The 115,343-nt window shown below is 71.8% G+C and carries 90 protein-coding genes, 2 tRNA genes and 2 pseudogenes (2 of these 94 only partly in view); 46 read left to right on the top strand and 48 right to left on the bottom strand.

The window, feature by feature from the left end; translation table 11 throughout:
* Window positions 1-1,041: the 5' portion of a sensor domain-containing protein gene (locus QQM67_RS20605; RefSeq protein ID WP_399067233.1), read on the bottom strand. 663 nt of this gene lie to the left of the window's left edge; 1,041 of the gene's 1,704 nt are visible here — the first part of the coding sequence; its start codon is at window positions 1,039-1,041; its stop codon lies beyond the left edge, outside the window.
* A gap of 602 nt (window positions 1,042-1,643) precedes the next feature.
* On the opposite strand from QQM67_RS20605, the gene QQM67_RS20600 reads away from it, so the two are divergent.
* Window positions 1,644-2,834 (top strand): M6 family metalloprotease domain-containing protein, encoded by a 1,191-nt coding sequence (locus QQM67_RS20600; protein WP_314175448.1) that lies wholly within the window; start codon window positions 1,644-1,646, stop codon window positions 2,832-2,834.
* 636 nt (window positions 2,835-3,470) lie between these two features.
* On the opposite strand, the gene QQM67_RS20595 is transcribed toward QQM67_RS20600, so the two are convergent.
* The 6 genes and pseudogenes from QQM67_RS20595 to QQM67_RS20570 all read right to left on the bottom strand — a co-directional run bounded on the left by QQM67_RS20595 (window position 3,471) and on the right by QQM67_RS20570 (window position 9,554).
* A tRNA-Lys gene (locus QQM67_RS20595) sits at window positions 3,471-3,544 on the bottom strand.
* On the bottom strand, window positions 3,535-4,323 hold the full coding sequence (locus QQM67_RS20590; RefSeq protein ID WP_314175447.1) for a hypothetical protein: 789 nt from the start codon (window positions 4,321-4,323) through the stop codon (window positions 3,535-3,537). The genes QQM67_RS20595 and QQM67_RS20590 overlap by 10 nt, the downstream gene beginning before the upstream one ends.
* Window positions 4,324-4,541: 218 nt before the next feature.
* The gene (locus QQM67_RS20585; protein WP_314175446.1) at window positions 4,542-4,904 is read right to left on the bottom strand and encodes a hypothetical protein; all 363 of its coding nucleotides are present in this window, start codon (window positions 4,902-4,904) and stop codon (window positions 4,542-4,544) included.
* Between the two features lie 184 nt (window positions 4,905-5,088).
* Window positions 5,089-6,395 (bottom strand): annotated as a pseudogene (locus QQM67_RS20580) (AAA family ATPase).
* A gap of 104 nt (window positions 6,396-6,499) precedes the next feature.
* Window positions 6,500-8,152 (bottom strand): hypothetical protein, encoded by a 1,653-nt coding sequence (locus QQM67_RS20575; protein WP_314175445.1) that lies wholly within the window; start codon window positions 8,150-8,152, stop codon window positions 6,500-6,502.
* Window positions 8,153-8,270: 118 nt separating this feature from the next.
* Complete coding sequence (locus QQM67_RS20570) at window positions 8,271-9,554, bottom strand: hypothetical protein (protein WP_314175444.1); 1,284 nt, start codon at window positions 9,552-9,554, stop codon at window positions 8,271-8,273.
* Between the two features lie 281 nt (window positions 9,555-9,835).
* Here QQM67_RS20570 and QQM67_RS20565 point away from each other — a divergent pair, with 281 nt between their 5' ends.
* Window positions 9,836-10,432 (top strand): histidine phosphatase family protein, encoded by a 597-nt coding sequence (locus tag QQM67_RS20565; RefSeq protein ID WP_314175443.1) that lies wholly within the window; start codon window positions 9,836-9,838, stop codon window positions 10,430-10,432.
* Between the two features lie 79 nt (window positions 10,433-10,511).
* Here QQM67_RS20565 and QQM67_RS20560 read toward each other — a convergent pair whose 3' ends face one another.
* Window positions 10,512-12,116: a tetratricopeptide repeat protein gene (locus tag QQM67_RS20560; protein ID WP_314175442.1), complete on the bottom strand. Its 1,605-nt coding sequence runs from the start codon at window positions 12,114-12,116 to the stop codon at window positions 10,512-10,514.
* 180 nt (window positions 12,117-12,296) lie between these two features.
* Here QQM67_RS20560 and QQM67_RS20555 point away from each other — a divergent pair, with 180 nt between their 5' ends.
* Together QQM67_RS20555 and QQM67_RS20550 are read left to right on the top strand one after the other, a co-directional pair.
* Complete coding sequence (locus QQM67_RS20555; RefSeq protein WP_314175441.1) at window positions 12,297-12,680, top strand: hypothetical protein; 384 nt, start codon at window positions 12,297-12,299, stop codon at window positions 12,678-12,680.
* 59 nt (window positions 12,681-12,739) lie between these two features.
* The gene (locus QQM67_RS20550) at window positions 12,740-13,759 is read left to right on the top strand and encodes a fused MFS/spermidine synthase (protein WP_399067229.1); all 1,020 of its coding nucleotides are present in this window, start codon (window positions 12,740-12,742) and stop codon (window positions 13,757-13,759) included.
* Between the two features lie 51 nt (window positions 13,760-13,810).
* Here the strand turns inward: QQM67_RS20550 and QQM67_RS20545 are convergent, their stop codons facing one another.
* A complete protein-coding gene (locus tag QQM67_RS20545; RefSeq protein WP_314175440.1) occupies window positions 13,811-14,362 on the bottom strand; it encodes a hypothetical protein in 552 nt (183 codons plus the stop codon).
* 59 nt (window positions 14,363-14,421) lie between these two features.
* Between QQM67_RS20545 and QQM67_RS20540 the strand changes: the two genes are divergently transcribed.
* The 4 genes from QQM67_RS20540 to QQM67_RS20525 all read left to right on the top strand — a co-directional run bounded on the left by QQM67_RS20540 (window position 14,422) and on the right by QQM67_RS20525 (window position 18,917).
* Window positions 14,422-15,141 carry a response regulator transcription factor gene (locus tag QQM67_RS20540; protein WP_314175439.1) on the top strand — a complete coding sequence of 240 codons (720 nt, stop codon included), beginning with the start codon at window positions 14,422-14,424 and terminating at the stop codon, window positions 15,139-15,141.
* A 16-nt stretch (window positions 15,142-15,157) separates the two neighbouring features.
* The gene (locus QQM67_RS20535; protein ID WP_314175438.1) at window positions 15,158-16,642 is read left to right on the top strand and encodes a sensor histidine kinase; all 1,485 of its coding nucleotides are present in this window, start codon (window positions 15,158-15,160) and stop codon (window positions 16,640-16,642) included.
* A 288-nt stretch (window positions 16,643-16,930) separates the two neighbouring features.
* Window positions 16,931-17,995, top strand: a complete 1,065-nt coding sequence (locus tag QQM67_RS20530) for a chitinase (protein ID WP_314175437.1) — start codon at window positions 16,931-16,933, stop codon at window positions 17,993-17,995.
* A gap of 418 nt (window positions 17,996-18,413) precedes the next feature.
* The gene (locus QQM67_RS20525) at window positions 18,414-18,917 is read left to right on the top strand and encodes a M23 family metallopeptidase (protein WP_314175436.1); all 504 of its coding nucleotides are present in this window, start codon (window positions 18,414-18,416) and stop codon (window positions 18,915-18,917) included.
* 86 nt (window positions 18,918-19,003) lie between these two features.
* On the opposite strand, the gene QQM67_RS20520 is transcribed toward QQM67_RS20525, so the two are convergent.
* From QQM67_RS20520 to QQM67_RS20500, 5 genes are all read right to left on the bottom strand, one after another.
* A complete protein-coding gene (locus QQM67_RS20520) occupies window positions 19,004-19,549 on the bottom strand; it encodes a DUF6069 family protein (protein ID WP_314175435.1) in 546 nt (181 codons plus the stop codon).
* Between the two features lie 494 nt (window positions 19,550-20,043).
* Window positions 20,044-20,116 (bottom strand) — tRNA-His (locus QQM67_RS20515).
* 136 nt (window positions 20,117-20,252) lie between these two features.
* On the bottom strand, window positions 20,253-20,858 hold the full coding sequence (gene orn / locus QQM67_RS20510) for an oligoribonuclease (protein WP_314175434.1): 606 nt from the start codon (window positions 20,856-20,858) through the stop codon (window positions 20,253-20,255).
* Window positions 20,859-20,882: 24 nt separating this feature from the next.
* The gene (locus tag QQM67_RS20505) at window positions 20,883-22,235 is read right to left on the bottom strand and encodes a helix-turn-helix domain-containing protein (RefSeq protein ID WP_314175433.1); all 1,353 of its coding nucleotides are present in this window, start codon (window positions 22,233-22,235) and stop codon (window positions 20,883-20,885) included.
* A gap of 405 nt (window positions 22,236-22,640) precedes the next feature.
* On the bottom strand, window positions 22,641-23,108 hold the full coding sequence (locus tag QQM67_RS20500) for a hypothetical protein (protein WP_314175431.1): 468 nt from the start codon (window positions 23,106-23,108) through the stop codon (window positions 22,641-22,643).
* 323 nt (window positions 23,109-23,431) lie between these two features.
* Here QQM67_RS20500 and QQM67_RS20495 point away from each other — a divergent pair, with 323 nt between their 5' ends.
* Window positions 23,432-23,953 (top strand): universal stress protein, encoded by a 522-nt coding sequence (locus QQM67_RS20495; RefSeq protein ID WP_314175430.1) that lies wholly within the window; start codon window positions 23,432-23,434, stop codon window positions 23,951-23,953.
* Window positions 23,954-24,308: 355 nt separating this feature from the next.
* On the opposite strand, the gene glmS is transcribed toward QQM67_RS20495, so the two are convergent.
* Both glmS and QQM67_RS20485 read right to left on the bottom strand, forming a co-directional pair.
* Window positions 24,309-26,135, bottom strand: coding sequence for a glutamine--fructose-6-phosphate transaminase (isomerizing) (gene glmS, locus QQM67_RS20490; RefSeq protein ID WP_314175429.1), 1,827 nt, complete (start codon window positions 26,133-26,135; stop codon window positions 24,309-24,311).
* Window positions 26,136-26,370: 235 nt separating this feature from the next.
* A complete protein-coding gene (locus QQM67_RS20485; protein ID WP_314175427.1) occupies window positions 26,371-26,649 on the bottom strand; it encodes a hypothetical protein in 279 nt (92 codons plus the stop codon).
* A 260-nt stretch (window positions 26,650-26,909) separates the two neighbouring features.
* Between QQM67_RS20485 and QQM67_RS20480 the strand changes: the two genes are divergently transcribed.
* Window positions 26,910-28,532: a beta-N-acetylhexosaminidase gene (locus QQM67_RS20480; protein WP_314175426.1), complete on the top strand. Its 1,623-nt coding sequence runs from the start codon at window positions 26,910-26,912 to the stop codon at window positions 28,530-28,532.
* Between the two features lie 104 nt (window positions 28,533-28,636).
* Here the strand turns inward: QQM67_RS20480 and QQM67_RS20475 are convergent, their stop codons facing one another.
* From QQM67_RS20475 to QQM67_RS20455, 5 genes are read right to left on the bottom strand one after another with little or no spacing between them, the layout of a single operon-like run.
* Window positions 28,637-29,560, bottom strand: a complete 924-nt coding sequence (locus tag QQM67_RS20475; protein WP_314175425.1) for a DUF4429 domain-containing protein — start codon at window positions 29,558-29,560, stop codon at window positions 28,637-28,639.
* A gap of 7 nt (window positions 29,561-29,567) precedes the next feature.
* Entirely contained in the window at window positions 29,568-30,731 is a 1,164-nt protein-coding gene (locus QQM67_RS20470) for an acyl-CoA dehydrogenase family protein (RefSeq protein WP_314175423.1), read from the bottom strand.
* 5 nt (window positions 30,732-30,736) lie between these two features.
* The gene (locus QQM67_RS20465; protein WP_314175422.1) at window positions 30,737-31,717 is read right to left on the bottom strand and encodes a hydroxymethylglutaryl-CoA lyase; all 981 of its coding nucleotides are present in this window, start codon (window positions 31,715-31,717) and stop codon (window positions 30,737-30,739) included.
* Window positions 31,714-33,846: an acetyl/propionyl/methylcrotonyl-CoA carboxylase subunit alpha gene (locus QQM67_RS20460; RefSeq protein WP_314175631.1), complete on the bottom strand. Its 2,133-nt coding sequence runs from the start codon at window positions 33,844-33,846 to the stop codon at window positions 31,714-31,716. The genes QQM67_RS20465 and QQM67_RS20460 overlap by 4 nt, the downstream gene beginning before the upstream one ends.
* Window positions 33,847-33,863: 17 nt before the next feature.
* The gene (locus tag QQM67_RS20455; RefSeq protein ID WP_399067223.1) at window positions 33,864-35,525 is read right to left on the bottom strand and encodes a carboxyl transferase domain-containing protein; all 1,662 of its coding nucleotides are present in this window, start codon (window positions 35,523-35,525) and stop codon (window positions 33,864-33,866) included.
* 140 nt (window positions 35,526-35,665) lie between these two features.
* On the opposite strand from QQM67_RS20455, the gene QQM67_RS20450 reads away from it, so the two are divergent.
* The 3 genes from QQM67_RS20450 to QQM67_RS20440 all read left to right on the top strand — a co-directional run bounded on the left by QQM67_RS20450 (window position 35,666) and on the right by QQM67_RS20440 (window position 38,634).
* Complete coding sequence (locus tag QQM67_RS20450; RefSeq protein WP_314175421.1) at window positions 35,666-36,340, top strand: SACE_7040 family transcriptional regulator; 675 nt, start codon at window positions 35,666-35,668, stop codon at window positions 36,338-36,340.
* Between the two features lie 93 nt (window positions 36,341-36,433).
* Window positions 36,434-37,591, top strand: coding sequence for an acyl-CoA dehydrogenase family protein (locus tag QQM67_RS20445; protein WP_314175420.1), 1,158 nt, complete (start codon window positions 36,434-36,436; stop codon window positions 37,589-37,591).
* Window positions 37,592-37,743: 152 nt separating this feature from the next.
* On the top strand, window positions 37,744-38,634 hold the full coding sequence (locus tag QQM67_RS20440) for an acyl-CoA thioesterase (protein ID WP_314175419.1): 891 nt from the start codon (window positions 37,744-37,746) through the stop codon (window positions 38,632-38,634).
* An 82-nt stretch (window positions 38,635-38,716) separates the two neighbouring features.
* Here the strand turns inward: QQM67_RS20440 and erm are convergent, their stop codons facing one another.
* From erm to QQM67_RS20425, 3 genes are all read right to left on the bottom strand, one after another.
* Window positions 38,717-39,484, bottom strand: a complete 768-nt coding sequence (erm, locus tag QQM67_RS20435) for an ErmE/ErmH/ErmO/ErmR family 23S rRNA (adenine(2058)-N(6))-methyltransferase (protein ID WP_314175418.1) — start codon at window positions 39,482-39,484, stop codon at window positions 38,717-38,719.
* Between the two features lie 413 nt (window positions 39,485-39,897).
* Window positions 39,898-40,062 carry a hypothetical protein gene (locus QQM67_RS20430; RefSeq protein ID WP_314175417.1) on the bottom strand — a complete coding sequence of 55 codons (165 nt, stop codon included), beginning with the start codon at window positions 40,060-40,062 and terminating at the stop codon, window positions 39,898-39,900.
* Between the two features lie 69 nt (window positions 40,063-40,131).
* Window positions 40,132-40,935 carry a phosphatase gene (locus QQM67_RS20425; protein ID WP_314175416.1) on the bottom strand — a complete coding sequence of 268 codons (804 nt, stop codon included), beginning with the start codon at window positions 40,933-40,935 and terminating at the stop codon, window positions 40,132-40,134.
* A gap of 164 nt (window positions 40,936-41,099) precedes the next feature.
* Between QQM67_RS20425 and speB the strand changes: the two genes are divergently transcribed.
* From speB to QQM67_RS20410, 3 genes are all read left to right on the top strand, one after another.
* Window positions 41,100-42,167, top strand: coding sequence for an agmatinase (speB, locus tag QQM67_RS20420; protein ID WP_314175415.1), 1,068 nt, complete (start codon window positions 41,100-41,102; stop codon window positions 42,165-42,167).
* 775 nt (window positions 42,168-42,942) lie between these two features.
* Entirely contained in the window at window positions 42,943-46,911 is a 3,969-nt protein-coding gene (locus tag QQM67_RS20415; protein ID WP_314175629.1) for an ABC transporter ATP-binding protein, read from the top strand.
* A 52-nt stretch (window positions 46,912-46,963) separates the two neighbouring features.
* Window positions 46,964-49,774 carry a glycosyl hydrolase family 65 protein gene (locus tag QQM67_RS20410; RefSeq protein ID WP_399067219.1) on the top strand — a complete coding sequence of 937 codons (2,811 nt, stop codon included), beginning with the start codon at window positions 46,964-46,966 and terminating at the stop codon, window positions 49,772-49,774.
* 79 nt (window positions 49,775-49,853) lie between these two features.
* On the opposite strand, the gene QQM67_RS20405 is transcribed toward QQM67_RS20410, so the two are convergent.
* Window positions 49,854-50,354, bottom strand: a complete 501-nt coding sequence (locus QQM67_RS20405) for an NUDIX hydrolase (protein ID WP_314175413.1) — start codon at window positions 50,352-50,354, stop codon at window positions 49,854-49,856.
* A 148-nt stretch (window positions 50,355-50,502) separates the two neighbouring features.
* Here QQM67_RS20405 and QQM67_RS20400 point away from each other — a divergent pair, with 148 nt between their 5' ends.
* Window positions 50,503-51,912: a S28 family serine protease gene (locus QQM67_RS20400; protein ID WP_314175412.1), complete on the top strand. Its 1,410-nt coding sequence runs from the start codon at window positions 50,503-50,505 to the stop codon at window positions 51,910-51,912.
* Window positions 51,913-52,009: 97 nt separating this feature from the next.
* Here the strand turns inward: QQM67_RS20400 and QQM67_RS20395 are convergent, their stop codons facing one another.
* Window positions 52,010-52,873, bottom strand: a complete 864-nt coding sequence (locus tag QQM67_RS20395) for a sugar phosphate isomerase/epimerase family protein (protein WP_314175411.1) — start codon at window positions 52,871-52,873, stop codon at window positions 52,010-52,012.
* Between the two features lie 150 nt (window positions 52,874-53,023).
* The gene (locus QQM67_RS20390) at window positions 53,024-54,271 is read right to left on the bottom strand and encodes a LacI family DNA-binding transcriptional regulator (protein ID WP_314175410.1); all 1,248 of its coding nucleotides are present in this window, start codon (window positions 54,269-54,271) and stop codon (window positions 53,024-53,026) included.
* 329 nt (window positions 54,272-54,600) lie between these two features.
* Between QQM67_RS20390 and QQM67_RS20385 the strand changes: the two genes are divergently transcribed.
* The 12 genes from QQM67_RS20385 to QQM67_RS20330 all read left to right on the top strand — a co-directional run bounded on the left by QQM67_RS20385 (window position 54,601) and on the right by QQM67_RS20330 (window position 66,853).
* On the top strand, window positions 54,601-55,788 hold the full coding sequence (locus QQM67_RS20385) for a Gfo/Idh/MocA family protein (RefSeq protein ID WP_314175409.1): 1,188 nt from the start codon (window positions 54,601-54,603) through the stop codon (window positions 55,786-55,788).
* 17 nt (window positions 55,789-55,805) lie between these two features.
* A complete protein-coding gene (locus QQM67_RS20380) occupies window positions 55,806-56,729 on the top strand; it encodes a DUF6807 domain-containing protein (RefSeq protein WP_314175628.1) in 924 nt (307 codons plus the stop codon).
* A gap of 108 nt (window positions 56,730-56,837) precedes the next feature.
* Window positions 56,838-57,581: a cupin gene (locus QQM67_RS20375; protein WP_314175408.1), complete on the top strand. Its 744-nt coding sequence runs from the start codon at window positions 56,838-56,840 to the stop codon at window positions 57,579-57,581.
* A 166-nt stretch (window positions 57,582-57,747) separates the two neighbouring features.
* The gene (locus QQM67_RS20370; protein ID WP_314175407.1) at window positions 57,748-59,031 is read left to right on the top strand and encodes an ABC transporter substrate-binding protein; all 1,284 of its coding nucleotides are present in this window, start codon (window positions 57,748-57,750) and stop codon (window positions 59,029-59,031) included.
* Entirely contained in the window at window positions 59,031-60,077 is a 1,047-nt protein-coding gene (locus QQM67_RS20365; protein WP_314175406.1) for a carbohydrate ABC transporter permease, read from the top strand. Before QQM67_RS20370 ends, QQM67_RS20365 begins: the two co-directional genes overlap by 1 nt.
* A complete protein-coding gene (locus tag QQM67_RS20360) occupies window positions 60,077-60,943 on the top strand; it encodes a carbohydrate ABC transporter permease (protein ID WP_314175405.1) in 867 nt (288 codons plus the stop codon). The genes QQM67_RS20365 and QQM67_RS20360 overlap by 1 nt, the downstream gene beginning before the upstream one ends.
* A gap of 6 nt (window positions 60,944-60,949) precedes the next feature.
* Window positions 60,950-61,642 carry a hypothetical protein gene (locus QQM67_RS20355; protein WP_314175404.1) on the top strand — a complete coding sequence of 231 codons (693 nt, stop codon included), beginning with the start codon at window positions 60,950-60,952 and terminating at the stop codon, window positions 61,640-61,642.
* A gap of 217 nt (window positions 61,643-61,859) precedes the next feature.
* The gene (locus QQM67_RS20350; protein ID WP_314175403.1) at window positions 61,860-63,011 is read left to right on the top strand and encodes a Gfo/Idh/MocA family protein; all 1,152 of its coding nucleotides are present in this window, start codon (window positions 61,860-61,862) and stop codon (window positions 63,009-63,011) included.
* Window positions 63,012-63,045: 34 nt separating this feature from the next.
* Window positions 63,046-64,233, top strand: a complete 1,188-nt coding sequence (locus QQM67_RS20345) for a dihydrodipicolinate synthase family protein (protein WP_314175402.1) — start codon at window positions 63,046-63,048, stop codon at window positions 64,231-64,233.
* The gene (locus tag QQM67_RS20340; RefSeq protein WP_314175401.1) at window positions 64,233-65,093 is read left to right on the top strand and encodes a sugar phosphate isomerase/epimerase family protein; all 861 of its coding nucleotides are present in this window, start codon (window positions 64,233-64,235) and stop codon (window positions 65,091-65,093) included. The genes QQM67_RS20345 and QQM67_RS20340 overlap by 1 nt, the downstream gene beginning before the upstream one ends.
* 396 nt (window positions 65,094-65,489) lie before the next feature.
* Complete coding sequence (locus QQM67_RS20335) at window positions 65,490-66,005, top strand: hypothetical protein (protein WP_314175400.1); 516 nt, start codon at window positions 65,490-65,492, stop codon at window positions 66,003-66,005.
* A gap of 302 nt (window positions 66,006-66,307) precedes the next feature.
* Complete coding sequence (locus tag QQM67_RS20330) at window positions 66,308-66,853, top strand: hypothetical protein (RefSeq protein ID WP_314175399.1); 546 nt, start codon at window positions 66,308-66,310, stop codon at window positions 66,851-66,853.
* Between the two features lie 32 nt (window positions 66,854-66,885).
* On the opposite strand, the gene QQM67_RS20325 is transcribed toward QQM67_RS20330, so the two are convergent.
* The 3 genes from QQM67_RS20325 to QQM67_RS20315 all read right to left on the bottom strand — a co-directional run bounded on the left by QQM67_RS20325 (window position 66,886) and on the right by QQM67_RS20315 (window position 72,889).
* Complete coding sequence (locus tag QQM67_RS20325; RefSeq protein ID WP_314175398.1) at window positions 66,886-67,467, bottom strand: DinB family protein; 582 nt, start codon at window positions 67,465-67,467, stop codon at window positions 66,886-66,888.
* Between the two features lie 143 nt (window positions 67,468-67,610).
* Complete coding sequence (locus QQM67_RS20320) at window positions 67,611-68,183, bottom strand: hypothetical protein (protein ID WP_314175397.1); 573 nt, start codon at window positions 68,181-68,183, stop codon at window positions 67,611-67,613.
* Window positions 68,184-68,191: 8 nt separating this feature from the next.
* Window positions 68,192-72,889 (bottom strand): DUF6531 domain-containing protein, encoded by a 4,698-nt coding sequence (locus tag QQM67_RS20315; RefSeq protein ID WP_314175396.1) that lies wholly within the window; start codon window positions 72,887-72,889, stop codon window positions 68,192-68,194.
* Between the two features lie 310 nt (window positions 72,890-73,199).
* Between QQM67_RS20315 and QQM67_RS20310 the strand changes: the two genes are divergently transcribed.
* Window positions 73,200-73,556: a putative quinol monooxygenase gene (locus QQM67_RS20310; RefSeq protein ID WP_314175394.1), complete on the top strand. Its 357-nt coding sequence runs from the start codon at window positions 73,200-73,202 to the stop codon at window positions 73,554-73,556.
* Window positions 73,557-73,592: 36 nt separating this feature from the next.
* On the opposite strand, the gene QQM67_RS20305 is transcribed toward QQM67_RS20310, so the two are convergent.
* The 6 genes and pseudogenes from QQM67_RS20305 to QQM67_RS20280 all read right to left on the bottom strand — a co-directional run bounded on the left by QQM67_RS20305 (window position 73,593) and on the right by QQM67_RS20280 (window position 80,017).
* The gene (locus QQM67_RS20305; RefSeq protein ID WP_314175393.1) at window positions 73,593-74,153 is read right to left on the bottom strand and encodes a GNAT family N-acetyltransferase; all 561 of its coding nucleotides are present in this window, start codon (window positions 74,151-74,153) and stop codon (window positions 73,593-73,595) included.
* Between the two features lie 3 nt (window positions 74,154-74,156).
* Complete coding sequence (locus QQM67_RS20300; RefSeq protein ID WP_314175392.1) at window positions 74,157-74,555, bottom strand: VOC family protein; 399 nt, start codon at window positions 74,553-74,555, stop codon at window positions 74,157-74,159.
* Window positions 74,556-74,693: 138 nt separating this feature from the next.
* Window positions 74,694-75,131 carry a D-ribose pyranase gene (gene rbsD / locus QQM67_RS20295; protein WP_314175391.1) on the bottom strand — a complete coding sequence of 146 codons (438 nt, stop codon included), beginning with the start codon at window positions 75,129-75,131 and terminating at the stop codon, window positions 74,694-74,696.
* Window positions 75,132-75,251: 120 nt separating this feature from the next.
* Window positions 75,252-77,245 (bottom strand): annotated as a pseudogene (locus QQM67_RS20290) (ABC transporter permease/substrate-binding protein).
* A 64-nt stretch (window positions 77,246-77,309) separates the two neighbouring features.
* The gene (locus tag QQM67_RS20285) at window positions 77,310-79,013 is read right to left on the bottom strand and encodes a sugar ABC transporter ATP-binding protein (RefSeq protein ID WP_314175390.1); all 1,704 of its coding nucleotides are present in this window, start codon (window positions 79,011-79,013) and stop codon (window positions 77,310-77,312) included.
* On the bottom strand, window positions 79,010-80,017 hold the full coding sequence (locus tag QQM67_RS20280; RefSeq protein WP_314175389.1) for a LacI family DNA-binding transcriptional regulator: 1,008 nt from the start codon (window positions 80,015-80,017) through the stop codon (window positions 79,010-79,012). The genes QQM67_RS20285 and QQM67_RS20280 overlap by 4 nt, the downstream gene beginning before the upstream one ends.
* A 168-nt stretch (window positions 80,018-80,185) precedes the next feature.
* Here QQM67_RS20280 and recD2 point away from each other — a divergent pair, with 168 nt between their 5' ends.
* Together recD2 and QQM67_RS20270 are read left to right on the top strand one after the other, a co-directional pair.
* Window positions 80,186-82,456, top strand: coding sequence for an SF1B family DNA helicase RecD2 (gene recD2 / locus QQM67_RS20275; protein WP_314175388.1), 2,271 nt, complete (start codon window positions 80,186-80,188; stop codon window positions 82,454-82,456).
* 132 nt (window positions 82,457-82,588) lie between these two features.
* Window positions 82,589-83,878 (top strand): citrate synthase, encoded by a 1,290-nt coding sequence (locus QQM67_RS20270; RefSeq protein WP_314175387.1) that lies wholly within the window; start codon window positions 82,589-82,591, stop codon window positions 83,876-83,878.
* Between the two features lie 591 nt (window positions 83,879-84,469).
* On the opposite strand, the gene QQM67_RS20265 is transcribed toward QQM67_RS20270, so the two are convergent.
* The 4 genes from QQM67_RS20265 to QQM67_RS20250 all read right to left on the bottom strand — a co-directional run bounded on the left by QQM67_RS20265 (window position 84,470) and on the right by QQM67_RS20250 (window position 88,716).
* Complete coding sequence (locus tag QQM67_RS20265; RefSeq protein WP_314175385.1) at window positions 84,470-86,827, bottom strand: heavy metal translocating P-type ATPase; 2,358 nt, start codon at window positions 86,825-86,827, stop codon at window positions 84,470-84,472.
* Between the two features lie 130 nt (window positions 86,828-86,957).
* Window positions 86,958-87,179 carry a heavy-metal-associated domain-containing protein gene (locus tag QQM67_RS20260; RefSeq protein WP_314175384.1) on the bottom strand — a complete coding sequence of 74 codons (222 nt, stop codon included), beginning with the start codon at window positions 87,177-87,179 and terminating at the stop codon, window positions 86,958-86,960.
* 220 nt (window positions 87,180-87,399) lie between these two features.
* The gene (locus QQM67_RS20255; RefSeq protein WP_028436282.1) at window positions 87,400-87,594 is read right to left on the bottom strand and encodes a helix-turn-helix transcriptional regulator; all 195 of its coding nucleotides are present in this window, start codon (window positions 87,592-87,594) and stop codon (window positions 87,400-87,402) included.
* A 210-nt stretch (window positions 87,595-87,804) separates the two neighbouring features.
* Window positions 87,805-88,716 carry a sugar phosphate isomerase/epimerase family protein gene (locus tag QQM67_RS20250; RefSeq protein WP_314175383.1) on the bottom strand — a complete coding sequence of 304 codons (912 nt, stop codon included), beginning with the start codon at window positions 88,714-88,716 and terminating at the stop codon, window positions 87,805-87,807.
* A 289-nt stretch (window positions 88,717-89,005) separates the two neighbouring features.
* Here QQM67_RS20250 and iolC point away from each other — a divergent pair, with 289 nt between their 5' ends.
* The 7 genes from iolC (at window position 89,006) to QQM67_RS20215 (ending at window position 97,965) form a co-directional block, all read left to right on the top strand.
* The gene (gene iolC, locus QQM67_RS20245; protein ID WP_314175382.1) at window positions 89,006-90,049 is read left to right on the top strand and encodes a 5-dehydro-2-deoxygluconokinase; all 1,044 of its coding nucleotides are present in this window, start codon (window positions 89,006-89,008) and stop codon (window positions 90,047-90,049) included.
* Window positions 90,050-90,126: 77 nt separating this feature from the next.
* On the top strand, window positions 90,127-90,999 hold the full coding sequence (locus tag QQM67_RS20240; RefSeq protein WP_399067294.1) for a Cgl0159 family (beta/alpha)8-fold protein: 873 nt from the start codon (window positions 90,127-90,129) through the stop codon (window positions 90,997-90,999).
* A 163-nt stretch (window positions 91,000-91,162) separates the two neighbouring features.
* Window positions 91,163-92,149 (top strand): 5-deoxy-glucuronate isomerase, encoded by a 987-nt coding sequence (gene iolB / locus QQM67_RS20235; RefSeq protein ID WP_314175380.1) that lies wholly within the window; start codon window positions 91,163-91,165, stop codon window positions 92,147-92,149.
* Between the two features lie 71 nt (window positions 92,150-92,220).
* Entirely contained in the window at window positions 92,221-94,122 is a 1,902-nt protein-coding gene (gene iolD, locus QQM67_RS20230; RefSeq protein ID WP_399067293.1) for a 3D-(3,5/4)-trihydroxycyclohexane-1,2-dione acylhydrolase (decyclizing), read from the top strand.
* 62 nt (window positions 94,123-94,184) lie between these two features.
* Window positions 94,185-95,690: a CoA-acylating methylmalonate-semialdehyde dehydrogenase gene (locus QQM67_RS20225; RefSeq protein WP_314175379.1), complete on the top strand. Its 1,506-nt coding sequence runs from the start codon at window positions 94,185-94,187 to the stop codon at window positions 95,688-95,690.
* 191 nt (window positions 95,691-95,881) lie between these two features.
* The gene (locus QQM67_RS20220; protein ID WP_314175378.1) at window positions 95,882-96,718 is read left to right on the top strand and encodes a class I SAM-dependent methyltransferase; all 837 of its coding nucleotides are present in this window, start codon (window positions 95,882-95,884) and stop codon (window positions 96,716-96,718) included.
* Window positions 96,719-96,777: 59 nt separating this feature from the next.
* Window positions 96,778-97,965 carry a serine hydrolase domain-containing protein gene (locus QQM67_RS20215; RefSeq protein ID WP_314175377.1) on the top strand — a complete coding sequence of 396 codons (1,188 nt, stop codon included), beginning with the start codon at window positions 96,778-96,780 and terminating at the stop codon, window positions 97,963-97,965.
* Between the two features lie 44 nt (window positions 97,966-98,009).
* On the opposite strand, the gene QQM67_RS20210 is transcribed toward QQM67_RS20215, so the two are convergent.
* The 4 genes from QQM67_RS20210 to QQM67_RS20195 all read right to left on the bottom strand — a co-directional run bounded on the left by QQM67_RS20210 (window position 98,010) and on the right by QQM67_RS20195 (window position 103,616).
* Complete coding sequence (locus QQM67_RS20210; protein WP_314175376.1) at window positions 98,010-98,540, bottom strand: GyrI-like domain-containing protein; 531 nt, start codon at window positions 98,538-98,540, stop codon at window positions 98,010-98,012.
* Window positions 98,541-98,596: 56 nt separating this feature from the next.
* Window positions 98,597-100,684 (bottom strand): FAD-dependent oxidoreductase, encoded by a 2,088-nt coding sequence (locus QQM67_RS20205; protein WP_314175375.1) that lies wholly within the window; start codon window positions 100,682-100,684, stop codon window positions 98,597-98,599.
* A gap of 228 nt (window positions 100,685-100,912) precedes the next feature.
* Entirely contained in the window at window positions 100,913-101,635 is a 723-nt protein-coding gene (locus tag QQM67_RS20200; protein ID WP_314175374.1) for a TenA family transcriptional regulator, read from the bottom strand.
* Window positions 101,636-101,900: 265 nt separating this feature from the next.
* Window positions 101,901-103,616 carry a hypothetical protein gene (locus tag QQM67_RS20195; RefSeq protein WP_314175373.1) on the bottom strand — a complete coding sequence of 572 codons (1,716 nt, stop codon included), beginning with the start codon at window positions 103,614-103,616 and terminating at the stop codon, window positions 101,901-101,903.
* A gap of 325 nt (window positions 103,617-103,941) precedes the next feature.
* Between QQM67_RS20195 and QQM67_RS20190 the strand changes: the two genes are divergently transcribed.
* Both QQM67_RS20190 and QQM67_RS20185 read left to right on the top strand, forming a co-directional pair.
* A complete protein-coding gene (locus QQM67_RS20190) occupies window positions 103,942-104,460 on the top strand; it encodes a RidA family protein (protein ID WP_314175372.1) in 519 nt (172 codons plus the stop codon).
* A complete protein-coding gene (locus QQM67_RS20185) occupies window positions 104,453-105,853 on the top strand; it encodes an MFS transporter (protein ID WP_314175371.1) in 1,401 nt (466 codons plus the stop codon). Before QQM67_RS20190 ends, QQM67_RS20185 begins: the two co-directional genes overlap by 8 nt.
* A gap of 38 nt (window positions 105,854-105,891) precedes the next feature.
* Here QQM67_RS20185 and QQM67_RS20180 read toward each other — a convergent pair whose 3' ends face one another.
* On the bottom strand, window positions 105,892-107,835 hold the full coding sequence (locus tag QQM67_RS20180) for a helix-turn-helix domain-containing protein (protein ID WP_314175370.1): 1,944 nt from the start codon (window positions 107,833-107,835) through the stop codon (window positions 105,892-105,894).
* A gap of 203 nt (window positions 107,836-108,038) precedes the next feature.
* Between QQM67_RS20180 and QQM67_RS20175 the strand changes: the two genes are divergently transcribed.
* The 3 genes from QQM67_RS20175 to QQM67_RS20165 all read left to right on the top strand — a co-directional run bounded on the left by QQM67_RS20175 (window position 108,039) and on the right by QQM67_RS20165 (window position 112,268).
* On the top strand, window positions 108,039-109,499 hold the full coding sequence (locus QQM67_RS20175; protein WP_314175369.1) for an aldehyde dehydrogenase family protein: 1,461 nt from the start codon (window positions 108,039-108,041) through the stop codon (window positions 109,497-109,499).
* Complete coding sequence (locus tag QQM67_RS20170) at window positions 109,499-109,948, top strand: GlcG/HbpS family heme-binding protein (RefSeq protein ID WP_314175368.1); 450 nt, start codon at window positions 109,499-109,501, stop codon at window positions 109,946-109,948. Before QQM67_RS20175 ends, QQM67_RS20170 begins: the two co-directional genes overlap by 1 nt.
* A gap of 100 nt (window positions 109,949-110,048) precedes the next feature.
* On the top strand, window positions 110,049-112,268 hold the full coding sequence (locus QQM67_RS20165) for an FUSC family protein (protein WP_314175367.1): 2,220 nt from the start codon (window positions 110,049-110,051) through the stop codon (window positions 112,266-112,268).
* Window positions 112,269-112,423: 155 nt separating this feature from the next.
* Here the strand turns inward: QQM67_RS20165 and QQM67_RS20160 are convergent, their stop codons facing one another.
* Entirely contained in the window at window positions 112,424-113,374 is a 951-nt protein-coding gene (locus QQM67_RS20160; RefSeq protein WP_314175366.1) for an ATP-dependent DNA ligase, read from the bottom strand.
* Window positions 113,375-113,566: 192 nt separating this feature from the next.
* Here QQM67_RS20160 and QQM67_RS20155 point away from each other — a divergent pair, with 192 nt between their 5' ends.
* Together QQM67_RS20155 and QQM67_RS20150 are read left to right on the top strand one after the other, a co-directional pair.
* Window positions 113,567-113,965, top strand: coding sequence for a YybH family protein (locus QQM67_RS20155; RefSeq protein ID WP_314175365.1), 399 nt, complete (start codon window positions 113,567-113,569; stop codon window positions 113,963-113,965).
* A gap of 22 nt (window positions 113,966-113,987) precedes the next feature.
* Entirely contained in the window at window positions 113,988-114,554 is a 567-nt protein-coding gene (locus tag QQM67_RS20150) for a dihydrofolate reductase family protein (RefSeq protein WP_314175364.1), read from the top strand.
* A gap of 60 nt (window positions 114,555-114,614) precedes the next feature.
* On the opposite strand, the gene QQM67_RS20145 is transcribed toward QQM67_RS20150, so the two are convergent.
* On the bottom strand, window positions 114,615-115,085 hold the full coding sequence (locus tag QQM67_RS20145; RefSeq protein ID WP_314175363.1) for a CBS domain-containing protein: 471 nt from the start codon (window positions 115,083-115,085) through the stop codon (window positions 114,615-114,617).
* Window positions 115,086-115,136: 51 nt separating this feature from the next.
* A protein-coding gene (locus QQM67_RS20140) for an ArsB/NhaD family transporter (protein ID WP_314175362.1) crosses the window boundary here: on the bottom strand, window positions 115,137-115,343 show its end. It continues 1,092 nt past the right edge of the window; only the last 207 of its 1,299 coding nucleotides appear in the window; the start codon falls outside the window, past its right edge; the stop codon is at window positions 115,137-115,139.

Genomic DNA, 115,343 nt, shown 5'->3' with positions numbered 1-115,343 from the left:
CGCCTCGACGCCCACGAGACGGTCGTCGCCGAAGCCGACGATCGGCTGGTAGTCCAGGACGAACTCGCCGCGCTCGACGGCTCCGCGCAGCGCGGAGGAGAGCGCCTGACGGGTGATCCGGTGAGCGTTGCGCTCGGGGTCGAAGAGGGCCCAGCGCGCCTTGCCGTCGGCCTTCGCCCAGTACAGCGTGGTGTCGGCGGCCTGCATCAGCTCCGTCGGGTCGGTGCCCTCCGCCTCCCTCTCGACGACGCCGATGCTCGCGGAGACGGTGAGTCGCTGACCACCCAGGTCGAAGGGCTGCTGAAGGGCCTTCAGAGCGGCGTCGGCCAGGGTGGTCAGCTGTTCCGTACCGGTGGAGCCGTCGACGAGCAGCGCGAACTCGTCGCCGCCGAGCCGCGCCGCGAGATGGCGCTGCCCGCCGTCCTCGGCGCACTGGATGAGGCGCCGGGCCACGGCGTCGAGGAGCTCGTCGCCGACGCGGTGGCCCAGGGTGTCGTTGACGGCCTTGAACCCGTCGAGGTCGAGATAGCAGATGCCGACCCTGCCGGTCGCCGTGTCGGAGAGAGCCGCCGCCAGACGCTCGAAGAAGAGGGCGCGGTTGGGCAGCCGCGTCACCGGGTCGTGCATCTGGAGGTGGCGGAGCCGGTCGCGCAGATCGCGCTGCTCGCTGACGTCGACCACCGACAGCAGGGTCTCGCCGTCGTGCGCCGTGGGCATGAGCGAGATCTCGGCCCAGAGGGTGCGCCCGTCGGGGTTCTTCATGCGCCGGGTGCAGCTCAGCGGGGGCGCGCCGGCCTCAACAGCCGTGCCGCCTCGGGCGCTTGTCCCGTCGCCCTGGACGCCCGCGCTGCTCGTACGGGGGCCGGCCGGGCGCCGCGTGGCGCTCCCGTCCAGCCCGTCGCGGACGGCGCTTCCGTCCAGGCCGAGCGACGGGAGGTCGGTCACGGAGGTGGAGACAAGCGATTCGGGTGGGGCGCCGAGGAGCGCGCCGAGGGCGTCGTTGGCGCTGACCACTCTGCCGTCGCGGTCGACGATGGCCATCGCGAGGCGCGCGGCGTTGAAGGCGGCCCGGAAGTCGCTGTCCCGTTTCCGGTTCCGCCACTCCGTTCTTCCGTGCCACCCGCCTCGCGCGCGGCTACGCTGAGTGGTTTTCTGCGGTGAAGTCCCGGTGCTCTCGCCGGAGTTCCTGCCCGGTCCTTCGAGGGGTCCGTTCACCAATCGCTCCCGCCGGAGAGGGGCTCGTCGCATGCGGATCGGCCGGGCGGTCGGCCCGGGGCGCTGCGAGGCGATCCGCGCTGGAAATGTGCCGATCATAGAGGTTCGTGCGTGAGCGGAGCCAGCAACCACGGCGTCCCACCGGGGCGTTGGTACGCGTGGGACGTAAGCGTGAACACGAGGGTGACCGTTCCGGCAGGAGTGCGGGAACGGCGTCGACCGCGTAAGGCAGCGCATCACACACAGTAGCCATATTGCCGCTCACGCGCATGGACTAACGGAACAGGACTTAACGGGCATTCCGGGCAACGGTTGAAGGGTCCTTGCTCCCGTCCCAGTGAGGTCCACACGTGGCGCGTTCGACGAAGCACGGCACACGGAGATCCTTCTCCGTGCGCTGCGGATGGCGCCGCGGTGGAGCGGTCCTCATGGCGCTCACGGCCTTCATCGGAATGGCGCTCTTCGCCGGGCCGATCACGGCCGTGGCGGTACCCGCCCCGTGCGCCCTGCCGCGCACCGGCGCCCACCACTCCCTCGGCGTGGACAGCTGGGATTCGGCCTATCCCCGGCCCCGGCACCGCATAGACGCCGCCATGCTCTTCCTCTCCTTCCCCGACTCCCGTCCCCAGACCACGCCGCAGGAGCTGACCGCCGACCACTTCCCGAGCACGTCCGACTTCTACCGGCGGGCCTCGTACGGCAAGTTCCGCCTCCAGGCCCACGCCGGCAAGCACTGGATCCGGATGCCCGCCGGCTCCCGCTCGTACGGGATAAGGCGTGACTGGAGCGAGGAGCAGCGCACCGCGTATCTGCGGGACGCCATCGCCGCGGCGGACCCGAGGGTCGACTTCAGCCGCTACGACCTGGTCTATCTCGTGGCCGACCCGGACGCCCGCGGCGTCGACTCGGACGCCACCAAGGTCGTGAACTTCGACACCCCCATCGAGGCCGACGGCACGCAGCTGCGCCGCCTCGTGACGGTCTTCGAGCAGAGCCCGCCGGACCGGCACGTCCTCGCGCACGAGACGGGCCACGCCTTCGACCTGCCGGACCTGTACCAGCGTCCGTCCTCGGGGATGGCCGACTGGGACACGTACGTCGGTGACTGGGACCTCATGGGCAGCCAGTTCGGGCTCGCCCCCGATCTCTTCGCGTGGGAGAAGTGGAAGCTGGGCTGGCTCACCAGGCGGAACGTCAGCTGTGTGCCTCCCGGCCGCGGGGCCTCCACGCACACGGTGCGCCCGCTCGGCGCGAATCCGCTGGGCGGCCGGGGCGACCGGAGGCTCGCGGTCGTGCGCACGAGCCAGTACGAGGCGCTGGCGATAGAGGCCCGCGACTCCGAGGGCAACGACCGGGGGCTGTGCGCGGCGGGCGTGCTCCTGTACTGGGTGCGCAGCGACCGCGCCTCGACGTACGGGCCGGTGAAGGTCGTGGACGGGCACCCCGGCACACACGGCTGTTCCGACGGTTCCGTCTATCCGTCGCTCGCGGACGCGCCGCTGGGGGAGGGCGACAGCTACACGACCGGCCACGGCGGCGGTCTGCGGATCGAGGTCACGGGGCGCACGGCCAACGACGGCTGGCGGGTGAAGGTGACGCGGAAGAGCGGCGAAACGTGAGGCCCGCGCGCTGGGGTCCGGCTCCGCCCCACCGGTGAGGGGGGTGCGGGTGGCGGAGCCCCCGCGGCCCGAGGCGTAGCCGAGCAGAATCGGCGAAGGCGGAGCGGTTCGCGCTTTCCGGGATCGCTCTTCGCGCTTGCCAGGCGTGTGGCCGCGCGGGTCGGGGTCCGGCTCTGCCGTATCGGCGAGGCGTGAGGTTCCGTGGGCTGGGGCCCGGCTCCGGCCCACCGGTGAGGGGGGTGCGGGTGGCGGAGCCCCCGCGGCCCGAGGCGTAGCCGAGCAAAATCGACGAGGGCGAAGCGGTTCGCGTTTTCCGGGATCGCTCTTCGCGCTTGCCAGGTGAGGTTCCGTGGGCTGGGGCCCGGCTCCGGCCCACCGGCGAGGGGGGTGCGGGTGGCGAAGCCCCCGCGGCCCGAGGCGTAACCGAGCAGAATCGGCGAAGGCGGAGCGGTTCGCGCTTTCCGGGATCGCTCTAGCCCTTGCCAGGTGAGGTTCCGTGGGCTGGGGCCCGGCTCCGGCCCACCGGCGAGGGGGGTGCGGGTGGCGAAGCCCCCGCTCAGCGAGGCGCAGCCGAGCAAAATCGACGAGGGCGAAGCGGTTCGCGCTTTCCGCGAACACACTTCGCCCTCGCCCTCGTGCGCCGCCAGGGACTCGAACCCCGGACCCGCTGATTAAGAGTCAGCTGCTCTAACCAACTGAGCTAGCGGCGCCTGGTCACGTCGTAGACCTTAGCATCACGCTCCGCTGTTCCGGAAATCGGTTGTTCGGTGAGCGCAGGCCTCCGACCTGCGCGTACGGGAGTCCGGAGGCGTGAGAAGGGGCCGTCGCGGCGGTCGTGGCCGGCCCGGACGCAGGCCCTCAGGAGGACCTCGGGGCCGGGTAACCAGGGTTGGCGGACGTCCGGTGCGACGAGCCAGCGGGACGGGCCGTGACCGTGGTGCGCATGGTCACGGGACGGGCCGCGTTCTTCCTGGTCGTGGTGGAGGGCGGGGATGGTCACGGAGTCCCCGGCACCGAGGCAGAGCAGCGAGGGGAACGTTTCAGCAATCGCGGTCCGGCGGGGCTCCCGCCACTCTCCCCAACTGAGCAGGGCGGGCAGACGCTGCGCCGTACCCGGGGCAGCGAAGATGAGCACGCGCCCGCGGTGTACCGCGACGGGTCCGCTGCCGGGGCCGCTGGACCACAGGCGTTCCAGGATCAGGCGGCCGGACAGCGGCGGTGCGCTCACGGCGTCGAAGACCGTGCCGCAGGGCAGGACGCTGGGGGAGGCGGGACGGTGCAGCCAGAGCGCGTGCACGCTGGCGGGCAGGGTGCAGGCCGAGGCGAGCCAGTCGGCTCCGGCCGAGGTCACGCACGAGGCGCCCGGGGTGGCGGCGCAGGTCGTGCGGCGGGGTGCCGGGTCGGCGGAGAACTCGAGGACGTCGAGGGACCCGGGATCGTGGTCGTGGGTCGGGTGCTGCGGGGTTGTGCCCCGCTGCCAGTCACTCATGAAGAACAGATGTACCGGACATGCTGTGTGCTTTTGAACCTTGCACAGAAAATCGGACAACCAAGGGCGCTGTGGGGTATCGTGCACGGCCCGCATATGCCCGGTGACTTGGCGCGAGCGCCGGATCGGGACGCAAGCCGCTTTCCGGCCTTTCTTCGGCTTCTTCGGACGCCGTACGGCGCCGGAAACCCTGTCCCGCTGCGGTCTGCGGCCCGTGGCTACTGCGGTCCGCGGTCCGCGAGGAGTTCCCGGCCGAACTCGATCATCTTCCGGGCGTAGTCCTCCGACCAGTCGCCCCGCTCGGCGACGGCCGCGTCCGAGAGGCGGTCGAAGCGCTTGGGGTCGGCGAGCTGGGCCGCCGCCATCGCCTGGAACTCCACGGCACGGTCGGCCGCCGCCCGGAACGCCAGCGCCAGCTCGGTCGAGCGCTCAAGCAGTTCGCGCGGGTCCGTGATCGTGTCCAGGTCGAAGAACTGCTCGGATTCCTCCTTGTTGTCGGAGGGCTCGAAGAGCAGGGGTGCCGGGCGGCGGAAGCGCGGAGCGCTCCCCCGGGGATCCGGAGCCGAATGCGGCTCGGGCATGTGCGTACCTCCATGTGTGGTGGCCGGGCCGTCAGCCATTCTCCCGCGTCTGGCGCTCGCTGTGCAGGTCGGCCCGTGTACGGTCCGGGCGCGCGCGTTGTTCAGGGGGCTCAGGGGGCTCAGGGGGCTCAGGGGGGGTTCGCAGGGGTTCAGGGGGATCGGCGGGGGCTCGTTGCGGCGCGGCTCACGGACGCCAGGTCACGTGTGCGCCGACAGATGCGAGAGCACCGCGTGGTTCGCCTCCCAGCCGTCCGGGAACTTCACGGTGACCCCGAGCTGGACGGGCTCGGTGGCGGGGTGCTCGTCCAGCAGCTCCGGGACCCCGGCCCGGCAGACCACGACGCACGCATGCCGGTGCCGTGAGGTCAGCACGCACAGCCGTCCCGTCTCCAGATGGAACGCCGTCGCGTCGGGCCGGCCGGAGAGGGGATGCAGCACGACCGTCACGTCGAACTCCCTGCCCTGGAGGCGGTTGGCCGTGTCGACGGTGACGTCCCCAGCGCGCAGCTCTTCGGGGAGCCGGAGCCCGGCGATCGCCGAACGCACCGCCGCGGCCTGATCGCGGTGCGCCGTGCCGACGGCGATCCGGTCGGCGGTGAGCGGGATCGGCCCTGAACGTTCGTCCGTGGTGGAGCCGCCGCGGGCGAGCAGCCGGCCCACGACCTGAGCCACGGCGGCGACGGCCTCCGGATCGGTACGAGGGGTCAGCCGCGCGGGCAGCTCCAGCAGACCCCAGCCGGAGCCGGCGGCCTCGTCGAGCACGCCGTCCGCGGGCGAACCGTCCCCCGGGACGCCGAAGACGAGCCGCCGGTCGCCGGGCCCGCTGCCGCTGCGGAAGGGCGTGTACGGATAGAAGGCGTCCGAGACCAGCGGCGCGGCCGACGCGGGAAGCCGCCATGAGACGGGGAGCCGGTGCTGCGGCAGATCCGGATTGTGGGACAGCAGCGTCGTGACGGCGCTGGCGGACGGGTCGTGCGTGAGCCCCGCCCACTGCTCCGCGCCGACCTGGCTGAACGGATCGAGCTGGCCCGGGTCGCCCACGAAGAGAGCCCGTTCGAAGAGGCCCGCGACCGCGAGAAGGGCGTCGGACCGCATCTGGTACGCCTCGTCCACGATCGCGTGCGCCCACGGCGCCTGACCCTCGTCCCGCTTCACCCAGGCCCACTTGGCGGCGGTGGACAGGACGACGGGCAGTGCGGCGAGGTCGCCGATCTTCGCCGACGTGACGACGCACGGGTGGTCGTCGAGCGCGGGATCGTACGGGCGCGTGTCGCTGCTGTGCAGCCGCCCGACCGGCAGCTCCGGGTCGGCGGCGGCGAGCCGGCCCGCGAGGTCGTCGACCTGGGCGTTGGTCTGCGCGATCACGATCAACGGCCGTCCGGCCGCAGCGAGTTCGCGTGCCGCGCGGACGACGAGCGTCGACTTCCCGGCACCGGGCGGCGAGTCCACGACGACGCCGCGGCGTGAGCCGTGCAGCGTGTCGTGGAGGATCGCCTCGGTGGCGCGGGCGGCGGCGTCTGCGGGTGCGGTACCGCTGGATGTGGGCCCGGAGACCGGCGGGCCGGTCGCGGGGTCGTATGGACGAGGCGGCGCGCTCACAGGAGGTCCTCACTGGTGACGGGGTCGGGCAGGGGCGCCTGCACGGCGGCCGTCTCCGTAGCAGCCGTGCTCGCCGTGTCCGCTGAACCCGCCGTGCTCGCTGCGGTCGCAGTGCCCGCAGTGCCCGCGGTGCCCGCCGTGACCGGCTCGGCGGGCGGCCCGCCGTGCGTCCACGGAGTGTCCTTCACCTCGGGCAACTCCGGGCCGCCGCGCGGCGCGTGCTCGAAGAGCGTCCAGCACAGCCGGTCGCCCTTCTCCGGGACGGTGCCGGGCGCCGGGTCCTTGCCGCGCCCCATGCCGCTGGTCAGGCGCAGCGTGACGATGCCGGGCTCGTGCTCGCCCTGCTGGTCCTGAGGCACGAACTCGGCGCTCTGGCGGGCCCCTTCGCCCGTCACCCGGTGCGCCTTGGCGCCCTCGCCGAGATGCGGCCGGTCCTCCGTGCGGAGCGTGACCAGGGGGCGGGGCATGGCGCGCTTCCCTTCCGAGTACGCCATCTCCACCGCGGTGACCTCGCCCGCGAACGCCTCGCCCGCGAACCGCCGTTCGGCCATGACGAGAGGGTCGTCGAGGGCCTCCTGGGCCTCCAGCCGCGCCTGTTCGCGCTCGCGCTGGGCGAGCTTGGCGGCCGCCGTCACCGCGTCGTCGAGGCGGGGCTGCGGCGGTTCTCCTCCGCGCACCCGGTCGCGGTGCGCGGTGTAGGACCAGCGGTCGCGCTTGAAGCGCTCCGCGACGCGTTCGCCCTCCGGCAGCCCGCGCAGCAGATCGATGCCGTGCCACACCGCCTCCCACGCCGGCCGGAGTTGGGAGGCGATCAGCTCGCGCACCTCGTCCTCCGCTCCCGGGACGTCCGCGTCGAAGCGGTCGATCGCGGGCGCGAGGAGCTTGTTGTCGAACGCCGGGTCCGTGGCCGGACCGGCGGGCGGGCACAGCAACTGACCGGCCGCGTCGCGCTCCACCTCCGTCCGCAGCGCTGCCTCGCCGCCGCTCGCGCCCGGCGGCGGGTCGATCCACGCGAGCAGTGCGCCCAGGTGCTGGTCCTCCAGCGAGCTCTGGCCCGTGGCCCAGTGCCGCGCCAGCAGCTCGGTCATGGACAGCAGGAGCGAGGAGCCGGGGACGCGCGCTCGCTCGCCGTACAGAGTGAGCCAGCGCCCGAGCAGCGGCACGCGCGGGGGAGCCGGGTATGCGGCCTCCGGGTCCTCCTCCGCGGTGCGACGGAAGCGCATGGAGCGGCCCAGCAGCCGTACGAAGTCGGCGCCGGGCCCGTTCGGGACGATCAACTGAGGGGCGTCCGCGCACAGTTCGACCTGGACGGTCACCTTCTTGCCGGTCTCCGGGTCCGTCTCCTTGCGCTCCTCCCACTCGATCTCGTCCTGGGCGGACTCCAGGTGCGGCAGCATTGTCCCGGCGAGCCGCGCGAGGAACGCGAAGCGCAGATCGCGGTCGCGCGGCTGCGGCACGACCAGCAGTACGGGCGCCTCGCGGTCGGTGCCCACCATGGCGCCGAGCGGGGCTCCCGCCTCACCCGCGGTGGTCAACGGCACGAAGACCAGCGGACGTTCGGCCAGATGCCGGTGGCGCACGGTGGCCCTGGGCTGCGCCCGTCCCGCCGCGACGGCCTCCATGCGGGCGAGCGCGGACATCAACGACATGACGCCTCCCGGCAGTCGGGGCCGCCCGGGACTCCGGACCGGCCGAACAGGCAGGACCCGTCGGGCCGGCAGGACCTGCCGGTTCGGCCGGAGCAGGCCGCGCGGCCGTCGGCGGCGGTCAGCACGGCGCGCCTCCCAGGGCCTCGGCGCGCAGCCGCGCCGCGCGGCGCAGCGCCGCCGCGGCCGGTTCGTCGTCAAGTGCACGGTTATGGGCGTCCGTTCGGCCTTCCGCGCCGTTGTCCGCGCCGTCGTCCGTACGGTTCTCGGTACGGACGTCCGTACGGGCATCGGGACCGGCGCCGTCGCCGCCGGACGGGCGTACTCCCGCCGCCGCGAGGACGTCGCCGATCGTCGTGAAGCCTCCCAGCTCACCCCGTACGGACCGGCCGAGCGACTCCACCGCGTCCGCGGCGCGCGCCCGGTCGCGGCAGTGGAAGGCCAGCTCGCATGTGGACAGGCACTCGGGGGCGTAGGCCGCGGGCACGGACTCGACGGCGGCGGTCAGTTCGGGCACCGGCCGGGACGGATCGAAGACCGTCTCCGCCGGGAGTGCGGCGGCGATCTCCTCCAGGCGGGTGAGACGGGCGAGTTGACGGCGCGTGGTGGCGCGCTGCTTGCGGATGTCGACGGGGTGTGCGGTGGGCAGGTTGGAGAAGTCCTTCGGGCACACGAGTAGGGCCTGTTCGCGCACCGCGCCCGGCACGCCCGACTCCTCCAGGGCGAGTGCGTACACCGCCGCCTGGCGGGCGGCGGCCCCGACCTTCGCCGCGTCCGCCGAACCGTCCAGGACCGGAAAGGACTTGATCTCGGCCACAGTCCAACTGCCGTCCGGATGGACGGCGATGGCGTCGGGCTCCAGATAGGCCGTCGAGCCCGCGACCTCCAGGGCGAGCATCGGATGGAAGAGCAGGGCCCAGCCACCGCCCGCGCTGCCCGGGGTCTTCCCGGCCTCCCCGGCCCTGCCGGCGCCCTCGCCTCCGCCCTCGCCCTCCGGCCCAAGTGCCAGGCGCGTACGGGCCGTTCGCCCCGCGGGACCGTCGGCCGAGAGATCCGGAAGGGTCACCTCGCCCGGCTCCGGCGGCGTCTCGCCCGTACTGGCGCACAGCAGCCGGATCAGCTCGGCGCCGCCGTCCGCCGCGACCTTCGCCTCGAACGAGTTGCCCCGCGCGAAGGCGAACTGGGACTGCCCGAACGGCGCCGGCGCCCCCAACGCGCGGGCCACGGCGGCCTTGTCGACACCCGCACCGTCCAGCAGGGCGCGGCGGCGGCAGCCCGGGTTGGCGGCGAGGGCCGCCAGGGCGCGCGCGTCCAGCGGGCGCGGTGGCACGCCGGGCCCGCCGCGCAGTTCGGTGAGGCGCCGGCGCAGGGCGCTCGCGCCGCCCTCGGAGCGGTTCATCGGCATCGCCTCGCGGAAGACTGCATCACCTGCGGAAGTGTGGCATCCACGGCTGACAGACACCCCACCGGCGCCCGCGCGCCTGCGACCGGGAACGGCGACCGCAAGGGCGAACATGGGGCGAGAAGGGCAGAGATGACCGTACGTGAGCACACCGGCGGAAGCGAGCGGACGGGCGCGGCCGGCAGGTGCCGGAAGCCCGGCGCCCGGCGCGACCGACTCGACGGGCGGGTGTGCGCGCCCGCGGGCCTGATCTGCGACTCTCCTCCGAGGCCGAAGGGTTTTCCATGGCAGCGCGCATCCTGCTCGTCCGGCACGGTCAGACCAAGTGGTCCACGACCGGGCAGCACACCAGCCGCACCGACGTTCCGCTTCTCGACGAGGGCCGCCGCGACGCCCGGCTCCTCGGTGCGCGGCTGGGACGCGAGCCGTGGAACGGGCTTCCCGGCGTCGAGGTGCGCACCAGCCCCCTCTCCCGTGCCCGCGAGACGTGCGACATCGCGGGCTTCGGAGACCGCGCCACCGAGTGGGGCGCCCTGAAGGAGTGGGACTACGGCGCATACGAGGGCCTCACGACGAAGCAGATCAGCGAGGACTCCGGCACGGACTGGTTCATCTGGCGCGACGGCGTCGTGGACGGCGAGAGCATGCGGGAGGTCGCCGACCGCGCCGACACCGTCGTGGAGTGGGCCCGCTCGGAGGACCGCGACGTGCTCGTCTTCGGGCACGGCCACTTCCTGCGCGTGCTGGGCGCCCGCTGGCTCGGGCACGAGACCCCTTTCGGGGGACGCCTCTCGCTCTCGCCGGCGTCCTTCTCTGTGCTCGGCTGGGCATACGGCCAGCCCGCGGTGAGCCGCTGGAACGACACCGGGCACCTGGACTGACGGGAGCTTCGGACCCGTGCGGGCCCCGACCGGCGGGGCGCCTGGCCCGCGCGCCCCGCTCAGGCCGCCCGCGCCCCGCTCAGGCCGTGCGCGGCCGCAGGACCGCCCGGCTCTGTTCCGCCAGGAACGCGTCGACGCCCCGGTTCCCCGCGTACGGGCGCAGGCGCCGTGCCGTCGTGCGGAGCATGCCGCGGATGCGCGAGGACTGGACCGGCCCCAGCAGGGCCAGCGCCTCGCCGCCCGCCTCCGCTGCCTCCTCGGGACGCCTCAACGCGGCCAGATCGCCCGCGAGTTCGGCCGTGAACAGGGCCCTGTTGCGTACGAAGTGGGGCCTCTGGAGCGCGACGGCACGCCGGGCCTGTGCGGCGGCGCGCTCCCAGTCCTCCAGCGCCGACCAGCACTGCGCCTCCAGCCCCGCGAGTTCGGCCTCGCCGAAGAAGCTCATCCACGCCGGATCCGGGTCGGCGGTGCCGCGTTCGAAGAGTGAGTGCGCTCTGCTCAGCGCCTCCTGGCAGGCCGTACGGTCGCCGAGCCCGGCCCAGCCGCCCGCCTCGCGCATGTTGAGCAGCGACAACAGCCGTGCGGAGCCGAGGTGTTTGGCCGCCTGCTGCCCGGCCTGCGCCGCCCGTACGGCCTCGCGCGGCCGGCCCGCGTCGCGGGCGAGGAAGGCGGTGTTGCAGAACGCGTGGGCCTCCAGCGACGGGTCGGCGGCGACGCGCGCGGTGGCGAGCGCCTCGGCGTAGTGCGAGCGCGCGTCGCCGAAGCGCTCGGAGTCGTGCGCCAACCAGCCCACGGAGATGGCCAGTTCGCCCGCGCCGTTGTGCAGGCGGTCCGTGACGGACTGGCGGCTGGGCAGACCGGTGTCGAGGAGTTCGTACGCGGCGCGGAGCGAGTCGCCCGCGCGCCGGTACAGCGCCTCGGCGCCGTGCCGGTCGTCGAGCAGCCGGATGCGCCGTACCGCGTGTTCCAGTGCCTCCGCCTCGGACTCCCCGACGCGTCGGCTCGGGTACGAGGACAAGGCGCGGCCGTCCGCGGCAGTGGCCACGGAGGCCATGGGCGGCATGGCGGTGAGGGCGGCAGCCGGGCCGCCGATCATGAACGCGCGACGTAGCACGTCGCTCTCCTCGTTGATCTCGGAACAGTCTGAACAGAAGGTGCAGGTAAGGGAGTTGGGGCAGAGCGGGGGATCGGCGGAGGCGTCGCGGCTGCCGGGCGCTCCGGGCCCGGCGGGAGGTTGGCCGGGAGGGGTGTGACTACTGGGGCTGATGGGCCAGATGTGATTGACGGGATCGGTGGGGCTGTCGTGCTGACCGAAGAGGGTACGGGATTCCGGCTGACGGGGCGTCGGATACGGCGGCGATTTGTCACCCCCGTAAGCCTGCCGGGGCCGGCGGGCGGCTCGGCCCCTTACGGCCTCCCTGGCGACGAAGCCCATGTCGGTGAGCGTGCGACCGGGGAACATGTGCAGAAAGACCCGTTCGTACGCGTAGTTGGGGCAGCGGATCTCGCCCGCCTCCACACGGCCGATGTACCGGGCGTCGCAGGCGACGTGCTCACCGATCTCGCGCCCGGCCCGGCGTACGGCCGCGGCGAACTCGGCGGGCGACTGTGTGCCGCGCAGCTGCCGGAACACCACGTTGGGCTCGGAATGCGGGCCCTGCGACGCGGAAGATGACGACGCCATGGCCGGACGGTACCGGCTGTTACGGGGTCGGCACGCAGCGTTCCGCTACAAAACGGATATCTCACCCGTCATCTGCCATGAAGTGCCATCCTTTGTGACGTGGTGTGCCGTACCCCGTTGACGGGGTAGGCCGTTGAACTCTGCATGACCACTGCGGAGGAGCTCGGAGGAGGAGTCCCCATGGACACCGGCCCAGGAGTCCGCACCGTTTCCGGCGGTGTGCCCTGCGATCTGGTGACGGTCCCGGCACGGCAGGGCCTGGAGGCCGTGGACATCCTGCGGCTGCGGGACGGTCTCGGCCCGGTGCTGCTGTGCGACGGGGAGGGGGACACGCTCGGATTTCTCGTGCCGCCCGGCACCGCCGACTGCTGGGATCTCCCGGGCAGCGCCTGCACGCAGACCCCGGGACGGCCCCGAACTGTCGCCCAGGAACCGCCACTTGCGGGTACGGGCTGGCTCGTGCCCCCCGAGGGGGCGTTCGGGGTGGCCACCGACGCGTCCTTGCTGCGGGCCGCGCTGGGGGAGGCCGCCCGCACGATCGAGGCCGTCGACCGCTGCCAGTGATCAGCCGGTCCTCCCGGTCACGCGCTGAGGTGCGCTGACGCTCCGGCGATACTGGACGTGTGGCGAAGGGCAGACGGCGAGGGCAGGGCGGCGCGGGCGGCGACGGCCGCGGTGCCCGCGGTGGCGGAGGCAGAGGCGCGGGCGGTGCTCGCGGCGGCGGCCGCCGCGCGGCGCGCGAGACGCTGAGCAAGCGGGTCGACGGCGGGGCCGCGGAGATCGTGCCCGACCCCGACCGCGCACACGGCTGGTCGCTGCTGCTGGAGGGCGCGCCGCAGAGCTACGTCGACCTCGACGACCCCATGTACCTCGGCTTCGGATACCAGCGCAGGCTCGGGCACGTCATCGATCTCGCCGCTCCGCCCGGCCGTCCGCTGCACGTGCTGCACCTGGGCGGCGGTGCGCTCACCCTCGCCCGTTACGTCGCGGCCACCCGGCCGCGCTCCACGCAGCAGGTGATCGAGAAGGACACCGCTCTGGCCGAATGGGTGCGCACCGCACTGCCGTTGGAGCGCGGCTGGCGCATACGGATACGCGGCGGCGACGCCCGCGAGGGGCTGGCCAGGCTTCCCGAGGGGTGGGCGGACCTCGTCATCGCGGACGTCTTCGCGGGAGCCCGCACGCCCGCGCATCTGACGAGCACCGAATTCCTGCGCGAGGTGCGGGGCGTGTTGCGTCAGGACGGGCTCTACGCCGCGAACATCGCGGACGGCCCGGGAGGCGGCGACGGCGGCAGCACCCGTGCGGGTACGGGTTCCGGTGCCGGCGCGGGTCCCGGGCACAGGCGCGCTCCGCTGGAGCATCTGCGTTCCCAAGTCGCCACCGTGCGCGCGGTGTTCGGATGTGCGGCGCTCACCGCCGACCCCGCGGTGCTGCGGGGGAGGCGCTTCGGCAACGCCGTACTCGTCGCCTCCGACCGGGAGTTGCCCGTCGCGGAGCTGACCCGGCTCTCGGCGAGCGATCCGCAGCCGGGGCGCGTGGAGTCCGGCGGTTCGCTCGGCGGCTTCGCGGGAGGCGCGGCACCGGTCACGGACGCGACGGCGAAACCGTCACCCGCCCCGCCGGACGGCGTGTTCCGCTGACCGCCGGCGAACGCCGACGCGGCGAAGACCTTCCGATGTGCCGGTCGGGCCTCAGCCGTTGTCGTACGACTCGATGCGCGGCGGTCCGCCGTCCCAGCGGCAGAAGATCGACGAGGACGCCCCGTCCTTGGAGAACGTCACCCGGATCCAGGTGGTGTCCTTCCATACCTGCGTGTCCCAGCCGTCGTTGGGCGTCGCGGACACCAGCGTCGCGTAGTCGTCCCGCATGTCGAAGACCGCACGGCCGCCGGCGACGCTGGCGCCCCTCACCTGCCCGGAGTCGGAGGGATAGCCCGAGTCCGGGGGCTGCGGCGCCGGCTTCGTCGTACGGTCGCCGCCCGGTGGGGACGGGGACCGTGTCGGCCGCTGCGTCTGCGAGGGCGGCGGCTCGCTGGTCGAGGGCGACGGCGTCGGCTCCGGCTGCTGCGGGGACGGCGATCCGGGCCCGGTCGTCGACGACGAACCCTCCGCGATGGGCAGCGAGCGCGGCGGCTCGTACTCGGTGCCCGCCAGGACCGTGTGCACTCCGAACCAGGACAGCGTCACCGCGGCACTCGTGGCCAGTGCCCAAGCCGCCGCGTGCACAAGTGCTCGTCGTCCCATCCCTGTCACCATAGCTGCAACCTGCGGACTCACGCCCCGGTATGGACTAACGTGCGCACATGGCCCGAGTGCTCGTGGTCGAGGACGACCAGTTCGTACGTTCCGCCCTCATCCGGCACCTCAAGGACGCCTCGCATGTGGTGCGCAGCGTCGGCACAGCGCTGGAGGCGCTGCGTGAGGTGGCCCAGCACGGATTCGACGTCGTGATCCTCGATTTGGGCCTTCCCGACCTGGACGGCGCCGAGGCGCTGAAGATGCTGCGCGGCATCACCGACGTACCGGTGATCGTCGCCACGGCCCGCGACAACGAGAACGAGATCGTCCGGCTGCTCAACGACGGCGCGGACGACTACCTGGTCAAGCCCTTCTCCGTGGAGCATCTTTCCGCCCGCATGTCCGCGGTGCTGCGGCGGTCGCAGGGCGGCGCGGGCGGCGGTGGCGGCGGCCACGGCACGGTCACGGAGCGGGTGTTGAGGGTCGGCGGCCTCGCCATCGACCCGCTGCGGCGGCAGGCGGAGCTGGACGGGACCGTACTGGACCTGACCCGCCGCGAGTTCGATCTGCTCGCCTTTCTCGCGGGCAGGCCGGGAGTGGTCGTGGCCCGCAAGGAACTGCTGGCCGAGGTGTGGCAGCAGTCGTACGGCGACGACCAGACCATCGACGTCCATCTCTCGTGGCTGCGCCGCAAGTTGGGGGAGACGGCGGCCCGCCCTCGCTATCTTCACACCATCCGCGGCGTCGGCGTGAAGCTCGAGGCTCCGGGGGAAGCGCGGCCGTGAGAAAGGACATACGGGCATGAGATGGGCACTGGTGAAGGTGTGCCTCGCCGTGACAGTCATGGTGGTGATCGCCTTCGCCGTGCCCTTGGGGCTGGTCGTGAAGGAGACGGCGCGGGACAGGGCGTTCTCCAACGCGGAGCGGCAGGCGGCCACCGTCGGCCCGGTGCTGGCGATCACGACGGACCGGCAGGAGCTGGAGAAGGCCGTGGTCAGCACGGAGGCGGGCGGCGACGGGCGGCTCGCCGTGCATGTTCCGCGCGCGTCCGGCTCGTCGAAGTCCCCCGGGTCCTCCGGGTCTTCGGAGTCCTCGAAGTCGAAGGCCGGTGCCGCCGGGCCGGACAGCGCCGTGGAGGTCGGGCGGCAGCGCGCCACCAAGGAGCAGCTCGAAACCGCGCGCCGCCAGGGCCGCGCCTCCACCGTCACGGTGCCCGGCGGCTACACGCTGCTCAGGCCGACGGCCGTGGCCAGCGGCGAGTTCGCCGTCGTCGAGGTCTTCATCCCGAACGACGAGGTGACCCACAACGTCACCACGTCCTGGCTGGTGCTCGCGGGCGTCGGCATCGCGCTGATCCTCGGCTCGGTGGCCGTGGCCGACCGGCTGGGCACCCTGATGGTGCGCCCGGCGGGACGGCTGGCCGCCGCCGCGCACTCCCTGGGCGAGGGCAAGCTGGGCGTGCGCGTGCCTGAGGACGGGCCGAGCGAACTGCGCTCGGCCGCCGCGGCGTTCAACGCCATGGCCGATCAGGTCGTACAACTCCTCGCCAACGAACGGGAGTTGGCCGCCGACCTGTCGCACAGGCTGCGTACGCCGCTCACGGTGCTGCGCCTGAACGCCGCGTCCCTCGGCGACGGCGACGCCGCTGAGCACACGCGTGAGGCCGTCGCCAAGCTGGAGAGCGAGGTCGACCACATCATCAGCACCGCCCGCGAGCAGCGCGAGCAGCGGGCACAGGCGACCGGCGGCATCGAGTCCGCCGCCTGCGACGCGGCAGAGGTCATACGCGAGCGCATGGCGTTCTGGTCGGCGCTCGCCGAGGACGAGGGCCGCGAGGCGCGGCTGGCCGGCGTCGACCGCCCGGTCAGGGTGCCCGTCGCCCGCACCGAACTCGCCGCGGCGCTCGACGCGATGCTCGGCAACGTCTTCCGGCACACGCCCGAGGGCACGGCCTTCTCCGTGGACGTCCACCACGGCGGTCCCGCCAGCAACTCCGTGATCGTGCTCGTCTCTGACGCGGGCCCCGGCATACCCGACCCGGACGCGGCCCTGCGCCGGGGCCACGGCGACGGCAAGCCCGGCTCGACCGGGCTCGGGCTGGACATCGTGCGCAGGGTCGCGGAGTCCACGGGCGGCGACGTGCGCATCGGCCCGTCGGTGCTCGGAGGCACCGAGATACGGGTGTGGCTCACGCTCGACGGCGGCGAGGCGCAGAGCCGCCGCCGCGGGCGCGGCCGGCGCCGCCCCGAGCGCCGCATCATCCGCTACGCGGCCCGCCGCTCCTGACCGACGCGTCCCCTGGCACATACGCGCCGACCTGGCCCTCGAAGCCCGCGTCCGTCCCGTGCGGGCGCGGTCGGTACGGCGTCCCAGGGCGCCGTACCGGGGTGGTCCGACGGCCCGAACGCACCGGACGCCCCGCACCGGACCCCGATCCATAACCGGACCATTCCCCTCCCTTAAGCGCGGCCTAAGTTCTTCAACTCCCGCCCGTAACAAGCGAATTGTCCGAGTCGGCCTCGCTAGCTTGCTGCTCGTCCGCACCACACCCCCACCGGATGAGGCAACCTCACGATGACGAACACCCCCCACAATCCCGAAGCACAGCCCCCTCGGACGAGCCGCAAGGTGAAGCTCGTGGCGGCCGTCGCCGCGGCGGCGGCAGTGGCCGGCACCGCGTTCGCGCTCGCCGGGAACGCGAGCGCCGGCGAGGAGAAGGCGGGCGCCGGGAACGGGGCGAGGCCCGCGGCGGGCGGCGGCTTCGCGCCGTACGTCGACACCTCGCTCCAGCCCTCCTTCGACCTTCTCAAGAGCTCCGAGAAGAGCGGTGTGAAGGAGTTCAACCTGGCCTTCATCACCTCCGGCGGCGACTGCGCCCCGAAGTGGGGCGGGGCCGAGGACCTCGGCGCCAACGCCGTCGCCAAGCAGATCGAGGACTTCCGCGCCAAGGGCGGAGACGTGCGGGTCTCCTTCGGCGGCGCGAACGGACAGGAACTCGCCCTTGCCTGCAACTCCGCCGACCAGCTCGCGGAGGCGTACGGAAAGGTCGTCGAGGCGTTCGCCCTCAAGAAGGTCGACTTCGACATCGAAGGGTCGACGCTTCCCAACACCGAGGCCAACACCCGCCGCGCGCAGGCCATCGCCAAGCTCCAGGAGAAGCACAAGGACCTGGACGTCTCCTTCACCCTGCCCGTGCTCCCCGAGGGCCTGACGCAGGACGGCACCGGCCTGCTGGAGAACGCCAAGAAGAACGGCGTGAAGGTCTCGGCGGTCAACATCATGGCCATGGACTACGGCCCCAAGTACGACGGCGACATGGGCAAGTACGCCATCGACGCCGCGACCGCCACGCAGAAGCAGGTCAAGTCGGCGCTGGGCATCGACGACGACGCCAAGGCGTGGAACACCGTTGCCGTCACGCCGATGATCGGCGTGAACGACGTCAACGTCGAGGTCTTCAAGACGGACGACGCCGCCGAGGTGAAGAAGTTCGCCGACGAGAAGAAGCTGGCCTGGCTGTCGATGTGGTCGGCGACCAGGGACAAGGCCTGCCCCGGTGGTCCCAAGGACCAGGCGGACCCGACCTGTTCGAGCATCGAGCAGGAGGACGACGCCTTCGCCAAGGGCTTCACCGGCTGACGTCCGCCCCCGACGTCCGGCCCCACGGCCGGGCCCCGGACCCGGAATCCCCGGGCCGGAGCCCGGCACCGGACCAGAGTGGGGCGCAGCGCCTTCCCCCCACACCCTGCTGCGCCCCACTCTTTCTTCTTCGCGCTTCTCCCTCTTCTCCGTTCAGGGTCGCCTTGTGCGGAGCGCTCCGCATTCCGGGTGCGCCCGTACGGCTCCCGGCCCGGAACGGCCACCCCACCCCTGAGGGTGACGCAGCGCCGGGATCGTCACCCCTCCGGACAACTCCCGCGTGCGGGCCCCCAGCTGGTGGCCTTTGCTGCGAGGTATGACAACTCAGACGCGGAGTGAGTCAGGAATCGTCCGGCGAATAGTGACAGGCGGGCTCGCGGCGGCCATTTCCATATGCGGCTTCGCGGGTTCCGCGTCGATGGGGAGCCGGCCCCACAACCTGGCACCGGCGTCCGACGACGTCGGGAGTCCCGGCAAGAAGCACCACCGCCACACCGTGAGCAGACCGGCACCGTCATACGTACGTCCCATCACCAGGTCCGCCCGCATATCCGAGCGCTGGGGAGTCCCCGGCAGCTGGGCGGCGGGACACCACACGGGTGTCGACTTCGCCGCCCCTCCGGGCACGACCGTACGGTCCGTCGGCACGGGCAGGGTCGAACTCGCCGGGGAGGCGGGCGCGTACGGCAACGCCGTGATCGTTCACATGAAGGACGGCAAGCACGTCCTCTTCGCGCACCTCTCGAAGATCAGCGTTCGGCTGGGGCGCGCCGTGCGCGCGAACACCGTGCTCGGCGAATCCGGCAACACCGGCCGCTCGACCGGCCCGCATCTGCACTTCGAGGTCCGCAAGCAGCGGGGTTACGGAACCGAGGTCGACCCCCTCCCCTACCTGGCTCGGCACGGTGTCCGCATCGCATAGCCCGTGAGACATCCCGCGACGCGAGCCAGCATGAGGCCCCCACCGGAGAGGCGTCCCGGTGGGGGCCTTGCCATGCGTTCCGGTGCTCAGCGGCGCCGGGTGTCGCCGTTCGCGGCTGCGGTGCGGGCGACGGTCGCGAGCAGGGTGCCGATGACGATGCCGATCACGAGATAGACGCCAGCCGTGCCCGCCTTCGCCCTCCAGCTCGCATCGGAGGTGAAGGGCAGCAGCATCACGGCAGCCGTGGCCAGCGCGATGATCCAGCCGAAGAACCGCCCCGGCTGCGGTGTCGCGAGCATCAGCAGATTCAGCACCGCCGTGGCGGCGAGCGCGGCCAGAGCCGAGCCCAGCGCGAGCTGGCCCGTCGAGGTGAGCTCCATCGTGGCCTCCTCCTGGGGCGCGAAGACCGGGATGTCCAGCACTCCGCGCACGAGCAGCAGCGCGACGGTCGCGGCGAGCGCCGCCACCAGCGCCACCATGACGCCGCCCGCCCACAGCCGCACGACGCGGACACGGCGGGGCCCGCCCGGCGGACGGTCGTGGTCGAAGCCGTTGGCCCGCTTCTCCGGCACGTACGTACCGCCCCCGTCGTACGGGTCCGGGTAACGCGCGGCGGGGCCGTAGCCCTGCACCGGCTCGAAGGGCTCGAACGGGGCGTCCTGGTCGGGGGCCCCGTACGGCCCGGGGCGGCCTGATCCCGCGTCTCCGCCGGGTCCTGTCTCCCTGCCCGACCCCGCGCCTCCGCCCGGGCCCGGTTCTCCCGGGCCCGGCCTCCGGCCGTGCCGGCCATGCCGGCCGTGCGGACTGCGAGGATCCTGAGGGCCGTTCGGGTCGTGTGGACCTGCCATGTGTATCGAGTCCTCTCCCTGGGCCTCCCTGGACCTGGGTGGCCTCACGGTCCCGGGTCCGCTCCCACCAGGCTCGGTCCGCCCCAGGTCCGCCGCATCCCCAGCGCCCCGCCGCTCACCCACGCGGCCGTACGGCGGCACCGCCCGCGGCCCGAACTGCCGCCCGGCGCACGGCTCTCGGCACGGCGCCGGGTCCACGGCCGCGGCGCCGCCCGGCCCACAGGGCACGACAAAGGCCCCGCCCGGGTTTCCCCAGGTCGGGGCCTTGATCAGTTGAGGGTGAATGACGGGACTTGAACCCGCGACATCCTGGACCACAACCAGGTGCTCTACCAGCTGAGCTACATCCACCACGACCGGCTCGCTCTTCCGTCCGGCCGAGAAAGAGTGTACAGGGTGGGCCGGGGTGCTTGCGCACGGGTTCCCGGCGGCCCACGGGCCCACAGCGGGGCCGAGGCGCCCGCGGCGCACCCCTCTCTCGGGCCCCTCAGGGACCGGGCGGCACCACGTGCTTGGCCGCGATCTTCTTCGCCGTCTCCGAGTCCGGCCCGGGGGCCGGTACGAAGACCGCCTCCCGGTAGTAGCGCAGCTCCGCGATCGACTCGCGGATGTCCGCCAGCGCGCGGTGATTGCCGTTCTTCGGCGGGCTGTTGAAGTACGCGCGCGGATACCAGCGGCGGGCCAGCTCCTTTATGGAGGAGACGTCCACGATGCGGTAGTGGAGGTGGGCCTCCAGGTCGGCCATGTCGCGCGCGAGGAAGCCGCGGTCGGTGGCGACCGAGTTGCCGCAGAGCGGAGCGCGGCCCGCCTCCGGTGCGTACTTCCGTACGTACTCCAGGACCTGCGCCTCGGCGTCGGCGAGGGTCGTGCCGTCGTCGAGCTCGTCCAGCAGGCCCGATGCGGTGTGCATCTCTCGGACGACGTCCGGCATCGAGGCCAGCGAACGCGCGGGGGGACGGATCACCACGTCCACGCCCTCCCCGAGTACGTTCAGCTCGGAGTCGGTGACCAGGGCGGCCACCTCCACGAGCGCGTCGTCGGACAGCGAGAGGCCCGTCATCTCGCAGTCGATCCACACCATGCGGTCATTCATGCGCTTCACCCTACGTCCACACGGTCAGCCGCGGCCCCGCTGTCCCGGCACTCTGGGGGCCCAGGCGTCCGATTCGGGCTTGCCCGGCTCCGCGCCGTCGTGGCGGGACTCGCGTTGTGCGCGGGCGGCGTCCCGCAGGTCGCGCTGGGCGTACGAGCCGGCCGCGTGCAGCACGCCGTGGTCGGCGGCAGCGCCCGGGACCCCCGGGTCGCCGTGAGCGCCGTGCCCGCCCTGGACCCCGTGGGCACCCGGGGCGCCCGTACGGGCACCCGGCTCGCCGCCGGCCCCGTCGCCGTCGCCGCCCTCGCCGGTCCCCGCTCCGTTGCCGCCGTCCGGCCTCCGTATGCGGTACGCCGCCCGGTAGGCCGCCGGCGACGAGCCCAGCTGGCGCCGGAAGTGCCCGCGCAGCGCCACGGGGGAGCGGAAACCGCAGCGCCCCGCGACCTCGTCGACCGAGTAGTCGGAGGTCTCCAGCAGCCGCTGGGCCTGGAGGACCCGCTGCGTGATCAGCCATTGCAGGGGTGCGCTGCCGGTGAGCGAGCGGAAGCGCCGGTCGAAGGTCCGGCGGGACATGTACGCACGCGCGGCCAGCGTCTCCACGTCGAACTGCTCGTGCAGATGCTCCAGCGCCCACGCGACGACCTCGGCCAGCGGGTCCGCGCCCATCTCCTCGGGTAAAGAGCGGTCCAGATGGCGTGGGTGGCCTCCGCTCTCCGCGCCGCTCCCGCGCCGGGGCGGGACCACCAGGCGGCGGGCGAGGGCACCCGCCGCTTCGGCCCCGTGGTCGGTGCGTACGACGTGCAGGCACAGGTCGATGCCGGCGGCGGTGCCCGCGGAGGTGAGGATGTCCCCGTCGTCCACGAAGAGTTCGCGGGGATCGACGTGGACGGACGGGTAGCGCTTGGCGAGCGTCGGTGCGTACATCCAGTGCGTCGTCGCGGGGCGTCCGTCCAGCAGCCCGGCGGCCGCGAGCACGAAGGCCCCGGTGCAGAGACCCACGAGGCGCGCCCCTTCCTCGTGCGCCCGGCGCAGCGCGTCCAGGGCGGCGGCGGGGGGCGGCTGGGTGATCGACCGCCAGGCCGGGACGACGACGGTGCCCGCGCGGGAGAGCGCGTCGAGGCCGTAGGGAGCGCTCAGTTGGAGCCCGCCGGTCGTACGCAGCGGCCCGTCCTCCCCCGCACACACCAGAAGCCGATAGCGGGGGACCCCTGCGTCCTGCCGGTCGATGCCGAAGACGGAGAGCGGTATGGAGCTCTCGAAGATGGGACCACCGCTGAAGAGCAGCACCGACACGATCTCCCGGCGCCGCCGCGCGGCCAGCTTGCGGGTCGTCGCCGGGCCGTTCGTCGAGTCCTGATGGCTCTTTGGAACGCTCACCGGAAGTCAGCCCCCCTCAATCGTCGCGTCCTCTTCGGTCCTGCACGTCTCCCCCGCGGCGATAGCCAAGATCGAATCTACTGTGTCGGACGGTGCCGTTGGGACAAGTTCGACACTCGGCGCTATGTCGACAAGGCAACTTGGCGTGAAGCATTCGATCACGAAGCGTTCCATTCGGTGACGCCACTGGGAAGTGCGCATGCCGTCCCTGCCCCGCCGCCGTAGGAGCCACACGTGCCCGTCGGTCCTTTCCTCGCAGGTGGCGAGGGGTGGCGAAGTTGCCGTCTCAACTTCCGTGACCAGTAAGAAGATTGGCCGAAAAATACGGGGACCGCACCTGGGAATCGGACACCCTCTAAACGTACGCCTCCGTGAACCGGCGTACGCCGGTGTGAATTCGGCCCCTTACTGCTCGCCCGGGAAACCCCAGTACTTTCCGCCCCTGTGCAGACCCGTGCCGGTGCGGCCGTGGCGGCCCCGGTGCGGGCCCGGTCTGCCGGTGCCGAAGCGGCCTGGGCTCCGTGGTGCGTACACGTCGGACCCGCGCAGGAGCGCACCGCACGCCGCCGTGACGGCGATGAGCCCGACGGCCGCGACGAGGACCGTGGTGAACGGAACGCCGCAGGCCAGCAGCGTAAGGGGAGCCACAGCACAGCAGAAGGCGCCCCAGCGCACGAGTCCGGCCGCGGCGGCGGAGGCGTGCGCCGCGCCCTCCGTGTCGAAGTCCGCCGGGGGGTGCGCGCCCGGGCCGGAACCGAGGCCAGTGCCGCGCTCCGGTCCGTGGTCGTACGGGTCCGCCCGGAGGTCGAAGCGGAACGCCGGGGACGGAAGACGGCGGCGGCCTCCGCGCTGACGGTGGATCGGTGTGAGCACGCAGTGATAACGCAGCGTCGAGAGGGATGTAACTCAACGTGTGCGAGGGGTCGTTGCCGGTAAGGGGGCGAACGGGGGCGTTGCGTGATGGCGCTCCCTCAGGCATGCTCCGGGGTCAGCCTGTAGCGGCCGGTGCCTCCCAGCGCCCCTGGGCAAGGGGGGAGTCTGGTCGTACCCTTACGGGTAAGAGGCTGGAGAGGGCTCTTCGCCGGGATCCGTGGCCGGATCTTTGCGCCACCCCTCAGCGTCCCGACTTCCCGTACGGAAGCTCCCAGTCAACCGCCGCTCCCTCCGCACAGAGGACTCCCTTCGCCGAGACACAGATGGCCGGACACGAGATCCCCGAACCAGCGGACCGCAAGCAGGTCGCCGATCCCGGCGCGACCGATGAAGCGGCGGAAGAAGCACGCCACTCATGCGATCCGGCCTTCCAGCACGGCGTGGTTGTGGGGTTCGACGGGTCGATGTCGAGCGAGCGTGCTCTCGCGTATGCGATCGGGATGGCCTACAGATCCGGCTCGGGCCTGATCATCGTTCATGTGGCCAACAGGCTGCCGACGACGGTCTGGGCGGGCTGCGAGCCGCCCGTCTTCGTGGACGTGCCCGACCACCGCACGGAAGTGCTCGGCCTCGAACTCGCCTGCGCGGAGCACCTCGCCGAGGTTCCCTGGATCCTCGTGGAGCGCGGCGGCGACATCTGCCACGAACTGGAAGAGGTCGGGCACGAGTACGAGGCGGACGCCATCGTCGTCGGTTCGACGCACGGTCTCGCGGGGCGGATCTTCGGCTCGGTGGCCGGGCGGCTCGCGCGGCGCGCCGAGCGTCCGGTCGTGGTGATTCCGTAAAGCCCGCCCCGGCAGCCGGTGGTCAATTGCCCCTTCTGCGGGCCGAGTTCGAAATTTGTCCGGGCGCTGAATCTCCCCAACTCGGCATGTGGATTGTGCGCTTGTGAGGGGCATATAGGTGGCACGGGGACGCCCGCACATAGGAAAAGCGTGCTGTCGCACGGGAGGTGACGGTCCCGTGGGACGGCAACCTGCCGGCGTTATGGGCGACGCCGGCAAGGGGAGGCGGAATCCCGCGTGGATGGTGGCCCGCGCGGGATTCCGCCCATCAACTTCGGCCTGCGGGGCCGCCGGACGTCTTCCTCGTACCTCGCCCTGTGCGTGATCCCCGTACGTCTGCCGGCCCGTCAGACCGCTACTCGACCGTGACGGACTTCGCCAGGTTCCGCGGCTTGTCGATGTCGCGGCCCAGCGCCAACGCCGTGTGGTACGCGAGGAGTTGGAGCGGAATCCCCATCAGCACCGGGTCCAGCTCCACCTCGTTGCGCGGCACGAGGATCGTGTGGTCCGCCTTCTCCTGCTCCTGATGCGCCACCGCGAGGATCTTGCCGCTGCGGGCCTTGATCTCCTCCAGCGTCGCCCTGTTCTTGTCGAGCAGTTCGTCGTCGGGAAGGATCGCGACCGTCGGCACCGCGGGCTCGATCAGCGCGAGCGGCCCGTGCTTGAGCTCGGAGGCCGGGTAGGCCTCGGCGTGGATGTACGAGACCTCCTTGAGCTTCAACGACGCCTCGCGCGCCACCGGGTAGCCCCGCACGCGGCCGACGAACATCATGCTCTTGGCCCGCGCGTAGTCCTCCGCGAGCTTCTTGATGTCGTCCTCGGCGCGCATGATCTCGTCGATCTGGCCGGGCAGCCGGCGCAGCCCCTCGATGATCCGCTTGCCGTCGGCCACCGACAGGTCGCGGATACGGCCGAGATGGAGCGCGAGCAGCGCGAAGGCCACGGCGGTGTTGGTGAAGCACTTCGTGGAGACGACGCAGACCTCGGGCCCGGCGTGCACGTACACACCGCCGTCCGTCTCGCGTGCGATCGCCGACCCGACGACGTTCACGACGCCCAGCACGCGTGCGCCCTTGCGCTTGAGCTCCTGGACCGCGGCGAGCGTGTCGTACGTCTCGCCGGACTGGCTGACCGCGATGTAGAGGGTGTCCGGGTCGACGACCGCGTTGCGGTAGCGGAACTCGCTGGCGGGCTCCGCGTCCGCCGGCACGCGCGCCAGCTCCTCGATCATCTGGGCGCCGATCATCCCCGCGTGGTAGGCCGAGCCGCAGCCGAGGATCTTCACGCGGCGCATGCTGCGCGCCTCGCGGGCGTCGAGATTGAGGCCGCCGAGGTGGACGGTCGCGAAGCGCTCGTCGATGCGGCCGCGCAGCACGCGGTCGACGGCGTCGGCCTGTTCGGCGATCTCCTTGTGCATGTACGTGTCGTGGCCGCCCATGTCGTACGACTCGGCCGCCCACTCCACCGTCTCGGGCGAGGTCGAGGTGCGCGACCCCTCGGTGGTGTACGTGCGGTAGTCGTCGGCCTTGATGGTGGCCATCTCGCCGTCGTCCAGGGTGACGACCTGGCGGGTGTGGGAGACGAGCGCGGCGACGTCGGAGGCGACGAACATCTCGTGCTCGCCGATGCCCAGCACCACCGGGGAACCGTTGCGGGCCACGACGATGCGGTCGGGGAAGTCCGTGTGCAGCACCGCGATCCCGTACGTGCCCTCGACCATGCGCAGCGCTTCCTGGACCTTGGCCTCCAGGCGCTCGGCCTGTGCGCGGGCGATGAGGTGGGAGAGGACCTCGGTGTCGGTCTCGGAGGCGAACGTGACGCCGTCGGCGGTGAGTTTGGCGCGCAGCTCCGCGGCGTTGTCGATGATGCCGTTGTGGACGACGGCGACCTTCTCGTCCGGATCGAGGTGCGGGTGGGCGTTGACGTCGTTCGGGGCGCCGTGGGTGGCCCAGCGGGTGTGGGCGATGCCGGTGGTGCCCGCGAACTTCGCGGGGATGCGGTCCTCCAGGTCACGGACGCGGCCCTTGGTCTTGGCCGTCTTGAGGCCGGCGCTCCTGCCCGTGCCGCTGCTGTGGATCGCGATGCCGGCGGAGTCGTATCCCCGGTACTCCAGCCGCTGCAAACCCTCCAGCAGGAGCGGAGCAACCTCGCGTCGGCCGATATATCCCACGATTCCGCACATATTGGCTGTTGCCTCTCCCTCGTCGGTTTCCACTCTGTGGTGGGCTGGTCGTCGTTCTGTTCCGTCGTATGGCGGGCGCCGGAACCGTTCGCCGGTTCGTCGGCCCTCATCGTCGGGCTTTCGCCGTCGGATGTTCGTCGTCCGTCATCTGTCAGCTGTCATCCGGCGCCTGTCATCCCGCACCTGCCGTCCGGCATCGGCCATCCGCCATCGGCCGTCGGTCGTCCGACATCCGTCATCCGTAGACGATGCGGCGCAGTTGCCGCAGTGACAGATCCGGGGGTGCCACCGCTCGGTACGGCAGCTCGGACGAGATGCGGGCGAAGATCTGCGGGTTGTTCTGCCCCCTGGATTGCAGCTCGCGGTGGCGGCGGCGTACGAACTCCTCGGTCGTCTCGTCGAAGTACGCCAGGACGTCCAGAACGATCCGGGCCGCCTCACCGCGCTGGAGCGGTGTCGTGCGGACCAGATGGTCGATGAGGTCGTCGTGGACCGGCGTACGCACTTCGAGCACACCTTGATATTGCGGGCTCGGGGCAGTGAACGCAAGAAACCTGCCCGATATCGGGCACACGTGTCGAGAGTAGCTGCGCGTGATCTTGCGGTGACGGGGTCCGGCCCGCGCGGGCCCCAGACGGCCCGCGAGTGGTCTACACCTTGACCCGGCGTGAGGGGCGCGATACACAGTGTCCGTTCGTCTGCTCCCCGCAACCCCGGCTCTCGCGGCACCGCCGCCTGGGCCCCCGTGCGCGACGTCCACCGAAGGGACCGCTCGTGAGACGAATCCCGCTGCTGCTGTGCGCCGCTCTCCTCGCCACCGTCGTGCCCGGCTCCCTCGGGGCCACGGCGACTGCCGCCTCCGCCGAAGACGCCGGGCACCGCGCCGGGGAGCCCACGCCGCTCGACCAGGTCGTGCCGGCACCCGAGTCCGTACGGAAGGGCGGCGACCCCTTCACCGTCACCGAGCGGACCGTGATCCGCGTGACGGGTTCCTCCGGCGACGCGCAGCGCGTGGGGAACCAACTCGCCGCGCTGCTGCGCCCGTCCACCGGATACCGGCTGCCGGTCACCACGACGCCCGGCAGCGACGGCATCCAACTGCGCCTCGCGGATGAGGAGTCCGGCAAGTCGGGCCTGGGCGCTGAGGGTTACCGGTTGAAGGTCTCGCCGCGTGCGGCGGTCATCAGCGCACCCACCGGCGCGGGTCTCTTCCACGGCATGCAGACGCTGCGCCAACTGCTGCCCCCGCAGGTCGAGTCGCGCACCCCGCAGCCCGGCCCGTGGCAGGTGTCCGGCGGCACGATCACGGACCGGCCGCGTTACGCGTACCGCGGCGCGATGCTCGACGTCTCGCGGCACTTCTTCAGCGTCGGAGAGGTGAAGCGCTATATCGACCAACTCGCCCTGTACAAGGTCAACAAGCTGCATCTGCATCTCTCCGACGACCAGGGATGGCGCATCGCCATCGACTCCTGGCCACGGCTCGCGACCTACGGCGGTGGAACCGAGGTCGGCGACGGCCCCGGCGGCTACTACACCAAGGCCGACTACCGGGAGATCCTGCGCTACGCCGCTGAGCACGAGTTGACCGTCGTGCCGGAGATCGACATGCCGGGGCACACCAACGCCGCGCTCGCCTCGTACGCGAAGCTCAACTGCGACGGCGTCGCGCCGCCCCGCTACACCGGCACCGAGGTCGGCTTCAGCTCGCTGTGCGTGCCGCTCGACGTCACGTACGACTTCGTGGACGACGTGGTGCGCGAACTGGCCGCCATGACGCCCGGCCGCTATCTCCACATCGGCGGCGACGAGGCGCACTCGACCAGCCACGAGGACTACGTCGCGTTCATGGAGCGGGCGCAGAAGACCGTCGCGAAGTACGGCAAGACCGTCATCGGCTGGCACCAGCTCACCGGCGCGAAGCCCGCCGAGGGCGCCGTCGCGCAGTACTGGGGGACGAGCGGAGCCGCCGACGAGCCCGAGGTGGCGGAGGCGGCGAAGAAGGGGACGAAGCTGGTTCTCTCCCCGGCCAACCGCGCCTACCTCGATATGCAGTACAACGAGGACACGCCGCTGGGGCTGCACTGGGCCGGATATGTGGAGGCGCAGCAGTCCTACGACTGGGAGCCCGGCAGCTATATCAAGGGCGCGCCCGCCGACGCGGTGCTCGGGGTCGAGGCGCCGCTGTGGTCGGAGACGCTGGAGAAGAGCGAGCACATCGAGTTCATGGCGTTCCCGCGGCTTCCCGGCATCGCGGAGCTGGGCTGGTCGCCCGCTTCGGCGCTCGGCTGGGAGGGCTACCGGGTGCGGCTGGCGCAACAGGGGCCGCGCTGGGAGCAGTTGGGCATGGAGTACTGGCGCTCGCCGCAGGTGCCGTGGCCGGACGAGGGAGAGTGACGGCGGGGAGAGTGACGGCGGGCCGCCGAGACGTCTGGTCCCGGCGACTGGCCGGATCGGGGCGCCGGGTTCGTCCGGGCCCGGGGTTCGTCCGGCGTCGGGCGTCAGAAGCGGTCGATGACGGCCTTCTTGGCCGTGGTGAACTCCTCGTCGGTGAGGACGCCTTCGCGGTGCAGCTCGCCGAGTTCGCGCAGGCGGTGCAGCAGCCGGTCGTGGTCCCCGGCGGTCCCGCCGTCCGCGGTCTCCGCCGGGCGCGCGCCGTCCTTGGCGAGGGACGGGGCAAGCTCGGCCGGGCCTGATCCGGCGGCCGCCTTCGTCCCGGCGGGATGAGGCAGCCGGGCGGTCACCGCGGCGGCCAGCAGGACCGAGCCGCCCGTCTCGCGGGCCTGCCGAATGCCCCACAGCATCAGGCAGTTGGGGTCGTGCTCGGGCTTGAGGACGGTGTGGTTGCCCTTCGGCCGGAAGCGCAGCGAGCCGTTCTCCCAGCCGATCGCGGGCGTCCACTCCACGCCGTCGAGCTCCTCGAGGGTGAAGTTGCGGGGGCCCGTGTGTGACTTGGCCTCGTTGGCCATCCAGTTCCACTCCAGCTGGACGCGCTCGCCGTCGAAGGAGGCCGTGCCGTCCGTGCCGCCCGCCGTGAGCGGAACCGCGGGCCCGGGCAGCAGATAGCGGTCGGTGGGCGTGTCCGGGACCTCGTCCAGCAGCAGCGCGCGGCGGAGTTCCTCCACGAAGTACTCGGCGACGCCGGTGCGGTCCTTCTCCACCGGCAGTTGGTACGGGTCCGACGCGTCCGGCAGTCGCCCGCTCGCCACCTGGGCGAGCGGGTCGGCTCCTTCTCGCAGGCGCAGCCGCAACCGGCCGCCCTTGCGGCCCGGCTCGTGAGCGATGCCGGAGATCGCCGTGATCGGTACCGCCACCTCGCCCAGCGCCTTGCGCAGAGGGTGCGTGTGTTTCTCCATGGCAGGGACGATCCGCACGGTCTCGCCGTCGAACGTCCATGTGCCGGTGCGCTGGATGATCTCCGCCATGCGGCGATTATCCGACGCCGAGCTCCCTGGCGACCAGCATCCGCTGGACCTCGCTCGTGCCCTCGCCGATTTCGAGGATCTTGGAGTCGCGCCACATGCGGGCCACCGGGTATTCGTTCATGAAGCCGTAGCCGCCGTGGATCTGGGTGGCCTCGCGGGCGTTGGTCACCGCGATCTCCGAGGAGTACAGCTTCGCCAGCGCCGCCTGCTTCTTGAACGGCTCGCCGAGGATCAGCCGGGACGCCGCGTCACGCCACGCGACCCGCGCCGTGTGCGCGCGCATCTCCATGTCGGCGAGCTTGAACTGGATCGCCTGGTTGGCGCCGATCGGCTTGCCGAACGCTTTCCGGGTGTTGGCATAGGAGACGGATTCGTCGACGCAGCCCTGGGCGAGCCCCGTGGCCAGCGCGGAGATCGCGATCCTGCCCTCGTCGAGAATGCGCAGGAACTGGGCGTAGCCGCGGCCCTCTTCACCGAGCAGGTTCCCGGCGGGGACCCGTACGTCGGAGAAGGACAGCTCGCGGGTGTCCGAGGCGCTCCAGCCGACCTTCGAGTACGGGGCGGCGACGGTGAAGCCGGGGGTGCCGGAGGGGACGATGATCGTCGAGATGCGCGGAGAGCCGTCGTCCTTGCGCCCCGTGACGGCGGTGACGGTGACCAGACCCGTGATGTCCGTACCGGAGTTGGTGATGAAGCACTTCGAGCCGTTGATGACCCACTCTCCGGTCTGCTCGTCGCGCTCCGCCGTCGTACGGGTGCCGCCGGCGTCCGAACCGCACTCGGGCTCCGTCAGGCCGAACGCGCCCAGCATCTCGCCCGAGCACAGGCGGGGCAGCCACTCGCGCTTCTGCTCCTCCGTGCCGAAGCGGAAGACCGGCATGGAGCCGAGGGAGACGCCGGCCTCCAGCGTGATGGCCACCGACGAGTCGACGCGGGCGAGCTCCTCCAGGGCGAGGCAGAGCGCGAGATAGTCGCCGCCCATGCCGCCGTACTCCTCGGGGAAGGGGAGCCCGAAGAGGCCCATCTCGCCCATCTGGCGCACGATCTCGTACGGGAACTCGTGGCGCTCGTACAGCTCGCCGATCTTCGGGGCGACGACCTTCTGCGCGAACTCCTCGACGGTGCGGCGGAGTTCCTCGTGCTCTGCGGAGAGACGGTGATCGAGAGACATGATGGTCACTGCTCCTTGTGGGAGTTCGGTCGGGAGCCGGCACCGGTGTCCGCGCCGGTGAGCGCTCGCACGGTGCGTGAGGGGCTGGGGCGCCCCAGCCGGTCCGCCATCCAGCTGCTTGTGGCCGTCAGACGGGCGAGATCGACGCCCGTCTCGATGCCCAGGCCTTGCAGCATCCAGACGAGGTCCTCGGTGGCGAGATTGCCGGTGGCGCTCTTGGCGTACGGGCAGCCGCCGAGGCCGCCCGCGGAGGCGTCGACGGTGGTGACGCCGTGCTGGAGCGCGGTGAGCGTGTTGGACAGGGCCTGGCCGTAGGTGTCGTGGAAGTGGACCGCGGTACGGGCGGCGGGCACGCCCGCGGCGGCCAACTCGCCGAGCAGCGCCGCGACATGGCCGGGCGTGGCGACGCCGATGGTGTCGCCGAGGCTCAGCTCGTCGCACCCCATGTCCAGCAGCGCGCGGCAGACCCGGACGACCTGGGCGGGCGGGACGGCGCCCTCCCACGGGTCGCCGAAGCACATGGACACATAGCCGCGCACCCACTGCCGCTCCGCCTTGGCGCGGGTGACCACCGGCTCGAACATCGCCAGGGACTCGTCCAGCGAGCGGTTGAGGTTGGCCCTGGCGAACGACTCCGTGGCGCTCGCGAAGACGGCGATGTGCCGGCAGCCGTGGGCGACGGCGCGCTCCAGGCCGCGCGAGTTGGGCACCAGCACGGGCAGACGCAGGTCCGGAGGAAGGTCGCCGAGCAGCGGCATCAGCTCTTCTGCGTCGGCGAGTTGGGGAACCCACTTGGGGTGCACGAAGCTCGTCGCCTCGATGGTCCCCAGCCCCGCATCGCGCAACCGGTGGATGAACTCGGACTTCACCTCGACGGGGACGGTCGCCTGTTCGTTCTGGAGGCCGTCCCGCGGGCCGACTTCGTGGATCCGCACCTCGGACGGCAGGCCGTCGCCGGTGAAGCGCATGGGCAGGCCCTCGATCATGCCGTCGCCTCCTCGGCGCCGTCGGTTCCGCCGTCCGCGGGGTGCGGCTCCACGACCGCCAGCACCTGGTCCATGGCGACGGTGCTTCCCGCCGTGACGTCCAGCTCGGTGACCGTGCCGTCGTACGGGGCGGTGATCACGTGTTCCATCTTCATCGCCTCCACGACGAGCAGGCTCTGGCCCGCCGTCACCTTCTCGCCGGTCGCGGCCTTGACCACCGTGACCGTGCCGGGCATGGGCGCGGTCAGTGCGTCCGCGCCGTGCGCTCCCGCGCCGCCGCGGAGAGCGGCCGCCACCGGGTCGTGATCCTGTATGTGCCAGCTGTCGCCGTCGCGGCCGAGCCAGTGGCCCGAACCGGAACGCGCGTGGGCCAGCCGGACGGTGGCTCCGTCCCATTCGACGAGCAGCCCGTCCGGCCCGGCTCCGGCACCGAGCCGCGCCGTGTGCGGCTCGCCGTCGCCGACTCGAATCCGCACGCCGTGGGGATCGTCGCCGCGAGCCCGCCCCCGTACTTGGACGGCGACCGGGTCGTGCCCCGGCGCGCGCAAGTGGTGCACCGTCCAGGCCGGTTCGCCGCCGAGGCGCCAGCCCGAGGGCACGGAGAACGGGTCCGTCCAGCCCGAGGCGGCGGGCCCCGGCTCCAGCTCCGCCTGGCGCAGCAAGGCCGCCGCGGCGTAGATCTCCTCGGGAATCCGCCGCGGCACCAGGGACGCCGCCGCGCGGTCCACCAGCCCCGTGTCGAGAGCGCCCGCCGCCACATCGGGATGTGCCGCGAGCCGCCGCAGGAAACCGGTGTTGGTCTCCACGCCGAGCACCGTCGTCTCCGCGAGGGCCGCCCGCAGCCTGCGCAGCGCGGTGGGCCGGTCCGGGCCGTGGGCGATGACCTTGGCGAGCATCGGGTCGTACGTCGTGCCGACCTCCGTGCCCGGCAGCAGCCCGGAGTCCGTCCGCACGCCGTGGCCCTCGGCCTCCCGGAGCAGCAGCACCGTGCCCGCCGAGGGCAGGAAGTCGACCCTGCCGCCGTCCTCTTCGCCACGGGCATCCGCCCTGGCTCCGGTGTGCGGGAGGGCCACCTCGGCGCAGATGCGCGCCTCGATCGCGTGGCCGTTCAGCGAGATGCCCGACTGGTCGAAGGGCAGCGGCTCCCCGGCGGCGACCCGCAGCTGCCACTCGACGAGATCCAGGCCCGTGATCATCTCCGTCACGGGATGCTCGACTTGGAGGCGGGTGTTCATCTCCATGAAGTAGTACGGGCGTTGGGCGCCGTCCCCGCGCGGTGACGGCTCGCCGCCCGGGACGATGAACTCGACCGTGCCCGCGCCCCGGTACCCGCAGGAGCGGGCGGCGTCGACCGCGGCCTCGCCCATCGCCGCGCGGGTCGCCTCGTCGAGCAGCGGGCTCGGCGCCTCCTCGATGATCTTCTGGTGGCGGCGCTGGAGGGAGCACTCGCGCTCGCCGAGGTGCACGACGTTGCCGTGCCCGTCCGCGAGGATCTGGATCTCGATGTGGCGGGGGGAGTCGATCCAGCGCTCCACGAGCAGCGTGTCGTCGCCGAACGAGCCGAGGGCCTCACGCCGCGCGGCCGCGATCTCCTCCGTCAGCGCTCGCTCCTCACGCACGAGCCGCATGCCCTTGCCGCCGCCGCCCGCGGAGGGCTTCAGCAGCACCGGCATGCCGATCTCCCGTGCGGCGGCGGCGAGTTCGGCGTCGCCGAGCCCCCAGCCGGACGAACCGGGGACGACGGGGACGCCCGCCTCCCACACCGTCTCCTTCGCGCGGATCTTGTCGCCCATCAGCTCTATGGCCGCGGCCGGCGGGCCGACGAAGACCAGCCCCGCGTCCGAACAGGCCTGCGCGAAGGGGGCGTTCTCCGCGAGGAAGCCATACCCCGGGTGGACGGCCTGCGCGCCGCTGCGTGCCGCCGCCTCCAGCAGCCGCTCGGCCGAGAGATAGCTGGAGGCCGCCGCCGCGGGCCCGATGCGCACGGCCTCGTCCGCCTCCCGCACATGGCGGGCGTCGGCGTCCGCGTCGCTGAAGACGGCGACCGAGGCGATGCCCAGCTGCCGCAGAGTACGGATCACGCGCACCGCGATCTCGCCGCGGTTGGCAACCAGCACGGTGTCGAACATGGTCACTGTCCAGCCCCTCACATACGGAAAACGCCGAAAGCGGGCTCCGCCGGATCCTTCGCCGGCAGCGGTGCGTTGGCGCACGCGGTGAGCGCGAGACCCAGCACCGTCCGCGTCTCCAGCGGGTCGATCACCCCGTCGTCCCAGAGCCGGGCCGTGGCGTAGTAGGCGTTGCCCTGCTCCTCGTACTGCGCGCGAACCGGGGCGCGGAACTCCGCCTCCTCCTCGGCGCTCCACTCCTCGCCGCGCGCCTCCATCTGGTCGCGCTTGACGGTCGCCAGGACGGCCGCGGCCTGCTCGCCGCCCATCACCGAGATCTTGGCGTTCGGCCACATCCACAGGAAGCGGGGGCCGTAGGCGCGGCCGCACATCGAGTAGTTCCCCGCCCCGTACGAACCGCCTATGACGACCGTCAGCTTCGGCACCCTCGTACACGCCACGGCCGTCACCATCTTCGCGCCGTGCTTGGCGATGCCGCCCGCCTCGTAGTCGCGCCCGACCATGAAGCCGGAGATGTTCTGAAGGAAGAGCAGGGGGATGCCGCGCTGGTCGCACAGCTCGATGAAGTGGGCGCCCTTCTGGGCCGATTCGGAGAAGAGGATGCCGTTGTTGGCGACGATGCCGACCGGATGGCCGTGGACGCGGGCGAAGCCGGTGACCAGCGTCGTGCCGAACTCGGCCTTGAACTCCTGGAATCGGGAGCCGTCGACCACGCGCGCGATCACCTCCCGCACGTCGTAGGGCGTGCGGGAGTCGACGGGCACCGCCCCGTAGATCCCCGAGGGGTCGACGGCGGGCGGCTGCGGCGCGCGCACCGACCACGGCAGCGGACCGCGCCCGGGCAGGGTGCTCGCGATGTGGCGGACGATGCGCAGGGCATGCGCGTCGTCCTCGGCGAGATGGTCCGTCACGCCGGAGATCCGGCTGTGCACCTCGCCACCGCCCAGCTCCTCGGCGGTCACGACCTCGCCCGTGGCGGCCTTCACCAGCGGCGGGCCGCCGAGGAAGATCGTGCCCTGCCCTCGCACGATCACCGCCTCGTCGCTCATCGCCGGCACATACGCGCCGCCCGCCGTGCACGAGCCCAGCACCGCCGCGATCTGCGGAACGCCCGCGCCCGACATGCGGGCCTGGTTGTAGAAGATCCGGCCGAAGTGCTCCCGGTCGGGGAAGACGTCGTCCTGCATGGGGAGGAACGCGCCGCCGGAGTCGACGAGATAGACGCACGGCAGCCTGTTCTCCAGGGCGATCTCCTGGGCGCGCAGATGCTTCTTCACCGTCATCGGGTAGTACGTGCCGCCCTTGACCGTGGCGTCGTTGGCGATGACGACGGCCTCGCGCCCGGAGACCCTTCCGATCCCGGCGATGACGCCCGCCGCCGGGGCCGCCCCGCCGTACATCCCCTCCGCCGCGAGCGGCGCGATCTCCAGGAAGGCGGAGCCGGGGTCGAGCAGTGCGTCCACACGGTCGCGCGGGAGGAGCTTGCCGCGCGCCGTGTGGCGCGACCGGGCCCGCTCGCCGCCGCCCAGCCGGGCGGCCGCCAGCTTCTCGCGCAGCTGGGAGGCCAGCTCGCGGTGCGCGGCCTCGTTCGCCCGGCAGGCCTCCGACGCCGGGTCGATGCCGCTGACCAGCGCCGGCGCCGCGGCCTCCCCGGACTCCTGCGGCTGCTCGTGCCTCACGTCGCGCCCCCTCGCCTCTGCTCGCCGGACCGCCCGGAACCGGCGGCCTTGTCGCCGGTGGTCGATGACCGGTGGTTAACGTCCATTAACCACCGCCCTCAAGGTTAACGCTCGCTAACCGTCCTGTCTAGAATGGACTCATGAGCACGCAGACGGGGCCCGCCCCCACCCGCCGCGAGCAGATCCTGCGGGAGGCTGCCCGTCTCTTCGCCGAGCGCGGATTCCACGGAGTCGGAGTCGACGAGATAGGAGCCGCCGTCGGCATCAGCGGCCCCGGTCTCTACCGCCACTTCGCGGGCAAGGACGCCATGCTCGCCGAGCTCCTCGTCGGCATCAGCGAGCGGCTGCACGAGGGCGGCCGGATGCGGGTGGAGGAGTCGGCGGCGGCCGGGCTCGCGCCCGAGGCCGCGCTCGACGCGCTGATCGCCGGCCACATCGACTTCGCCCTGGACGACCGCTCGCTGATCACCCTCCACGACCGCGAGCTGGACAGGCTCCGGGAGAGCGACCGCAAGCAGGTGCGCAAGCTCCAGCGGCAGTACGTCGAGCTGTGGGTGGACGCCGTGCGTGCGATCTATCCGGAGCTGACGGCGCTGGAGGCCCGCGTCGCGGTGCACACCGTCTTCGGGCTGCTCAACTCCACGCCCCACCTGAGCGGTTCGTCCGCCCTGCCCGACCGCGAGACCACGGCCGCCTTGCTGCACCGCCTGGCGCGCGGCGCGCTGGCCGCCGCCCCCGCACAGAGCGGAGGTGTTCGTTCCGCCGACGGGTCCGCGCCTGCTGCCGCGGGTAACACCTCTGGACGGCGCAGCTGACCGTTGGGTAGCTTGTTGGCTGAGCAAGCGCTTAGCCAAGGCCCGGAGCCGGGCGGCCGCGCGCGACACAGCGGGATCGAAGGAGGCGGGCCAGTGCGACGCACGGTGTTCGACGAGGACCACGAGGCATTCCGTCAGACCATCCGGGACTTCATCCAGGCCGAGGCCGTACCCCACTACCAGGAGTGGGCCGAACAGGGCTATGTCCCGAGGGACTTCTACAAGAAGCTCGGCGAGCTGGGCGTCTTCGGCATCGAGGTGCCGGAGGAGTACGGCGGCGCGGGTGAGAAGAGCTTCAAGTTCAACGCGGTGATCACCGAGGAGTGCGCGCGGGCCGGCGTCAGCTTCGGCGGCTCCAGCGTGCACACGGCGCTCTGCCTCCCGTACATCCTCAAGTACGGGAACGAGGAGCAGAAGCGGCGCTGGCTTCCCTCCTTCGTCTCCGGCGACATGATGACCGCCATCGCCATGACCGAGCCCGGCACCGGCTCCGACCTCGCGGGCATGAAGACGACGGCCAGGCTCTCCTCCGACGGCCAGCACTACGTGCTCAACGGCGCCAAGACCTTCATCACGGGCGGCGTCCAGGCCGACCGGGTGCTGGTGTGCTGCCGTACGTCGCCCCCCGACCCCGAGGACAGGCGCGGGGGGATATCCATCCTCGTCGTCGACGCCAAGAGCGAGGGGTACGCGGTCGGCAGGAAGCTCGACAAGCTGGGCCTGCGCGCCTCCGACACCGCCGAACTCTCCTTCACCGACGTCAAGGTGCCGGTCGAGGACATGCTCGGCGAGCCCGGCAAGGCGTTCACCTACCTCACGCACAACCTGCCGCAGGAGCGGCTGGGCATCGCCATCGGGGCGTACGCGATGTCCGCGGCGGCGGTGCGGTTCGCGCACGAGTACGTGAACGAGCGCACGGTCTTCGGCCGCGAGGTCGCCTCGTTCCAGAACACCAAGTTCGTGCTGGCCGACTGCAAGGCCGACGTCGACGCCATGCAGGCCGTGTGCGACCGCGCTCTGGAGGCCCTGGACGCCGACGAGTTGACGCCCGCCGACGCCGCCTCCGCGAAGCTGTTCACCACGGAGCTCGCGGCCCGCGTCATCGACAAGTGCCTTCAGCTGCACGGCGGTTACGGCTACATGCTGGAGTACCCGATCGCCGGTCTGTACGCCGACACCCGCGTCTCGCGGATCTACGGCGGCACGAGCGAGGTCATGCGCTCGATCGTGGCCAAGTCCATGGGGCTGTGACCGGTGGCCACCGGCGCAGGCGAGGCGAGCGTGAGCCGCGGCAGAGCGGGCGGGTCCGGCTCGGGCCGGGTCGCTGTGACCCGGAACGCTTCGCTCCGGATTGTGATCTGCGCCGTAAACGCACGTAGCACCCCGCGTGCACAATCGCCGGCATGAGCAACGAACTGACGTCCCTGGTCGACCTGCTCGATCTGGAGCGGGTCGAGCAGGACATCTACCGGGGCGACAGCCGGGAGGCCGTCGTCCCACGGGTGTTCGGCGGGCAGGTCGCCGCGCAGGCGCTCGTCGCCGCCTGCCGTACGGTCCCCGACGGCCGCCTGCCGCACTCCCTGCACTCGTACTTCCTGCGCTCCGGCGACCCTGGCGCACCGATCGTCTACACGGTCGACCGCATCCGCGACGGGCGCTCCTTCACCACCCGCCGCGTCGTCGCCGTCCAGCACGGGCAGCCGATCTTCCACCTGTCGAGCTCCTTCCAGACGTACGAGGAAGGGCTCGAACACCAGGTGCCGATGCCGGATGCGCCCGACCCCGAAACGCTGCCGACGGCCGAGGACATGATGCCCCGGTACGCGGAGCTCTTCGGGGGCTCCGAGGTGCCGCAGCGGCTGATGAAGGCGCGCGCCGCCGTCGACCTGCGGTACGTGCGCGAGCCTCCGTTCGCCAGCGCGGGCAAGCCGCGCGAGCCGCTCTCGCAGGTCTGGTTCCGCACGAACGGCAAGCTGGACGGGCCGCTCGACCATCCGATGCTGCACATCTGCCTGGCGACGTACGTCTCCGACATGACGCTGCTCGACTCGGTGCTGCTGGCGCACGGGCGGGGCGGCTGGGCGGTCGGCGACGTGGTCGGGGCGAGCCTCGACCACGCGATGTGGTTCCACCGGCCCTTCCGCGCCGACGAATGGCTCCTGTACGACCAGGTCAGCCCGACCTCGCAGGGCGGCCGGGGCCTGGCCAACGGGCGGATCTTCACGCGTGACGGGCGGCTCGCGGTGTCGGTGATCCAGGAGGGCGTCGTACGGGTCCCGCGCGACGAGAAGTGACGCCGCGCGGAGGCGCGTTGGCGGACGGAAGGGGAGACGGGGGAGACGGAGGCGGGACCCGCGGGCGGCGAGGCCGCCGGCTTCAGCCGCCGTCGAGCTCCGCGAAGAGCGTGAGCCAGTGGTGCGGGCTCACCAGCCCCACGGGGGCGGAGGCGTCGACTCCCGCGCGTGCGAAGGCGGCGCGCACCCGTGCCGTGCGGTGCCGCCGCGACAGCGTCGCCGCGAGCGAGCCGCCGACCCCGGTGAAGCCGTGCGCGACGAAGTCCCGGTAGACGGGCAGCCGTTGACGGGGCAGCAGCGGCCGGGCCCGCCGGTCGATGCGCAGCACCGCGGAGTCGGTCCGGGGCACCGGCGTGAACGACTCGCGCCCCACGCGGCCTGCCCGCCGCCACTCGAACTCCGGCCACGTGCTCACCGTCAGCAGCGGCCAACGCCCCCATCCGCCCGTGTACTTGCGGGCGTATTCGAGCTGTGTGAGAAGCGTCGCCGACGTCAGATGCGGTGCGGCGAGGCACCAGCGGACGATGTCGGTGGTGCGGGAGTACGGGATGTTCCCCACCACGGCGAACGGCTCGCGCGGTGCCCGGGATCGCAGGAAGTCGCCCTGGACCAGGCGCAGTCCGGGCAGGTCGCCGAGGCGGCGGCGGAGGTGTGCGGCGAGCCGGGGGTCGATCTCGTACGCGATGACGCGGCGGCCGCCGGTGGCCAGCTGCCGCGTCAACACCCCCTGTCCGGCGCCGGGTTCGACGACGAGCGAGTCGGGGCGCAGCGCGCCGGCGCGGACGATGCGCCGGACGGCGGCGGGGTCGTGGAGGAAGTTCTGGGAGAGCGTCTTGCGGCGGCGTGCCACGGCGAAGTCCTCTGGTGTGTGAGGACAGGCGCGGCAGCGCAGCGGGCGCGGGGGTCACGTATGCGTCCGCGTGCGTGCGCGACGTGACGTCGTGACGTGAAGCGGCGACGTGAACCGCGCGCCGTACAAGGGCTGTACGGGGCGGCTCCACGGCACGACTTCACGGCACGGTTCTTACGGCACGACTCCGCCGGGCCTGTCCGGTCGATGGGGACACCGGAGGCCCTGGGCACAGACCGCGGACGCGTCGCGGAGGCGGGTGGTACGGCAGCGGGCCGCGGGCAGAGGGAGCTGCCGTCGCGGAGGCCGGAGGAACCGGCGTGACCGGACAGACCGACCCGGCCGTATGAACCGGCGGGAGCCGGAACGGCCGGAATCAGACGCCGGGTTGAGGCCGGAAGCCGGGGTGCGCCTCAGGCGTCCTGGCGGATGGCCAGGGCCGGGCGCCGGGCGCGCGGGCGGATGACCAGCTGGGGGCAGCCCCAGCGGGAGTTGACCCATGACCCTTCGGACATGGAAGGCACCCCCTGCGCGTCGGCGCGCGCACCGTTGGTGATCGCCTGGACGGGTGCGGACATGGTCACGACGCTAGGCGGGCGCGGCCGAGCGGGGCAACGGGTTTTCCCGCGCGGGCCGCCCGTCCGCGCTCACTCCGTACCGGACCGCGCGGCGGCCAGCAGATAGGAGGTGAGGGGCTCGTAGAAGCGCGGGTCGGCGACGTGGTCGTCGAGCGGCACGGTGACCGCGAGGGTGTCCTCGGCCTCGCCGAGGAAGAGCGCCGGGTCGTTGCAGTCCGCGAAGCCCACCGTGTCGATGCCCTGCTGGCCCGCGTATCCCGCCCAGCCGTGGTCGGCGACGACGAGGTCCGGCAGCGGTTCCCCGGTCTGCCGCAGCCGCTCCAGCACCGCCGCCATGGGCGCGGGGGAGTGGGTGTGCCAGAGAGACGCGCCCCGCTCGTGCACCGCCACGCCGCCGAACTGCACCACGACACCGTCGTCCGTGTATGTGCCCTCCGGTACGCGGACGATGTCGCAGCCTGCCTCGTGCAGCGCCTGCGCGAACGCCCCGTGCATGTCGAGCAGTGCGCCCGGGTGCCCCGTCGCGAGGAGCACGCGGCGCCGCCCCTCCGCCGCCTTGCGCAGTTCGGCCGCCGCCCGGTCCAGGGCGCCCACGGTCATCTCCGGGTCGATGGTGTCCTGGCCGCTGCGGTGGTCCGGGTCGTCGATGACGCCGCAGCGCTCGGCCATCACCGCCAGCACGTCCTGCTCGTCCTCCCAGCGGTCGCCCAGTTCGAGGCCGAGCCAGTAGTGCCGGTCGCCGTTGGCGAGTTTGCGGTAGTGGGAGAGGTTGTTCTCGCGGGGCGTGGCCACGTCGCCGGCGATTCGGGTGCGTACGAGGTGCTCTGTCAGTTCGGATCTCGACGGTGCGGAGGCGGGAGCGAATATGGGCATGCGGCCATTGTGACCCCTGCGGCGCGGGCCCAGGCAGGCGCGCCCGGGATCGCCGCGCGCCGGTCCGGCTCACGGCACACCTGTACGCGGCGGACAACTCGGCCTCCCGCACTTCCGGTTACGTCCAACGAAGGGCGGGTTCCCCGGCGTCTACCCTCGCCGCCATGAGCCCAGCCGAGCAGCAGCCCCAGCAGCACGGACAGCCCCAGCAGCAGGGACAACAGGAGCAGCCTTTCCGGCAGACCGGCCAGGCAGCGCAGGCGGCGCGCCCGGAACCCGTCGGTCCGGTGGACAGCTCGCGGGTACCGCGCTACGCGGGACCCGCGACGTTCGCGCGGCTGCCGCGCCTGGACGAGACCGGCGGCACCGCGGACGTGGCGGTCGTCGGCGTCCCCTTCGACTCCGGCGTCTCCTACCGCCCCGGAGCGCGCTTCGGCGGGAACGCGATCCGCGAGGCCTCCCGGCTCCTGCGCCCGTACAACCCGGCGCAGGAGGCCGCGCCCTTCGCGCTCGCGCAGGTCGCGGACGCGGGCGACATCGCGGCGAACCCCTTCGACATCGGCGAGGCGGTGGAGACCGTGCAGGAGGCCGCCGACGGGCTGCTCGACAGCGGTGCGCGGCTGATGACCCTCGGCGGCGACCACACCATCGCGCTGCCGCTGCTGCGTTCGGTCGTACGGAAGCACGGCCCGGTCGCGCTCCTCCACTTCGACGCCCATCTGGACACCTGGGACACCTACTTCGGCGCCGCGTACACGCACGGCACCCCGTTCCGCCGGGCGTTCGAGGAGGGGCTGCTGGACACCTCGGCCGTCTCACACGTCGGCACGCGCGGGCCGCTCTACGGCCGGAAGGACCTGGACGAGGACGAGCGGATGGGCTTCGGCATCGTCACCTCCGCCGACGTGATGCGCCGCGGCGTCGACGAGGTGACGGACCAGCTGCGCCAGCGCGTCGGCGACAGGCCCCTCTACGTCTCGGTGGACATCGACGTCCTCGACCCGGCACACGCGCCGGGGACGGGCACGCCCGAGGCCGGCGGTCTCACGTCGCGCGAGCTGCTGGAGATCATCCGCGGTCTCGCCGGCTGCCATCTCGTCTCGGCCGACCTGGTCGAGGTCGCCCCCGCCTACGACAACGCGGAGATCACTTCGGTCGCCGCCTCGCACACGGCGTACGAACTGACGACGGTCATGGCGCGGCAGATCGCCGAGGGACGGGCGGGGCGGTAGTGGCCGCGTGTGCCTCAGGGCCGGTTCCGCGCACTATGGCTCGACAAGTGGTTCGAGAGACGTACATGGGGCTGTTTCCAGCCGTATTGCGGACGGTGAGTACGCGCTTGCTTGCACACCGTGCTCGGGCCGTCGATTTCAGGCCGGAAGAAGATGGCTGGTGGAAGCGGTGCGTGTGACGGTAGTCACAGACGGTAAGCGGTAACTGTGCGGACCTGGTTCAACGCACAACGTTACTGAATCCGGTCGGTCGATGTGCATCTCGTGAAAGTTCCCGACAGACTTCCCACTGCGGTCCCGCGGGATGGGGACGACACATGACGGCGACAGCGCTGGCCCTGTGGGGGGTGCCACCTGTCAGCATTCCATGGACGTCCCCGCCGGGGCGGTCGGGAGAGCCCCCCGCTCTCCGGGCCGCCCCGGTTCTCTTTGCGGCCCGACTCTTCTCTTCTCCAGCCGTCTCCTCCGGTCCTCTCCTCACTCCTCTCCTCCTGGTCCCCGGGCCTTAGGACGAAAGTCGTGACTTCGTTGCGGATTGTTGCGGTGGGATGAAATCCCCCGTCACGCGACGTTGGAGCCTTCGGCACCGCGGCGCGGGACACCCCTCGCGCCGAGCGCGGTGGGAAGGAAGGTGAGGTCACAGGTGACGACGGGGACGGAACCGGCCGGAGAACGGCAGGACCCGAAGGACGCCCAGGAGCCGCAGGGCCCACAGGACTTGCAGCAGTCGAAGGACGCGAAGGCTCCCGGGAGCGAGCCGGGTCCGCGCGCTCAGCTGCCGCCTCAGGGCTGGGCCAGGCGCCTCGCCGCGTACTGCTGGCGCTACAAGCGCGCCGTCGTGCTGGCCGTCGGCGCCTCGCTGGCCGGTATGGGAGTCATGGCGCTCGTCCCCCTGCTCACCAAGGTGATCATCGACGACGTGGTCGTCGGCAGCGAGGGCGGTCTCGCGCTGTGGATCGGGCTGCTGCTGCTCGCCGCGGCGGCCGTCTACGTCCTCACCTTCGCGCGGCGCTACTACGGCGGCAGGCTCGCCCTCGACGTCCAGCACGATCTGCGGACCGAGATGTACCGGGCGATCATCCGACTCGACGGGCGCAGCCAGGACGAGCTGTCGACCGGTCAGGTCGTCGGACGCGGCACGAGCGATCTCCAGCTGGTGCAGAGCCTGCTGTTCATGCTTCCGATGATGATCGGGAACGTGCTGCTGTTCGCGGTGGCGCTCGTCGTGATGATCGTCCTCTCCCCGATGCTCACGCTCGTCTCGCTCGCCGTCTTCCCCGCGCTGTGGTGGATCGCCAACCTCAGCCGCACCCGTCTCTTCCCGGCGACCTGGTACGCGCAGCAGCAGGCCGGCGCCGTCGCCTCCGTCGTCGAGGGCGCGGTCACCGGCGTGCGCGTGGTGAAGGGCTTCGGGCAGGAGGAGCAGGAGAAGCGCAAGCTGCGCGACATCAGCCGCGAGCTGTTCGCCGCGCGGCTGCGCACCGTACGTCTCAACTCCCGCTACACGCCCGCGCTCCAGAGCGTGCCCTCGCTGGGGCAGGTCGGGATGCTGGCGCTCGGCGGCTGGATGGCGACGCGGGGGGAGATCACGCTCGGCACGTTCGTCGCCTTCTCCACCTACCTCGCGCAGCTCGTCGGGCCGGTGCGGATGCTCGCGATGATGCTGACCGTCGGGCAGCAGGCGCGGGCGGGCGTCGAGCGGGTCTACGAACTCATCGACACCGAGCCGCAGATGACCGAGCGGCCCGGGGCGCGCGAGCTGCCCGCGGACGCGGAGGCGTCAGTGGAGTTCGACGACGTCAGCTTCGGATACGAGCGGACGGACGACTCCGGCGAGGACGGGTCGTCCGCCGAGTCCACCGAGTCCACCGAGTCCGCCGAGTCCGGCGAGGACGGCGGGTCCCAAACCTCCCCCACCTCCCCGCGGCCCGCCGCCCGCGGCACCGTCCTGGACGGCTTCCGCCTGCGCGTGGAGCCCGGCGAGACCGTCGCGGTCGTCGGATCCAGCGGCAGCGGCAAGTCGACCCTGGCGATGCTGCTGCCCCGCTACTACGACGTGACGGGCGGTGCCGTGCGGGTCGGCGGGCACGACGTACGCGACCTGACGATCGGGTCGCTGCGCTCGGCGATCGGGCTCGTGCCGGAGAACAGCTTTCTCTTCTCCGAGTCCATCCGCGAGAACATCGCCTACGGCGCACCCGACGCGACCGACGAGGAGATCCGCGCCGCCGCCCGCGTCGCACAGGCCGACGGCTTCATCGGCGAACTGCCCGACGGCTACGACACCACCGTAGGCGAGCAGGGCCTGACCCTCTCCGGGGGCCAGCGCCAGCGCATCGCGCTCGCCCGCGCCGTGCTCACCGATCCGCGGCTGCTCCTGCTGGACGACGCGACGTCCGCGGTCGACGCGCACGTGGAGTACGAGATCCACGAGGCGCTGCGCAGCGTGATGGCGGGCCGTACGACCCTGCTCATCGCGCACCGGCAGTCCACGCTCGCCCTCGCCGACCGGATCGCCGTACTGGACCGCGGGCGCCTCGCGGACGTCGGCACCCACGAGGAGCTGACGGAGCGCTGTGCCCTCTACCGCCGGCTGCTGACCGACCCCGACGAGCTGGGCGAGGTCACGCGGGACCCGGCGGGCCTCGCCGCCTCGCGCGACGGCGTCCCGGCGGCCGGCGGCGCGCTGCACGAACTCCCGGCGGCCGACGGCTCCGCGGCGGGCGGCGGCATCACGCCGGAGCTCTGGGTGCGCCCGAACGGCTCCTCGCCCGACGGCGCCGCCGCCACCGGACACGGACGCGGTGACCTCGGCGGCGCCCAGGCCGGACGCCCCGGCGGCTTCGCCGCGGAGATGGCCGCCATGCCCGGCAGTCCCGAACTCCTCGCCCGCGTGGCCGCGTTGCCGCCCGCCGAGGACGTGCCCGAGGTGGACGAGGAGCGCGCCGAGCGCGCCGAGGAGTCCTACGGGCTGCGGCGCCTGCTGCGCGGCTTCGGCGCGGCCCTGGCCGTGGCGCTGCTCTTCGCCGCGTTCGACGCCGCCTTCGGGCTGGCGCTGCCCGTACTGATCCGCAACGGCATCGACGACGGCGTGCAGAAGGCGGCCCTGGGGGCGGTGTGGACGGCGTCGGCACTCGCGCTCGCGGTGGTGAGCGGGCAGTGGGCGGCGCAGTACGCCGCGATGCGGCTGACGGGCCGCACCGGCGAGCGCGTCCTGTACGCGCTGCGGGTGAAGATCTTCGCCCAGCTGCAACGGCTCGGACTCGACTACTACGAGCGCCACTTGGCCGGTGCCGTCATGACCCGGATGACGACGGACGTGGACGCGCTGTCGACGTTCCTTCAGACGGGCCTCGTCACGGCCGTCGTCTCGGTCTTCACGTTCCTCGGAATCCTCGTCGCCCTCTTCGTGCTCGACGTGCAGCTGGCGCTGGTCGTCTTCGCGACGCTGCCGATACTGATCGTCGGCACGGTCTACTTCAGGCGGCACAGCGTCAAGGCGTACGAACTGGCGCGGGAGCGCGTCAGCGTCGTCAACGCCGACCTCCAGGAGTCGGTCGCGGGGCTGCGCATGGTGCAGGCGTTCCGCCGCGAGCGGCGCGGCACCGCCCGGTTCGCCGAGCGCAGCGACGGCTACCGGCAGGCGCGGGTGCGCGGGCAGTGGCTGATCTCGGTCTACTTCCCCTTCGTGCAGTTGCTCGCCTCGCTCGCCACCGCCGGTGTCCTCGTCGTCGGCGCCGGACGCATCGACGAGGGGACGCTCACGGCGGGCGGGCTGGTCGCGTATCTCCTCTACATCGAGCTGTTCTTCTCGCCCGTGCAGCAGCTCTCGCAGGTCTTCGACGGCTACCAGCAGGCGTCCGTCGCGCTCGGCCGCATCCAGCAGCTGCTGCGCGAGGAGACCACGACGCCCGCGCCCGCCGACCCGGTCGACCCGGGGGAGCTGCGCGGCGGGATCACCTTCGAGAACGTGCACTTCCGCTACGCCACGGCGGACGGAGGCACGCACGAGGAGGAGGCGCTCTCGGGCATCGAACTGACCGTTCCGCCCGGGCAGACGGTCGCGTTCGTCGGTGAGACCGGCGCCGGCAAGTCCACCCTCGTCAAGCTCGTCGCCCGGTTCTACGACCCGACGACGGGCGCGGTGCTCGTCGACGGCGCGGACCTGCGCACGCTGGATCTGCCCGCCTACCGGCACCGGCTCGGCGTCGTACCGCAGGAGCCGTACCTCTTCCCGGGCACGGTGCGCGACGCCATCGCCTACGGGCGCAGCGACGCCAGCGACGCCCAAGTCGAGGCGGCGGCAAGGGCGGTGGGCGCCCACGACATGATCGCGACCCTCACCGGCGGCTATCTGCACCCCGTCTCCGAGCGCGGTCGCAACCTCTCGGCCGGGCAGCGGCAGCTCATCGCGCTCGCACGCGCGGAGCTGGTCGACCCCGACATCCTGCTGCTCGACGAGGCGACCGCCGCGCTGGACCTCGCGACGGAGTCACTGGTGAACCAGGCGACGGACCGCCTCGCGGGGCGGCGCACCACGCTCGTCGTCGCACACCGGCTGACGACGGCCGCACGTGCCGACAGGGTCGTGGTGCTCGACCACGGGAGGATCGTCGAGGACGGCACGCACTGCGAACTGCTGGCGCGCGACGGGCAGTACGCGCGGCTGTGGCGCGTCTTCGTGGGCGGTACGGAACCGGCAGCCGGCGTAGGGACGGACAGCACATCGCGTTCAAAGGTCTGAGAAGAAGCGCGGAGTGTTGCACCGGTTGCGTTCACGAATCTAGGTTCGGCGCATGTTCGGACCCCCACGCCGTCCTTCCCCCACGCGTCGCCGGGGGGACCCCCACTCGTTCCTCCCCCGGGCTTCGACGGGAGGTGCCCCCAGAAGGAACCTGCACCGCCTGGCACTTCCGTTGCTCGCCTGCGCCCTCGTCGCAGCGGTGCCGCAGTCCTCGACGACCGCCCCTCCGGGGGCGGTCGGCCGCGCAGCCGCGCCGCCCGGCTCGGACCGGCCGGACGGCTGGGTGCTCACCTCGCACGAGAAGGATCCGGGCGGCAGCTACCGCGCGTACGTGGGCAACGGCTATCTCGGCCAGCGCATCGCACCGTCCGGGTCGGGCTACAGCGCGGGAGGCGAGAAGTCCGGCTGGCCGCTGTACACGCCGCGCTACGACGGCTCGTTCGTCGCCGGGCTCTACGCGCACAACCAGAAGACCGCCAAGGACAAGCAGGCGCTGGCGGCCCTTCCCACCTGGACCGGCCTGAACGTCGCCACGGGCGGAGAGTCAGGCGAGACCTTCTCCTCCGACACCCCCGCCAAGCGGATCTCGCACTACAGGCAGTCCCTCGACATGCGCCGCGGCGTCGTACGCACCTCGCTCACCTGGACCGCGAAGGACGGCCGCGCCACCGACCTGACGTACGAGGTCCTCGCCGACCGCGAGCACGCCCACTCCGGTGCCGTGCGCGTCCGCATGCGCCCGCACTGGAGCGGCAAGGCGGGCGTCACCGACGTCCTCGACGGCCGCGGCGCGCGCCGTGTCTCGCAGACGGGCGGCGGCGACCGCACGGACGGCAGGCGCGAGACGCGGGACCGCAGGACCCGGACCATGGACGTCGCCTTCCGCACGCACGGCACGAGGGTCGAGGGCGCCGTCGCCTCGACCCTGCGTCCCGGACGGGGAGTTCGTGCGACGGATGAACGCAAGGCGGGCCCCGCCAGGAAGCTGACCGCCAAGCAGGGCCTCTCCTTCGACGCGCGCCGGGGCAGGACGTACGAGTTCACCAAGTACGTCGGCGTGGACACCGCGCACACCTCCGGCACCCCCGAGCGCAGCGCGCTCGACACCTCCCGCCGGGCGGCGGCGCGCGGCTGGGAGCGGATCCATACCGCGCACACCGCCGCGTGGAAGCGGCTGTGGCGCAGCGACATCCAGGTGCCCGGCCGTCCCGGGATGCAGAAGTGGCTGCGCTCCGCCCAGTACGGGCTCCTGGCGAGCAGCAGGCGCGGCAGCGACGACAGCATCGCTCCCGCCGGCCTCACCAGCGACAACTACGCGGGCGTGATCTTCTGGGACGCGGAGACGTGGATGTACCCGGGTCTGCTCTCCGGCCACCCGGACCTGGCCAAGTCCGTACTGGACTACCGCTACCGCACGCGCGCGGGCGCCCGCGCCAACGCCCGCAAGCTCGGCTACGACGGCCTGTTCTACGGCTGGAACACGGGCAGGGACGGCGACCTGTGGAAGGAGTGCCACAGCTGGGACCCGCCGCACTGCCGCACCCAGAACCACCTTCAGAGCGACATCGCGCTCGCGACCTGGCAGTACTACCTCGCCACCGGTGACACCCGGTGGCTGCGGGCGCGAGGGTGGCCCGTCCTGAAGGGCATCGCCGAGTTCTGGGCGAGCCGCGTTCACAAGAACGGCGACGGCAGCTACTCCGTCAAGAACATCGCTGGCCCCGACGAGTACAGCAACGGCGTCGACGACGGCGTCTTCACCAACGCCGGTGCCGCGACCGCCCTCCGCCAAGCGGCCCGCGCAGCGCGCCTGCTGGGCGAGAAGGCGCCGCCGCGGTGGACGAGGATCGCCGGCAAACTGCGCATCCCCTACGACAAGAAGCACAAGGTCTTCGAGCAGTACGACGGCTACGGCGGCTCCACCATCAAGCAGGCCGACACGGTGCTGCTCCAATACCCGCTGGAGTGGCCGATGTCCAAGGGCGACGCCCGGCGGACCCTCGACTACTACGCCTCCCGCACCGACCCGGACGGCCCCGCGATGACGGACTCCGTGCACGCCGTCGACGCCGCGCAGAACGACGAGCCCGGCTGCTCGGCGTACACGTATCTCAAGCGCTCCATCGAGCCGTTCGTACGCAGCCCCTTCGCGCTCTTCTCCGAGGCGCGCGGCGGGAAGGCAGGCGCGGCCGACCCGCACTCGGGGCAGCCCGCGCAGGACTTCGTCACCGGCAAGGGCGGCTTCCTCCAGGTCTTCACCCACGGGCTGACGGGGCAGAGGCTGCGGGAGGGCAAGCTGAAGCTCGACCCGATGCTGCCGCCGCAGCTCGCCGGGGACGGTGTGACGCTCAAGGGGCAGCGCTGGCAGGGTCGTACGTACGACGTCGAACTGCGCGCGCACCGGACGACCGTCCGCCTCACCGACGGTGAGCCCTTCACCCTGGATACGCCGCAGGGCGAGCAGATCGTCAGCCGGGACGCGCCCGCGGTGCTCAAGACCCGGCGCCCCGACCTGGATCCGACGCCGAACCTCGCACGGTGCCGGGACGCGCGCGCCTCCTCCGAGGAGCCCGGCATGTACGCGGGCGCCGCGGTCGACGGCAACGCGGCCACGTCCTGGAGGCCGGACGGCAGGAAGGGCTCGCTCACGGTGCGCCTGGCGCGCACCGTCAAGGGCGGCACGGTCGACCCGCAGTGGGACGGCAAGAAGCCCGCGAGCCACCGGACGGAGGTCTCGGCGGACGGCAGGCACTGGCACCCGGCCGGAGACGACGGCAGGCCGTTCCGGCACGTACGGGTCTCGGTCACCTCCAAGGACGCGAAGAAGCCCGCGGGCATCGAGGAGTTGAGGGTCACCGGATGAGCCGGACGGGCGGCGGACGGTGCCCAGGCCGGGTCGGCGGAGAGTGGCCGGTCGGAAGACGGGGTCAGGCCCGGCCGGCTCACTCCCGGCACAGCTCCACGATGTACTCGTCGACCGTCTGCACCATGCCGCCGCCCGGCAGCGCCTCCCCGTCCGCGCGCCAGTGGACTGCCGAGACCTCGCTGTTGGGCGCGAACGTGTGCGGCCGCTCGGTGTGCGCCGTGAACACCCCGCCGTACAGGACGCGTCCCGACGTCCCGAGCGCCGTACGCGTATGGCCCACGAAGCGCAGGGCGTCCGCCTCCAGGAGCTGGCCGGTCTCCTCCCGCAACTCCCGTACGGCCGCGGCCCGTGGGCGCTCGCCGGGCTCGATGCCGCCGCCCGGCAGCTCCCAGCACTCGCGCTCCCGCTCGTAGACCATCAGCACGCGGCCCTTGTGCCAGAGCACGACCAGCACGTAACCCATGGGGGCGTCCTCGAACGTGGCGTCCTCGGGCCGCTCGTGCGCGCCGTGGAAGGAGAGCAGAGCCATCCCGCGGGGCCCGGTGACCAGCGGCTGCGGCTGGCGGGAGTCGGTCATGGCAGGCAGCCTAGGTCCTGACCGCGACAGCGACCCGGGCCCCGCGTTGTTACGGATGCGACATCTCGTGCAGGGGCGACAGATCTGGCGGTGCGCTGGAGCTACCGGTAAGTTCACTCCGACCTTTGACGGATCCAGGGGAGAGCGCATGCGAAGAACGCTCAGATGGACGCTGTCGCTTGCGGTGCTCATAGGCACCGCCGGCGCGGGCGGAGTGTCGGCAGGGGCCGCCACAGCGGACGACACCGACATCAAGGACCGCATCCTCGCGATCAAGGGGATGAGCTTCATCGAGGAGAAGAAGGTCAACGGCTACCGCTTCTTCCTCCTCAACTACGAACAGCCGGTGGACCACAGGCACCCCGAGAAGGGGACCTTCAAGCAGCGGATCTCTCTGCTGCACAAGAGCGAAGACCGTCCCACCGTCTACTTCACATCCGGATACGGGCTCAACGAGGAGCCGTCGCGCAGCGAGCCGACGCAGATGACCGACGGCAACCAGGTCTCCATGGAGTACCGGTTCTTCTCGCCGTCGCGGCCCGACCCGGCCGACTGGTCGAAGCTCGACATCTGGCAGGCGGCCAGCGACCAGCACCGCATCTTCAAGGCGCTGAACAAGATCTACGGCAAGCGCTGGATCTCGACGGGCGGCAGCAAGGGCGGAATGACGGCGACGTACTACCGTCGCTTCTTCCCCAAGGACATGGACGGGACCGTCGCCTACGTCGCGCCCAACGACGTGAACAACGACGAGGATTCGGCGTACTACGACTTCTTCGAGAAGGTCGGCTCCGACAAGTGCCGCGACCGCCTCAACGCCACGCAGCACGAGATCTTCGACCGCCGCGGCGAGATGGTCAAGAAGCTCAAGGCGCTGGCGAAGAAGGAGGGTTACACCTTCAAGCTGGCCGGCAGCGCGGACAAGGCTTTCGAACTCGTCGCGCAGGATCTGGTGTGGGGCTTCTGGCAGTACCACCTGGAGCCCGAGGAGTGCGACAAGGTGCCCTCCACGAAGGCCAAGACCCAGGAACTGTGGGACTGGGCCAACGAGATCGGCGGCTGGGAGGCCGGCTCGGACCAGGGCATCGAGTACTACACGCCGTACTACTACCAGGCCGGCACCCAGATGGGCTCTCCCGACTACGAGTCGCCGCTCCTGGACGACGTGCGCAAGTACCCGGGCCTCAACAAGCCCCGTACGTACGTGCCTCGCGACATTCCGATGAAGTTCGACTCCAAGGCGATGAAGGACGTCGACCAGTGGGTGCGCACCCACGCGTCGCAGATGCTCTTCGTCAACGGGCAGAACGACCCGTGGAGCGCCGAGCCGTTCACCGTCGGCGAGGGCACGAAGGACGCGCACGTCTACAAGGCGCCCGGTGCCAACCACGGCGCGAACATCGCCAAGCTGAGCGAGAAGGACAAGGAGGCGGCGACGCGCGCGCTGCTGAAGTGGGCCGGTGTCGAGCCCGCGAAGGGCGCGGAGCCGAAGCGCCTGACGAAGTACGACGCGGACCTGGACCGTCCCGTCAAGCAGGAGCGGACGCTGCGGCCGTAAGGCTGTACGCCGTCACCACCCGCTCCACGACCGGTGCCCGGCCGGGGCAGGTCCGCCCCGGCCGGGCACCGGTCCGTCTCTCGCGAGAACGGCGGCGTCACTCCTCGGCCATCAGGCCACGCAGATGGTCCCGTACGGCCGGGAGCAGCGCCGGCAGCTCCGGCACCTGCGGGTACCAGCGCTTCTCGTACTCCCAGCAGAGCCACCCGCGGGACGGGTCGGAGCGCGCGCCCGCGGCGGTGGTCCCGCCGGTGCCGACGGCTCCGATGGGGTCCTTCGCGTCCCCGGCGTGCGTCAGCAGCTTCACCACCTCGCTCAGCGGCAGCACGCCCTCGCCGGGCGGCAGCGGCGTGGTGTCGTCGGCCGAGGCGATGTCCTTGACCTGCACATAGCCGAGGAACGGCGCGAGAAGCCGGTGGCTGGTGCCCGGGTCCTCGCCTGCGCGCCACGTGTGCATGACGTCCCACAGCGCGCCCGCCGAGGCGTGGCCGACGGCCGCGAGGACGCGTGCGGCGTCCTCGCCGGTGCTGTGCGAGTCGTGCGTCTCCAGCAGCAGCCGCACCCCGAGGTCGGCGGCGAGCGGTGCGAGGGCGGCCAGCCGCCGCGCGGCCGTCGCGTCGCTCTCGTCCCGCGCGGCGCCGTCGCCGCCAGGAAAGACCCGGACGAAGGACGCGCCCAAGTCGCGTGCCAGCTCGAGGAGTTGCTGCACGTCCGTCAGTACGGCGTCGTCGTCGCCGGGGGCGGCGACCTTCGCGTACCCGGCGACCGACAGGACCTCCACGCCCGCCGCCTTGAACTCCTCGACGACGTCGACCCGCTCGGCCAGTGTCAGGCCCGGATGCACGGGCTCCTCCGGGTGCGCACGCAGCTCCAGCCCCTCGAAGCCGGAGTCGGCCGCGAGACGTACGGCTTCGGGGACGGGAACGGAAGGGATGCCGAGGGTGGAGAACGCGAGTCGCATGAGCACAGCGGACCAGATGCCCCTGTGCTCGTACAAGCTCCGGGCGTCAACTGGCCGCTCGTGCCCCACCATCGGGGTGGGCGCGGCGGCGCCGCTGCTCAGCGGGGTCGCGGCGCCCGGCCGGGCCCCGGACGCCGGCGCCCGGAGGGCTCAGCCCTCGCGCCCGGCGGGCGGGGCGGTCGAGCCGCGCGCCATCAGCTCGGTGCGTACGGTGGCCACTCCGCCGGGGGGCGGCGCCTCGCGGCCCAGGGCGAGCCGTCCGGCGCGCGCGCCCGCGTCGTGCAGGGGGATGCGGACGGTGGTGAGCGTGGGGGAGGCGTCGGCGCTGAAGGGCAGATCGTCGAAGCCCGCGACGGAGACGTCCTCGGGGATGCGCAGGCCCTGGTCGCGCAGCGCCGCGCAGATGCCGAGGGCGACGGTGTCGTTCGCGGCGAGCACGGCCGTCAGGCCGGGCACGCGGCGCAGCAGTTCGAGGGCGCCGTCGTAGCCCGAGGAGCGGTCGTACGCGCCGCCGTGCACGGTGAACTGCTCGGCGTCGGTGAGGAGTTCGGGAGCGCGGTCGCGCAGGGCGAGGCGGTGGCCCTCCAGGCGGTCCCGGGTGGTGGTGCGGTCGGCCGGGCCCGTGACATAGCCGATGCTGCGGTGGCCGAGCGAGAGGAGGTGCTCGGTGAGGCGCCGGCTGCCTCCGCGGTTGTCGAAGGCGATCGTGACTATGCCGTCCCCGGCTCCTGTGCCCGGGACGGTGCCTGTTCCTGTGACTGTGCCGGTGTTCTGGTGCTCGTCGTCCCGCGCGCCCCGCGCCGTCCCGTGCTCGTCCGCTTGTCTCTGCTCGGGCCTTCGGCCCTCCGGCGGCCGGTGGGCCTCCCCGTCGGCCGGGCTGCTCGCCGCCTTGTGCTCCGGCGCGAGCGGGGGCCTACCGCACAGCACGATGCGCGTCCCTCCCGCCGCGAGACGGCGCAGCCGGGTGGCGAGCGCGGCGCTGTGCTTCTCGTCCTCCACGGCGCTGCCCGTCAGGACGACGGCGGCCGCGCGCTGTCGCTGGAGGTGGGTGAGATAGGTCAGTTCGCTCTCCGGGGAGCCTCCGGTGTTGCAGACGACGGCGAGCTTCTGGCCGCTCGCGCCGCCCGGCCCGCCGGTGCCCATCTCGCTCTGCACGGCGCTGGCGATGATGCCGAAGAAGGGGTCGGCGATGTCGTTGACGAGGACGCCGACGAGGTCCGAGGTGGCCGCGGCGAGAGCACTGGCCGGGCCGTTGACGACGTACTGGAGCTCCTCGACCGCACGCATCACCCGCGTGCGAGTGGCGCCCGCGACGGGGTAGTTGCCGCTCAGCACGCGCGAGACGGTCGCCGCCGAGACACCGGCTCGCGTCGCCACATCGGCCAGAGTCACTGCCATCCAGTCCTCCGTTGTCCACAGTCCACGTATGCCTTCGGGCTCGCCGTCACCGGACGGTCGTGCGCAACTGCCGTGCCGCGGCGCGCGGTCGGCGCCGTGGCGCGAAGACGCATCAGTGCAGCGCACACGGCAGTGTCGTGCTCGTCGGTGGCCGGGCGCGCCCATGCTCTCACTCCGCGTGTCCTTCCGTTACCGCAACCGGTTCCCCGGCCGGTTTGGAAGAGGGCATTCCGGTCCGGCCCTGCACGGGGTCTTGTCCTGTCATATCAAGCGCCCTTAGTGTCACCCGATGGCAAGCGCTTTCTGTCGGCCGGAGGAGCCACTGCTGTATGACCGTTGAAGGAGTTCCACTGCGCGCAGCCGTCGTCGGCACCGGGGGCATCGTCACCGGTAGCCATCTGCCCGCGCTGCGCGCCCACGCCGACCGCGTCCGCCTCGTCGGTGCCGTCGACGTCGACGAGCGCCGCCTCGCGGCGTTCCTCGGCGAGGCCGGGGAGGGCGTGAGCGGATACCCCGGCCTGACGGAGATGCTCGCGGCGGAGAGCCCCGACCTGGTCCTGATCGGAACGCCGCCCGCCCTCCACGCCGAGCAGATCCGCGCCTCGCTGCGCGCCGGTGCGTGGGTGCTGTGCGAGAAGCCGATGTGCCTCTCGCTCGCCGAGTACGACGCGGTGGCGGCGGAAGAGGGCGGCGCGGAGGGCGAGTTGGCGGGCGAGGCCGCGGAGTCCGCGGACCGGGCAGGCGGCACGGGCGGCCGCGGCGGCCCGTACGCGTCCGTCGTCTTCCAGCACCGCTACGGCTCCGGCGCGTCCCATGCCCGCGAACTCCTGCGCAGCGGCGAACTCGGGGCGCCGCTCGTCGCGCACTGCCAGACCACCTGGTACCGGGACGAGGACTACTACTCCGTTCCCTGGCGCGGCCGTTGGGCCACCGAGGGCGGCGGACCCACCATGGGCCACGGCATTCACCAGATGGACCTGCTGCTCCATCTCCTCGGCGAGTGGAGCGAAGTACGCGCCATGGCGGGGCGGCTCGTGCACGACGTCGAGAGCGAGGACGTCTCCACCGCGCTCGTCCGCTTCGAGAACGGCGCGATCGCCACCGTCGTCAACAGCGTGCTCAGCCCCGACGAGGTCAGCCGCATACGCATCGACTGCGCGGACGTCACAGTCGAGTTGACGCATCTGTACGGCTACGGCAACGACGACTGGGCCTACACGCCCGCACCGCACGCCCGCGGGCAGCACGAGCGCACAGCGCACTGGCGCACCCCGGCCGCCGACGTGCCCAGTTCGCACGCCGCCCAGCTCGGCGGCTTCCTCGACGCGATGGAGAAGGGCCAACGCCCCCCGGGCAGCGGCCCGGACGCCCGCCGCACCCTCGAATTCCTCGCCGCGCTCTACAAGTCGGCGTTCACCGCGGCCCCCGTACACAAGGGTGAGGTCGCACCGCAGGACCCCTTCTACCGCGCCATGCACGGCGACCACCCCGACTGGGCACCCAAGGAGCACCGATGAGCGCGCCCCGAGGCCATCTGCCGATCACCGTCACGCACACGCACGGCGAGCGCATCGGCGTCGCCGCGGACGGCACCGATCTGATGTCGTACGTCTACGCCCCCGACCCCGTGGCGTTCGAGTCGCGCAAGCCGTACGTGCATCCCCTGCGCACCCTGGCCGGCAACTCCGTCTCCGGTTACCGGCCGAACGACCACCGCTGGCACAAGGGCCTTCAGATGACCGCGAGCCATCTGTCGGGGCAGAACTTCTGGGGCGGCAACTCCTATGTGCACGGGGAGGGTTATCTGCCCCGGCACGAACTCGTCGGCTCCATGCGGCACGACGGCTTCGAGTCCTTCGAAGTGGCCGACGACAGGCTGGACTTCACCGAGCGGCTCACCTGGGTCGAGAACGGCGGCGCGGAGTGGGCTCGGGAGCGGCGCTCCGTCGCGCTCCACTCGGCCGACGGGCGCAACGGCACGTACGCGATCGACTGGTTCATCGAGCTGACCAACATCCGCGGCGAGCCTCTCCACTTCGGCTCGCCGACGACTCACGGCCGCGAGATGGCGGGCTACACCGGTCTGCACTGGCGCGGTCCGCGCGACTTCAGCGGCGGCCAGGTGCTCTCGCCCGCCGGGCCGAGCACGGACGAGGAGATGATGGGGCAGCCCGCCTCCGAGCATCCGTGGCTCGGCTTCGTCGGCGAACACGACGACGTGGACGCCCACTCGACCCTCGTCTTCGCGCACGCGCCCGGCAACGAGGAGTCGGTCCACGCGTCGCACTGGTTCGTGCGCTCCGAGCCCGTCCCGACGGTCGCCTTCTCCTGGGCGTTCTTCGAGGAGTTCACGCTGCCGCCGGACGACTCCTTCGCGTACGGCTACCGGGTGGTGGTCGCGGACGGCGCGTGGGAGACCGACGGCATCGAGCGGCTGCTGAAGGCGATCCCCTGGTGAGGCGCTGACGGCGCTCTGCGCCCCTTCCCATCTGCTTCTTCCCGTCCCGACCCGTCCATCGAAGCCGACCCGACGCGACCAGGTCACCGAGTCGAAGGGAGACCGCACATGCTGGACGCCCAACTGCCCGGCGGAATCGGTCTGTCGCACCTCAGCCCGTACGAGTGGGAGGCCGCCGACGGAGTCTGCGGCGGCAGCCCGCACATCCATCTCGCCTGCACGGAGGCGTACGTCGTGACGGCGGGTGAGGGCGCCGTCGAGACGCTCACCGCCGAGGAGGGCTGCACCGAGACGCCGCTGGAGCCGGGGGTGATCGCCTGGTTCACACCGGGGACGGTGCACCGGATGGTGGCCGGCCCCGGACTCCGGGTGACCGTGCTCATGCAGAACGGCGGCCTGCCCGAGGCGGGCGACGCGGTGTTCACCTTCCCTCCCGAGGTGCTGGCCGACCCCGAGTCCTACGCGGCCGCGGCGGCGCTGCCCGCCAAGGAGGGCCCCGAGGCCGAACGCGCGGCCCGTGTGCGCCGCGATCTCGCCGTCGAGGGCCATATCCGCCTGCGGGACGCGCTGAAGGCGGGCGACGCGGAGCCGCTGCACGACTTCCACCGGGCGGCGGTACGCCTCGTCGCCCCCAAGCTGGAGTCCTGGCAGGCGCGTTGGCGCGACGGTGCCCTCGCCGCCGCCGAACGCACCGGAGCACATCTCGCGGCGCTCGCCGAGGGCGACTCGTCCCACCTCTCCGCCGCGCGTGCCCGCTCGGCGGAGCCCACGCGCCGCGGCGGCTACGGGATGTGCGGACGCCGCGACGAGTACGAACTGCCCGGCACGACGCTGCCGTACTACGGCGAGTAGCCCGGCGCCGCAAGCCCGGTCCAAGGCCGCGGACCCGAAGTCCGAAGGGCCGGCCCCGAGCCCCGAGTTCCGAGTTCCGAGCCCCGAGTTCCGAACCGCAAGTCCCGACCACAAGCCGCACGAAGCCGCGCCGGCTCACCGGCAGCCGCACGGAAAGGTTCACCGCATGCCCGCACCCAGGACGAGGGCGACCTGCGCGGCAGCCGTCGCGATCGCGCTCTGCGCGACGCTCGCAGGCTGTGCCGGGGGAGCCTCCGCAGCAGACGAGGGCAAGGTCACGCTCCGCTTCACCTGGTGGGGGAACGCCGACCGGGCCGCCCTCACCAACAAGGCCGTCGAGGCCTTCGAGAAGCTCCACCCCGGCGTCGACATCCAGACCTCCTACTCCACGTACGACTCGTACAAGCAGAAGCTGGCGACCCAGGCCGCGGGCAGCGACGTACCCGACCTCATCCAGCTCGACTACCGGCAGATCAGCCAGTACGCGGGTTCCGATGTGATGCTCGACCTGGCCCGGCAGCGCGACGTGCTCCCCACCGGAAAGATGGATCCCCGGCTGCTGAAGACCGGTCAGGTGGGCGGCGTCCAGTACGCCCTGCCGATGGGCGTCGGCACCCAGACGATCGCCTACGACAGAGCGGCGTTCCGCGCGGCCGGGGTGAAGCAGCCCGAGCCCGGCTGGAGTTGGCAGGACTGGGTGAGGGCACTGCGCAAGGTGAAGCAGGATCGCGGCACGTACGCGATGACGGATCCCGGCGCCCAGGAGGACCAGTTCGAGATCTGGCTGCGCGGCCAGGGCAAGCGGCTCTACGACGAGAACGGCCAGGTCGACTTCAGCGTGGACGATCTGGCGCGCTGGTGGTCCTTCACCTCCGCGCTGCGCAAGCAGGGGCTGGTCAGCCCGGCCACGGACACCACGCAGATGTCCGGGTCGGTCGAGGACAGCCCGATGGGACGGAAGAAGTCCGCCGCGGAGTTCAACTGGGACGCTCCGTCCGCCGGTTACGAGGCCATGTACGGCGACAGGCTGGCCATCGCCCCGACGCCCACCGGGGAGGACGGCACGTTCGGTCAGTACTACAAGCCCTCGATGCTGCTCGGCATCTCCGCGGGCAGTGAACACCCGCGCCAGGCGGCGCAGTTCATCGACTTCCTGCTCAACTCCGACAAGGCCGCCGACATCGTCGGCGTCGACCGGGGCACTCCCGTCAACAGCACGCAGCGCCGCAGGGTGCTCTCCACGGTCACCGGATTCCAGAAGCAAGTGGCCCGGCTCCAGGAGTCGTTGCGCGGCAGGCTCAAGGCGCCTCCGGCGGCGCCGCCCCGAGGCGACAACGGCCTCCAGTCGACCTTCCAGCGCGACTACGACCAGGTCTCGTTCGAGAAGCTGTCGCCACGGGAGGCGGCCGGGGACTTCCTCACCGAGGCACGAGCGGAGCTGAGGCAGTGATGGGCTTCTCCTCGACGGCACGTACGGCACGTACGGCACGTACCGCGGCACGCGCCGCGACGGCCGGCGTCTCCGCGGGCTCGCCGGCCCCCGCGGCCGCGGCCGGCGCCGGCACCGCCCCGTCCGGCGCGGACGCGCACGGCCGGGGTCACCGCCCGCGGCGCGAACGCCAGGGCGCCGCCTGGGTGTTCCTCTCGCCCTGGGTGCTGGGCGCGACGGTGCTGACCCTCCTGCCCATGGCGGTCTCGCTCTATCTGTCCTTCACGGACTACAACCTCTTCGATCCGCCGTCGTGGATCGGACTGCGCAACTACGCGCAGATGTTCACCGAGGACCCGCGGCTGCTCCGCTCGGTCGGCAACACCGTCCTGTACGTGCTGGTCGCCGTCCCGCTGCAACTCGCGCTGGCCCTCGCGGTCGCCGTCGCGCTGAAGTCGATGCGGCGCGGCAGGAGTTTCTACCGGTCGGCCTTCTACGCTCCGTCGCTGCTCGGCGCGTCCATGAGCGTCGCGCTGGTCTGGCGGGCGATCTTCAACGACGGCGGAACGGTCGACAACCTGCTCGGCGGCCTCGGCCTGCACCTCGGCGGCTGGGTCAACCGGCCCGGGTGGGCGCTGCTGAGCGTCGCGCTGCTGACCGTATGGCAGTTCGGGGCACCGATGGTCATCTTCCTGGCCGGACTTCAGCAGATCCCGCAGGACCTGTACGAGGCCGCGGAGGTGGACGGGGCGGGCAGGTGGCGGAAGTTCGCCTCGATCACGCTGCCGATGCTCTCCCCGGTGCTCTTCTTCAACCTGGTGCTCCAGACCATCCAGGCCTTCCAGGTCTTCACTCCCGCATACGCGGTGAGCGCCGGCCGCGGAGGCCCCGCCGACTCGACCCTCTTCTACACGCTCTACCTCTACGAACGGGGCTTCACCGCCTCGCACATGGGCTACGCCTCGGCGATGGCGTGGATGCTGCTGCTCGCCGTCGGCATCGTCACGGCGGTGCTCTTCCGTACGTCCCGGTCCTGGGTCTTCTACGCGAACGAGGAGGCCGGCTGATGTCCGCCACCGCCGTCCACACCCGGCGCCGCCGGATCGCCTGGCCGCGCGTCGCGCTGCACGCGGGCGCCGCGGCCGTGCTCGTCGTCCTGCTCTACCCGCTGGCCTGGCTGGTCGCCACGTCCTTCAAGCCCGCGGACGAAGTCCTCGCGAGCCTCGCCCTGTTGCCCTCCCGGCTGGCCACCGAGAACTACGGCACGGCGGCGGAGGGGATCGAAGGCGTCACGCTGCTCCAGCTGTTCGGCAACTCGCTGACGATCTCGCTCGGTGCCGTGCTGGGCAACGTGCTCAGCTGCTCTCTCGCCGCGTACGCCTTCGCGCGGCTGCGGTTCACCATGCGCGGACCGCTCTTCGCGTTCATGATCGCCACGATCATGCTGCCGCACCACGCCGTGCTGATCCCGCAGTACATCGTCTTCAACCAGCTGGGCATGGTGAACACCTTCTGGCCGATGGTGCTGCCGAAGTTCCTCGCCACCGACGCCTTCTTCGTCTTCCTCATCGTGCAGTTCATGCGGGGACTGCCGCGCGAGCTGGACGAGGCCGCGAAGATCGACGGATGCGGACCGTTCCGCATCTTCGCCCGCGTGGTCCTGCCGCTGACCAGGCCCGCACTGATCACCACCGCGATCTTCACTTTCATCTGGACATGGAACGACTTCTTCACCCAGCTCATCTATCTCTTCGAGCCGGACAAGTACACACTCACACTGGCGCTGCGCACCTTCGTCGACACCTCCAGCCAGTCCGCGTACGGGCCGATGTTCGCGATGTCCGTGCTCGCGCTGCTGCCCATCGTGCTGTTCTTCCTGGCCTTCCAGCGGCTGCTCGTCGAGGGCATGGCCAACTCCGGGCTGAAAGGCTGACCAGGCATGAGCACTTCGCCAGGAGTGAGCGCCTCCCGGGCACCCCGTGAGCGCGGCGATCTGTTCGGGGCCCGCTTCGAGCTCTTCGCCGACGTGCTCGCCGTCGGCCTCGCGGTGGCCGCCGCGAGCCTGCCGCTGATCACCTTTCCGGCCGCGCTGTCCACGGCGTGCACGCTGCTGCGGCGCCGCCGCGCATACGGCGAACCGTGCACGGCCCGACGGTACTTCGCGCGGTTGCGGCGGCGGATGGCACGGCCCGGCGAATGGGGCGCGGGCGCGGTCGTGCTCGCGTTCGCGGGTCTGGTCGCCGCCGACGCGGGACTCGCGGGCGCGGGCCTGCCGGGCGCCGCGCCGTTCGCCGTGGCCCTGGCGCTGATGGCGGCAGCGGCGGCGGTCACAGGGCTGCGGGCGTGCGCGCTGCGGTCGTCTGACGTGGATACGGACGCGCAGGGCACCGGTGTCGCTCGCACGGACGGGCCGCGTGCCGCCGCGGAGCACGAGCCGCCGGGCTGGCGCGCCGCCGTCCGGGCGGGCGCCGTCCGCACCGTGCGGGATCTGCCGGGCAGCGGCCTGGTGGCGCTCGCGCTGTGCACCGCGGCCGCGTGCGCCTGGGCGCTGCCGCTCGTGCTCGTCCTGCTGCCCGGACCGCTCGCTCTCGCGCTGACCGCCGTGGAACTGCGGTGCGAGCCGGACACGTGAGGCGGGCCGTCGTCCGCCGCAGGCAGGCGGCGGGCGCCCGGGACGGGCCTTGTGAAACCGGCGGAGCAGGGGCAAGCTGGCATCGTAGAAAGCGCTTGCCGTCCGAGTCGGGATCACCTCTGCCGTTCAATCTGTCATCCGGCTTTCCATCCGGCTTCCCGAGCCGCATCGCCGTCCGACCTCTCATCCATGCCGCGGACCCGAAGGAGACGACCACGTGACACGCAGGACAGTGCGCATCGCCATGAACGGCGTGACCGGACGCATGGGATACCGCCAGCACCTCCTCCGCTCGATCCTCGCCATCCGCGAGCAGGGCGGCATCGATCTCGGTGACGGCAGCGCACTGTGGCCGGAGCCGGTGCTCGTCGGCCGCCGCGACCTCGCCCTCAAGTCGATCGCCGAGCGGCACGGGCTGGACGAGTGGACCACCGACCTCGACGCCGTCCTCACCGACGGGAGCATCGACGTCTACTTCGACTCCCAGGTCACCAGCGCCCGCGAGGACGCACTGCGCAAGGCCATCGCCGCCGGCAAGCACATCTACACCGAGAAGCCCACCGCCACGGGCCTCGACGGAGCCCTCGCCGTCGCGAGGCTCGCGCACGCCAAGGGCATCAAGCACGGCGTCGTGCAGGACAAGCTCTTCCTGCCGGGGCTGCTCAAGCTCAAGCGCCTCATCGACGGCGGCTTCTTCGGGCGCATCCTGTCCGTGCGCGGCGAGTTCGGCTACTGGGTCTTCGAGGGCGACTGGCAGGACGCGCAGCGCCCGTCCTGGAACTACCGGGCGGAGGACGGCGGCGGCATCGTCGTCGACATGTTCCCGCACTGGGAGTACGTGCTGCACGGGCTCTTCGGCCGGGTCACCTCGGTACAGGCGCTCGCCGCGACGCATATCCCGCGCCGCTGGGACGAGCGGGGCGAGCCGTACGACGCCACGGCGGACGACTCCGCGTACGGCGTCTTCGAGCTCGAAGGCGGAGTCGTCGCGCAGATCAACTCCTCGTGGGCGGTGCGCGTCAACCGCGACGAACTGGTCGAGTTCCAGGTGGACGGCACCGAGGGCTCGGCCGTCGCCGGGCTGCGGCGCTGCCGCGCACAGCACCGTTCCGGAACCCCGAAGCCCGTGTGGAACCCGGATCTGCCCGCGACGGAGTCCTTCCGCGAGCAGTGGCAGGAGGTGCCGGACAACGAGGAGTTCGACAACGGCTTCAAGGCCCAGTGGGAGCTCTTCCTGCGGCACGTCGCCCTCGGCACCCCGTACGAGTGGGATCTGCTCGCCGGAGCGCGGGGCGTCCAGCTCGCCGAACTCGGGCTGCGGTCCTCGGCCGAGGGACGGCGTCTTCCCGTCCCCGAACTGTCGCTGTGACGCCGTCCGTTCCAGGCCGCGAGGGAGAAGCCCCGTGATCCGACTGCCCGATGAGAACGGGACGTTGCGCGCGTACGAGCCGCGGGACCGGCCCGCTGACGCCGTCGCGCGGCCGCGGGCGGATGCCCGTCCGCCCGCCTCCCGTACCGTCTTCGCCGCCGCCCACGTCGTCGCCGATCCCTTCAGGGAGGCGCCGGGCACCGGCGCACCGGCCGCGCTCGACTGGGACGCCACGCTCGCCTTCCGCCGTCACCTGTGGTCGTACGGGCTGTGCGTCGCCGAGGCCATGGACACCGCCCAGCGCGGCATGGGCCTGGACTGGCCCGTGGCCGCCGAGCTGATCGAGCGCTCCGCCGCCGAGGCGCGGGCCGTCGGCGGGCGCATGGCGTGCGGCGTGGGTACCGACCAACTGGAGCCCGGCGAGCACGACTTGGTGAGCGTGCGGGACGCGTACGAGGAGCAGTCCGAGGTGGTGGAGAAGGCCGGGGCGCAGCCGGTCCTCATGGCCTCGCGTGCCCTCGCCGCCGTCGCCCGCGGCCCCGAGGACTACCTGGACGTCTACGGGAACCTGCTCCGCCAGTCGGCCGGGCCCGTCATCCTGCACTGGCTCGGGCCGATGTTCGACCCCGCGCTGGAGGGCTACTGGGGGAGCGCGGACCTCGACGCCGCCACCGGCACCTTCCTGCGGATCATCGAGGAGCACCCCGGCAAGGTCGACGGCGTGAAGGTCTCCCTGCTCGACGCCGGCCGCGAAGTGGCGCTGCGCCGCCGCCTTCCGGAGGGAGTGCGCTGCTACACGGGCGACGACTTCAACTTCCCGGAGCTGATCGCGGGCGACGAACTCGGCTTCAGCCACGCCCTGTTGGGAGTCTTCGACCCGCTCGCGCCGCTCGCCGCCGACGCCGTACGCCTCCTCGACGAGGGGGCCGCGTCCGGAGCGGAAGGCACGGCCGGCTTCCGGGCGGCGCTCGACCCGACCGTCCCGCTCGCCCGCCACCTCTTCGAGGCGCCGACGCGCTTCTACAAGACGGGAGTCGTGCTGCTCGCCTGGCTCGCCGGACACCAGGACCACTTCGTCATGGCGGGCGGCATGCAGTCGGCGCGCTCGCTGCCGCACCTGGCGCGCGCGTACGAACTCGCCGACGGGCTGGGCCTGTTCCCCGACCCCGCGCGGGCCGAGGAGCGCATGCGCCGGCTGCTGGCCGTACACGGGGTGAGCTGATGAGCGCCGCCGCGGGGCTCGCCCGCTTCTCCATCAACCAGGAGACCGTCAAGCAGCTCCCGCTCCCCGAACTCGCGGACGCCTGCGGCAAGCTGGGCATCACCCAGGTCGGGCTGTGGCGCGGCCCGGTACAGGAATACGGCCTGGATGCCGCCGCACGCCTGGTGCGGGACGCGGGGCTGAGCGTGACGTCGCTGTGCCGGGGCGGCTTTCTCACCGCGACCGACCCGGCGGAGCGGCGCCGCGCCCTCGACGACAACCGCGCCGCCGTCGACGAGGCGGCGACGCTCGGCACCGGCACGCTGGTGCTCGTCTCGGGCGGGCTGCCCGCCGGCAGCCGCGACCTCGTGGCCGCGCGCGAGCGGATCGCGGACGGGCTCGCGGAGCTGGGCCCGTACGCGGCCGAACGCGGCGTATGCCTGGCGATCGAGCCGCTGCACCCGATGTTCGCCTCCGACCGCTGCGTGGTCTCCACGCTCGGCCAGGCGCTCGACCTGGCGGAGCGGTTCCCGGCGGACCAGGTGGGGGTCGTCGTGGACACGTACCACGTGTGGTGGGACGACCGGGCCCCGGAGCAGATCGCGCGGGCGGGCGCGGGCGGGCGCATCGCGTCCTTCCAGCTCGCGGACTGGGTCACGCCGCTGCCCGAGGGCGTGCTGGTCGGGCGCGGCCAACTCGGGGACGGAGCCGTCGACCTGCGGCGGTTCCGCGAACTCGTGGACGCGACGGGCTTCGACGGGCCCGTCGAGGTCGAGATCTTCAACGAGGGGCTGTGGGCGCGCGAGGGCTTCGAGGTCCTGGCCGAGACGGCGGAACGGTATGTGCGCCACGTCCTGCCGGAAGAGGCTCAGAAGGGCTGAAGAAGAAATTCCGGATCGTGTGCAACCGTACCGGGGTGTTGTAGGTCTTACCTGGTACTTGGGCCTCTACGGGGGGATCGAGAGGCTGAGGGGGGCAGAGGGGTCCGGCGGTTGTGAGCACGGCAGCCGGACCCCTCAATCTTGCCCGGGCGCGTGGGGCGAGGGCCCGGGAGCGGGTGTGCGGGCGCTTGAATGCTCCATGCGTCCGCGTCCCCAACTCCCTTCCCCAACTCCCGTCCGCCGCAAGGGAGTCGGCGCCCGACGGGAATCGCCGGACAGGCCAAGTCACGCATGCCGAGGGGTCTTGTTACCGGTGGTTGCGCCACTAGTGTCCGCGGGTACACGTGTGTAAGCGGATAGTGGTGTGACCCGAAAAGACTGCTCTGGAGTGTGCGCATGCCGACCACATGCCCGCGGTGCGGAACGAGATCACCGGAGACGTCCCAGTCCTGCAGAGAGTGCGGCCGCGATCTCTACCGCGTCTCGTATCCCGCCACGCCGGGCACGCCCCGGCTGGGCCTCCGGATCGACAGGCTGCCGACGCGGATGACGGTGGGCCTCGCTCTCCTCGTCGTCGGCGCGGGCGTCTCGGCAGGCTTTCTCCTTCAGGGCCAGGACGAGGAGCCGACCTCGAAGGGCAGGATCCCCGCCCAGGCCGTACCCCACGAGCCCACACCGTCGGTGACGCCGTCCTCGGCCGAACCGTCCAAGACGAAGGCACCCCCGAAGCCGGCCCCCACCACGACGCAGCCCAGAGTCACCCCCACGCCCACGCCCACCCCGACGCAGACCTACAAGGACCCGTTCGCTGAAATCCCCGAAGCGCAGCGGGCGTTGGAGTTCGCCGACGAGGTGACGAGGGAGTGGGCGAGCCCAGGGCCCACGAACTGGGGCCAGTCCGACGGCTACTGAGCTCGGGCCGACGCCGGCCCGGTAGCACGAGGGGCGTTCCGGCATCCCGCACCAACGGCCCCCTGCCATACGGGGGTTGGGATGCGGAATTCGTTGTGCATTGCCGAGCAATGTGCTTCCGGGTGTCTTGTTACCGGCGGTCGCGCCGCTAGTGTCCGCGGTCACGCGAGTGTAAGCGGAAAGTGGTGTGACCCGGACGAACGCTCTGGAGTGTGCGCATGCCGACCACGTGCCCGCGGTGTGGAACGAAGTCATCCGAGACGTCCCAGTCCTGCGCGGACTGTGGCCGTGATCTCTATCGCGTGTCGTATCCCGTCTCGGCGGGCGCGTTCCGGCTGAGCTTCCGGAACAACCGCGTGCCGGCGCGGATCACCGTCGGCGTGGCGCTGCTCCTCGTCGGCGCGGGGGCCTCAACAGGCCTTCTGCTACAGGGCGGAGGCCAGGGGGAGGACCCGACCTCGAAGGCCAGGATTCCCGCCCAGGCCGTACCGAAGAACCCGTCCCCATCGGCGGCACCTTCCTCCCCCGAGCCCTTCAAGGCGACGAAGGCACCGTCGACGCCGGTCCCCTCCGCGACGCAGCCCAAGGCCCTCTCGGCCACGCCCTCCCCGAAGCAGGAGTGCGCGGGACCGCGCGCCGGAACGCGGGAAGCCCGCAGGGCGTTGGAGTCCGCCGACGAAGTGACGCGGAAGTGGACGGGCCGGGGCGCCGCACACTGGAGCGGCGGCCCCGCGGCGTCCGCCGGCGACCGCCCGTGGTGGACGCGGTGCACCGCCACCGGGCCCGACCGCGACGGACGGCCACCGGGCGCTCGCAACTGGCGAGGCGGGGGCGCCGGGCCTCAGTGACGGCGAGTACTGTCGGGCACCGCCTCTGATCGTCACTGGCCTACGCGACCGTCGATCCGCTCGCGCAACAGGTCGACGTGACCCATGTGACGTCCGTACTCCCAGACCATCCCGACCAGCGCCTCGCGCAGCGACATCCGCCCTCCACCGCTGCCGTGCTGGTTCAGGGGGTCGTCGCCGGTGACGTCGAGGCTGGACGCCCCGTCCACAAACCGCTCCGCGAAGTCCACTTCGGCACGCCATGCGTCCCACGCCTCCGCCACCACCTGCGGGTCGGGGACAGCACCGTCGAAATCACCGTCAGGTGCGGTGTCGGAGCAGTACAGCCGGGGCACGTCCTGCCCCGACAACATCCCCCGGAACGTCCGGCGCTCCACCTCGGCCAGGTGCCGCACCAGCCCCAGGAGCGACATCGTCGAGGGCTCGACGGAACGCCGCGCCATGGCCTCCGCATCGAGACCTGAGCACTTCATCTCCAACGTGAGGCGCGCGCAGCGCAGGCACTCGACGAGCGTGGTGCGCTCATCGCCCAGCGTCGGCCCGCTCTCGCGCGGGTCGTCGGCAGAGGGCTTGCCGTCCGCGGTGAACATGTCGGCTCGTCGTGTGGTGGCCATGGCGACAGCATCTGCTGTGCGGATGGGGGCGGACAAGCGATTAAATGCCCGCACTTGTGGGGGACTTGGGCGGCCGCTCTGAATGAAGCCCCCGATCAAGGTCCGGCATGATGGCGCGGCTTCAGAAGCTGCTTCACGTCGTCTTAGAAGCCCATCGGGTTGGGATGGACCTCGGCGTCGGGATCTTCGGACCAGACGAGGCGGAGCGCTAGCTTGTCCGGCCCGAGGAGACCGGCCAGGAGTTCGGCTGCCCATCCGTTCCAGTAAACGGAGGTGGGGGCGCCGGGGACGCGGAAGGACGGCGCGTCGAGGGGGAGTCGGTCCGGTGCGAATACCGCCGTGCGGATCTCATCCAGGACGCCTTGCGGCGGTGTGGACGCGGCGTGGTCGAGGCAGTCCACTGTGCGGCGAGGAAAGTACACCTCGTGCTGCGGGCTCCGCTCGCCGAGGACGGCGAGCGGGATGAAGTAGCCGTGCGGAGCGAAGCGTTCGCGTACCTGGTCGAGGACGCGGAGGCTCAGGGCCGGGCAGTACGGCGAGCTGACGGGGTAGTCCGCGAACTCTTCAGCGTCGTCGCCGTGCCACCGGCCGTGGACGGCGGCAGGGACGTTCACGTCGGTTCCGGTGTAGCACCACTCCAGGAAGACGTCGTCGGTGACCCTCACGGTCTGAAGTCCGTCCCGGAGTGGCGGGAGGAGTCGGTAGACGGTACGCATGGCTCCTGCTAGTTCACCTTCGTCCAGTAGGCCCAGGGCGCCGGTTGGCCACCGGCGAGTTCCTTCGTGACTGACGTGCCGATGTTACGGAGTTCCCCCCGCAGTTCGTTGGCGATGTCGTCCATGCCGAGACCCCTGCGGACAGCAGCCTGCTCGACGTCGTTGAGTCGGTCGCCGACGCGGTCGAAGAAGGCGTTGTAGTGCGTGAAGTTGTGCGGCCTGTGGTGGCCCAGCGGGATTCCGTTGGCCGCGTCGTTGATGTCGATGCCGTAGTAGTACAGCAGTTGACGGGTGTGCGCGGCGCGGTCGTTTCCCGAGGGCACGATGTGAGCGGCCGCTTGCCCCGGGCCCTTGCCCCGCCCCTCCGCTGTCAGGTTGTCGTTGAGCAGCTTCGCGTTCTGCCTGCAGGACAGTCCGTTCTCCGACTTGAGCCCGAGAGGATCGATCAGGGCCAGGGGGTTGGCGACGTACGCGACCGGATTCGGTGCGGCCTCGAGACCGAGGGGATCGGGCGTCACGAACCGGGCGGTGTCGGGGTCGTAGTGGCGGAAGTAGTTGTAGTGGAGGCCGGTTTCGGGGTCGTGGTACTGACCGGGGAACCGAAGCGGGGTGTAGGCGGTGGCGCCGGGCATCCAGCCGGTGGTGCCCCACACGGTGGAGCGGGCCTGCCAGGCGATGTCGCCGGATTCGCTGATGAGCTCGGTGGGTGTGCCGACGAGGTCGGTGGCTATGGCGAAGAACCGCGCATCGACTTCTTCCTGGCCCAGGGGCTTGCGCTCGTACTGGGACAGCGGGGTGTTCATGTCGTGGTCCCAGGTGAGGGTGACCCCGCTTGCGGAGCTGATCTCCTCGCAGAGGCGGTGACCGTCCCAGGAGAACATCACCGTTTCGGCAGCGCTGCCGTCCGCGGCGAGGCGGATCTTGGCGGTGCGGCGGCCGAGCGGGTCGTAGGTGTACATCCACCGGGTGCCGTCCGGGGTGGTGCAGGCGGTGAGGCGGTCCTCGGCGTCCCATGTGTAACGCCAGACGTCGGGCTTCCGGGACAGCCGGGTCTTCCTGCGGAGGACGGTGCGGCCCGCGTCGTCGTAGGAGCAGCGGAGCGAACCGGCCGACAACAGCCGGGTGCCGGTGTAGCTGCGTTCGCCGCGAACCGCGCCCAGGCCGACGGTGTCGGGCCACTCGGCGGTGGTCTGGTTGCCCGCCCGGTCATAGGTGTAGTGCTCGGTCCAGCCTTCCGCAGTGACGTGCAGGGGACGGCCGGACGGGTCGAGGTCGTAGCGGGACGTGGTGCCGGTCATCTCGTCGGTGACCGCCGTCAGTTGATCGTCGCCGTTATAGCGGTACATGCGTGAGGTGAGCCGACGGCCCGGGGTCACGGTGGCGCGGGCGGCGAGTCGGCCGGCCGGATCCCAGGCGGAGGTGACGGCGACCGGGGCGTGTTCCGGGCCGCAGGCGCGGGTCAGCTCGCGGCCGAGCGCATCGTGGGTGACGGTCGTGGTGTGCCCGTCGACAGACCGGTGGGTGATGTTGCCGACCTGGTCGTAGGTGTACGTGGTGACGGTGCCCGTGGGAGTGGTGCGAGAGATACGGCGGCCGAGGCTGTCGTAGGTGAAGCGCATGGTACGGCCGTTGACCGTCTCAGCTGTGATCCGGCCCCGTGCATCCCGTTCGTAGGCGAGTAGCGAATCCGGGGTCTCACCTGTGAGAAGCCGTCCGGCAGCGTCGTAGGTGAAGCGGGTCACGGTGCCTGCGGCGTCCTTACTGAGGATGCGGCCCATCGCGTCGCGGGTATAGCTGACCGTCTCGTCGGCGGCAGTCGTGTGGCCGATGATGCGGCCCACCGCATCGAGTTCGTAGCGCTGGGTGCGCCCGTCGAAGTCGGTCTCGCATATTCGGCGGCCCTCGGCATCGAGGGTGTATTCCCAGGTCAGTCCGTCAGGTCCGGTGACGTTGGTGAGACGCATCTCGGTGTCGTAGAGGAATGTGTGGCGCGCCCCGTCCGGGCCCGTGCGGGCAGCCAGTTCACCGAAGTGCGTGTACTCGTACGAGGTGGTGGCGCCGCTGGCATCTGTATGGGCGAGCAGGTTGCCCTCGGGATCCCACTCCCAGGTCTCGCGGGAGCCGTCCGGGCGACTGCTGGTCAGGGGCTGGCCGTCGACGGTCCAGGTGAGACGGGTGCTTGCGTCGAGAGGGTCGGTGTAGGTGACGGGTCTGCCGAACGCGTCGCGCTCGATGGTCAGGGTGTGGCCTGCGGCGTCGGTAACGGTGACAGGGAGGCCGGCCCGGTTGCACGCGTACGTGGTGACCGCGCCGAGGGCGTCCGTGGCAGTGGCCACAGCTCCCGTGGAGTGTCGCGTGAAGGTGGTGACCGCACCGTCGGGTGCCGTCTGGCAGACGAGGTTTCCCCACTCGTCGTACTGCTGCAGCCACACCGTCCCGTCGGGGCCGGCGATGCGCGTGGGGAGGCCGAGCGCGTCGTATTCGGAGGTGACCGATGTGCCGTCCGGGAAGTGGACGGCGGTGGGGTTTCCGTCCTCGTCGTACTCGTAGCGAGTGGTGTGGCCCAACGGGTCGGTGGACGACAGGAGGTTGTTGCGTGCGTCCCATTCCTGGGTGGTGGTGTTACCGAGGGGCCCTGTCTCGGCGATCACCTGGCGGGCGGCGTTCCATTGGATGGTGGTGGTCGCACCGGTCGAGTCGATGTAGCGGGTCACATGTCGGGCGTCGTCATAGATGAACCGGGCCGACATGCAGCCGTCGGGCCCCACGGTGCGGGTGACGCGGCCCCGCTCGTCGTACTCATACCGGTAGACGGTGCCCTTGCGGTCCGTCCAGGAGGTGATGCGCAGATCGTCGTCGTAGGTGAAACGGATCGGCAGGCCAGAGGCGTTGATCACCTCGGAGAGGGAGCCGGAGCCGTCATAGCCGTAGGACATGAGCTCGACCGGGCCGCCAGGGGTGGCCAGGGCGACACGGGTGACGCGTCCGGAGTCGGTGCTCAAAGTGAGGCGGTAGCCGCCCGAGTGGGCGAGTGCTATGGGTGTGCCGTCTTCCCGCCGGGAGATGTCGATCTCGTTGCTGTTGCGGTCGGAGAGCCAGGACAGCCAGTGCCAACCGGAGGCGGACGGAGTGTCGGAGAATCCGCGTAACAGGCCGGAGGCGGGTTCCAGGATGGCGTAGGTGTGTTCGCCCAGTGTTCCCGCGCCCTCATAGCGGAGGGGGAGCCGGGGCCCTTCGAGCGGCACGACCTGTTCTTCGGAGCCCGCCGCGGGCAGGTGCGGGTAGGCGAGGACGGAGCCGTCGTCGCGAGCCCAAAGGACGGTTCCATCCTCATGGACTTCGAGGCGCTCATCGAGGGTGGAGGCCCACGAAGGGCCGAAGAACTGGCCGTATCGGTACGTTGAAAGATGCGTGCGTCGCAGCACCAGAGGGAGTACCCCAGGAAGTTCGAAGTCCTGCTGAGCGAGAAGCATTTCCCCTGTGGCAACGTCCACGGGATCGGTTTTGAACAGCTTGCACTTCAGGTCACGACCGAGCTGTTTCAGGTTTCCCATGGCGGCGCTGAGCTTTCCAGGACGGACCTGGGAGCCGTCGCCGCGGGAATCCTTTCCTCCGCTGCGGCCGGGGCCCTGGCCGCGGGCGTCGGGGTTGATGCCGCGGAGGTCGTCGGTTATGCCACGCTCGTTGTCCCGGTGGCGTTTGGCCATCGAGCGGACGCCGCCGGGGACGCCCTCGCCGACGTGTTTGGCGACCTTCTTCAGGGCCTTCTCCGAGCCGTCGAGCGCGCCGTGGAGGACGCTGTCGAAGGCCTGGGTGAAGGGGTCGCGGCCCTTGGTGCGGCCGAAGGCGCCCTTGGCGCGGCCAAGCGGGGCAAGGGAGTTGGTGTGCAGGTCCGAGCCGTGGCGGGAGAGCTTCTCCGCGCCGTTGTCGAACTCGTCCGGGTCGATACGCATCCGGCCGCCGCCGCCACCGCCGCCGCCCGCACCGCCCCCGCCGCCGGAGGGGCCGTCCGCGGAGGCCAGGTTCATGCCGCCCGGCTTGCCGCCGCCCGCGTCGTGACCGCCGCCACCGCCACCGGCGTCGCCGCCCCCGCCGCCTTCGCCGCCGCCTCCGCCCTCGCCCGGCGGCAGATGGATCGCGTCGTCGGCCAGGTCGAGGATCATGTCCTCGGTCATCTTCTGGAGCTTGCCGGTGACCGGTTCGGTCACCTCCGCCATCAGCCGGGAGACGATCTCCTCCTCGGCCTCCTTGATGATGCGGCGGATCAGCTCCCGCATCGCCGCGGTCTCCGCCGCGCCGATCAACGCCGACAGGCCGCCGGTGACGAAGGCCAGGCCGATGGAGATGCCGATCGAGGCTGCCATCGCGCCGAGTTCGACCTCGGCCTTGATCTTCATGCCGTAGATGATGTCCGCGACCACGTCGCACGCGGTGGCGAACAGCCGTGACACCTCGGGGACCTTGTCCAGGTGGGAGCCCTTGACCTTGCCCCAGTGCTCCTGGAGCGCGTCGACGGCGTAGCCCTCGCTGGATGCGAGGATGCGGTTGACCGCGGCGTGGGCCTCGCCTCCGTGGCCCTCGAACTTGTCGGCGAACTCCCGCATGGCGTCCGCCATTTCGCGGTAGTCGTCCTCGTCCACATTGGGCCAGTTGATCCCGATGAAATCGAGGATCTCATCCAGCCAGCCCGGCAGAACGTAACCCATCCCCCGTACCTCCCCCAGGTACCACGACCTCAAGGCCGCCCCAGCGGCCCCCAGTTCGAACCGTCGTCCAGTCTAATGAATGTCAAGATGCCCTGCACAAGGGATAGTTCGGACACTCGGACAGACAACACGGGCAGTCGGACAGACAACACGGACAGACGGACGGACAGACGACACGGACGGACAGACAGACAACACGGACGGACAGACGGACAGACAGGCAGACACACGGGCAGGGAGCCTCGCCCCGGCGACAGGCGAGTGGCGTCGTCCTGCTGCGTACACCGGGTCCGGTCTGCTCGAATGCGGCATGAGCATCTTCGTACGCGCGCAGTTCGACGTCCTTGACCAACGACGGGCGGAATTCGAGCAGTTGGCGCTCGCGCTGCTGGAGCAGGCAGACGACGAGCCAGGGACGCTCACCTACCGGTTCTTCTCCGCGGCCGGCGGCTACCTCGTGCTGGAGGAGTACGCCGACGACGCGGCGGCCCTGGCGCACAACGAACGCGCGGCCCCGCTGCTCGAACGCGTAGGGGAGTGTGCCGAGTTGGTACGGGCGGAGCTGTACGGCCCGATCGGGCCCGAGCTGCGCGAATGGGTCCGGTCGCGTCCGCAGGTGACCTCGTACGCGGACTTCCCCGGCGACGGCGGCGGCGAGAAGAGCTGAAACGGGCCCGGAGAGCGGCGGGTTCGGAGCTCCCGTTCAGTCGCCGGTGCTGCTCCAGCGGATCTCGCCCTCGACGACCGTATCCGTCGGTGCGAGGCCGACAGCGCGGGCGACGGCGGCGGACGCCCGGTGCTCCGGATGGATGTGGGCGGTGAACGCGTCCACCCCCTGTCCGCGGAGCCACCGCGCCATGGCAGACGCGCCCTCGCGCGCGTACCCCCTGCCCTGGTGCTCCGTGCCGACCACCCACGCGAGTTGAGCCGTCAGCCGGGCCGTGGGGCCGGCCTCGGCCGTGCCGCCCCCGGCCGTACGGTCAAGGGTGGCCTGCACCGTGCCGACGAGCCGCCCGTCCGCGAGGCGGCGGAGCATCCAGTTCAGCCACCCCTGCGTGCCGTCGGGCGACCGGCCCGCGGACTGCCGCCGGTACAGGGCATCCAGCTGCTCCGGCGTGCGCGGCGATCCGCCGGTCCAGGTGTGCAGCCGTACGTCGTCGAGCAACTCGAAGGCCTCCGGGGCGTGTTCGGCACGGAGCGGCTCCAGCCGGAGGCGTGCGGTCGTGATCGGGGCGGCGGCGGGCCACGAGGGCGTACCGTCCACCGGTCAGGCCTCGCCGCGGTTCGGCTCGATCAGGTCCCAGCGGTTTCCGTACGGGTCCCGGAACACGGCGACCGTTCCGTACGGTTCGTGCCGGGGCGCCTCCTCGAAGACGACGCCCGCCGCCCGCATCCGCGCGTAATCGCCCTCGAAGTCCCCGGTGTTGAGGATCCAGCCGACGCGGCCCCCGGTCTGGTCACCGACCCGGGCGCGCTGCTCGGCGGTGGCGGCCTCGGCGAGCAGCAGTCCCGTCTCCCGGGACCCGCGCGGAGCGACCACCACCCAGCGCTTGCCGTCGTCGAGGGGTGTGTCCTCGACGAGCCGGAAGCCGGCGGCGTCCACGTAGAAGGCGATGGCGTCGTCGTAGTCGGGCACGACGAGGGTCACGAGTCCGAGGTGAGGCATCAGCCGATCCTGCCCGCCGGCCGCCGGACGGCGCCACCGCGTTCCGGGCCCGAGCTCCGGCGTGTGGGCCTTCCGCCCGGCGGGGCGACGCCGCGTGGGACTCCCTCCCGCCGATCGCGGAAGCTCCCGGAATCCCTCCTACTCCGCGGACGCGCCCTTGAACGGCACCCCGCAGCGCAGCATCACGTTCGCGTACGGGCTGAACTCGCCCGTACGGACGACGAGTCGGGCCTGGCGGATGCGGGCCTTGAACTCGTCGTGCGGGACGAGTTCGAGGTCGTCGAACTTCTCGTGCAGCAGGGCGGACACGTCAGGGTTGCCGTCCTCGACCTCGGAGGCCGCCGTGGCGCCCTCGATCTCCAGCTCGTCCAGTAGGCCGGAGAGCACCTCGGCGAAGGACGGCACGCCCGCGCGGAACGCCAGGTCGACGAGTATGGGGCCTCCCCAGGGCGGCGCCTGCGGGGACGGGCCGTGCGGGAGGGGGAGCCCCGCATCGCATACGACGATGCGGTCGGTGTGGCCCAACAGGGCGAGTGCGCCCGCGAGATGACGGTTGAGAATTCCCGACTTCTTCATACGGGCGGACAGCTCCTTCTTCGGTTCGGCTTCGGTGTCGGTTGCGGTTCGCGCGTGCGCGGTCCGGTGGCGGCGGTGGGGCGGCGACGTGCCGCGGCCCCACCGCCGCCACCGGACCGGTCAGGAGTACTGGTCGACGTTCTTCTTGTTCACCGTGAGGACGGGGACCATGATCTCCTTCTCCGGATCGTTGCCCTGGACCTTGCGGATCGCGTTGCGCACCGCCATCTTGCCCAGTTCGGCGGGCTGTTGGGCGATCGAGCTGTTGAGCGTGCCCTTCTTCACAGCCTTGAAGCCGTCCGGGGTGCCGTCGAAGCCGACGACCTTGACCTGCTTGCCCGCCCTGCTGCCGAGCGCCTTGACGGCGCCGAGGGCCATCTCGTCGTTCTCGGCGAAGATGCCGGTCACGTCGGGGTGGGACTGGAGCAGGTTGGTGGTGACGTCGAGGCCCTTGGCGCGCTCGAAGTTGGCGGACTGCTTGCCGACGACCTCGATGTCCGGGTACTTCTTGATCGCCGACATGAAGCCCTTGCCGCGCTCACGCGACGCGGAGGTTCCGGGCTGGCCGCGGAGCACGAGGATGTTGCCCTGCTCGCCGAGCTGCTTCGCGAGTTCGCGGGCGGCCTTGGCGCCGCCGGAGACGTTGTCGGAGGCGACCGTCGTGGCGACCTTGGCCTTGTTGACCGTACGGTCGACGGCGACGACGGGAATGCCGGCGTTGTCGGCCGCCTTGACGGCGGGTGCCGCGGCGTCGGAGTCGACGGGGTTGATGATGACGGACTTCACGTTCTGACTGGTGAAGTTCTGGAGCTGGTTGGCCTGTTGGGACGCGTCGTTCTGGGCGTCCTGCACGTTCAGCGTCGCTCCCTGCGCCTTGGCCTCGGCCTCGGCCCCCTTCTTCATCTCGACGAAGAAAGGATTGTCCAGGGTCGAGAGGGCCAGACCCAGCTTGATGTCCTTCTTGTCCCCGGACTTCCCCGAGCCGCTTCCGCACCCGGTGGCGGCCGCGCATATCAGGGCCGCAGCGCTCACTACGGCGATCGTGCTCTTCCTCTTGCTCATTGCTGCATTCCTTGCAGTCGACGGCAGTGAAACGAACGGCGTGTCGTCGCTCCGACGCACAGAGATCATGCGCGACGACGGAGTGTATCGAGCAGGACGGCGAGGGCAATCACTGCCCCGATGACCACCTGCTGCCAGAAGATGGAGACTTCGAGCAGATTGAGTCCATTGCGGAGAACCGCCAGGATGAGGGCGCCCACGAGCGTGCCGGAGGCCTTTCCGACGCCGCCCGCGAGGCTCGCGCCGCCGATCACCACGGCGGCGATGGCGTCCAGTTCGTAACCCGTGGCGGCCTGCGGCTGCGCCGAGGCCAGCCGCGACGCGAGCACGATTCCGGCGACGGCGGCGAAGGCGCCGGAGAGCGCGTAGATGACGAGCTTCTGCCGGCGCACCCGGATCCCGGAGAGCCGTGCGGCCTCCTCGTTGCCGCCGATCGCGTACATCGAACGGCCGCTGTAGGTGCGGGCGAGCACCAGGGACGTGATGCCGCCCATCAGCAGCAGTACGAGCAGCGGCACGGGGAACCAGCCGCCGAGCGTCTCGCCGACCGTGGCGACGGAGGCGGGGAGCGTGATCGGAGTGCCCTCGGAGAGGACCAGCGAGAGGCCCCGTCCCACGGAGAGCATCGCGAGCGTCGCGATGAACGGCGGCAACTTGCCGTAGGCGATGAGACCGCCGCTGACCAGGCCGCACGCCACGCCCGTACCGACCGCGAGCAGCACCGACAGCCAGACCGGCAGCCCCTCCTTCGTCGACGTGTAGCCGAGCATGATGGCGGAGAGGGCGGCGACCGAACCGACGGAGAGGTCGATGCCTCCCGCGACGACGACGAAGGTGACGCCGAAGGCGAGGATCGCCGTGACGGCCGCCTGCACGCCGACGTTCAGCAGGTTCTGGGTGCTGAGGAAGTCCGGTGACATGACCGCCAACGCGACGGTCAGCACGACGAGTCCGCTCAGCGCGCCGTTCTCCAGCAGCACCTTGCGCAGTACCGGCGTCGCGTCGCGCACGGCGCCGCCGGGACCACGGCCGCCCGGCGTCTGCTTGCCCAGGCCGCCCGGTCCGCCCGGCTCGTCCGGGCCCTGCCCCTGACCGTGGCCGCTGCTGCTGTGGATGTCAGTGGCCACGGTGGCCCTCCTTGCTGTCGGTCTTCGTTCCGGACGAGCGCTGCGCGTACGGGCCCCGCCGCCGCGCGCCCCCCTCGGGCGCGTCCCCGTGCGCGCTGCCGCTCCCGTCCCCGCTCCTGCTCGCGCCCCCGTGCGCGGTGCCGACGGCCAGCCGCATCACCGCGTCCTGCGTCGCCTCGTGCGCGCTGAGTTCGCCCGCGATGCGGCCCTGGGCCATCACGAGGACGCGGTCGCTCATGCCCAGCACCTCGGGGAGGTCGCTGGAGATCATCAGTACGGCGTGCCCGGACTCCGTGAGCTCGTTGATGAGTTCGTAGATCTCGACCTTCGCGCCGACGTCGATGCCGCGCGTCGGCTCGTCCAGGATCAGCACCCTGCTCTGTGCGAGCAGCCACTTGCCGATGACGACCTTCTGCTGGTTGCCGCCGGACAGCGTGCCCATGCGCTGATCGAGCCCGGACATACGGACGTTGAGCCTGCTCGCGATGCGGCCCGCGGACTCCTCCTGGCCGGAGAGGTTCACGATGCCGGCACGGCTGGCCTTGCGCAGCGTGACCAGCCCGAGGTTGTCCTGCACGGACGAGTCGGGCAACAGGCCCTGGCCCTTGCGGTCTTCGGGCACGAGGCCGATGCCGGAGGCGAGCGCGGCGTTGATGTCGTGCCGGCGCAGCCGCTTGCCCTGCACCTCCACGGTGCCCGAGTCGTACGGGTCGGCCCCGAAGACGGCCCGTGCCACTTCCGTACGTCCGGCGCCCACCAGCCCCGCGAGGCCCACGACTTCGCCGGGGCGCAGCTCGAAGCCGACGCCCGAGAAGCTGCCCGCGCGCGTCAGCCCGGAGACGCGCAGCAGCGGCGGATCCGCGCCCGCGCCCTCATCCGGGCCGGTACCGGCACCAGAGGTCGCGCCACCAGCGGCGGATGCGCCCGTGTTCCTCGGGTACTGCTGCTCGATGCTGCGCCCCACCATCATCCGTACGAGGTCGTCGCGCGGCGTGGAGGCGGGCGCCTGGCCCACGCTGCGCCCGTCGCGCAGCACCGTGACCCGGTCGCCGAGCGCGGCGATCTCCTCCAGGTGGTGCGTGATGAAGACGATGCCGACGCCGTCCGCACGCAGCCGCCGTACGAGGTCGAAGAGCTTCTCCACCTCGTCGGCGGTGAGCGCGGCCGTCGGCTCGTCCATGATCAGCACGCGGGCGCGCAGGCTCAGCGCCTTGGCGATCTCCACCATCTGCGAGCGTGCGACGCCCAGTTCGCGTACGGGAGTCTCCGGCGCGATGTCCACGCCGACGCGGCCGAGCACCTCGGCGGCGTCCGCCTCCATGCGGCCGCGGTCGAGCAGCCCGAAGCGGCGCGGCTGCCGCCCGAGGAAGATGTTCTCGGCGACGCTGAGCTGCGGCACCAGGTTGAACTCCTGGTGCATGGTGGCGACTCCGAGCCGTTCGGCGTCGCCGGCGTCGTGGATGCGCACGGGCCTGCCGTCGCGCAGCACCCGCCCGGAGTCAGCGCGGTGGACGCCGGAGAGGATCTTGATGAGCGTGCTCTTGCCGGCGCCGTTCTCGCCCAGCAGTACGTGCACTTCGCCCTCGTGCAGGTCGAAGTCGACGCCGTCGAGGGCGACCACACCGGGGAAGGTCTTGCGGATGCCCTCGGTGCGCAGCAACTCCCGTGCCGGTGGGGGGTCGGGCGTGGTCAACGGTTCTTCCCTTCGCTCTCGCCGCAGGAGCGGCGGGTGACAAGTCGGGCGGTGAGGGTCACGGAGGCCGCGCTTCTGCCCTCGACGAGGTTGGTCAGCGCCTCGACCGCGCGGTGCCCCAGCTCGCCGGTCGGCTGCGCGATCGCGGTGATCGGCGGATCGGTGTGCAGGAACCAGGGGATGTCGTCGAAGGCGGCGAGCGCGATGTCGTCCGGGACGCGCAGGCCGCGGCGGCGCAGCTCGTCCATCGCGCCGAGCGCCATCAGGTTGTCGGCGGCGAAGACGACCTCGGGCGGCTCGGGCAGGTCGAGGAAGGCGGCGGTCTCCCGCCTGCCGCTCTCGGTCTGGAAGTCGCCCTGGCCGGTGTACTCCTGAGGCAGCGGCAGCCCGTGCGCGCCGAGCGCCGCCCGGAAGGCGGCCACCCGCTCGTCGCCGGTCGTGGTCTCGCTGGGGCCGCCGATGATGGCGAGGCGCCGGTGGCCGAGCGCGTACAGGTGCGCGACGAGATCGTGCACGGCGGCGCGTCCGTCGGCGTGCACGACGGGCACGTCGACGCCGCGTATCCAGCGGTCGACGAAGACCATGGGGATGCCCGCGGCCGCGGCCTCCCGGATCGCCGCGTTGCCGCCGTCGGTGGGGGAGACCAGCAGCCCGTCGATGCGGCGCTCCAGGAGGGTGCGCACGTGGTGCTCCTGAAGTGCCGCGCGCTCGTCGGCGTTTCCGATGATGACGCTGTAGCCGCGCTCGCGGGCGGCGTCCTCGACGGCACGGGCCAGCTCCGTGAAGAACGGATTGAGCACGTCGCTGATGACGAGGCCGAGGGTGTGCGTGTGATGCGTCCTCAGGGAGCGGGCGACGGCGTTGGGACGGTAGCCGAGCTCGGTGACCGAGGTCAGCACGCGCGAGCGGGTGTCCGGACGCACCGCCGGGTGGTCGTTGAGCACCCGGGAGACGGTGGCGACGGAGACGCCCGCGTGCGATGCGACGTCCTTGATGCTGGTCAACTGCCGTGCCCGCCTTGGTTCCTGGCTCCGTGGTAACGATTACATCCGCCATGAGACGGGACGGTGCCGCCTCTGCACAAGGGTTCGGCATCCGATCGTGACAAGGGCCGGGGCGGGGCCGTCCACAGGCCTGCCGCGATGTCGGCGGCGGGGGTTACGGTCTGTCACATGTCCTTCCAGAACGCCGTGCTCGAAGGGGTCCTCGAACGCATCACCTATGCCAACGAGGACAACGGATACACCGTGGCGAGGGTCGACTCCGGCCGCGGCGGCGAACTGCTCACGGTCGTCGGCTCGTTGCTCGGCGCGCAGGTCGGCGAGTCGCTGCGCATGGAGGGCCGCTGGGGCTCCCACCCGCAGTACGGCCGCCAGTTCACCGTGGAGAACTACACGACGCTCCTCCCGGCGACCGTGCAGGGAATCCGCCGCTATCTGGGCTCCGGCCTGATCAAGGGCATCGGCCCGCGCATCGCCGAGCGCATCGTCGACCATTTCGGTACGGCCACGCTGGAGGTCATCGAGGCCGATCCGCGCAAGCTGATCGATGTGCCGGGCCTGGGCCCGAAGCGCACGGAGAAGATCGCCGCGGCCTGGGAGGAGCAGAAGGCCATCAAGGAGGTGATGGTCTTCCTCCAGGGCGTCGGCGTCTCCACGTCCATCGCGGTGCGGATCTACAAGAAGTACGGGGACGCCTCGATCTCCGTGGTGAAGAACCAGCCGTACAGGCTGGCGGCCGACGTGTGGGGCATCGGCTTCCTCACGGCGGACCGCATCGCGCAGTCCGTCGGCATCCCCCACGACAGCCCGGAGCGCGTCAAGGCCGGGCTCCAGTACGCCCTTTCGCAATCCACCGACCAGGGGCACTGCTATCTGCCGGAGGAGCGGCTGATCTCCGACGCGGTCAAGCTGCTCCAGGTGGACACGGGCCTCGTCATCGACTGCCTGGGCCAACTCGCCGCCGAGGAGGAGGGGGTCGTCAGGGAGACGGTGCCGGGTGAGGACGGGCAGCCGCTCACGGCCGTCTATCTCGTGCCCTTCCACCGGGCGGAGCTCTCGCTGGCGGGCCAGTTGCGCCGGCTGCTGCACGCCACGGAGGACAGGCTTCCCGCGTTCCAGAGCGTCGACTGGGATGCGGCGCTGGGCTGGCTCGCGGGGCGTACGGGGGCGGAGCTGGCACCGGAGCAGCGGCAGGCGGTGCAGCTCGCGCTCAGCGAGAAGGTGGCGGTGCTGACGGGCGGTCCGGGCTGCGGCAAGTCCTTCACCGTGCGGTCCGTTGTGGAGCTGGCCCGGGCCAAGAGGGCGCGGGTGGTGCTCGCGGCGCCCACGGGCAGGGCCGCCAAGCGGCTGGCGGAGCTGACCGGAGCCGAGGCCTCCACGGTGCACCGGCTGCTGGAGCTGAAGCCGGGCGGTGACGCCGCGTACGACCGCGACCGCCCGCTCGACGCGGACCTGGTCGTGGTCGACGAGGCGTCGATGCTCGATCTGCTGCTCGCCAACAAGCTGATCAAGGCCGTGCCGCCGGGCGCACATCTGCTGCTTGTGGGCGATGTCGACCAGCTGCCGTCCGTCGGTGCCGGCGAGGTGCTGCGTGATCTGCTCGCCGAGGGCGGTCCCGTGCCGTCGGTGCGGCTGAAGCGGATCTTCCGGCAGGCCCAGCAGTCCGGAGTGGTGACGAATGCGCACCGCATCAACTCCGGAGCACAGCCCGTCACCCACGGATTGAGTGATTTCTTCCTCTTCGCGGAGGACGATTCGGAGGAGGCCGGGAAGCTCACCGTCGACGTCGTGGCGCGCCGCATCCCCGCGAAGTTCGGCCTCGACCCGCGCCGCGACGTGCAGGTGCTCACGCCCATGCACCGCGGCCCCGCCGGCGCGGGGACGCTCAACGGGCTGCTTCAGCAGGCGGTGTCGCCGTCCCGGCCCGACGTTCCCGAAAAGCGCTTCGGCGGGCGGGTCTTCCGCGTCGGCGACAAGGTCACCCAGATCCGCAACAACTATGAGAAGGGCGCCAACGGCGTCTTCAACGGCACCGTCGGCGTCGTCACCGCGCTCCACACCGAGGACCAGCGCCTGACGGTCCGTACGGACGAGGACGAGGAGGTGGAGTACGACTTCGACGAGCTGGACGAGCTGGCCCACGCCTACGCCGTCACGATCCACCGCTCGCAGGGCAGCGAGTATCCGGCGGTGGTGATTCCCGTCACCACGGGTGCCTGGATGATGCTCCAGCGCAATCTGCTGTATACCGCCGTCACCCGGGCAAAGCGCCTGGTGGTGCTGGTCGGATCACGCAAGGCGATCGGGCAGGCAGTCCGCACGGTCTCCGCGGGCCGCCGGTGCACGGCTCTGGATCACCGGCTCCGGGGCGCCGTGGCGCTCCCGGGCGGCGACGGTGTTCCAGGGGGTGACCGGCGCCGCGTGGAGGGTGCAGGATGTTGAGAAGAAGACGGCACTGCGTGCCATCACAGAGCCCTTTGGCCGACCCCGAGTGCACCGCACAGCGCTCGGTGGGAGACAGTGGAAAGGGTCAGGGCACCTCGAAGAAGAGGCACTACGTCGGTGAGGGAAGACGTGAGCGACAACTCTGTAGTACTTCGGTACGGGGACGACGAGTACAGCTACCCCGTGGTCGACAGCACGGTCGGCGACCGAGGCTTCGACATCGGCAAGCTGCGCGCCGAGACCGGTCTGGTGACCCTGGATTCGGGCTATGGCAACACGGCCGCGTACAAATCGGCCATCACCTACCTCGACGGCGAGGGCGGGGTCCTGCGCTACCGCGGCTACCCGATCGAGCAGCTGGCGGAGCGGGGCACGTTTCTGGAGACGGCCTACCTTCTGATCAACGGCGAACTTCCCACCGTCGACCAGCAGGCGTCCTTCAAGGACGAGATCACCCGCCACACCCTGCTGCACGAGGACGTCAAGCGCTTCTACGACGGATTCCCGCGGGACGCCCACCCGATGGCGATGCTCTCGTCCGTGGTCAGTGCGCTGTCGACCTTCTACCAGGACAGCCACAACCCGTTCGACGAGGAGCAGCGGCACCTGTCGACCATAAGGCTGCTGGCGAAGCTGCCGACGATCGCCGCGTACGCCTACAAGAAGGCCATCGGCCACCCCGTGGTCTATCCGCGCAACGACCTCGGCTATGTCGAGAACTTCCTGCGGATGACCTTCTCCGTCCCCGCCGCGGAGTACGAGCTCGACCCCGTCGTCGTCAACGCCCTCGACAAGCTGCTGATCCTCCACGCCGACCACGAGCAGAACTGCTCCACCTCGACGGTGCGGCTGGTGGGTTCGTCGCAGGCGAACATGTTCGCCTCGATCTCGGCCGGCATCAACGCCCTGTGGGGACCGCTGCACGGCGGCGCCAACCAGAGCGTGCTGGAGATGCTCCAGGGCATCCAGTCGTCGGGCTCCGACGTCGACACCTTCATCCGCAAGGTGAAGGACAAGGAGGACGGCGTCAAGCTGATGGGCTTCGGCCACCGCGTCTACAAGAACTTCGACCCCCGGGCGCAGATCATCAAGGCCGCGGCGCACGACGTTCTCTCCGCGCTGGGCAAGAGCGACGAGCTGCTCGACATCGCCCTGAAGCTCGAGGAACACGCCCTGAGCGACGACTACTTCGTCTCGCGCAAGCTCTACCCGAACGTGGACTTCTACACGGGTCTGATCTACCGGGCCATGGGCTTCCCGACCAGCATGTTCACGGTGCTCTTCGCGCTCGGCCGGCTGCCCGGCTGGATCGCCCAGTGGCACGAGATGATCAAGGAGCCCGGCTCGCGCATCGGGCGCCCGCGCCAGATCTACACCGGCGTCGTCGAGCGGGAGTACGTACCCATCGAATCCCGCTGACCCGCGGGTGACGTTTGCTGTACAGTGCGTGACGCCCCCTAGGGAGACGTCCGCGGAAGGCCCCATCCAAGCGGATCGGGGCCTTCCGTATGAGCAGATCCGTAGAGAGACATAGGTCACAGAAATTGGGGGGTAACCATTGTCGAGGGTCGGACGTCTAACCGGGTGGCAGCGGCCCCCGGCGGAGTCGCCGCCACTGCCGAGTGCGTCTTTGGGGGACGGACCCGGTTGAGCAGAATCGGCAAGCGTGCCCGGGGAGCTTGAGCGGCCCTCCCGTCCGTACGTGCAGCCAGCAAGCACCCGGCCAGGATCCCGTGGGGGGAATCCGTGACCGGGAAACGGAAGCGCCCCGTCGACAGGCCCGTGGGGGGACCTGCTCGGCGGGGCGCTTTTCGGTATCCGGCTGCGGCTGCCGGTATCCCCACAGGGAGCACGGAACGGTGGAGTTGGTAATTCCGGATTTCCCACCTCTAAGAGTGGCGGGTACCGAAATCGACTGGTGTGGCAGTCACACCATCTTCACGAATCCTTCAAATCCCGCCGCTCGCTGCGGAGATCACCGGGGCCCTCCTGGTGCCGCGCGGTCGCCGGTCAGCGGAAGCGGCGCAGCCGCAGGCTGTTGGTGACCACGAAGACCGATGAGAAGGCCATCGCCGCCCCCGCGATCATCGGGTTGAGCAGCCCCGCAGCGGCGAGCGGCAGAGCCGCGACGTTGTAGCCGAAGGCCCACCAGAGGTTGCCCTTGATGGTGCCGAGCGTCCTGCGGGCCAGCCGGATCGCGTCCGCCGCCACCCGCAGATCGCCCCGTACGAGGGTCAGATCCCCGGCCTCGATCGCGGCGTCCGTGCCGGTGCCCATCGCCAGGCCCAGATCGGCGCTCGCCAGAGCCGCCGCGTCGTTGACGCCGTCGCCGACCATCGCGACGGTGCGCCCTTCGGCCTGGAGCCGCCGCACCTCACCCGCCTTGTCCTCCGGCAGCACCCCGGCGATCACGCGGCTGTCGGAGTGCTCAGCGGTTCCGGAGGGCCCGGCGCTTCCGGCAGACAGGATGCCGACCTCACGGGCCACCGCCTCCGCGACCGCCCTGTTGTCGCCCGTCAACAGAACCGGTGTGAGGCCCAGTTCGCGCAGTGCCCGTACGGCCTCGGCGCTGGTGTCCTTCACCGTGTCCGCGACGGTCAGCACGCCGCGCACGGCCCCGTCCCAGCTGACCGTGACCGCCGTCCGGCCGGACGACTCGGCGGCGGCCTTCGACTCGGCCAGGTCCGCGGGGAGTTCACCCGCCGTACGTCCGACCTCGACCGCACGGCCCTCGACGCGCCCGCGCACACCGACGCCCGCGAGGTTCTCGAACTCCTCCGGGGCGGGCAGGGGCAGCGCGTCCGCCGCGGCGCGCTCCCGCGCGCCCCGCGCGATGGCGCGTGCGATGGGGTGCTCGGAGGCATCCTCCAACGACCCGGCCAGCCGCAGCAGTTCGTCCTCATCGACGCCCTCGCCCGGGACGACGTCGTGCAGTTCCATGCGGCCCGTGGTCACGGTGCCGGTCTTGTCGAGTACGACGGTGTCGACGCGGCGTGTGGACTCCAGGACCTCCGGACCCTTGATCAGGATGCCGAGCTGGGCGCCGCGGCCGGTGCCGACCATCAGCGCGGTCGGCGTCGCCAGTCCGAGCGCGCAGGGGCAGGCGATGATGAGCACCGCCACCGCCGCGGTGAAGGCCGCGGCCGCGGCGCCCGTGGCGAGCAGCCAGCCGGCGAGGGTGGCCGCGGCAAGCACCAGCACGACGGGCACGAAGACTGCCGACACCCGGTCCGCGAGGCGCTGCACGTCGGCCTTGCCGCTCTGCGCGTCCTCCACCATCCGTGCCATGCGGGCGAGTTGGGTGTCCGAGCCGACCCGGGTGGCCGTCACGACGAGCCGCCCGGAGACGTTGACCGTCGCGCCCGTCACGGCGTCTCCCTCGCCCACGTCGACCGGCACCGACTCGCCCGTCAGCATCGAGGTGTCGAGCGCCGAGGCGCCCTCGACCACCGTGCCGTCCGTGGCGACCGTCTCTCCGGGACGTACGACGAAGCGGTCGCCGACCGCCAGCCGCGACACGGGGATCCGGTGTTCGGCGCCGTCCCGCAGCACGGCCACGTCCTTCGCGCCGAGCTGCATCAGGGCGCGCAGCGCGGCACCCGCCTTCCGCTTGGCCCGTGCTTCCAGATAGCGGCCCAGCAGCAGGAACGTCGTGACGCCCGCGGCGACTTCGAGATACAGCGCGGACGTCCCGGCGCCGGGGGAGAGGGTGAACTCGAAGCCGTGGCGCATGCCCGGCATTCCCGCGTCCCCGAAGAACAGCGCCCACAGCGACCAGCCGAAGGCCGCGAGCGTGCCGACGCTGATCAGCGTGTCCATGGTGGCGGCGCCGTGCCGCAGATTCGTCCAGGTGGCGCGGTGGAAGGGCAGCCCGCCCCAGACGACCACCGGTGCGGCGAGCACCAGCGAGAGCCACTGCCAGTTGTCGAACTGGAGGGGCGGCACCATCGACAGCAGCACCACCGGCACGGACAGCACGAGCGTGATGAGGAACCGCTGCCAGAGCGCGGCCAGTTCGCCCTGCCCGGGGCCCGCGGCCGCATCGCCGTCATCGGGTCGCGCCGCCCCGTCCAGGGGTTCCCGGTCCGGGCCGGGCGCGGTCTCCGGCTCGGCTGCGCGCGGCTGTGGCGGATGCGCCGAGTAGCCGGTCCGCTCCACAGTGGCGATCAGGTCGTCGACCGACACCGCGTCGGCGTACGAGATCCTCGCCTTCTCCGTGGCGTAGTTGACGCTCGCGGAGACGCCGTCCATCCGGTTCAGCTTCTTCTCGACCCGGGCGGCGCACGACGCGCACGTCATGCCGCCGATGGACAGTTCGACACGCTGGCCGGTGACTGCGGGCGCTTCATGTTCCGTGGTGCTGGTCATCGTGGTGCTCCCGGGAGCGGTGAGATGGTGCCCGGTGACTTGCGGGGGCCGGATATGCCCGGCCGGTCGAGTGGGCGGATCATGCCGGGCCGCTGAGGCGAGGCAGGTCCGGCGAGGCAGCCGGGGCGCGTCAGGCGCGGCCGGTCAGTTCGAAGCCGGCCTCGTCGACCGCGGCGCGTACCGCCTCGTCGTCCGGCTCCGTCGCGGAGGTGACCGTGACCTCGCCGGTGGAGGCGACGGCCTTCACCGAGGTCACGCCCTCGATCGCGGAGATCTCGCCCGAGACGGCTCCTTCGCAGTGCCCGCAGCTCATGCCGCTGACCTTGTACGTGGTGGTGACAGCGCTCATCATCAACTCCCTGGTATCTGGTGCTCCGGTGACTGCGGAGGTGTTAACCACTATACCCCCCCTAGGTATTCCCGCGGGAGCTGGAGGCTGCCGTGCGGGCCGTCCGAATATGACGGAGGCCCCGGCGCCCGCCTCCCGATGATCTTCGGAAGGCGGGCGCCGGGGCCCCTGCTCGCTTGCCCGCTGTTCTGCCGGCCCGGTGTGCCCGCCGGCCCCGCTCGTCTCACCGCCCCCCACGATGACCGGGGCGGCGCGTGACCCAGGCCCGCACGGTGTCCGCGTACCAGAACGGCTTGCCGCCCTCCACGAGATCCGGTGGCGGCAGCAGGCCGTGCTTGCGGTACGAGCGCACAGTGTCCGTACGGACGCCGATGTGCGCGGCGATGTCCTTGTACGACCAGAGTCGTCGATCGGCCAACTCGGCACCTCCCACAGGGCCACGGAAGCGGCTGTTGATCATCAGCCTGTGCCCGGTGAACGACGCTGAGTGACTGACGGAGAGGGCCTGTTGAGAGTCTGTGACGCGGCGACCGGCTAATGGTGACGCTCGTGACAGGGCCCCAACAGCCCCTGCACGGCGCCTCGTGCCGCTCGGGCGGCAGCCGGTGGAGGCGTTCCGGCACGCGTCCTAGGCGCCGCACCCACGCAGAAAACGCCGTGTGCGCTTGGCGATCGGCAGCGGCCGGTCCGGCGGGCACGGGTACATGTCCTGCTCGACGATCGCGAAGAGATCCACGCCCAGCCCCTGCGCGGCGGTGAGCACGGGCTCCATCGCCGGTACGCCCAGGGGCGGTTCGCACATCACGCCCTGCCGCACCGCGGGCCCGAAGGGCGTCCCCTTCTTCACCACGTCGGAGAGGATCGCGGGATCGACCTGCTTGAGATGCAGATAGCCGATCCGCTCGCCGTAGGTCTCGATCAGTTTGACGCTGTCGCCTCCGCAGTACGCGTAATGCCCCGTGTCCAGGCAGAGGTTGACCAGGCCGGAGTCGGTCGCGTCGAGGAAGCGCTCGACGTGCTCCTCGGTGTCGATGTGGGTGTCCGCGTGCGGATGCACCATGATCTCCAGCCCGTACTTCTCACGTACCTCGCGGGCCAGGCGCTCGGTGCCGCTCGCGAGGTGGCGCCACTGCTCGGCGGTCAGTTCGCGCGGCTCGATCTCCTCCGCGGTCTTGTCGTCGCGCCAGAAGGACGGGATGACGACGAGGTTGTCCGCGCCCATCGCCCTTGTGAGTCCGGCGACTTGGCTCACGTGGTCCCATGTGGCGTCCCACACCTGCGGTCCGCGGTGCAGCGACGTGAAGACGGTGCCGGCGGAGACCTTGAGCCCGCGCGCCTCGACCTCGTCGGTGAGGCGTGCGGGATCGGTCGGGAGATAGCCGTACGGACCCAGTTCGATCCACTCGTAACCGGCCTGCGACACCTCGTCGAGGAAGCGCCGCCACGGCACCTGTTCGGGGTCCTCCGGGAACCAGACGCCCCAGGAGTCGGGTGCGGAGCCGACCCGGATGCGGTCGAGGGACGGGGTCGCAGGGGTCACGGAGGGCTCCTCGCTGTACGTACGTGTCACGGTGCGGGGGTCGCGGCCGGAGCGGCGACGGGGCGAGCCAACTCGGTAGGTGCCGCCACTGTCAAGAGTATGTAAGGACAACGTTTCATACGGACGTAGAGGTCCGCCGTCCTGCGGCCACGGTAGTGCGCTGCCGGGGCTTTCGCGCCAGAGGTCGCTCTGGACGTCAGTATGTAAGGACAAATCATTGACAGGTTTTGCCGTCAGCACTGACGATGAAGAGGCCGGAAACGAGGGAGCGACCGAGGAAAGAGCATCCATGGCAGTCACGGAAGTGCCGCACGACGTCATCACGATGGGCCGCATCGGCGTCGACATCTACCCGCTCCAGACGGGCGTTCCCCTGCCGGAGGTCGAGACGTTCGGGAAGTTCCTCGGCGGTTCCGCGACCAACGTGGCCGTGGCCGCCGCCCGGCTCGGCCGCTCCAGCGCCGTCATCAGCCGCACCGGCGACGACCCCTTCGGCGAGTACTGCCACCATGCGCTGCGCGGCTTCGGCGTGGACGACCGCTGGGTCACGCCCGTGACGGAGTACCCGACGCCGGTGACCTTCTGCGAGATCTTCCCGCCGGACGACTTCCCGCTGTACTTCTACCGCGAGCCCAAGGCCCCCGACCTCGAACTCGTCCCGGACGGCCTGGACTTGGCCGCGATCCAGGCAGCGCGCGTCTTCTGGGTGACGGGCACCGGGCTGTGCGCCGAGCCGAGCCGCACCACCACCCTCACGGCGCTCGAAGCCCGTACGGCGAGCCGCATGCGCCACCCCGGCGGCGCACCCACCGGGACGGTCTTCGACATGGACTGGCGGCCCATGTTCTGGGGCGGCGGCGCCCGGAAGGGAAGCGCCGGGAACGAAGAGCGGACCGGAAAGCCGACCGAGCAGGAGGTCATGGCCGAGGCCCGCCCGTACTACCGCCAGGCGCTGGCGAACGCGACCGTCGCCGTCGGCAACGTCGACGAGTGCGAGGTCGCCACCGGCACCCGCGACCCGCACGAGTGCGCCGACGCACTGCTCGCGGCGGGCGTCGAACTGGCCGTCGTCAAGCAGGGCCCCAAGGGCGTGCTCGCCGCGCACCGCGACGGCACCCGCGCGGAGGTGCCCCCGCACCCGGTCGAGGTCGTCAACGGCCTCGGCGCCGGCGACGCCTTCGGCGGCTCCCTCTGCCACGGCCTGCTCGCAGGCTGGGATCTGGAGTACGTGATGCGGTACGCGAACGCCGCCGGCGCGCTCGTCGCCTCGCGGCTGGCGTGCTCCAGCGCCATGCCCACGGCCGCCGAGGTCGAGGAACTCCTGCGGGGGTGAAGCCGCCGCCCGCCAGTCCGCGCCCCGCGCCCGCGCCCCAGCGGCGACCACGAAAGCGAGCAACTTCCTTGAGCAGCATCAGCATCGGTGACCTCGTCGCCGTACGGGCACAGCACCCGGAGGCGATCGCGGAGGCCGCGGCCAGACGTGCCAGACGTCCCCTCGTCGGCGAGAGCGGCCGGCTGATGATCGTCGCAGCCGACCACCCGGCCCGCGGCGCCCTGGGCATCGGCGGCAGCGAACTGGCCATGGCCAACCGGGAGGAGCTGCTGGAGAGGCTGACGCTGGCGCTGTCCCGTCCGGGAGTCGACGGCGTGCTGGCCACCTGCGACATCCTGGAGGATCTGCTGCTGCTCGGTGCGCTCGAGAACAAGATCGTCATGGGGTCGATGAACCGCGGGGGGCTGGCGGGCGCCGCGTACGAACTCGACGACCGCTTCACCGGATACCGCGCGCAGGACATCGAGCGGCTGCGCTTCGACGCGGGCAAGGCGCTGCTGCGCATCGACTACGACGACCCCGGCTCCTTGGCCACCATGCACGCGACGGCACGCGCCGTGGACGACATGGCCGCGCGGCGGCTGCCCGTCTTCATCGAGCCGTTCATCTCCAGCCGCGTCGAGGGCAGGGTGCGCAACGACCTCAGCGCGGAGGCCGTCATCCGCTCCGTCGCGATCGCCTCCGGCCTCGGCGGCACCTCCGCCTACACCTGGCTCAAGCTGCCCGTGGCCGAGGACCCGGGCGACATGGGGCGGGTGTGCGAGACCTCCACGCTGCCGGTGGTGCTGCTGGGCGGCGAGACGAACGGCGACCAGGAGGGCGCGTACGAGAAGTGGCGCGCGGCGCTGGGCCTGCCGACCGTGCGCGGGCTGGTCGTCGGGCGGTCCCTGCTCTACCCGGCGGACGGCGATGTGGCGGGCGCCGTGGACACGGCGGTGGGGCTGCTGTGAGCGCCGCGGACAGGGGTACGAGGACGGGCGTGGGCGGCATGGACGGCAAGAGCGGCTGGCCCGGCAGGAGCGAGGGGCCCGGCCGGGGCGGCGGGCTCGGCCATGGCACAGGCACCGCCACGACACAGGCACGGCGACGGCGACGGCGACAAGGACGGCGAGCATGACGAGCACGGCAGGCACCACCGGGGCGGCGGGCGGCACTCGCCCGGCGGGCGCGCACGGGACCTCGGGCGGCCCCGGCGCCGGGCTGCATCTGCGCGCGGGCAGCGCGGCGGCTCGCCCGTACACCCTCGACATCGACCCGGAGCGGGCCGGCTGGGGCTACTCCTCGCTGCGCGTCCTGGAGCTGGAGCCGGGCGGCGTCCACGAGTTCGCCGCGGGGGAGAGCGAGTGGATCGTGCTGCCGCTCAGCGGAGGCTGCACGGTCGCCGCCGAGGGCGCGACGTTCGAACTGCACGGCCGCACAAGCGTCTTCGACGCCGTGAGCGACTTCGCCTACGTGCCGCGCGACGCCGAGGTGAGTGTCAGCAGCGGCGGCGGCGGACGCTTCGCCCTCACCGGCGCCCGCTGCACCCGCCGCATGCCCGCACGTTACGGACCCGCCTCGTCCGTCCCCGTGGAGCTGCGCGGCAGGGGCAACTGCTCGCGACAGGTCAACAACTTCGGCGCGGCAGGGGTCTTCGAGGCCGACCAGCTCATCGCCGTCGAGGTGCTGACGCCGGGCGGCAACTGGTCGTCGTACCCGCCGCACAAGCACGACGAGCACCGGCCCGGTGTGGAGAGCGAGCTGGAGGAGATCTACTACTTCGAGATCGCCCCGCACCACACGGACTCCGGCCCGGTTCCGGGCCTGGGCTATCAGCGGGTGACGCCGTCCGGCCCCCGCAGCGGCACCGACGTGCTGGCCGAAGTGCGCGACGGCGACGCGGTGTTGATCCCCGACGGCTGGCACGGACCGTCCATCGCGGCGCCCGGGCACGACATGTACTACCTGAACGTGATGGCCGGACCGGGCCTGGAGCGTGCGTGGCTTATCTGCGACCATCCAGACCACGCCTGGATCCGAGGCAGCTGGGAGGAGCAGCCTGTCGATCCAAGGCTGCCGCTCTATCACGCACCGAAAGTGGAAGGAGGGACGGGCAAGTGAACTCGGCACCGGGATTCGAGGGCCGCATCGGCGGCCGTACCGACGGCCGTACGGACGGCCACGCTGAACGCCTGGCCGAAGGCGGCCCGCGCACCGTGCGTCTGACCGTCGCTCAGGCGCTGGTGCGCTTCCTCGCCGCCCAGCACACCGAGCGCGACGGGCGCCGCCACCGGCTGATCGGCGCCTGCTGGGGCATCTTCGGACACGGAAACGTCGCCGGCATCGGCCAGGCGCTCGTGGAGAGCGGCCAGGGCGACGACGCGCCGCTGCGCTACCTCCAGGGCCGCAACGAACAGGCCATGGTGCACGCCGCCGTCGGCTACGCCCGCCAGAACAACCGCCTCTCCGCCCACGCCGTGACCACCTCCATCGGGCCCGGGGCGACCAACCTCGTCACCGGCGCCGCGCTGGCCACCGTCAACCGGCTCCCTGTGCTGCTCCTGCCCGGCGACATCTTCGCCACCCGCCCCGCCGACCCCGTTCTCCAGCAGCTCGAAGTCCCGTCCGCGGGCGACGTCTCGGTCAACGACGCGCTCCGGCCCGTCTCCCGCTACTTCGACCGCGTCCACCGCCCCGAGGCGCTGATCCCCGCCGCGCTCCAGGCCATGCGCGTCCTCGCCGACCCCGCCGAGACCGGCGCCGTCACGCTGGCGCTGCCTCAGGACGTGCAGGCGGAGGCGTACGACTGGCCCGAGGAGTTCTTCGCCGACCGCGTGTGGCACGTACGGCGGCCCGCACCGGAGGCCGCCGAGGTCGCGGCGGCGGCCACCGGCGTACTCGACGCCCGCAGGCCCCTGATCGTCGCGGGCGGCGGCATCCACCACAGCGAGGCCGAGGACGCGCTGCGGGCACTGGCCGACGCCACCGGCGTCCCCGTCGCCTCCACCCAGGCCGGCAAGGGGTCGCTGCGCTACGACCACCCCTGCGACGTGGGCGCCCTCGGCCACACCGGCACGGCCGTCGCCGACGACCTCGCGCGCAGCGCCGACCTCGTCATCGGAATCGGCACCCGCTACAGCGACTTCACCACCGCGTCGAACACGCTCTTCGCCGAGCCCGGCGTGCGCTTCCTCAACGTCAACATCGCCCCGTTCGACGCGCACAAGATGAGCGCGCTCACGCTCGTCGCGGACGCCCGCGCCGGACTCGAGGCGCTGACGGGCGCGTTGCTCGGCCACCGCGTCCCGGCCGCGTACGAGGAGGAGTACGCGCGGGGCAAGGCGCTCTGGGAGCGGACCGTCGACTCCGCGTACGCCGCCAAGGACGAGGGCGCACGCCCCACCCAGGCCCAGGTCATCGGTGCCCTCGACGGCGTCGTCGGCGACGACGACGTCGTCATCAACGCCGCCGGCTCCCTCCCCGGCGACCTGCACAAGCTCTGGCGGGCCCGCTCGCCGCGCCAGTACCACCTGGAGTACGGCTACTCGTGCATGGGTTACGAGATCCCGGGCGCCATCGGCGTGCGGCTGGCCGCGCCGGACCGGCCGGTGTGGGCGCTGGTCGGCGACGGCACGTATCTGATGCTGCCCGGCGAGATCGTCACCGCCGTGCAGGAAGGGGTCGGCATCAACGTGGTGCTGGTGCAGAACCACGGCTACGCCTCCATCGGCGGCCTGTCCGAGCAGACCGGGGCTGAGCGCTTCGGCACGGCGTACCGCTACCGCGCGGCCGACGGCACGTACACGGGCGACCCGCTGCCCGTCGACCTCGCCGCCAACGCCGCCTCGCTGGGCATGGACGTGGTGCGCGCGGAGACCGTCGGCGAGCTGCGCACCGCTCTCGCGCAGGCGCGCGCCTCCGACCGTCCTACGTGCGTGTACGTCGAGACCGACACCGGCCCCTCGGCGCCGGCACCGCCCGGAGCCGCCGCCTGGTGGGACGTTCCCGTCGCCGAGACCTCGGACCGTCCCGCCGCACGCAAGGCGCGCGAGGAGTACGAGCGCCACGCGGCGGCCCGGCGCCGTCACCTGTAGCAGCCCAGCCCGAGAAAGCACCGACCCCCGAACCCACCTCGGAAAGAAAGTAGGGCCACCTCATGAAGACCCTCGGACACTGGATCGGCGGCAAGCCTGTCGAGTCCGTCTCCGGCAACGTCGGCCCCGTCTACAACCCCGCCACCGGCGCGCAGCCCACGCACGTCGCGCTCGCCTCGGCGGAGGAGGTCGACGCCGCCGTCGGCGCGGCGCGGCGCGCGTACGAGGAGTGGTCGGTCAGCTCGCTGGCCAGGCGCACCGCCTTCCTGTTCAAGTACCGCGAACTGCTCGACGCGCACCGCGACGAGATCGCCTCGCTGATCACGTCCGAGCACGGCAAGGTGCACTCCGACGCGCTCGGCGAGGTCGCCCGCGGCATGGAGATCCTCGAACTGGCCTGCGGCATCCCGGAGAAGCTCAAGGGGGAGCTGTCCACGCAGGTCTCCACGCGCGTCGACGTCGCCTCCATCCGGCAGCCGCTCGGCGTCGTCGCGGGCATCACGCCGTTCAACTTCCCGGCCATGGTGCCGATGTGGATGTTCCCGCTCGCGATCGCCTGCGGGAACTCCTTCGTGCTCAAGCCGAGCGAGAAGGACCCGTCGGCTCCGTACCGTCTCGCCGAACTCGCCGCGGAGGCGGGCCTGCCGGACGGCGTGCTCAACATCGTCAACGGCGACAAGATCGCGGTGGACCGGCTGCTGTCCCACCCGGACGTCGCGGCCGTCAGCTTCGTCGGGTCGACGCCGATCGCGAAGTACATCCAGTCGGAGGCCGTCGCGCACGGCAAGCGGGTGCAGGCGCTGGGCGGCGCGAAGAACCACATGCTCGTACTGCCGGACGCCGACCTGGACTTCGCCGCCGACAACGCCATCAACGCCGCCTACGGCTCGGCCGGAGAGCGCTGCATGGCCGTCTCCGTCGTCGTGGCCGTCGGCGAGAGCGGCGACGAGCTGGTGGCGAAGATCGCGGACCGCGCGCGCAAGCTCCGCATCGGGCCGGGCGAGGACCCGTCCTCGGAGATGGGTCCGCTGATCACGCGCGAACACCGCGACAAGGTCGCCTCGTACGTGGGCGGGGCGCGCGAACAGGGCGCGGACGTCGTCGTGGACGGCACCGGCTACACCGTCGAGGGCCACCCCGAGTGCGCGGACGGCTTCTTCCTCGGGGTGTCGCTCCTCGACAAGGTCTCCCCTGACATGGACGCCTACCGGGACGAGATCTTCGGCCCGGTGCTGTGCGTCGTACGGGCGGAGACCTACGACGAGGCGATGGCCCTCATCAACGGCAGCCGCTGGGGCAACGGCACCGCCGTCTTCACCCGCGACGGCGGAGCCGCCCGCCGCTTCCAACTCGAGGTCGAGGCGGGCATGGTGGGCGTCAACGTGCCCATCCCGGTGCCCGTCGGCCACCACTCCTTCGGCGGCTGGAAGGACTCCCTCTTCGGAGACCTGCACATCTACGGCAACGACGGCGTGGCCTTCTACACCCGCGGCAAGGTCATCACCACGCGCTGGCCGGACCCGGCGGAGAGCGGCGGCATCAACCTCGGCTTCCCCACGTCGTCGTAGCGAGATCCCTCCGCCCGCTCATGGGCGGGGGCATCGCGGGACCGTCCGGCGGCGCGCGCCGGGCTGTCCCGTCTCTGCCCGCTTCAGGTGCCCGTACGGCGCTCAACGTCCTCCGGCTGGGGCGGTGTTGAATGGGGCCGTACAACTGGCCCGTACACGAAACGGGGACCGGGCACGAGGGGAGCGGCGGGATGGCTGAGGACGAGGACCGGGCCGTGCGGCTCAGCGGGGTGCCCGAGACGCTGCTGTGGAACCTGTGGCAGCGCGCGTACGAGGCGGGGCAGCCCGGCACCGTACTGGAGGACCCGGCGGCCGTGGACCTGGTGCGGCGCATCGACTACCCCTTCGCGGAGACCTTCGGCGAGCCCAACGCCCTGCTCGCACAAGGGCATGCGCTGCGGGTCCGAACCTTCGACACCGCGGTACGCGCGTTCCTCGCGGAGCATCCGGACGGCACGGTCGTCACCCTCGCCGAGGGCCTGGAGACGCAGTACTGGCGGGTGGACAACGGGCGGGCGCGGTGGCTGGCCGTGGAGCTGCCGGAGACCGCCGAGGTGCGCGCCCGCCTGCTCCCGGACGAGGGGCGCCGGCGCACCCTCGCGCAGTCGGCGCTCGATCTGACGTGGCGGGACGAGGTCGACCCGGAACGCGGCGTACTGGTCACGGCCCAGGGCCTGCTGATGTATCTGCGGCCCGAGGAGGTACGGGAGTTGATCGCGGCCTGCGCGGAGCGCTTCCGCGGCGCTGCGCTCGTCTTCGACGCGGTGCCGAAGTGGTTCAGCGCCCGCACGCTGAGCGGCGGCATGCGCACACCGCAGGGCTACCGGCCGCCGCCGATGCCGTGGGGCCTGGACGCGGGCGAGCTGAGCACGGTCCGCGGATTCCATCCGCGCATCCGCGACGTCCGCGAGCTGCCGGTGCCCCGCGGCCGCGGCCTCTACCACGCTGTGCTGGCGCCTGTGTTGCGCCGGCTGCCCGTCGTACGGAACATGCGTCCGACGATGACCGCGGTGGCCCGCTTCGAGTGACGGGACGGGGCCTCGCTCCGTCCGCGGACTGGGGAGAGGGAAACGCGGAGAGGGAAACGATGACGGGTTTGCGTGAGGTGCTGGAGCGGCATGTGGGCCGGGGCTCGGCGCCGGGGGCGGTGGGGATGGTGGCCCGTGGCGACCGCGTCGAGGTGGAGGCCGTCGGCCACGCGGATGCGGGCGGTCGCTCTCCGATGGCCCGGGAGTCGATCTTCCGGATCGCGTCGCTGACGAAGCAGGTCACGGCGGCGGCCGTGATGATGCTCGTCGAGGAGGGCCGCTTCGCGCTGGAGGACCCGGTCGGCGAGTGGCTTCCGGAGCTGGCGTCACCGGTCGTGGTGCGTACGCCGTCCGGTCCGGTCGAGGACGTCGTCCCGGCGGCGCGTCCCATCACGGTGCTCGATCTGCTCACCTTCCGCGCGGGATACGGCTACGCGCCCGACTTCTCCCTGCCGGTGGTCAAGCTGCTCTTCCGCGATCTCAAGGTCGATCCCGTACGCCCCCAGTCCGCTCCCGGCCCGGACGAGTGGATGGCGTCCCTGTCGCGCATTCCGCTGCTGCACCAGCCGGGCGAGGGCTGGCTGTACCACACCTGCTCGGACATTCTGGGTGTGCTGATCGCCCGTGCGTCGGGGATGCCGCTGCCGGAGTTCTTCGCGGAGCGGCTGTTCGAGCCGCTCGGCATGGCCGACACCGGATTCGCGGTCCCGGAGGGTGAGCGCGACCGGTTCACCACCCTCCACCTGCCCGCGCGGCGGAACGGCGACGTAAGGCCGGTCGACGGTCCGGACGGGCAGTGGAGCAGCGTGCCCGCTTTCCCGTCGGGCGGCGGCGGGCTCGTATCGACCCTCGACGACTGGCACTCCTTCGCCCGCATGCTGCTCGCCGAGGGCACGGCAGAGGGCGCGACCGGAACGAGCGCGGGACGGAGCGGCGGCGGCCGGCGGCTGCTCTTGCCCGCGTCCGTACGGCAGATGACGACGGACCGGCTGACGGAGTCCCAACGCCGGGCCGGAAGGCACTTCTTGGAGGGCCAGGGATGGGGCTACGGGGGCTCGGTCGACGTCGAGGCCCTCGAACCCTGGAACGTGCCGGGGCGCTACGGCTGGGTCGGCGGCAGCGGAACGGCGGCCCACGTCGTCCCGTCGACGGGCGCCGTCACCGTCCTGCTCACCCAGCTGCGGCTGTCCGAGGCGTCCTGGCCCGAGCGGATGCGGGACTTCTGGCGCTATGCGGCGGGGGTCTGAGCGCCGGAGCCCTCCGGGGCCGGCCTGCCGCCCCCGCCGGTCCGTCAGTCCGCGATCACGCAGTTGAGTTCCGTACGCAGATCGCGCGGGTCCATGTCCGGGGTGGGCTCGGTGACGTAGAACTCCCACATCACGTCCCCGGGGGTCAGTCCCTGCTCGCGCACCCAGGCGCGGAGCCGTTCCCACGAGTCGCCCAGCCCGTCGAACGAGCCGCGGTGGACCGTACGGGCGACGCGCGCCGCGGGCAGGGCGCTCACGACGACGTCGCCCTCGGGGTGGACGGCCCGGTCGGTGACGAAGCCGACTTCCAGGTCGGTGGTCTCTCCCGGTGGCCGGTGGTAGAGGCCGAACGCCGGGCCGATGAGGGCGACTTGCTGACGGGAGACGGCCCCGGTCAGCTGCCGGAACGACGCGTCGAAGAAGTCCCGCAGCCCGGCGAGCGGCACGACTCCGCGGACGACGGCGGTCACCTGCGGTTCGACCAGAACGATCGCCGGTTCCGCCGATTCCGAGCCGGTGCCGGTGCCGGTGTCCGTGCCCGTGCCGGGCTGCTGTGATGATGCGTTGCCGCTCATGATCCTCCCCAGGTCCGTGGTGTTTGCCTGAGGCGGACCGGCCGCGCCCCCGGAACTCATCGCTTCCGGCGGTGCGGAGCGACGTCCGGGTCGAGGGCCACGAGGATCTCGCCGTTCTCCTCCTTCGAAGGGTGGACCCGGATCGGCTCCGTCGCCGGGGGCGAGAGGGGCTCGCCGGTGGCGAAGTCGAAGACGCTGCCGTGGCACGAGCACAGCAGGCCCTCCCGGGTGACCTTGCCGGAGGAGAGCAGACAGTCCAGGTGCGTGCAGTAGTTGGAGCTGACGTGCACCGCGCCGTCGCGGCGGGCCACGGCGAGTTCGACGTCGTCCACGAAGAAGCGGCGGACGATTCCCTCCGGGACCTGGCCGGACCGGGCCACGCGGATGTACGGGACGCCCGGGGCGGCTTCGGGGGGCGCGGGCCTGCGCGCCGACGGCGGAAGCGGTCGCGAGTCCGAGCCCGGAGAGTCCTCGTCCCGCGCCCCCGCCTCCCGCGCTTCCGCCAACCCGCCCGTGTCCGCGGCGAGTCCGGCCAGGTCGGTGTCCTCGTCGCACAGGACCTCCGGTTCCGGGGCGGCGCGCCGGGCGATGAGGTCCTTGGCGGCGAGGACGTCTCCTCCGCGTCCGATGGTGAACGCCGCCCGCAGCACGCCGTCCGCGAGATAGAACGCCGTGAAGTCGGCGGCCTCTGCGGAGCCGCGGACCACCACCCGGTCGGTGCCCTCGGTGTGGCCGCACTGCTGGAGGTTCAGCTCGAACTGGTCGGACCAGAACCAGTGCGGGTCGTCGTGCACGACGGCCTCACCGAGCATGTTCCTGGCCGCGGTCGCCGCCTGCCTGCTGGCGTTGTCGAAGTGCTCGACTCTCAACCGCCGCCCGTAGAGCGGGTGTTGCTGGTTCGCCACGTCGCCCGCCGCGTAGACGCCGGGGACGTTCGTACGGCAGTACTCGTCGACGAGGACGCCGTCGGAGACCGCGATGCCCGAACGCTCGGCGATCCCGGTCTCCGGCACCGCGCCCGCGGCGACCACGACCACGTCGCCCTCGACGCGCAGGCCCTCGGCGGTGGAGACGACGGCGCCCCCGGCCGTCTCCTCGTACGAGGTCACTGTCTGCCCGGTGTGCAGTTCGACGCCCGCCTTGCGCTGAACGCGGGCGCAGACCTCGCCCATGCGTGCGCCCAGGGCGCGTTCGAGCGGCACCCGGCCCTGCTCCAGCACCACCACGCCGGCCCCGGCCGCGAGCGCCGTCGAGGCGACCTCGGAGCCGACGAAGCCCGCGCCGATGACGACGACGCGCGCACCGGGGCGGATGTGGGCGCGGAGCCTCTCCGCGTCCTCCAGTCGCCGCAGGTGTACGACGCGCTCGCCCTCGATGCCCGGCAGCCGTCGCGCCCGCGCGCCCGTCGCCAGCAGGAACGCGTCCGCGTGCAGACGGCTGCCGTCCTCCAGTTCGGCGAAGCCGCCCGACGCGTCTCCGCTTCCCGGGGCGCCGTCTCCCGGGTGGATGCGCCGTACGGCCGTGCCGAGCCGCAGCTCGACGTCGTGCTCCTCGCACCACTCCCGGGTCAGCAGGGCGAGGTCCGTGCGGCCCTCGCGCCCGGCGAGGAACTCCTTTGTCAGCGGGGGCCGTTGGTACGGCGCGTGCGGCTCCTCGCCGACCAGCACGATGCCGCCGCCGAAGCCGTGCCGGCGCAGCGTGCGCGCGGCGACGGCCCCGGTCTGCCCGGCGCCGGCGATGAGGATCCGTTCCGGTACGCGCCGTTCACCGGTGGGACGGGGCACGGGGGCGGCGGCGGTTGCCGCGACCGTCGCGGCCGCCGCGGCGGAGGACCGCCGGGGCTCCGGGCGGACCCACACCTGGCCGTTCTCCGTCTTCACGGGATACGTGGGCTGGCACTCGTCACGGCCGTCCGCCTGTCCCGTGCTCAAGTCGAAGGCCCACTGATGTCCCGGGCAGACGACCCTGCCGCCGAGCAGCGTCCCGTCGGACAGCCGGCGCTCCTTGTGGACGCATGTGTCGCGCAGGGCGAAGACCTCGCCCCCGGCGAAGAACAGGGCGATGCGCTCCTCCCCGACCTGCACCAGCTTCTTCTTGCGGCGGCTCAGCTCCGTGAGCTCCGCGACACGTACCCAATCCGACATCCGGGCCCTCCGCCGGCCTGCTCGATCCGTCAACGGCACCTGCACCGCGGCAATTCAGCGGCTGCGCACTGCGGCTGCACCGCGGGCCGCCCTGCGGCTGCACTGCGACCGCGATGCCACCGCTCCGCGGCTGTCCTGCGGCGGGTGCGGCGCCCGTGCTCGGGCCGGCGCCGCACCCGTACCGCCGCACCGCGCGAGCACACGGCGCACCGCGCCGCTCGTCACGCGTTACGCGGCGGCGGCCGGTTCGAGGTCGGGCCGTACGTAGTGGTCGTAGAGCGCCTGCGTGTAGGAGAAGCGCATCTCCGCGGCCCACCTCACGAACTTCAGGCAGCGCTGCTGCAGTTCGGGGGTGTCGGCGTGGTCCAGCACGATCTGGTAGCCGCGTTCGCCGTGGACGACGTCGGAGGTGATGTGCAGATCGAAGAACTCGATCTCGTCCTCGGTGAATCCGTAGGACTCCCGCAGCGACACGATCTGCTTCTTGTAGATGCTCGGCACCTGCGACTCCAGGCCCACGACGAGGGCCGCCGTGGCGACGACGAAGTGCTCGCGCATGGCGACGGCGTAGCACCACGACTGGAGGCCGCGGGTCACCGGATTCATGTTGGAGGGGTCCTCGACGCGTTCGCGGGTGGTGCCGCAGGCCTCCGCGAAGCGGATCAGGAGGTCGGTGTGGCGGATGTCGGCCAGCTCCTCCTCGTACATGTTCTGGAGGGTGAAGTCCTTGGCCCCGGCGAACTCTTCGGGCGTGTTCGCGTAGACGTACGCGAGGTAGTCCGCGAACGGCCCGACGTAGTGGTAGTGGTTCTCCGCCCAGCGTGCGAAGTGCTCGCGCTTGAGACTTCCCGCCGCCCAGGCCTCGCTGAAGGAGGCGTTCTTCGCCTCGCGGCCCTTGATGGCCTCCTGGAGCGCACTGCGGAATTCGTCTTTCGACAGGATCTGGGTCACTGCTGGTTGTCCTTCCGTGCCTCAGGTCGACTTCGGATTTTCACCGTAGGGCTGAGCGGACTCGGGAATGGACGGCGATCCTGCACAGGAAATCTCTGTTTCACAGTGCAGGTCGTCCAACGGAAACAAAGGGCGTGCAGAAGCGCGCCGCCGCGCTCGGCTCGGGCGGGCGCGGCGGCGCAGATCATCGGTGAAAAGGCGCAGAAATCAAGGGAGTCGGGGTTCCGGTACGGGTTCAGTACGGGCTACGGGCCCCGGTGCCGCCTCAATACAGCACCACGGACACCGCCGTCGCGACCACGAGTCCGATCACGACGGGCATGAAGCACTTGCGGACCAGATCCTGCACCGGCACCCGGGCCACGCCCGCGACCGCCAGCAGCGAGGACCATGCGATGAGCACGCCGCCTCCCGTCCAGACCGACCCCATCTGCCCCACGGCCGCCAGCGTCGACGGGTCGACACCGGACGCCGGGCCGAGCGCGCCGGAGAGCGAACCGACCAGCGGCAGACCGGAGAAGCCGGAACCTTCCAGACCCGTGATCATGCCGACGAGGAGGATGGCGAAGGAGAGGATGAACTCGTTGTGCGGGATGTACTCCTGCCCCGACGCGACGAGGTCGAAGAGGAGCGCGGGCGGCTTCCCCTCGCCGAGGCCCAGGATCTCCCCGGCGAACTCCTCGTTGCCGATGAAGAAGAAGCCCGCGATGGGCACGACGACGCCCATGGCGCGGAACGCGAAGACCAGCCCGTCGACGACGTGCTGGGCGGACGTCGTCAGGCCCTGCACACCGTCCAGAGCCAGCGTTGCGGCGAGCAGCAGAAGCAGTGCCACCCCGCCGACGAGCGCCGCGCCGTCGTTCTCCTCCACCGGCGGCACCAGCGACGTGAACTTGCCGAGCAGCATGTAGAGCACCAGCGCGAGGAACGCCAGCGGGACGAGGGCCGCGAACACCTTGGAGCGCAGGACGGGTTCGCCCGGTCCGGACGGTACGGAGGGCTGCTCCGCCGCCCAGTCGTGGCCGGTCGAGGACGGCGGCGCCGGAGGCGCGAGCACCTTCGTGGCGCCGCCCTCGCCGCCCTCACCGCCCTCGCCGCTGTCGCCGCCGGCGCCCGCCGAGCCGCCGGACGAGGTCGCTGCCACGGCCTCCTTGGCGCCGGAGGCTCCGCCCTCTGCGCCTGCGGCCCCCTCGCTTCCGGCGCCGGAAGCTCCGGGCCCGGTGCCCGTGCCTCCGCCGTCACCGGCGAGCGTCCGGGCCTCGGCCACGACGAGGTTCTGGTCCTCGCCCTCCAGCAGTCCGCCGGTGGCCGTCTCCTCCCAGCGCGTGAGGTTCTCGGCGCTGGGAGCGGTGATGGTCTTCCTCGTACGCCAGTAGACGAGGGCGACGGCGACGGCGCCGATGATCAGCGAGAGCACCATGGCCCGGTCGGCGACCGCGCCCGTGGAGGTGCCGGCCGCCTTGGCGGACAGGCCCGGCGCGACCTGGATGACGTAGTCGCTGGAGAGCGCCATGCCCTGCCCGGCGACGGCGATGGCCGCCGCCCCGCCGATCGCGGGCAGCCCCGCCCGTATCGCGGCGGGCAGGAGGATGGCGCCGATCAGCGGCACCGCGGGGGTCGGCCAGAAGAAGAGGCTGATGACGTAGGTGACGCCGACGAGCGCGAAGAACGCGATCCTGCCGTTGCGCATCAGCGCCTGGAACGGCTTGACCATGCGGCGCTCCGCGCCCATCGCGCGCAACGCCCCGAGCAGCGCCGTGACCAGCGCGATGATCAGGAAGATGCTGAAGAGTTCGGACGCGGCGGTGAGGCTCGCGGAGAAGACGGACGTGAGGCCCTTCACCATGCTTCCGGTGAAGACCCAGGCGGTGACGAGCGTGGCCACGACGGCGGGCACCACGACGTTCTTGCGGGCGATCATCACACCGATGATCACGACTATTCCGGCGAGATAGATCCAGTGCGCAGCAGTCAATTCCACGTCCGCACTCCCTACTCGGCGTTCGAAGGCTTCGGCAGCCGGCTCTTTGTGGATGAATGGATGCGCGGCATGCTCGCGAGGTCAGGGGTTTCGGCCAAGAGGCAATCGTGCACAGGCTGAAGCACATTATTTGTGCACCCTGTGTCCTTCGCAGTGGAGGTGCACCGACGGTATGGCCTGGTGAATTACCTGCCAAGCGATCGAGGCGCATCGGCCGTTCACCGCGCAGGCCGCAGCGCGCGTGTGCGCAATGCCCATCGGATGTCCGATACGCAGTGAATTCTGCACATGGCGGCGGAATCAGCCTCTCTCGCATAGTGCGGTGGTGACCGAGAACGTGACCCCCGCGCAGTCCCCGCCCTCCACTCCGGCCGCTCCGGCCCGGCCGCCCGGCCCGCGGGAGTTCGTCCCGCCCCGGCCCCAGGGCCGGTACGCCGCGGCCGTCGTCGACGGCGGGCTGGCGGTGAGCGCCGGAATGACGCCGCGCTCCGGCGGCAGGCTCACGGTGCGCGGGCTGGTCGGCTCCGACGTCGGCACGGACGCGGCACGGCAGGCCGCCGGCCTCGCCGCGCGCAACGCGCTCGCGGCCATCACCGAGGCGCTGCCGGGGAGTTCGCGCCTGCGGCGCTGCCTGCGCATGACCGTCTACGTCGCGTGCGCCGAGGGCTTCACCGAGCTGTCGGCCGTGGCGGACGGCGCCTCCGACGCGCTCGCGGACGCCCTCGCGGCGGCCACGGGACGTCACGCGGCCCTTCCGGCGCGCAGCGCGATCGGCGTACGGTCGCTGCCGTCGGGAGCGCCCGTGGAGGTCGAGTTGACCGCGTCGGTGGACGAACGTGAGTGAGGCGGGGAGACGCCCGCGCGGCGGTGTCCCGCCCGCCGTCATACCGCTGCTGACAGCCACGACCACGACCACGATGGCCAACACGGTCGTCAACGTCCCGATGGCCGAGATCCTTCGCGGCCTGGACGCGCCGCTGTCCGCCGGGGTGCTCGTCGCCACCGCCTTCACCGTCGTCTTCGCGACGCTGATGCCCGTCTCCGGCTGGCTCGGCGAACGCTTCGGATACCGCAGGGTCTTCTGCGCCGCGATGCTCGGGATGGCCGTGGGCTCCGCCGGTGCGGCCTTCGCCGGATCGCTGCCCGTACTCGTCGCGTTCCGCCTGGTGCAGGGCGTGTCGGCGGCTCCGGTGCTGCCCGCCGTGATGGTCCTCGTCGTACGGGCGATGGGCTCGGAACGCCGCGGCCGTGCCCTCGGTCTGTGGGCCGCCGCGAACGGCGCGGGCCAGACCCTGGGCCCGGTCACGGGCGGGCTGCTCGCCGAATGGGCGGGCTGGCGGGCCGTGTTCTGGCCGATCGTGCCGCTGTCGCTGCTCGCCGTCCTCGCGGGAGTACGGCTCCTGCCGCGCGAACGGGGCGGCGCCGCGCGCCTGGAGTGGCGCGGCGCCGCGCTGCTCACCTGCGGCGCGGGGCTGCTGCTCGGCGCGCTCTCCTCGATCCCCGCGCTGGGCGCGGGTTCACCGGTGGTGTGGGTGGCGGCTGCGGCCGGGCTCGGCACGCTCGCCGCCTTCGTACGGGTGGAGATCCGCCGCCGCGACGCGTTCCTGCCTCCGCGCGACCTGCTCGACGGCCGGTATCTGCGCTCGGCGTTCGCCGTGGCGGTGCAGATGTTCGCCCTCGGTGCGACTCTGCTGGCGGCACCGCTGTATCTGGTGCGGATGTGCGGCCTGTCGACCGGCTCCGCCGGGCTGATGGTGCTCGCGCTGCCGCTCGCGATGGCGCTGCTGGCGCCGGTCGCCGGCATCGGCTCGGAGCGCCTCGGCGGAAGGCCGGTCATGCTCGGAGGTCTACTGGCCCTGATGGCGGGCCAGTTGGGGCTCGCGGTCGCCGTGGGCGCGGGACGCGGCCCGGGCGCGGTGCTCGGAGCGCTGCTGGTCGTCGGCTGCGGCGTGGCCTGTGTGCAGACCCCGGCGGCGACCGGGGCGTCCCGCTCCCGCGGCGGGGCGTCCGGCGCCGGCCTCGGCCTGTTCAACCTGGTGCGCTTCGGCGGTTCGGCCATGGGGTCGGCGTGCGTGGCGCTGCTCGGGGTGCGGCAGGGGGACCTGGTGGAGCTGTTCTCCGTGTGCGCGGCGGTGGTCGCCGTCGCCGCGGTCGGCGCCTGCGCGGGGGCCACGTCGCCGGGCAGGACCGTACGGAACGCCGCCGGCGACACCCGGCAGGCGACGCTCAGCCAGTGACGGCCCCCGGCTGGTGACGCCCCCGGCTGCCCTGGTGTCTACTCGCCCGGCACCGGCGGCGCCAGCTCCACGTCGAGCACGCGCAGCGAGTCGTTGAGCGTGTGGATGCAGTGCGCGAGCCACACCGTGAACTGCGTCTCCGACGAGCGCATGTCCATCTGGAGCGCGCGCGAGGCGCGTTCGAGCTTGTAGAGCATCGTGTTGCGGTGCAGCTGGAGGCGGCGCGCGGCGGCGTTGAGATTGCCGGACTCCGCGATGTACGCGAGCACGACCTGCTCCAGGTTCCCCGTCTGCCCGTCCGCCCGACGCAGCGGGCCGAGGATCTCCTCGGCGAAGGCCCGCCCCTGCTCGCCCGAGGCCGCCGCCTCGATCGCGGCGAAGACCCGCAGCCTGTCGTAGCCGCACACGATCGGCACGTCCACGCGGCGGGAGAGCTCCAGTGCGATGCGCGCCTCGCGGTAGCTCTCCGCCACGCCCGCCGCGCCGACCGCGCCGCGCCCGTGCGCCACCTGCACCTCGCTGCCCAGATGGTCGCGCACCGCCCTGTGCACCGCCTCGCCGAAGGCCTTGATCTCCTCCTGCTGCGCCGGTGCGTCGAAGTGCTTGGAGGAGCCGGGCTGCGCCAACTGCCGTACGACGACAAGGAGTTTGCCGACGTACGCGGCGAGCGTGAGACGGGCGGGTGCGGCGCCGCGCAGCCCTCCCACGACGCGCAGCAGGCTCTGCGCGCGGGCGCCGTCCGGCTGCGGAACCGAGGCGGCGAAGACCGCGTGCCGGGCGCGCATGTCGAACCGGTAGTGGCGGGAGCGCGCCTCCAGCTCGTGTACGTCGGTGAAGCGGCCGTGCACGAGGGTGTCGAGGAAGTCGTCCCGCGCGCGCTCCTCCGCCTCGGTCACCGACCGCTGCCGCAGCAGCTCCGACGCGATCAGCGGCGCGCCCTGCTCGACGATCACGCGGTGCTGCGCCAGGTCGTGCGGATCGGCCGGCACGACGGGCTCGACGACGGCGACGGTGCCGTACACGTCCCCGGCCACGCCGAACGGCGCGACCACGGCGTGCACGGGAGTGCCCTGCGGCGTGTGGAACGCCACGTCACGCGCCTCGACATGCTGCCCGCCGGAGCCGCTCGTACGTACGCCCTGCTCCCTCGCGTTCCGGTGCAGCTGTGCCGCGGGCCAGCGCGGCGCGCCCGCGTCCTCGTCGGCCGGCTCCCCGTGGTCCGCCGACGCGAGCACCTCGCCGTCGGCGTCGAGTATCAGCAGCCTCGCCTGCGCGAGACCGGCCATGGCGTGAGCGAGCGCGGGCATCCCCGTACCGGCGGTGAAGACCTCGCTGAGCGTGCGGTGCACTCGCACGCTGTACTCCAGCACGTGCGCGGAGCCCGCGATCGTCTTGACCGCGACCAGACGGCCGATGCTGCGGTAGTCGGCCTCCGACGCCAGCCCCACCAGGGGAAGCCCCGCACCGTCGGCCGCGCGGACAGCGCCCGCCAGATCCGGGCCCTCGCCGTTGCCGCCGGCCGTGACGGTGCTGCCGCTGCGCGGCCGTACGAGCAGTGCCGCCGCTCCGCGCCGGGCGAGCTCCTCCACCACGGCGCTCGCGTGCCGCGCCGAACCCAGCCGGGCCGCCGGAGCGTGCACGGCCACGCCGCGCAGATCGCCGCGGCCCTGCTGCTCGCCGTGTCCGGCGTCCTCGACCTCGGAGAGCGGCAGGCACCAGGTCACCACGTGGTGCACCCCGGCCCTGCCGCCGAGCAGCCGGCCGCGCAGCACGGGTTCGCCGAGCAGCGCCTCGACGGTCAGCCGGTCACCGAGCGGACCGGCGGTGCCGGTGTCCGCTCCGGCCCCGTTCTCGGTCTCTGTCTCCGTCCCTGTCTCGGCCGCGGTCTCGCGGAGGTCCGTGCCGGTTTCCGTGCTGGGGTCCGTGCCCGTCTTCGTGCCGGTTTCCGTGCGGGCGGGTGCCGGGTCCGGGGTGTGTGCCATGTGCCTACATCCTTCGGCGGCGTGGGTGCGGAATGTACGAAGCCGTCCCTGCCCGGCGGGGCAAAGACTGCGGGGGTACGGCTGGCGGATGCGCCCCACGGCGCCGGCGGATGCTGCGGCCACAGCGACCGTCACCGGTGCCGTTCACGGATGTCAACGCTGTCATCGCTGTCACTGCACACAATGCGGAACAGGAGGCCGACTTGTCGAGGTTGCAGGAGAGCCCGGTCCGGGAGGACGGCGCCGGTCCCGAGCCGGACCCGGGCACCGTCGTCTCCACGGATCCCGCCGAACCGTCCGATGTCGTCGCCACGTTCCCGGCCGCCACACCCGCCTCCGCCGCGGAGGCAGTCGCCGCGGCCGACGAGGCAGCGCGGGCCTGGTCCGCCCTTCCGGCGGGCCGCCGTGCCGGCGTGCTGGGCGCCGCCGCCGACGTACTGGAGGGCGAGGCCGACACCCTGGCCCGCCTGATAACCCGCGAGCAGGGCAAGCCGCTGAGCGCCGCCAAGGGCGAAGTGGGCAAGACCGTCGAGCAGTTCCGGCTGTCGGCGCAGCTCGCCTTCATGGTCGAGGGCGTCACCTATCCCCGGGAGTCCGCGTCCCTGTCCGCGTGGACGATGCGCGTACCGCTCGGTGCCGTCGTGGCGATCACGCCCTGGAACTTCCCCGTGTCGCTCGCCGCGCGCAAGATCGCCCCGGCGCTCGCGGCGGGCAACGCCGTCGTCTTCAAGCCCTCGCCCGTCGCCGCCGCCTGCGGCGAGTTCCTGGCCGGGGCCCTTCACCGTGCTGGGGTGCCGGGGGAGGTGCTGCCGGTGCTGCACGGCGACTCGAAGGAGGCCATGGCGGCCCTCGTCGGCGCGCCGCAGGTGCGTGCCGTCACCTTCACCGGGTCCGACGCCGTGGGCGCGCTGCTCCAGCGCACCGCGAACCCGCCGGCCCGCCGCCAGTTCGAACTCGGCGGCCACAACGCGGCGTTGGTCTGTGCCGACGCGGATCTTCCGCGGGCCGCGGCGGCCGTCGCGGGCGGCGCCTTCGGTCTCTCCGGCCAGGTGTGCACGGCCACGGACCGGGTGCTCGTCGACCGTTCCGTGCTGGCTGAGTTCACCGCTCTGCTCCGCGAAGAGGTCTCGCGGCTGCGCGTCGGACGGGGCGACGACGCCGACGCGGACCTCGGCCCGGTCGCCACCCGCGCCCAGCGCGAACGGCTCACCGCCCTCGTCGACTCCGCCCGCGAGCAGGGCGCCGACGTGATCGGCGAGGGCACGCTGCTGCCGGGCCTCGACCCGGAGGGCCACTGGGTCCCGCCGGTGCTGCTGGCCGGCGTTCCGGAGGACCACCCCGTCAACACCGCGGAGATCTTCGGGCCGTTGCTCGGCATCGTCCCCGTCGACGGCCCCGACGAAGGCGTCGCCGTCGTCAACTCCACCCCGCACCGCCTTGTGACCGCCGTACACACCCGAGACCTGGGCACCGCCGGACGCTTCATGCGCGAGGCACGCTGCGGCGTCGTGAAGATCAACGACCGTACGACGGGCAACGGCGTGGCACCGCCCTTCGGCGGCTGGGGCGCCTCAAGCTCCGGCGCGTTCCCCGAAGGAGGCCGCGGGGCCCTGGAGTTCGTCACCGACACCAAGACCGTCTACTGCGACTACCTGGAGCGCTGATGTTCACCGTGCACCGCCTGACCCTCGAGGACGCCTTGATCATGCTGGAGGCCGCCGAGGCCGAGGCCGAACGGATCGGCGTGAAGCAGACGATCTGCATCGCCGACGACGGCGCCCACCCCGTCGCGCTGCACCGGATGACCGGAGCGCGGCTGACCGGAGTGGAGATCGCCATCGCCAAGGCCTTCACCGCCGCCGGACACCAGCGCGCCACGCACCTGTTCAACGAGGAGCCCAAGGGCCCCGCCCTTCCGGGCAACGAGGCCTTCGGCATCCAGCACATGCACCCGGGGCGCTTCGCCGCCTTCGTCGGCGGCTTCCCCATCGTCCACGAGGGCGAGGTGGTCGGCGCGGTCGGCGTGAGCGGCGGCAACGGCGACCAGGACAAGGCGGTGGGCGCGGCGGCGCTCGCCGCGTTCGACCAGAAGGTGGCGAACCAAACGCGGTGACCCCCTGCCGGGCCGCGGCAACGGCCCGCCGCCCCCGCCCCGGTGGTCTGACCTCGGCCGTCCTGCGGTCGTCCCGGCGCTCCCCCGTAAGCTCGGCCGCATGAAGGTCCTGCCGTGGTTCCGGGCGATCGGTGAGACCGCGCGGTCCGGGCTGTCCGTCGAGCGGGCCAAGTTGACACCGCTCATCGCGCTGCGGGCCGCGGCCGGTGTCGCGGTGATCGTCCTGGTGACGCTGTGGGCGGGCTCGCCGAAGCTGGCCGTCGCCTCGGCGTTCGGCGCGTTCGCCTCCGGCGTGGCGACGTTCCAGCGCAGCTGGCGTCCCCGGCCGGTGCTGGCGCTGTGCGCCGGTGCGGCCCTGGCGGTGTCGACCTTCACCGGCTACCTGGTCGTCGCGCACCCCGCCGCCTTCGTACTGCTGCTCGCCGCCTGGGCGTTCGCCTCCGGCCTCGCCTGGGGCGTGGGCCCCACCGCCGGCGTCGTGGCGTCCTTGACGGTGGCCTGCATGCTGGTGACGGTCACCCTGCCCACGACCGTTCTCGGCGCTCTCGTGCAGGCCGCGCTCATCGCGGCGGGTGGATGTGTGCAGGCGGCGCTGATCGTGCTCTTTCCCGTACGGCCGTGGGGCGAGCGGCGGGACGCCCTGGCCGACGCGCTCGCCGCCGTCGCCGACTACGCGCGCCGCCTGCGCCACGACCCCAGCAGCTCGTTCGACCCCAAGCCGCTGATGGAGGCCCGCAGCGCCGCAGCGATCACGCCGCGCCAGGCCCGTCGCCGCCCCCGCCAGCTCGGCGGCTACCGGGGTCTGGCGGAACGGTTCCGCCCGGTGCTCGCGTCCCTCGCCGACCCGGTCGTGGGCGCCCCGATGGTGGGCCGGGAGCGCGAGCGCGTACGGGAGTTGCTCCAGGCCGCGGCGACCGTACTGGACGCGACGGCACGCGCGGTGCGGCGCGGCGAGCGCGTGCGGCTGCCGCAGGACGCCCTTGAGGTGCTCCAAGTCCCGGAGACCGGGCCCGTGTTGCAGGGCCCTGCCCGCAAGTCCGCGATGCGGCTGATCGCCCTGACGCAGGACGCGGTGGACGCCGCGCAGGAACCCGTCGAGGTCACCCGCGAGGTACCGCTGATCCCGCGCGCCACCTGGCAGATGCCCGCCCGGGCCGACAGCGCAGAGGACAGCGACGTCTACGTCGACCCCGAGGCCGATGCGCCGCCCGTACGCCCCGTGCAGCCGCGGCACTTGAACCAGCCGTCCCTCGCCGTGCTCGTCCCCACGGCCGTGCGCACCTTCCGCCGCGAACTGCGCTGGTCCTCGCCGGTGTGCCGGCACGCGCTGCGCGTCGCCGGCGTCGTGGCCGCCGGCTATCTGCTGGGCAAGACGCTGGCACCCGCGCACGGCTACTGGGCGCCGCTCACCGCCGTGATGGTGATGCGCCCGGACTTCTCCCGTACGTACGAGCGCGGCGTGGCCCGCATCGTCGGGACGCTCTTCGGCGTGGGCATCGCCGGTTCGGTGACGGTGCTGGCCCATCCGCCGCCCTACGCGAGCGCCGCGCTCGCGGTGGGCAGCGTCGGGTGCATGTATCTGCTGATGCGCACCGGTTACGCCATCACCTCGGCGTGCATCAGCGCGTACGTCGTTTTCCTGCTGAGCATCGCCGGCTCGATGTTCTCGCAGACCGTGCTGGAGAGGATCTGGCTGACGGCGCTCGGCGGTGCGCTCGCCATGCTGAGTTACGCGCTCTTCCCGGCCTGGGAGACACCGCAGTTGAGAGACCGGCTCGCCGACTGGCTTGCCGCGACGGGCAGTTACACCGTCGCGGTGCTCGACCGCTTCGCCGATCCGGCGGCCCGCGCGGCGGGCGCCGTCGGCACGCCCGCGCAGGGGCACCCCGACCGCGCCGTGCGCGAGGCGCTGCTCGACACCCGCGCCGCGCGCCAGGAGTGGGACCAGACGGCGACGCGGGCTGGCGCGGAGCCCGTGCGCCACCGCGGCGGGCTCTCGCGCCGCTCGGCGTCCGCGGCGCAGTCCGCGATGGTCACCCTCGGCCGCGTCACGATGCTGCTGGAGGCACACCTCCCGGACCGCGACGCCCGGCCGAACCCCGGCGCGCGGGACTACTCCGAGGCGCTCGCGGCCGCCCTGCCCGGCGCCGTGACGGCGCTCCGCGAGGGACGCGCCCCGGACTGGGGCCCCGTGCACGACGCGCTGTCCCGGTGGTGGGAGCTGGAGGCGGACCGCCCGTCGTCCTCGGTGGCGCTGCGCACGGCGGACCTGCTCGCCGACGCGCTGGAGGACCTGACGGAGGCGGTGGCGCCGAAGTGACGGACGAGTCGACGGCCGGTCCGCGAGCCCGCGGCACGATCCTCACGTGACGAAGACGCCGGCCGAGCCGGATGAGGCGCTCGGTGCCGGGCGACCAGGACCGGACGGCCGGGCTCCGCGCGGTCAGACGTCCGCGCGGTCAGACGTCCGCGCGGTCAGACGTCCGCGCGCACGCGCACGTACCGCACCAGCGGGACGCGGCCGGTGCGCACCGTGACCTCGACTGTGAGCGGTGCGGCGGTGCCGGTCAACGGCCGCCACCGTACGTCCAGTTCGTCGTCGGCGACCGTCTCGCCGAGGAGCCCCTCGACGGCGCGGCCGAGCCCGGACGCGGCGACGGGCGCCAGCCGCGGCGTCGTGACGGCCCGTCGCCCGTCGGGGAGTTCGACGACGGCTCCCCACGGGCGCCGCTCCGGGCCGGTGACGCCCACGAGCCGTGCGTCGACGGTGTCCGCGGAGCGCACCTTCCGCCAAGCGGTCCGCGCACGGCCGGGCCGGTAGGGGGAGTCCCAGCGCTTGGAGACGATGCCCTCCACGCCCTGGGGTCTCATCTCCCGCATCCAGTCGCGGGCTTGGCCCGCGTCGTCCGTCGCGAGGACCAACTGGATCTCCGGGCCCGCCTGTTCGACGACGCTCCGCAGCCGCGGCCACCGCACGCTGAGCGGTTCGGACCGCAGATCCGTGTACGGCGCGGCCAGCACGTCGAAGGCGACGAGAACGACCCCGGGAGTGGACCGGGGCCGCTTCGCGAGGCCGCGTGACTGCAACGCCTCGAAGTCGAAGCGCCGTTGCTGCCCGCTCCAGACGACGACCTCTCCGTCGATGACGGTCCCGGCGCCCAACTCTCGGGCCGCCGCGACGAGTTCGGGGAACTGGCGGGTGATCTCCCGCTTGCTGCGGGAGTGGATCCGTACGCCGTCATCGGTGACGGCGAGCGAGACGCGCCAGCCGTCGAGCTTGATGGAATGGTGCCAGCCGGGCCCGTCGGGCACGGCCTCGACCGGCTTCGGCCGCACCAGCTCGACGGGCAGCGGCACAACGAGTGCGGCGCCCGCGCCGTCGTCGTCCGTACCGTCCGCGCCGTCCGCGCCCTTCGAGCCGTTCACGGCGCCCAGCCTCACGGGGCGCGAGGGTGCGGCCCGGTGGCCACGCCGCGGCCGTGCGCGGACGCCACCGCTGTGGCGGAGCCGGTGAACGGCCCGAACCGACGGGTCTCCCGGGAGCGATGAGTTGTGACCGCCGCGCCGGTCGGCACTCCGACCCGTACTCCGTACGCGACGACCGGAAGGGAGCCACGCGTGGCCGACGACGAGACGCACATCCGCGAACTGATCGAACGCTGGGCGAAGGCGGTGCACGAGGGCGACATGGACGCCGTGCTTGCCGCACACGCCGACGACATCGTGATGTTCGACGTGCCGCCGCCGGAGGACGGCGTGCGCGGCATCGACCGCTACCGCGCGACCTGGCCGCCCTTCTTCGACTGGCAGCGCCAGGGCGCCTGCTTCGAGATCGTCTCCCTGGACGTCACGGCCGGGGACGACGTCGCCTTCGCGCACGCCTTGCTGCGCTGCGGCACCGGGAAGGAGCTGGGGGCCGACCCGGAAAGGCGCCTGCGGCTGACGATCGGGCTGCGCAAGCAGGACGGGCACTGGACCGTCTGCCACGAGCACCACTCGTTCACCCACAAGGACTGACACCACCCGAGGACGCCGGCACATGAGAAGAATCATCCTGTTCATGCAGGTCTCCCTGGACGGCTTCTTCGAGGGACCGGACCGCGAGATCGACTGGCACATGGTCGACGACGAACTCCACGGGCACATGAACGAAGAGACCGGGAAGATGGGCGCCTTCCTGATGGGACGCGTCACCTACGAGCTCATGGAGTCGGTCTGGCCGGACGCCGGCTCCGACCCGTCGATCTCGGGCCCCATGAAGGACTTCGCCGGGATCTGGCGGCGCACCCCCAAGGTCGTCTACTCCAGGACGCTGGAGCACGCCGGGGAGAACGCGACCCTCATGCGAGAGGTCGACCCGGAGGGGATCCGGGCGCTGAAGGCGCAGCCCGGCGGCGACATGTCCGTCGGCGGAGCCGATCTCGCGGCGGACTTCCGCCGGCACGACCTGATCGACGAGTACCGCGTCTACGTTCACCCCGTCCTGATCGGCCGGGGCAGGCCGCTGTTCCGGGAGCCGGACGGCGCGAAGACCCCGCTGAGCCTGATGGAGACCCGTACGTTCGGCAACGGCGTCGTCCTGCTGCGCTACGAACGGCCGCAGTAGAACCACCCTTGAGGCCCCCTCAGCCGGAGGACGCGCCTGAACCGCCGCCGGCCGCGCTCCCTACCTCCCTCGGAGAAGCTCGTCCAGCAGATGCGAGGCGGTGATGACGCCGAGCAGCCGCGTGCCGGCCTCCGACCTGCCGCCGTCCCCGGCGGCGACCGCCACCAGCGGGCTGCGCACCCGCGCCATCAGCGCGGCGACCTCCAGCGCGGTGTCGTCGGCGTCCGCGACCGGCGGCGGACCGGCGTCGGCGGGCAGGCAGTCGCCGACGCGGCGGCCCGACAGCCCCTCGCAGAGCCGGTCGGCGTGCTGCTCGTCGACGACGGCGGCGAGGTTCGGGTCCTCCAGCACGTAACCGGGGACCAGGATCTTGACCATCTGCGAGGCGGGCAGGATCGCCTTCGGCTCGCCGCGCCCGTCGAGCACCAGCAGTCCGGGGAGCCGGTGCCCGGCCATGAGCCGGGCGGCGTCCAGCGCGTCGCTGTCGACGGTCACCGATTCGTATCCGACGGCCAAGTCACGTGCGCGCATTGCCGGTTCCTCTCAGGGCGGTCGCTGTCTCGGGACGGGTGCAGGATCGGTTCACGCCAGGGCGAAGTACCGCAGCCATACGTACAGCGCCGAGATCCCGACCGTCACGGCGGTGACGACGAGACCGTACTTGGTGAACTGCCAGAAGCTGATCGGCGTTCGGTTGCGTTCGGCGATGCCGAGGACCACGACGTTGGCGCTCGCGCCGATGGCGGTGGCGTTCCCGCCCAGATCCGCGCCGAGCGTCAGCGCCCACCA

This window comes from Streptomyces winkii (assembly GCF_032248595.1).
GTDB classification, from domain to species: domain Bacteria; phylum Actinomycetota; class Actinomycetes; order Streptomycetales; family Streptomycetaceae; genus Streptomyces; species Streptomyces winkii.
This window is presented reverse-complemented; position numbering and strand designations above follow the sequence as displayed.

Bases quoted from the DNA above. Each gene is read 5' to 3' on its own strand.
- QQM67_RS20600 (WP_314175448.1), top strand. From the start codon at position 1,644: ATGGCGCTCACGGCCTTCATCGGAATGGCGCTCTTCGCCGGGCCGATC.
- QQM67_RS20590 (WP_314175447.1), bottom strand. From the start codon at position 4,323: ATGAGTGACTGGCAGCGGGGCACAACCCCGCAGCACCCGACCCACGAC.
- QQM67_RS20585 (WP_314175446.1), bottom strand. From the start codon at position 4,904: ATGCCCGAGCCGCATTCGGCTCCGGATCCCCGGGGGAGCGCTCCGCGC.
- QQM67_RS20575 (WP_314175445.1), bottom strand. From the start codon at position 8,152: ATGTCGTTGATGTCCGCGCTCGCCCGCATGGAGGCCGTCGCGGCGGGA.
- QQM67_RS20570 (WP_314175444.1), bottom strand. From the start codon at position 9,554: ATGCCGATGAACCGCTCCGAGGGCGGCGCGAGCGCCCTGCGCCGGCGC.
- QQM67_RS20565 (WP_314175443.1), top strand. From the start codon at position 9,836: ATGGCAGCGCGCATCCTGCTCGTCCGGCACGGTCAGACCAAGTGGTCC.
- QQM67_RS20560 (WP_314175442.1), bottom strand. From the start codon at position 12,116: ATGGCGTCGTCATCTTCCGCGTCGCAGGGCCCGCATTCCGAGCCCAAC.
- QQM67_RS20555 (WP_314175441.1), top strand. From the start codon at position 12,297: ATGGACACCGGCCCAGGAGTCCGCACCGTTTCCGGCGGTGTGCCCTGC.
- QQM67_RS20545 (WP_314175440.1), bottom strand. From the start codon at position 14,362: ATGGGACGACGAGCACTTGTGCACGCGGCGGCTTGGGCACTGGCCACG.
- QQM67_RS20540 (WP_314175439.1), top strand. From the start codon at position 14,422: ATGGCCCGAGTGCTCGTGGTCGAGGACGACCAGTTCGTACGTTCCGCC.
- QQM67_RS20535 (WP_314175438.1), top strand. From the start codon at position 15,158: ATGAGATGGGCACTGGTGAAGGTGTGCCTCGCCGTGACAGTCATGGTG.
- QQM67_RS20530 (WP_314175437.1), top strand. From the start codon at position 16,931: ATGACGAACACCCCCCACAATCCCGAAGCACAGCCCCCTCGGACGAGC.
- QQM67_RS20525 (WP_314175436.1), top strand. From the start codon at position 18,414: ATGGGGAGCCGGCCCCACAACCTGGCACCGGCGTCCGACGACGTCGGG.
- orn (WP_314175434.1), bottom strand. From the start codon at position 20,858: ATGAATGACCGCATGGTGTGGATCGACTGCGAGATGACGGGCCTCTCG.
- QQM67_RS20495 (WP_314175430.1), top strand. From the start codon at position 23,432: ATGGCCGGACACGAGATCCCCGAACCAGCGGACCGCAAGCAGGTCGCC.
- glmS (WP_314175429.1), bottom strand. From the start codon at position 26,135: ATGTGCGGAATCGTGGGATATATCGGCCGACGCGAGGTTGCTCCGCTC.
- QQM67_RS20475 (WP_314175425.1), bottom strand. From the start codon at position 29,560: ATGGCGGAGATCATCCAGCGCACCGGCACATGGACGTTCGACGGCGAG.
- QQM67_RS20470 (WP_314175423.1), bottom strand. From the start codon at position 30,731: ATGTCTCTCGATCACCGTCTCTCCGCAGAGCACGAGGAACTCCGCCGC.
- QQM67_RS20465 (WP_314175422.1), bottom strand. From the start codon at position 31,717: ATGATCGAGGGCCTGCCCATGCGCTTCACCGGCGACGGCCTGCCGTCC.
- QQM67_RS20460 (WP_314175631.1), bottom strand. From the start codon at position 33,846: ATGTTCGACACCGTGCTGGTTGCCAACCGCGGCGAGATCGCGGTGCGC.
- QQM67_RS20450 (WP_314175421.1), top strand. From the start codon at position 35,666: ATGAGCACGCAGACGGGGCCCGCCCCCACCCGCCGCGAGCAGATCCTG.
- QQM67_RS20440 (WP_314175419.1), top strand. From the start codon at position 37,744: ATGAGCAACGAACTGACGTCCCTGGTCGACCTGCTCGATCTGGAGCGG.
- QQM67_RS20430 (WP_314175417.1), bottom strand. From the start codon at position 40,062: ATGTCCGCACCCGTCCAGGCGATCACCAACGGTGCGCGCGCCGACGCG.
- QQM67_RS20425 (WP_314175416.1), bottom strand. From the start codon at position 40,935: ATGCCCATATTCGCTCCCGCCTCCGCACCGTCGAGATCCGAACTGACA.
- speB (WP_314175415.1), top strand. From the start codon at position 41,100: ATGAGCCCAGCCGAGCAGCAGCCCCAGCAGCACGGACAGCCCCAGCAG.
- QQM67_RS20410 (WP_399067219.1), top strand. From the start codon at position 46,964: ATGTTCGGACCCCCACGCCGTCCTTCCCCCACGCGTCGCCGGGGGGAC.
- QQM67_RS20405 (WP_314175413.1), bottom strand. From the start codon at position 50,354: ATGACCGACTCCCGCCAGCCGCAGCCGCTGGTCACCGGGCCCCGCGGG.
- QQM67_RS20400 (WP_314175412.1), top strand. From the start codon at position 50,503: ATGCGAAGAACGCTCAGATGGACGCTGTCGCTTGCGGTGCTCATAGGC.
- QQM67_RS20395 (WP_314175411.1), bottom strand. From the start codon at position 52,873: ATGCGACTCGCGTTCTCCACCCTCGGCATCCCTTCCGTTCCCGTCCCC.
- QQM67_RS20390 (WP_314175410.1), bottom strand. From the start codon at position 54,271: ATGGCAGTGACTCTGGCCGATGTGGCGACGCGAGCCGGTGTCTCGGCG.
- QQM67_RS20385 (WP_314175409.1), top strand. From the start codon at position 54,601: ATGACCGTTGAAGGAGTTCCACTGCGCGCAGCCGTCGTCGGCACCGGG.
- QQM67_RS20375 (WP_314175408.1), top strand. From the start codon at position 56,838: ATGCTGGACGCCCAACTGCCCGGCGGAATCGGTCTGTCGCACCTCAGC.
- QQM67_RS20370 (WP_314175407.1), top strand. From the start codon at position 57,748: ATGCCCGCACCCAGGACGAGGGCGACCTGCGCGGCAGCCGTCGCGATC.
- QQM67_RS20365 (WP_314175406.1), top strand. From the start codon at position 59,031: ATGGGCTTCTCCTCGACGGCACGTACGGCACGTACGGCACGTACCGCG.
- QQM67_RS20360 (WP_314175405.1), top strand. From the start codon at position 60,077: ATGTCCGCCACCGCCGTCCACACCCGGCGCCGCCGGATCGCCTGGCCG.
- QQM67_RS20355 (WP_314175404.1), top strand. From the start codon at position 60,950: ATGAGCACTTCGCCAGGAGTGAGCGCCTCCCGGGCACCCCGTGAGCGC.
- QQM67_RS20340 (WP_314175401.1), top strand. From the start codon at position 64,233: ATGAGCGCCGCCGCGGGGCTCGCCCGCTTCTCCATCAACCAGGAGACC.
- QQM67_RS20335 (WP_314175400.1), top strand. From the start codon at position 65,490: ATGCCGACCACATGCCCGCGGTGCGGAACGAGATCACCGGAGACGTCC.
- QQM67_RS20325 (WP_314175398.1), bottom strand. From the start codon at position 67,467: ATGGCCACCACACGACGAGCCGACATGTTCACCGCGGACGGCAAGCCC.
- QQM67_RS20320 (WP_314175397.1), bottom strand. From the start codon at position 68,183: ATGCGTACCGTCTACCGACTCCTCCCGCCACTCCGGGACGGACTTCAG.
- QQM67_RS20315 (WP_314175396.1), bottom strand. From the start codon at position 72,889: ATGGGTTACGTTCTGCCGGGCTGGCTGGATGAGATCCTCGATTTCATC.
- QQM67_RS20310 (WP_314175394.1), top strand. From the start codon at position 73,200: ATGAGCATCTTCGTACGCGCGCAGTTCGACGTCCTTGACCAACGACGG.
- QQM67_RS20300 (WP_314175392.1), bottom strand. From the start codon at position 74,555: ATGCCTCACCTCGGACTCGTGACCCTCGTCGTGCCCGACTACGACGAC.
- rbsD (WP_314175391.1), bottom strand. From the start codon at position 75,131: ATGAAGAAGTCGGGAATTCTCAACCGTCATCTCGCGGGCGCACTCGCC.
- recD2 (WP_314175388.1), top strand. From the start codon at position 80,186: ATGTCCTTCCAGAACGCCGTGCTCGAAGGGGTCCTCGAACGCATCACC.
- QQM67_RS20265 (WP_314175385.1), bottom strand. From the start codon at position 86,827: ATGACCAGCACCACGGAACATGAAGCGCCCGCAGTCACCGGCCAGCGT.
- QQM67_RS20260 (WP_314175384.1), bottom strand. From the start codon at position 87,179: ATGATGAGCGCTGTCACCACCACGTACAAGGTCAGCGGCATGAGCTGC.
- iolC (WP_314175382.1), top strand. From the start codon at position 89,006: ATGGCAGTCACGGAAGTGCCGCACGACGTCATCACGATGGGCCGCATC.
- iolB (WP_314175380.1), top strand. From the start codon at position 91,163: ATGACGAGCACGGCAGGCACCACCGGGGCGGCGGGCGGCACTCGCCCG.
- QQM67_RS20225 (WP_314175379.1), top strand. From the start codon at position 94,185: ATGAAGACCCTCGGACACTGGATCGGCGGCAAGCCTGTCGAGTCCGTC.
- QQM67_RS20220 (WP_314175378.1), top strand. From the start codon at position 95,882: ATGGCTGAGGACGAGGACCGGGCCGTGCGGCTCAGCGGGGTGCCCGAG.
- QQM67_RS20215 (WP_314175377.1), top strand. From the start codon at position 96,778: ATGACGGGTTTGCGTGAGGTGCTGGAGCGGCATGTGGGCCGGGGCTCG.
- QQM67_RS20210 (WP_314175376.1), bottom strand. From the start codon at position 98,540: ATGAGCGGCAACGCATCATCACAGCAGCCCGGCACGGGCACGGACACC.
- QQM67_RS20205 (WP_314175375.1), bottom strand. From the start codon at position 100,684: ATGTCGGATTGGGTACGTGTCGCGGAGCTCACGGAGCTGAGCCGCCGC.
- QQM67_RS20180 (WP_314175370.1), bottom strand. From the start codon at position 107,835: ATGGCACACACCCCGGACCCGGCACCCGCCCGCACGGAAACCGGCACG.
- QQM67_RS20170 (WP_314175368.1), top strand. From the start codon at position 109,499: ATGTTCACCGTGCACCGCCTGACCCTCGAGGACGCCTTGATCATGCTG.
- QQM67_RS20165 (WP_314175367.1), top strand. From the start codon at position 110,049: ATGAAGGTCCTGCCGTGGTTCCGGGCGATCGGTGAGACCGCGCGGTCC.
- QQM67_RS20150 (WP_314175364.1), top strand. From the start codon at position 113,988: ATGAGAAGAATCATCCTGTTCATGCAGGTCTCCCTGGACGGCTTCTTC.
- QQM67_RS20145 (WP_314175363.1), bottom strand. From the start codon at position 115,085: ATGCGCGCACGTGACTTGGCCGTCGGATACGAATCGGTGACCGTCGAC.